112 protein-coding genes, 1 pseudogene and 2 riboswitches (2 of these 115 only partly in view) are annotated in these 112,214 nt (G+C 65.4%); of the genes and pseudogenes, 57 read left to right on the top strand and 56 right to left on the bottom strand.

Annotated features, from left to right (window positions below; all coding sequences use genetic code 11):
* Positions 1-1,338, bottom strand: the 5' portion of a protein-coding gene (locus GIW81_RS06045; RefSeq protein ID WP_195930411.1) for a TonB-dependent receptor family protein. It extends 1,311 nt beyond the left edge of the window; only the first 1,338 of its 2,649 coding nucleotides appear in the window; the start codon lies at positions 1,336-1,338; the stop codon falls past the left edge of the window.
* 305 nt (positions 1,339-1,643) lie between these two features.
* Positions 1,644-3,044 (bottom strand): histidine kinase, encoded by a 1,401-nt coding sequence (locus tag GIW81_RS06040; protein ID WP_195930409.1) that lies wholly within the window; start codon positions 3,042-3,044, stop codon positions 1,644-1,646.
* Positions 3,045-3,157: 113 nt separating this feature from the next.
* On the opposite strand from GIW81_RS06040, the gene GIW81_RS06035 reads away from it, so the two are divergent.
* From GIW81_RS06035 to GIW81_RS06015, 5 genes are all read left to right on the top strand, one after another.
* Positions 3,158-3,775: a response regulator transcription factor gene (locus GIW81_RS06035; protein ID WP_324614909.1), complete on the top strand. Its 618-nt coding sequence runs from the start codon at positions 3,158-3,160 to the stop codon at positions 3,773-3,775.
* Positions 3,776-4,070: 295 nt separating this feature from the next.
* Positions 4,071-4,337 (top strand): hypothetical protein, encoded by a 267-nt coding sequence (locus GIW81_RS06030; protein ID WP_154738388.1) that lies wholly within the window; start codon positions 4,071-4,073, stop codon positions 4,335-4,337.
* A gap of 129 nt (positions 4,338-4,466) precedes the next feature.
* Entirely contained in the window at positions 4,467-5,099 is a 633-nt protein-coding gene (locus tag GIW81_RS19340; protein WP_324614908.1) for a response regulator transcription factor, read from the top strand.
* 156 nt (positions 5,100-5,255) lie between these two features.
* A complete protein-coding gene (locus tag GIW81_RS06020) occupies positions 5,256-5,888 on the top strand; it encodes a hypothetical protein (RefSeq protein WP_154738387.1) in 633 nt (210 codons plus the stop codon).
* A gap of 77 nt (positions 5,889-5,965) precedes the next feature.
* On the top strand, positions 5,966-6,781 hold the full coding sequence (locus GIW81_RS06015; RefSeq protein ID WP_229309089.1) for a quinoprotein dehydrogenase-associated SoxYZ-like carrier: 816 nt from the start codon (positions 5,966-5,968) through the stop codon (positions 6,779-6,781).
* Here the strand turns inward: GIW81_RS06015 and GIW81_RS06010 are convergent.
* The 13 genes from GIW81_RS06010 to GIW81_RS05950 form a co-directional block, all read right to left on the bottom strand.
* Entirely contained in the window at positions 6,778-7,470 is a 693-nt protein-coding gene (locus GIW81_RS06010) for a vWA domain-containing protein (RefSeq protein ID WP_154738385.1), read from the bottom strand. The genes GIW81_RS06015 and GIW81_RS06010 overlap by 4 nt on opposite strands.
* A gap of 20 nt (positions 7,471-7,490) precedes the next feature.
* Entirely contained in the window at positions 7,491-8,495 is a 1,005-nt protein-coding gene (locus GIW81_RS06005) for a YVTN family beta-propeller repeat protein (RefSeq protein ID WP_154738384.1), read from the bottom strand.
* Positions 8,496-8,498: 3 nt separating this feature from the next.
* Entirely contained in the window at positions 8,499-9,032 is a 534-nt protein-coding gene (locus tag GIW81_RS06000; RefSeq protein ID WP_154738383.1) for an SRPBCC family protein, read from the bottom strand.
* Between the two features lie 19 nt (positions 9,033-9,051).
* Entirely contained in the window at positions 9,052-10,035 is a 984-nt protein-coding gene (locus GIW81_RS05995) for a vWA domain-containing protein (protein WP_154738382.1), read from the bottom strand.
* Positions 10,032-10,631 (bottom strand): tetratricopeptide repeat protein, encoded by a 600-nt coding sequence (locus GIW81_RS05990; protein ID WP_154738381.1) that lies wholly within the window; start codon positions 10,629-10,631, stop codon positions 10,032-10,034. The genes GIW81_RS05995 and GIW81_RS05990 overlap by 4 nt, the downstream gene beginning before the upstream one ends.
* The gene (locus GIW81_RS05985; RefSeq protein ID WP_154738380.1) at positions 10,628-11,692 is read right to left on the bottom strand and encodes a vWA domain-containing protein; all 1,065 of its coding nucleotides are present in this window, start codon (positions 11,690-11,692) and stop codon (positions 10,628-10,630) included. The genes GIW81_RS05990 and GIW81_RS05985 overlap by 4 nt, the downstream gene beginning before the upstream one ends.
* A complete protein-coding gene (locus GIW81_RS05980; RefSeq protein WP_154738379.1) occupies positions 11,689-12,609 on the bottom strand; it encodes a nonribosomal peptide synthetase MxaA in 921 nt (306 codons plus the stop codon). The genes GIW81_RS05985 and GIW81_RS05980 overlap by 4 nt, the downstream gene beginning before the upstream one ends.
* Positions 12,606-13,466, bottom strand: a complete 861-nt coding sequence (locus GIW81_RS05975) for a DUF58 domain-containing protein (protein WP_154738378.1) — start codon at positions 13,464-13,466, stop codon at positions 12,606-12,608. The genes GIW81_RS05980 and GIW81_RS05975 overlap by 4 nt, the downstream gene beginning before the upstream one ends.
* Positions 13,463-14,512, bottom strand: a complete 1,050-nt coding sequence (locus GIW81_RS05970) for an AAA family ATPase (RefSeq protein WP_229309088.1) — start codon at positions 14,510-14,512, stop codon at positions 13,463-13,465. The genes GIW81_RS05975 and GIW81_RS05970 overlap by 4 nt, the downstream gene beginning before the upstream one ends.
* A gap of 154 nt (positions 14,513-14,666) precedes the next feature.
* The gene (locus tag GIW81_RS05965) at positions 14,667-14,957 is read right to left on the bottom strand and encodes a methanol dehydrogenase (RefSeq protein ID WP_154738376.1); all 291 of its coding nucleotides are present in this window, start codon (positions 14,955-14,957) and stop codon (positions 14,667-14,669) included.
* Positions 14,958-15,047: 90 nt separating this feature from the next.
* On the bottom strand, positions 15,048-15,632 hold the full coding sequence (moxG, locus tag GIW81_RS05960) for a cytochrome c(L), periplasmic (RefSeq protein ID WP_154738375.1): 585 nt from the start codon (positions 15,630-15,632) through the stop codon (positions 15,048-15,050).
* Positions 15,629-16,522, bottom strand: a complete 894-nt coding sequence (moxJ, locus tag GIW81_RS05955; protein ID WP_229309087.1) for a methanol oxidation system protein MoxJ — start codon at positions 16,520-16,522, stop codon at positions 15,629-15,631. Before moxJ ends, moxG begins: the two co-directional genes overlap by 4 nt.
* 160 nt (positions 16,523-16,682) lie before the next feature.
* Positions 16,683-18,569 (bottom strand): methanol/ethanol family PQQ-dependent dehydrogenase, encoded by a 1,887-nt coding sequence (locus tag GIW81_RS05950; RefSeq protein WP_154738373.1) that lies wholly within the window; start codon positions 18,567-18,569, stop codon positions 16,683-16,685.
* 364 nt (positions 18,570-18,933) lie between these two features.
* Here GIW81_RS05950 and GIW81_RS05945 point away from each other — a divergent pair, with 364 nt between their 5' ends.
* The gene (locus GIW81_RS05945) at positions 18,934-19,452 is read left to right on the top strand and encodes a hypothetical protein (RefSeq protein WP_154738372.1); all 519 of its coding nucleotides are present in this window, start codon (positions 18,934-18,936) and stop codon (positions 19,450-19,452) included.
* A gap of 368 nt (positions 19,453-19,820) precedes the next feature.
* Positions 19,821-20,468, top strand: a complete 648-nt coding sequence (locus tag GIW81_RS05940; protein WP_154738371.1) for a response regulator transcription factor — start codon at positions 19,821-19,823, stop codon at positions 20,466-20,468.
* 9 nt (positions 20,469-20,477) lie between these two features.
* Here GIW81_RS05940 and GIW81_RS05935 read toward each other — a convergent pair whose 3' ends face one another.
* The gene (locus tag GIW81_RS05935) at positions 20,478-20,897 is read right to left on the bottom strand and encodes a DUF3617 domain-containing protein (protein WP_154738370.1); all 420 of its coding nucleotides are present in this window, start codon (positions 20,895-20,897) and stop codon (positions 20,478-20,480) included.
* 191 nt (positions 20,898-21,088) lie between these two features.
* Here GIW81_RS05935 and GIW81_RS05930 point away from each other — a divergent pair, with 191 nt between their 5' ends.
* Positions 21,089-21,484, top strand: coding sequence for an EF-hand domain-containing protein (locus tag GIW81_RS05930; RefSeq protein WP_154738369.1), 396 nt, complete (start codon positions 21,089-21,091; stop codon positions 21,482-21,484).
* A 214-nt stretch (positions 21,485-21,698) separates the two neighbouring features.
* The gene (locus tag GIW81_RS05925) at positions 21,699-22,154 is read left to right on the top strand and encodes a hypothetical protein (protein WP_154738368.1); all 456 of its coding nucleotides are present in this window, start codon (positions 21,699-21,701) and stop codon (positions 22,152-22,154) included.
* A 55-nt stretch (positions 22,155-22,209) separates the two neighbouring features.
* Here the strand turns inward: GIW81_RS05925 and GIW81_RS05920 are convergent, their stop codons facing one another.
* The 6 genes from GIW81_RS05920 to GIW81_RS05895 are packed head-to-tail and all read right to left on the bottom strand — an operon-like array spanning position 22,210 to position 27,755.
* Positions 22,210-22,668 carry a hypothetical protein gene (locus tag GIW81_RS05920; protein WP_154738367.1) on the bottom strand — a complete coding sequence of 153 codons (459 nt, stop codon included), beginning with the start codon at positions 22,666-22,668 and terminating at the stop codon, positions 22,210-22,212.
* Positions 22,669-22,681: 13 nt separating this feature from the next.
* Positions 22,682-23,572, bottom strand: coding sequence for a TatD family hydrolase (locus GIW81_RS05915; protein ID WP_154738366.1), 891 nt, complete (start codon positions 23,570-23,572; stop codon positions 22,682-22,684).
* A 17-nt stretch (positions 23,573-23,589) separates the two neighbouring features.
* Complete coding sequence (locus GIW81_RS05910; protein WP_154738365.1) at positions 23,590-24,468, bottom strand: EboA domain-containing protein; 879 nt, start codon at positions 24,466-24,468, stop codon at positions 23,590-23,592.
* A 28-nt stretch (positions 24,469-24,496) separates the two neighbouring features.
* Positions 24,497-25,369, bottom strand: a complete 873-nt coding sequence (locus tag GIW81_RS05905; RefSeq protein WP_154738364.1) for a UbiA family prenyltransferase — start codon at positions 25,367-25,369, stop codon at positions 24,497-24,499.
* Positions 25,342-26,541, bottom strand: a complete 1,200-nt coding sequence (eboE, locus tag GIW81_RS05900; protein WP_154738363.1) for a metabolite traffic protein EboE — start codon at positions 26,539-26,541, stop codon at positions 25,342-25,344. Before eboE ends, GIW81_RS05905 begins: the two co-directional genes overlap by 28 nt.
* Entirely contained in the window at positions 26,541-27,755 is a 1,215-nt protein-coding gene (locus tag GIW81_RS05895) for a 3-dehydroquinate synthase (RefSeq protein ID WP_324614907.1), read from the bottom strand. Before GIW81_RS05895 ends, eboE begins: the two co-directional genes overlap by 1 nt.
* Positions 27,756-28,214: 459 nt before the next feature.
* Between GIW81_RS05895 and GIW81_RS05890 the strand changes: the two genes are divergently transcribed.
* The 7 genes from GIW81_RS05890 to GIW81_RS05860 all read left to right on the top strand — a co-directional run bounded on the left by GIW81_RS05890 (position 28,215) and on the right by GIW81_RS05860 (position 36,585).
* Entirely contained in the window at positions 28,215-29,633 is a 1,419-nt protein-coding gene (locus GIW81_RS05890; protein ID WP_229309086.1) for a PQQ-dependent sugar dehydrogenase, read from the top strand.
* Between the two features lie 87 nt (positions 29,634-29,720).
* Positions 29,721-30,173 carry a c-type cytochrome gene (locus tag GIW81_RS05885; RefSeq protein WP_154738361.1) on the top strand — a complete coding sequence of 151 codons (453 nt, stop codon included), beginning with the start codon at positions 29,721-29,723 and terminating at the stop codon, positions 30,171-30,173.
* Between the two features lie 28 nt (positions 30,174-30,201).
* Positions 30,202-31,620: a nucleotide pyrophosphatase/phosphodiesterase family protein gene (locus GIW81_RS05880; RefSeq protein ID WP_154738360.1), complete on the top strand. Its 1,419-nt coding sequence runs from the start codon at positions 30,202-30,204 to the stop codon at positions 31,618-31,620.
* Positions 31,617-32,174: an isopentenyl-diphosphate Delta-isomerase gene (gene idi / locus GIW81_RS05875; RefSeq protein WP_154738359.1), complete on the top strand. Its 558-nt coding sequence runs from the start codon at positions 31,617-31,619 to the stop codon at positions 32,172-32,174. The genes GIW81_RS05880 and idi overlap by 4 nt, the downstream gene beginning before the upstream one ends.
* Before the next feature lie 88 nt (positions 32,175-32,262).
* A complete protein-coding gene (locus GIW81_RS05870; RefSeq protein ID WP_154738358.1) occupies positions 32,263-33,600 on the top strand; it encodes an APC family permease in 1,338 nt (445 codons plus the stop codon).
* A 96-nt stretch (positions 33,601-33,696) separates the two neighbouring features.
* Positions 33,697-33,880: riboswitch (cobalamin riboswitch) on the top strand.
* A 242-nt stretch (positions 33,881-34,122) separates the two neighbouring features.
* Positions 34,123-36,174, top strand: coding sequence for a TonB-dependent receptor plug domain-containing protein (locus GIW81_RS05865; protein WP_229309085.1), 2,052 nt, complete (start codon positions 34,123-34,125; stop codon positions 36,172-36,174).
* A 210-nt stretch (positions 36,175-36,384) separates the two neighbouring features.
* Positions 36,385-36,585, top strand: coding sequence for a hypothetical protein (locus GIW81_RS05860; protein WP_154738357.1), 201 nt, complete (start codon positions 36,385-36,387; stop codon positions 36,583-36,585).
* A gap of 51 nt (positions 36,586-36,636) precedes the next feature.
* Here GIW81_RS05860 and GIW81_RS05855 read toward each other — a convergent pair whose 3' ends face one another.
* Both GIW81_RS05855 and GIW81_RS05850 read right to left on the bottom strand, forming a co-directional pair.
* Positions 36,637-36,888 carry a hypothetical protein gene (locus GIW81_RS05855; RefSeq protein ID WP_154738356.1) on the bottom strand — a complete coding sequence of 84 codons (252 nt, stop codon included), beginning with the start codon at positions 36,886-36,888 and terminating at the stop codon, positions 36,637-36,639.
* A 160-nt stretch (positions 36,889-37,048) separates the two neighbouring features.
* A complete protein-coding gene (locus GIW81_RS05850; protein ID WP_154738355.1) occupies positions 37,049-37,309 on the bottom strand; it encodes a ubiquitin carboxyl-terminal hydrolase 14 in 261 nt (86 codons plus the stop codon).
* A gap of 123 nt (positions 37,310-37,432) precedes the next feature.
* Here GIW81_RS05850 and GIW81_RS05845 point away from each other — a divergent pair, with 123 nt between their 5' ends.
* A complete protein-coding gene (locus tag GIW81_RS05845) occupies positions 37,433-37,717 on the top strand; it encodes a hypothetical protein (protein WP_154738354.1) in 285 nt (94 codons plus the stop codon).
* Positions 37,718-37,757: 40 nt separating this feature from the next.
* Here GIW81_RS05845 and GIW81_RS05840 read toward each other — a convergent pair whose 3' ends face one another.
* Together GIW81_RS05840 and GIW81_RS05835 are read right to left on the bottom strand one after the other, a co-directional pair.
* On the bottom strand, positions 37,758-38,306 hold the full coding sequence (locus GIW81_RS05840; RefSeq protein ID WP_154738353.1) for a BPSL1445 family SYLF domain-containing lipoprotein: 549 nt from the start codon (positions 38,304-38,306) through the stop codon (positions 37,758-37,760).
* Positions 38,307-38,400: 94 nt separating this feature from the next.
* On the bottom strand, positions 38,401-38,823 hold the full coding sequence (locus GIW81_RS05835; protein WP_210251909.1) for an iron chaperone: 423 nt from the start codon (positions 38,821-38,823) through the stop codon (positions 38,401-38,403).
* 140 nt (positions 38,824-38,963) lie between these two features.
* Between GIW81_RS05835 and GIW81_RS05830 the strand changes: the two genes are divergently transcribed.
* Positions 38,964-39,467, top strand: coding sequence for a hypothetical protein (locus tag GIW81_RS05830; RefSeq protein ID WP_154738352.1), 504 nt, complete (start codon positions 38,964-38,966; stop codon positions 39,465-39,467).
* 11 nt (positions 39,468-39,478) lie between these two features.
* Here GIW81_RS05830 and GIW81_RS05825 read toward each other — a convergent pair whose 3' ends face one another.
* The gene (locus GIW81_RS05825) at positions 39,479-39,790 is read right to left on the bottom strand and encodes a hypothetical protein (protein ID WP_154738351.1); all 312 of its coding nucleotides are present in this window, start codon (positions 39,788-39,790) and stop codon (positions 39,479-39,481) included.
* A gap of 180 nt (positions 39,791-39,970) precedes the next feature.
* Between GIW81_RS05825 and GIW81_RS05820 the strand changes: the two genes are divergently transcribed.
* Positions 39,971-40,243: a DUF2277 domain-containing protein gene (locus GIW81_RS05820; RefSeq protein WP_154738350.1), complete on the top strand. Its 273-nt coding sequence runs from the start codon at positions 39,971-39,973 to the stop codon at positions 40,241-40,243.
* A 16-nt stretch (positions 40,244-40,259) separates the two neighbouring features.
* Here the strand turns inward: GIW81_RS05820 and GIW81_RS05815 are convergent, their stop codons facing one another.
* Entirely contained in the window at positions 40,260-41,591 is a 1,332-nt protein-coding gene (locus tag GIW81_RS05815; protein ID WP_195930407.1) for a M16 family metallopeptidase, read from the bottom strand.
* A 183-nt stretch (positions 41,592-41,774) separates the two neighbouring features.
* Between GIW81_RS05815 and GIW81_RS05810 the strand changes: the two genes are divergently transcribed.
* Both GIW81_RS05810 and GIW81_RS05805 read left to right on the top strand, forming a co-directional pair.
* Positions 41,775-42,143 carry a DUF6152 family protein gene (locus tag GIW81_RS05810; RefSeq protein WP_210251908.1) on the top strand — a complete coding sequence of 123 codons (369 nt, stop codon included), beginning with the start codon at positions 41,775-41,777 and terminating at the stop codon, positions 42,141-42,143.
* A 4-nt stretch (positions 42,144-42,147) separates the two neighbouring features.
* Positions 42,148-42,618, top strand: coding sequence for a DUF2214 domain-containing protein (locus tag GIW81_RS05805; RefSeq protein ID WP_210251907.1), 471 nt, complete (start codon positions 42,148-42,150; stop codon positions 42,616-42,618).
* Between the two features lie 4 nt (positions 42,619-42,622).
* Here the strand turns inward: GIW81_RS05805 and GIW81_RS19180 are convergent, their stop codons facing one another.
* The 11 genes and pseudogenes from GIW81_RS19180 to GIW81_RS05750 form a co-directional block, all read right to left on the bottom strand.
* On the bottom strand, positions 42,623-43,897 hold the full coding sequence (locus GIW81_RS19180; RefSeq protein WP_154738348.1) for an SPOR domain-containing protein: 1,275 nt from the start codon (positions 43,895-43,897) through the stop codon (positions 42,623-42,625).
* Between the two features lie 104 nt (positions 43,898-44,001).
* Positions 44,002-44,418 (bottom strand): hypothetical protein, encoded by a 417-nt coding sequence (locus GIW81_RS05795; RefSeq protein ID WP_154738347.1) that lies wholly within the window; start codon positions 44,416-44,418, stop codon positions 44,002-44,004.
* A 53-nt stretch (positions 44,419-44,471) separates the two neighbouring features.
* Positions 44,472-44,912, bottom strand: coding sequence for a hypothetical protein (locus tag GIW81_RS05790; RefSeq protein ID WP_154738346.1), 441 nt, complete (start codon positions 44,910-44,912; stop codon positions 44,472-44,474).
* 71 nt (positions 44,913-44,983) lie between these two features.
* On the bottom strand, positions 44,984-45,442 hold the full coding sequence (locus GIW81_RS05785) for a hypothetical protein (protein WP_154738345.1): 459 nt from the start codon (positions 45,440-45,442) through the stop codon (positions 44,984-44,986).
* A 168-nt stretch (positions 45,443-45,610) separates the two neighbouring features.
* Positions 45,611-47,370, bottom strand: a pseudogene (gene thiC / locus GIW81_RS05780) (phosphomethylpyrimidine synthase ThiC); the annotation flags it as partial.
* The gene (locus GIW81_RS05775) at positions 47,371-48,171 is read right to left on the bottom strand and encodes a phosphodiester glycosidase family protein (RefSeq protein WP_210251906.1); all 801 of its coding nucleotides are present in this window, start codon (positions 48,169-48,171) and stop codon (positions 47,371-47,373) included.
* Positions 48,161-48,271: riboswitch (TPP riboswitch) on the bottom strand. It overlaps the preceding gene by 11 nt.
* A 44-nt stretch (positions 48,272-48,315) precedes the next feature.
* Positions 48,316-48,702 (bottom strand): hypothetical protein, encoded by a 387-nt coding sequence (locus tag GIW81_RS05770; protein ID WP_154738342.1) that lies wholly within the window; start codon positions 48,700-48,702, stop codon positions 48,316-48,318.
* A 120-nt stretch (positions 48,703-48,822) separates the two neighbouring features.
* Positions 48,823-50,946, bottom strand: a complete 2,124-nt coding sequence (locus GIW81_RS05765; RefSeq protein WP_154738341.1) for a hypothetical protein — start codon at positions 50,944-50,946, stop codon at positions 48,823-48,825.
* 7 nt (positions 50,947-50,953) lie between these two features.
* The gene (locus GIW81_RS05760) at positions 50,954-53,827 is read right to left on the bottom strand and encodes a DUF4159 domain-containing protein (protein WP_154738340.1); all 2,874 of its coding nucleotides are present in this window, start codon (positions 53,825-53,827) and stop codon (positions 50,954-50,956) included.
* On the bottom strand, positions 53,824-54,786 hold the full coding sequence (locus GIW81_RS05755; RefSeq protein ID WP_154738339.1) for a DUF58 domain-containing protein: 963 nt from the start codon (positions 54,784-54,786) through the stop codon (positions 53,824-53,826). Before GIW81_RS05755 ends, GIW81_RS05760 begins: the two co-directional genes overlap by 4 nt.
* A gap of 3 nt (positions 54,787-54,789) precedes the next feature.
* A complete protein-coding gene (locus tag GIW81_RS05750) occupies positions 54,790-55,788 on the bottom strand; it encodes an AAA family ATPase (protein WP_154738338.1) in 999 nt (332 codons plus the stop codon).
* 179 nt (positions 55,789-55,967) lie between these two features.
* Between GIW81_RS05750 and GIW81_RS05745 the strand changes: the two genes are divergently transcribed.
* On the top strand, positions 55,968-56,567 hold the full coding sequence (locus GIW81_RS05745; RefSeq protein ID WP_154738337.1) for a DUF1285 domain-containing protein: 600 nt from the start codon (positions 55,968-55,970) through the stop codon (positions 56,565-56,567).
* Here the strand turns inward: GIW81_RS05745 and GIW81_RS05740 are convergent.
* Positions 56,554-56,823 (bottom strand): usg protein, encoded by a 270-nt coding sequence (locus GIW81_RS05740; protein WP_154738336.1) that lies wholly within the window; start codon positions 56,821-56,823, stop codon positions 56,554-56,556. The two genes, GIW81_RS05745 and GIW81_RS05740, sit on opposite strands and share 14 nt — an antisense overlap.
* A gap of 183 nt (positions 56,824-57,006) precedes the next feature.
* Here GIW81_RS05740 and GIW81_RS05735 point away from each other — a divergent pair, with 183 nt between their 5' ends.
* The 6 genes from GIW81_RS05735 (at position 57,007) to GIW81_RS05710 (ending at position 61,539) form a co-directional block, all read left to right on the top strand.
* Positions 57,007-57,645, top strand: a complete 639-nt coding sequence (locus GIW81_RS05735) for a MarC family protein (RefSeq protein ID WP_154738335.1) — start codon at positions 57,007-57,009, stop codon at positions 57,643-57,645.
* 83 nt (positions 57,646-57,728) lie between these two features.
* Positions 57,729-58,088: a hypothetical protein gene (locus tag GIW81_RS05730; RefSeq protein ID WP_154738334.1), complete on the top strand. Its 360-nt coding sequence runs from the start codon at positions 57,729-57,731 to the stop codon at positions 58,086-58,088.
* Positions 58,089-58,146: 58 nt separating this feature from the next.
* On the top strand, positions 58,147-58,464 hold the full coding sequence (locus tag GIW81_RS05725) for a hypothetical protein (RefSeq protein ID WP_154738333.1): 318 nt from the start codon (positions 58,147-58,149) through the stop codon (positions 58,462-58,464).
* Positions 58,465-58,605: 141 nt separating this feature from the next.
* Entirely contained in the window at positions 58,606-59,085 is a 480-nt protein-coding gene (locus GIW81_RS05720; protein ID WP_154738332.1) for a hypothetical protein, read from the top strand.
* 90 nt (positions 59,086-59,175) lie between these two features.
* Positions 59,176-59,712 carry a GNAT family N-acetyltransferase gene (locus GIW81_RS05715; RefSeq protein WP_154738331.1) on the top strand — a complete coding sequence of 179 codons (537 nt, stop codon included), beginning with the start codon at positions 59,176-59,178 and terminating at the stop codon, positions 59,710-59,712.
* Positions 59,713-59,787: 75 nt separating this feature from the next.
* Positions 59,788-61,539 (top strand): adenylate/guanylate cyclase domain-containing protein, encoded by a 1,752-nt coding sequence (locus GIW81_RS05710; RefSeq protein ID WP_154738330.1) that lies wholly within the window; start codon positions 59,788-59,790, stop codon positions 61,537-61,539.
* Positions 61,540-61,549: 10 nt separating this feature from the next.
* Here the strand turns inward: GIW81_RS05710 and GIW81_RS05705 are convergent, their stop codons facing one another.
* From GIW81_RS05705 to GIW81_RS05690, 4 genes are all read right to left on the bottom strand, one after another.
* Positions 61,550-62,425: a DUF2147 domain-containing protein gene (locus GIW81_RS05705; protein WP_154738329.1), complete on the bottom strand. Its 876-nt coding sequence runs from the start codon at positions 62,423-62,425 to the stop codon at positions 61,550-61,552.
* A 143-nt stretch (positions 62,426-62,568) separates the two neighbouring features.
* Positions 62,569-63,153 (bottom strand): hypothetical protein, encoded by a 585-nt coding sequence (locus GIW81_RS05700; protein WP_154738328.1) that lies wholly within the window; start codon positions 63,151-63,153, stop codon positions 62,569-62,571.
* 21 nt (positions 63,154-63,174) lie between these two features.
* A complete protein-coding gene (locus GIW81_RS05695) occupies positions 63,175-63,693 on the bottom strand; it encodes a DUF2147 domain-containing protein (RefSeq protein WP_210251905.1) in 519 nt (172 codons plus the stop codon).
* 115 nt (positions 63,694-63,808) lie between these two features.
* Positions 63,809-65,593 (bottom strand): zinc metalloprotease HtpX, encoded by a 1,785-nt coding sequence (locus GIW81_RS05690; protein ID WP_154738326.1) that lies wholly within the window; start codon positions 65,591-65,593, stop codon positions 63,809-63,811.
* A 335-nt stretch (positions 65,594-65,928) separates the two neighbouring features.
* On the opposite strand from GIW81_RS05690, the gene GIW81_RS05685 reads away from it, so the two are divergent.
* The 3 genes from GIW81_RS05685 (at position 65,929) to GIW81_RS05675 (ending at position 69,994) form a co-directional block, all read left to right on the top strand.
* Entirely contained in the window at positions 65,929-66,120 is a 192-nt protein-coding gene (locus tag GIW81_RS05685) for a hypothetical protein (RefSeq protein WP_154738325.1), read from the top strand.
* 149 nt (positions 66,121-66,269) lie between these two features.
* On the top strand, positions 66,270-67,391 hold the full coding sequence (locus GIW81_RS05680) for a metallophosphoesterase family protein (RefSeq protein ID WP_154738324.1): 1,122 nt from the start codon (positions 66,270-66,272) through the stop codon (positions 67,389-67,391).
* Between the two features lie 2 nt (positions 67,392-67,393).
* Positions 67,394-69,994, top strand: a complete 2,601-nt coding sequence (locus tag GIW81_RS05675) for an AAA family ATPase (RefSeq protein ID WP_154738323.1) — start codon at positions 67,394-67,396, stop codon at positions 69,992-69,994.
* Between the two features lie 83 nt (positions 69,995-70,077).
* Here the strand turns inward: GIW81_RS05675 and GIW81_RS05670 are convergent, their stop codons facing one another.
* Positions 70,078-70,575, bottom strand: coding sequence for a bactofilin family protein (locus tag GIW81_RS05670; RefSeq protein WP_154738322.1), 498 nt, complete (start codon positions 70,573-70,575; stop codon positions 70,078-70,080).
* Between the two features lie 190 nt (positions 70,576-70,765).
* Positions 70,766-71,278 carry a peroxiredoxin gene (locus GIW81_RS05665; protein WP_407658157.1) on the bottom strand — a complete coding sequence of 171 codons (513 nt, stop codon included), beginning with the start codon at positions 71,276-71,278 and terminating at the stop codon, positions 70,766-70,768.
* Positions 71,279-71,577: 299 nt separating this feature from the next.
* Between GIW81_RS05665 and GIW81_RS19335 the strand changes: the two genes are divergently transcribed.
* Positions 71,578-75,255, top strand: coding sequence for an AsmA-like C-terminal region-containing protein (locus GIW81_RS19335; RefSeq protein WP_154738321.1), 3,678 nt, complete (start codon positions 71,578-71,580; stop codon positions 75,253-75,255).
* A gap of 6 nt (positions 75,256-75,261) precedes the next feature.
* Here the strand turns inward: GIW81_RS19335 and tyrS are convergent, their stop codons facing one another.
* The gene (gene tyrS / locus GIW81_RS05655) at positions 75,262-76,515 is read right to left on the bottom strand and encodes a tyrosine--tRNA ligase (RefSeq protein WP_154738320.1); all 1,254 of its coding nucleotides are present in this window, start codon (positions 76,513-76,515) and stop codon (positions 75,262-75,264) included.
* 47 nt (positions 76,516-76,562) lie between these two features.
* Between tyrS and GIW81_RS05650 the strand changes: the two genes are divergently transcribed.
* Entirely contained in the window at positions 76,563-77,687 is a 1,125-nt protein-coding gene (locus GIW81_RS05650) for an anhydro-N-acetylmuramic acid kinase (protein WP_154738319.1), read from the top strand.
* Positions 77,688-77,731: 44 nt separating this feature from the next.
* Here GIW81_RS05650 and GIW81_RS05645 read toward each other — a convergent pair whose 3' ends face one another.
* On the bottom strand, positions 77,732-78,199 hold the full coding sequence (locus GIW81_RS05645; RefSeq protein ID WP_154738318.1) for a PH domain-containing protein: 468 nt from the start codon (positions 78,197-78,199) through the stop codon (positions 77,732-77,734).
* 581 nt (positions 78,200-78,780) lie between these two features.
* Between GIW81_RS05645 and GIW81_RS18800 the strand changes: the two genes are divergently transcribed.
* Positions 78,781-79,122 carry a hypothetical protein gene (locus tag GIW81_RS18800; protein WP_195930404.1) on the top strand — a complete coding sequence of 114 codons (342 nt, stop codon included), beginning with the start codon at positions 78,781-78,783 and terminating at the stop codon, positions 79,120-79,122.
* 775 nt (positions 79,123-79,897) lie between these two features.
* Here the strand turns inward: GIW81_RS18800 and GIW81_RS05635 are convergent.
* Together GIW81_RS05635 and GIW81_RS05630 are read right to left on the bottom strand one after the other, a co-directional pair.
* Positions 79,898-80,890 carry a M28 family peptidase gene (locus GIW81_RS05635; protein WP_229309205.1) on the bottom strand — a complete coding sequence of 331 codons (993 nt, stop codon included), beginning with the start codon at positions 80,888-80,890 and terminating at the stop codon, positions 79,898-79,900.
* Between the two features lie 21 nt (positions 80,891-80,911).
* A complete protein-coding gene (locus tag GIW81_RS05630) occupies positions 80,912-81,682 on the bottom strand; it encodes an alpha/beta hydrolase (protein WP_154738316.1) in 771 nt (256 codons plus the stop codon).
* A 271-nt stretch (positions 81,683-81,953) separates the two neighbouring features.
* On the opposite strand from GIW81_RS05630, the gene GIW81_RS18905 reads away from it, so the two are divergent.
* From GIW81_RS18905 to GIW81_RS05575, 11 genes are all read left to right on the top strand, one after another.
* Positions 81,954-82,427 (top strand): Rrf2 family transcriptional regulator, encoded by a 474-nt coding sequence (locus GIW81_RS18905; RefSeq protein WP_324614905.1) that lies wholly within the window; start codon positions 81,954-81,956, stop codon positions 82,425-82,427.
* A complete protein-coding gene (locus GIW81_RS05620) occupies positions 82,424-83,551 on the top strand; it encodes a cysteine desulfurase family protein (RefSeq protein WP_154738315.1) in 1,128 nt (375 codons plus the stop codon). The genes GIW81_RS18905 and GIW81_RS05620 overlap by 4 nt, the downstream gene beginning before the upstream one ends.
* Before the next feature lie 31 nt (positions 83,552-83,582).
* A complete protein-coding gene (gene sufB / locus GIW81_RS05615; RefSeq protein ID WP_154738314.1) occupies positions 83,583-85,052 on the top strand; it encodes a Fe-S cluster assembly protein SufB in 1,470 nt (489 codons plus the stop codon).
* Complete coding sequence (locus tag GIW81_RS05610; protein WP_154738313.1) at positions 85,049-85,291, top strand: hypothetical protein; 243 nt, start codon at positions 85,049-85,051, stop codon at positions 85,289-85,291. The genes sufB and GIW81_RS05610 overlap by 4 nt, the downstream gene beginning before the upstream one ends.
* Before the next feature lie 56 nt (positions 85,292-85,347).
* Complete coding sequence (gene sufC, locus GIW81_RS05605) at positions 85,348-86,103, top strand: Fe-S cluster assembly ATPase SufC (protein WP_154738312.1); 756 nt, start codon at positions 85,348-85,350, stop codon at positions 86,101-86,103.
* The gene (gene sufD / locus GIW81_RS05600; RefSeq protein WP_154738311.1) at positions 86,104-87,435 is read left to right on the top strand and encodes a Fe-S cluster assembly protein SufD; all 1,332 of its coding nucleotides are present in this window, start codon (positions 86,104-86,106) and stop codon (positions 87,433-87,435) included.
* 17 nt (positions 87,436-87,452) lie between these two features.
* Complete coding sequence (locus GIW81_RS05595) at positions 87,453-88,721, top strand: cysteine desulfurase (RefSeq protein WP_154739522.1); 1,269 nt, start codon at positions 87,453-87,455, stop codon at positions 88,719-88,721.
* A 10-nt stretch (positions 88,722-88,731) separates the two neighbouring features.
* Positions 88,732-89,154: an SUF system Fe-S cluster assembly protein gene (locus GIW81_RS05590; protein WP_154738310.1), complete on the top strand. Its 423-nt coding sequence runs from the start codon at positions 88,732-88,734 to the stop codon at positions 89,152-89,154.
* A gap of 74 nt (positions 89,155-89,228) precedes the next feature.
* Entirely contained in the window at positions 89,229-89,606 is a 378-nt protein-coding gene (locus tag GIW81_RS05585; protein ID WP_154738309.1) for a HesB/IscA family protein, read from the top strand.
* A gap of 17 nt (positions 89,607-89,623) precedes the next feature.
* Entirely contained in the window at positions 89,624-89,983 is a 360-nt protein-coding gene (locus GIW81_RS05580; protein WP_324614904.1) for a TfoX/Sxy family protein, read from the top strand.
* On the top strand, positions 89,980-90,543 hold the full coding sequence (locus GIW81_RS05575; RefSeq protein WP_154738307.1) for a DUF924 family protein: 564 nt from the start codon (positions 89,980-89,982) through the stop codon (positions 90,541-90,543). The genes GIW81_RS05580 and GIW81_RS05575 overlap by 4 nt, the downstream gene beginning before the upstream one ends.
* A gap of 62 nt (positions 90,544-90,605) precedes the next feature.
* Here GIW81_RS05575 and GIW81_RS05570 read toward each other — a convergent pair whose 3' ends face one another.
* A complete protein-coding gene (locus tag GIW81_RS05570; RefSeq protein ID WP_154738306.1) occupies positions 90,606-92,300 on the bottom strand; it encodes a DEAD/DEAH box helicase in 1,695 nt (564 codons plus the stop codon).
* A gap of 263 nt (positions 92,301-92,563) precedes the next feature.
* Positions 92,564-93,238 carry an aquaporin gene (locus tag GIW81_RS05565; RefSeq protein ID WP_154738305.1) on the bottom strand — a complete coding sequence of 225 codons (675 nt, stop codon included), beginning with the start codon at positions 93,236-93,238 and terminating at the stop codon, positions 92,564-92,566.
* A gap of 365 nt (positions 93,239-93,603) precedes the next feature.
* Here GIW81_RS05565 and GIW81_RS05560 point away from each other — a divergent pair, with 365 nt between their 5' ends.
* The 3 genes from GIW81_RS05560 to GIW81_RS05550 all read left to right on the top strand — a co-directional run bounded on the left by GIW81_RS05560 (position 93,604) and on the right by GIW81_RS05550 (position 95,898).
* The gene (locus GIW81_RS05560; protein WP_195930403.1) at positions 93,604-94,899 is read left to right on the top strand and encodes a fatty acid desaturase family protein; all 1,296 of its coding nucleotides are present in this window, start codon (positions 93,604-93,606) and stop codon (positions 94,897-94,899) included.
* A 155-nt stretch (positions 94,900-95,054) separates the two neighbouring features.
* Positions 95,055-95,429: an ArsR/SmtB family transcription factor gene (locus tag GIW81_RS05555; RefSeq protein WP_154738303.1), complete on the top strand. Its 375-nt coding sequence runs from the start codon at positions 95,055-95,057 to the stop codon at positions 95,427-95,429.
* Positions 95,404-95,898: an SRPBCC family protein gene (locus GIW81_RS05550; RefSeq protein ID WP_154738302.1), complete on the top strand. Its 495-nt coding sequence runs from the start codon at positions 95,404-95,406 to the stop codon at positions 95,896-95,898. The genes GIW81_RS05555 and GIW81_RS05550 overlap by 26 nt, the downstream gene beginning before the upstream one ends.
* Before the next feature lie 74 nt (positions 95,899-95,972).
* Here the strand turns inward: GIW81_RS05550 and GIW81_RS05545 are convergent, their stop codons facing one another.
* Positions 95,973-97,697 carry a L,D-transpeptidase family protein gene (locus GIW81_RS05545; protein WP_154738301.1) on the bottom strand — a complete coding sequence of 575 codons (1,725 nt, stop codon included), beginning with the start codon at positions 97,695-97,697 and terminating at the stop codon, positions 95,973-95,975.
* 268 nt (positions 97,698-97,965) lie between these two features.
* Between GIW81_RS05545 and GIW81_RS05540 the strand changes: the two genes are divergently transcribed.
* Both GIW81_RS05540 and GIW81_RS05535 read left to right on the top strand, forming a co-directional pair.
* Entirely contained in the window at positions 97,966-98,670 is a 705-nt protein-coding gene (locus GIW81_RS05540; RefSeq protein WP_154738300.1) for a DJ-1/PfpI family protein, read from the top strand.
* 71 nt (positions 98,671-98,741) lie between these two features.
* Positions 98,742-100,724, top strand: a complete 1,983-nt coding sequence (locus GIW81_RS05535; protein ID WP_229309084.1) for an amidohydrolase — start codon at positions 98,742-98,744, stop codon at positions 100,722-100,724.
* A 145-nt stretch (positions 100,725-100,869) separates the two neighbouring features.
* On the opposite strand, the gene GIW81_RS05530 is transcribed toward GIW81_RS05535, so the two are convergent.
* Positions 100,870-101,514, bottom strand: a complete 645-nt coding sequence (locus GIW81_RS05530; protein WP_154738299.1) for an outer membrane protein — start codon at positions 101,512-101,514, stop codon at positions 100,870-100,872.
* Positions 101,515-101,727: 213 nt separating this feature from the next.
* Here GIW81_RS05530 and GIW81_RS05525 point away from each other — a divergent pair, with 213 nt between their 5' ends.
* The 3 genes from GIW81_RS05525 (at position 101,728) to GIW81_RS05515 (ending at position 103,274) form a co-directional block, all read left to right on the top strand.
* On the top strand, positions 101,728-102,243 hold the full coding sequence (locus GIW81_RS05525) for a hypothetical protein (protein WP_154738298.1): 516 nt from the start codon (positions 101,728-101,730) through the stop codon (positions 102,241-102,243).
* 139 nt (positions 102,244-102,382) lie between these two features.
* Positions 102,383-102,772, top strand: a complete 390-nt coding sequence (locus tag GIW81_RS05520; RefSeq protein ID WP_154738297.1) for an ArsR/SmtB family transcription factor — start codon at positions 102,383-102,385, stop codon at positions 102,770-102,772.
* A gap of 4 nt (positions 102,773-102,776) precedes the next feature.
* Positions 102,777-103,274 carry an SRPBCC family protein gene (locus GIW81_RS05515; RefSeq protein ID WP_154738296.1) on the top strand — a complete coding sequence of 166 codons (498 nt, stop codon included), beginning with the start codon at positions 102,777-102,779 and terminating at the stop codon, positions 103,272-103,274.
* Between the two features lie 48 nt (positions 103,275-103,322).
* On the opposite strand, the gene parE is transcribed toward GIW81_RS05515, so the two are convergent.
* Positions 103,323-105,338: a DNA topoisomerase IV subunit B gene (gene parE, locus GIW81_RS05510; RefSeq protein ID WP_154738295.1), complete on the bottom strand. Its 2,016-nt coding sequence runs from the start codon at positions 105,336-105,338 to the stop codon at positions 103,323-103,325.
* Positions 105,339-105,591: 253 nt separating this feature from the next.
* On the opposite strand from parE, the gene GIW81_RS05505 reads away from it, so the two are divergent.
* Positions 105,592-106,536, top strand: a complete 945-nt coding sequence (locus tag GIW81_RS05505) for a DMT family transporter (protein WP_154738294.1) — start codon at positions 105,592-105,594, stop codon at positions 106,534-106,536.
* Here GIW81_RS05505 and panC read toward each other — a convergent pair.
* A complete protein-coding gene (gene panC, locus GIW81_RS05500) occupies positions 106,533-107,471 on the bottom strand; it encodes a pantoate--beta-alanine ligase (protein ID WP_324614903.1) in 939 nt (312 codons plus the stop codon). The two genes, GIW81_RS05505 and panC, sit on opposite strands and share 4 nt — an antisense overlap.
* 166 nt (positions 107,472-107,637) lie before the next feature.
* Between panC and putA the strand changes: the two genes are divergently transcribed.
* The 3 genes from putA to GIW81_RS05485 all read left to right on the top strand — a co-directional run.
* Positions 107,638-110,850, top strand: coding sequence for a bifunctional proline dehydrogenase/L-glutamate gamma-semialdehyde dehydrogenase PutA (gene putA, locus GIW81_RS05495; RefSeq protein ID WP_154738293.1), 3,213 nt, complete (start codon positions 107,638-107,640; stop codon positions 110,848-110,850).
* A gap of 75 nt (positions 110,851-110,925) precedes the next feature.
* The gene (locus GIW81_RS05490) at positions 110,926-111,720 is read left to right on the top strand and encodes a VWA domain-containing protein (protein ID WP_407658191.1); all 795 of its coding nucleotides are present in this window, start codon (positions 110,926-110,928) and stop codon (positions 111,718-111,720) included.
* On the top strand, positions 111,720-112,214 hold the 5' portion of the coding sequence (locus tag GIW81_RS05485; RefSeq protein WP_154738292.1) for a DnaJ domain-containing protein. 216 nt of this gene lie beyond the right edge of the window; 495 of the gene's 711 nt are visible here — the first part of the coding sequence; the start codon lies at positions 111,720-111,722; the stop codon falls past the right edge of the window. Before GIW81_RS05490 ends, GIW81_RS05485 begins: the two co-directional genes overlap by 1 nt.

Genomic DNA, 112,214 nt, shown 5'->3' with positions numbered 1-112,214 from the left:
GTCGTCACCGTCGACGAATGGCGGTTCATCAGCCGCTCCGTTCGGCTCCGATTCCGTCGAGACGAGCTGGTAGCGATCGCGGCGGTGGTAGCCGGCGTAAACACGGCTGGTGATCGTCGTATCCTCATCGAGATAGGCGTTGTGCACGATCTGCCCGCGCCACACTTCGCCGGTGTAGGTATTGAGGCCGGAAGCCGGAGCGAAGCAGGTCTTGCAATGCTTCAGCAGGTTGAACTGCTGCTCCGCAAGCCCGCCCGCGATCCGCGCGGCGTTCTCGTCGGTGGCGTCACCAGCATTGGCGAAAGTTAGCTCGAGCTCGCTGCCAAGGAAGTTCTGCTCGTCGTAATTGTCCCGCTGACGGGCATGGATCGCCGAGACGACGAGGTCCGAGCTCGTGCCTTTGAAGCCGAGCGCGCCGTAGAAGTCATTGACGCGCAGACGCTCCGTATCCCAGGCGCCCTGCACGTCGGCGCCGGTGTATGAAGCAACGAGGCCGACGTTGTCGACCGACTGGCGCGTATGCACGTGCCAGCGCGCGGAGAGGTCGGTGTCGGATTTGCCCTGAACCGTATCACCGTAAATGATCGTCGGATTCCCAGCCGCATCGACCTGAATATCGTCGATCGGCGTGAAGGAGCCTGCCTTAGTTTCGGTGAAGCCGATCGCCGAGCTGATCACCGTCTCATTGGGACCGAACGGCGAAATGTTGCGCGAGTTGATGACGCCGAAGTTGTTGTTCGGGCCGTGGGTGAGGACCGTGCCGCGGATCACCTCGACACTTTCCATGCGCTCCATCGGCGCCCAGTAGTGCACCGAAGGATCGAGCCACAGCGCCAGGTTGACGGTGTGGCCGTCCTCCATGACGAGCATCTTGCGCGAGCGCCGGGGGGGCGAACCGCGCAGGCCTATACCACCGTGATGCGCGTTGGGATCGTCGGCGATGACGATGACGCCGGGGACCCGCGTCAGCGCCTCGTTGACGTTGCTCGGCTGCCGCTCGGCGATGTCCTGGGCCGTGACGTGCGTCGCGGAGCTCGAGAAGCCCTGCAGGTCGGTCGGGATAAGCTGCTGCGGGTTGACCGGCGTGATGGCACTCTCGTAAGCGCGCTCGGCGGCGCCCGTGCTAGCGGGTGAACCGTAGACGGAATTGGGGTTGATCGTCTCCGGATTGACCGGAGGTGTTGCCGCGACTGCCGGTGCCGGAGAAACGGGCGCTGTCTTCTTCTTCGCTGCCGATTTCTTCTTGGCAACGGGCGCAGGCGTTGCTTGCTTCTGGATGACGTCTACGGGTGGTAGCTGACCGGCCGGCGGAGCAGGTGTAGGTGGCTCTTGTGCCACGGCAGAAACTGACAAGACGGCAAAAATAGCTGCCGCGGACGCAGCTGTGACGCGAACTAGACGCATACTGTTACTCCCCCCAGACCGCCGAAACCGTGAGGAAACAGCGGCTACTCAACGCTGCAGGAGCAAGAAATGCGGGGATTTTTATTTACGGTTCCATCCCCTTGGCTCCCGTATGCAACAGTTACCGCGAGGAGAGGACACACTGTATGAGAGAGATTGAGAAAAGAATTGCCGTGGCAATCTGCTTTGTTGCCACTAGTGGCAAATGCCAGGTGAAATTTACGCAAAGCGGGGCAATTTCAGCCAAGCGCAGTTGACTGTTGCCTGGAAGTACCGGTTTCCAATTCCGGAGCTGACACGGGAATCCACGCCTCAAGCGTGGCGCCGCCGCCGGCACGATTGGTGAGGCGGATTTCCCCGCCGGACGCCTGCACGCGCTCCGACATGCCGGCGATTCCGTAGCTTGGCTTCAGCGCATCGGGCAGGCCTCTGCCATCGTCCGACACGCTCACGCGGATGACCTGACGCTGCAGATCGGCGTGGCGTGATTGAGCGATCTGGTTGCCGGCCGGCGCCACGCAGATGTCGATGATGCTGGCGTTCGCGTGCTTGAAGGCGTTGGTCACGCCCTCCTGCACTACGCGGTAGATCGTAAGGTTGCTGGTCTGGTCGCACGGCGGCAGGTCGTCGGCGACATCGAGATTGATCGTCGCCTCGAGGTGGTTCTCCTGCATGAGGGCCACGAGCGACTTGAGCTTCGCCTTGAGCCCAAACTCCTCGAGGCCCATCGGCCGCAACTTTTGCAAAACCCGTCGATTGACGCGCTGGATCATCTCCACCCGCTCGACGAGCTGGTCGCAGGTATGGAGCGGTTTCGTGAGGTCGTTGCCACCGCGTTTGAGCTCGGTCTTGAGCGCCGTGACCGCCGCCCGGATCGCGAAGAGGTATGGACCAAGTTCGTCGTGTAGTTCACGCGCGAGATCTTTGCGCTCCTCGTCTTGCACGCTGATGATGCGTTCGGCTAGGCGCCGGTTCTCGGAAATGGTGCTTTCCAGCGTCGCCGCCAGACGGTTCAGCTTGCGGCAGATATCGGCGATCTCCGGCGGTCCCGCCTCGGGCACCTCGACGTCATACCGTCCGCTGTCGAGCGTCATCAGAGCATCGCCGACCGTGCGGATGGGCTTCAACAAGTGTCCTATGAGTAGGCTCATGAGCAATACCGTGGCTATGGCCAGTCCGCCGCCGACGACGGTCATCGTCTCGATGGACTCCCATATCTCCTCCGCTTCATGGTCGGCGCGCGGCGCAATGACCAGATTGCCGAAGTCCTGACCGTTCACGCGAACGGGGATTTCCACCCCGGGGGACGGCTCCGCCATCTCACTGAGCCAAGCCGGCGCGTCACCTCCTGCAGGTTGCTGCGCTGTCTGCGCCGCCGCAGGATCGCCGGCGCGATAGATGCGAACGTGGCGCAGATCCTTCAGGCCTTCGAGCAATACCTCGAGCCGTGCGCCCGGATCGGTCGTGCCTTGCAAGCTCTCGATCGTCGTTTCGACGAACTCCCTCGCAAGCCGCATGATACTGTCGTTTTCGGCGTGAATGCGCGGCCCGGCGTTGACGAACATCACGAGCACGAACGAGATCAGCGCAAGCGAGAGCAGTCCGATGAACAAGGCATTGAGGCGGAAGCGAATGGACATGCATGCTCCTGCGATTTGCCACGCGTCGGCTGCTGGGGCTGAAAATTCCCGGTTTAAACTTCTCACCATGCTATGTTATATAATTTCATGATTAAACTGGAATGAGCCGCCCCGTGAAAGTGCTTGTCGTAGATGATCACCCAATCGTCCTCTCCGGGTGCAGAGCGCTGCTCGCCGAGGCGGACGACATGGACATGCTGGAAGCGCGCGATGCGGCGACCGCCCAGACGGTGCATGCCAGCGAACGGCCGGATGTCACCGTCATCGACATCAATCTGCCAGACGTCTCCGGCTTCGAGCTCGCCCGCCGGATCGTCGCGCGCTCGCCCGGTGCACGCCTCTTGATGTTCAGCATGAACGACGACCCGATGTTTGCCGCCCAGGCGATCGAGTGCGGTGCACGCGGCTACTTCAGCAAGAGTGACGATCCGCAGGATTTTCTCAGTGCCATCCGTGCCGTCCACCAGGGCGGACATGCGTTAGGCGCGGAAATGGCACAGAAAATTGCGTTTTTGCGCGTCGGAGCCGGTGAGGCTGGAGCGTCGTTGACGCCGCGCGAGCGCGAAGTTTTGCGGCTGCTCGCCAAGGGCAAGAGCATGTCGGAGATCGCCGCCCTCATCGACGTCTCCTATAAGACTGTCGCCATGACTTGCGCCTCGCTGCGGACCAAGTTCAGCGCCCGCACGCCAATGCAGCTCATCCGCATCGCGGTGGAACAGAAGATCGTTTGATTTGCCCGAAGAGCCAGGACCCATGCTTGCTCTCGTTGGATAGAGATCGAGCAGTATTGCCCGCTTTTCGTTCTTGAGTTCTTCCACGACTCGGACATAGGATTTCAGAAATTAGAAAAAACGTCGGGAACCCCAGGGGAACGCGCCCGCATTTTGCGGGTTGGCTTCAGCTGGAAAGGGGTGCCGCATGGCCCGAACCCGGATCCGCTCATTCCTTCCCCTTGTCGCGCTGGGACTGCCCGCATTTGCACCGGCCCCTGCCCTCTCCGAGGACGGGCGCGTGATCGTCCAATGCATGAACGAAAAGGACGATTGCCGGCAGCGGATCATTCGCCTGCCCGACGGCATGCCTGGTCAGGTTTTGAAGTTCGAGTATTGCCGCGAGGGCGATTGCGACCGCGCCCATCGCGAGCGGTGGATCACGCACTTCCTGGTGCCGCCGCCGGGCGAAGTTTGCCGGAATACCGACATCGGCGAGGCGCTCCGCTGGCTTGAGCAAAACCGCAAGGGCTGGCTCCTGGCGGGCTGGGGGTGTGTCTCCAAACAGCGGCTGCCGGTGTAACGGCTTTAACTTCTCTGTCGCCACGAGCGCTGACCTCCGACTTTTTTCGGAACGCTTCGGGAAATAGTCCCATCGCCCTTTGTCGACGCTACGTTATAGTGTTCGGGAAAAGCTCGATGGAGCGCTCGCGTGAAGATCCTCGTCGTCGACGATCATCTGGTGGTTCGCGAGGGCATCGCCCGTCTGCTGACGTCCGCGTTCCCCGGTATCGAGCTGGAAACGGCAGCGGATGTGGATGCGGCGCTGCGCGCCTACGGCAAGGACAATGTCGATCTCGTCATCCTCGACATCAACCTCGGGAGCGGCGACGGTTTCTCGCTGCTGAAGGACCTGTTCGCGCGCAACGAGCGCGTTCGGGTTCTTGTGTTCAGCATGCACAGCGAGACAGGCCACGTCCTCCGAGCTTTGAACCTCGGTGCGCGCGGCTACGTCAGCAAGAGCGCTCCGGCCGAGGAGCTCATCGCTGCAATCCGCGCGATTATGGCGAGCTCGCGCTATGTCGAGAGTAGGATCGCCGCCGATCTTGCGGAGAGCGCGGAAGTTCTCGAGACGCCCCAGCTGACCGAGCGCGAAGCCGACATTCTGCGCAAGCTCGGACAAGGAAAGAGCGTGCGCGATATCGCGGCCGAAAGCGGTCGAGCCTACAAGACGATTTCCAACTCGTGCGGGACGATCAAGGCGAAGCTTGGCCTGCGCAGGTCGTTGGATCTCGTGCGCGTTTCCATGGGCGCCGATGACGGCAAGCTCCATCGCAAAGAGTAGGTCCAGATAAGGCCCTATACTGCGATAAACGGTCGTACCCCACCGTCTTCGTTTTCGAGGGCGGCGGCGCTTGCCAAACTTTCCACGGGGATTGCCACGACTGTCTCGGGTGGGGTGTGCGAGCTTCCGCGCGGTCCAACCATCCACGGGCATCCCATGCGCACCGCGTTCGCACTCTGTCTTCTTTTGCTTGGCGTCACCACGGTACGAGCCGACTGTACGTCCGAGGTCAACGACGCTTTCACCAAACTGCGCAAGTCCGCCGCCTTCCGCATGGAGACGAAGATCACCAACCCGCAGGGCACGTTGACGATGAGCAACGACTACGTGCTCCCCGATCGCATGCACCAGACGGTGTCGATGGGTTCGGAAGGTCCGCAGCAAATGGAGATGATCCTCGTCGGCGGCAAAGCCTGGAGCAATCAGGGCAACGCCGGCTGGGCGGAGGTGCCGGAGAAGTTCGCCACCACCATCGCCAAGCAGATGAAGGACACGGTGGTCGAGCCGCCGAAGGATGAATCACAGTTCGAATGTCTCGGCGACGTGACGTTTGAGGGCAAGACCTACGCCGCCTACCGGGCGAAGCGCAGCGCCGGCAAAGCGGACGGCGCCCCCGCCATACCGGCAGCGGGTGCTGCCGTCGACAACGTGCAGACGGTCTACATCGACAAGGCGCTGGGCGTGCCGGTGCGCAACATCGTGACGTCACAGGCCGAGCCCGACAAGCGGCTATTCGACGGCACCTTCAGTTTGCGCGACGGACTAAAGATCGAGCCGCCCAAGTTGTGATTGGAGCGCGGGAAAAACTCCCGCGACTTCACTCTATAATCGGCGCACAGATTATGGTCTGCCGGAGGACCTCAACCATGCGCATCGCATCGCTGCTGTCGCTGACCGCTGTCATCGGCGTGGTGCTCCTTGGATCGGCGGTAGCGCCGGTCCGCGCCGACGAGCCTTGGCCCGACATCCGCGCCGGCGTGTTTGAGAACCGGCCCATCGCCGAGAACGACGGCACGATGGCTCTCTATGCACCGGAGCAGGCGGAAGATGCCGCGATCGTGCCGATCGCCATTCACCTGCCGTCCAACATCGCCAACACCGCCAAGTCGATTACCCTTATCATCGACCGCAACCCGGCTCCGGTGGCGGCGACCTTCCGCTTTGGCGACGGCTTTAGCGCCTCGCCCGAGGTGGGCGAGCGCAAGCTGATGACTCGTGTGCGCGTTGACAGCTTCTCCTACGTCCGCGCCGTTCTGGAAACCGCCGATGGCAAGCTGCACATGGTATCGAAGTTCGTCAGGGGCGCAGGCGGCTGCTCCGCACCGGCCTCCAAGGATGCCGACGAGGCCCTAGCCATGCTCGGCAAGATGCAGGTGAAGACCATTGCGCAGCCGGCGCTGGGCGAGCGCTGGCGCGAAGGCATCGTCATGATCCGCCACCCGAACTTCACCGGCATGCAGATGGATCTAGTTTCGCGCGGCTATACGCCGGCCCGCTTCGTCAACCTCGTCGAGGTGACGCGCGCCGGCAGCCTGGTCCTGCGCATGGAAGGCGGCATCTCCATCTCCGAGGACCCCAACATACGCTTCAACTACGACGGAAGCTCCGGCGACGCACTGGAGGTTCGCGCCACCGACAGCAACGGCGCGAAGTTCGCCGGCAAGTCGCTCGCCGGCTCTTAAGGGAATGCTCGGCTCAGCCTGGGGATCGTCGACTGGCTGATGAGCGGGCAGGCAAACGCCGTCTCGAGCGCTGCCGCGACCTCGTCCGCCGTGTTCGTGGCGGCATAGATGCCGCCTGTCTCGTCGGCGAGGCAGCGCGAGGCGAACACGCCCTCCGAGCCGATGGCGCTGGCGATGTGATAGCTGATCACGTGCACGGTCGTGCGCACACCCACGGCTTTGAGCTGGCTCGCGAGCTGGCATGAATTGCCGCCGCAGGTCTCCTCGCCGTCGGTGAGGAGCACAATAGTCCCCGGCTGGTTGCGAAGGTCGAGGACATCGGCCGCGCGTTGAACGGCGCGCGTGAGCGGCGTGCGCCCGTCAGGTCTCAGGCGGTCGACGCGCGCCATGATCGCCGCCGCCGCATTGATCGTCGGGCGCAGCTCGAGGGCGACGTTAACGCATGCTGGCCGCGACCCCGGACCGTAGGTGATGAGACCGAGCCGCCGCTTGGGCGCGACCCGCGGTAGGATGCGCGCGAGCGCCGAACGGACGGCATCGATGCGCCGCAGGCCCGTGTTGTCGTCGGCCGAGGCCGCCATCGACTTCGACGCGTCGAAAACGAGGATCGCATCCTCGGTGCACGGCTGCTGGCCCGAGGCCGGGCCCAGACACAGCCAAAGGATCGAGGCGGCCAGCGGCAGCGACACATGCCTAGGCGCCCAGTTTCTCACGGCTGCTGTTCTACCGATGCGTCTGGCGCCTTCGATGCTTGCGTCGGCCTGGGTGCGGCGACTGCAAGGGCGCGCGAGCCGCTGCCGGTGGGGATGCGCTTCAACTCACGCCCGCTGATGACGTCGAGCACGGAGACATCGCCAGAGAACCAGTTGGCGACATAGGCTTTGGCCCCGCGCGGCTCGACGACGATGCCCTCAGGAAAGCGGCCGACCTTTTCGTTCGCGAGCACACGCATGTCGCGGCTGTCGAGCACCGACACGGACCCGGTGCTCTGGTTGGCGACGAAGAGCCGATCCCCCTTGATGCTAGCCGCCACGCCGTATGGCATGTGGCCAACCGACACCGTCTGTACCGGCCGCAGCGTCTCGGTGCTGATGACGGACAGGGTCGCGCTCTGCACATTGGCGACGTACACCCGGGTGGCGTCGGGCGAGACGGTAAGTGCGAAGGGCGCCCGCCCCACGGGCAGCGTGGCGACCACAGCCAGCGTCGTCGCACTGAGTATGGAAATAGAATCGCTTTCCCGGTTGGCGACGAAGACAAGCGCGCCGCGTGGGCTGGTGACGATCCCGGCCGGCGCGCGGCCGACCGCCACTCGCCGCAATTGGTTGCCGGATTGGGCGTCGACGGCAATGACCGAGTTGGCGTGCCAGTCGCTGACGAAAAGCGTCTCGTCTTGGCCGACGGCAATACCGAACGGCGTGCCGCCTACTTTCAGAGTTCGCGCTACCTGGCGCGTCCCGGCGTCGACGACGGTGATCTCGCCGCGTTCCGGGTGGGTGACATAGAGCATCCTTCCATCGCGCCCGACGGCTATGCTGGCCGGTGCGAAGGCAACGGGAATGGTGGCGACGACAGCATCGGACGCGGTGTCGATGACGCTGATCGTCGCCGCGTCCTGGTTGGCCACAAAAATGAGGGCCGCGTCATCGGCCGCCGGAGACGGCGTCGCTAGGAGCGAGGCCGCCAACGCGATGATGACGCCCCGAACCAGCATGGCCTACTTGGCCTCTGCCTTGGCCTTCAATCCCTGCAGCCCTTCGGTGAGATAGGCCTTCATTGCCTTGACGGCGGCGGCGTCGTTCCTGTCGGGAGCGGGCTCGTTGCCGGTATCGGCGCGGTAGAGGCGCGCCATCCAGGTGACGAGACTGCCGCCGCTTGTACCCGGCTTAACGGTGATCTCGGCCGTGTAGGAGCTGACGGGAAGGACATCGACCTTCTCCTTCGACAGCCGGTAGAGATAGGTCATCTCCTTTTCGCTGTAGTAGTCGAGGCCTTCCTGTAGCTCTCCGGTCTTGAGCGTGATCGTGCGCGCGGCGCCGTTCTCGTTGCCGCCCGTGCCCTCGCTCTTGGTGACGGCCGGGTTCCAGTCGCTCACCTTGGCGAAGTCCTTGATGATGCCCCACACCTTCTCCGGCGGTGCGGCGATCTCGATCTTTTCCTCGACCTTTTGCGGCGTCGGGCCGTGTGCGTGGGCGCCGAGGCTCATCGCCGCGAAAGTGAGGCCGGCCAGCAGGAAACGTATCGTCGACATCTAGTCATGCTCCTTCATATCAAGCTGAATTGGCAGTGGCCCGCGGCGTGCGCGCGGTAAAGACCGCCAGCGCCGCAAGGCCGTAGAGGATTGCTAGCAGAACGATTGCGAGCGAGCCGGGTGCAGCGCGGACGTCGGTCGCCACTTGTAGGGTGCGCGGGTGCGCGGCCGCGGCGAGCGGACCGGTGAGGTCGCTCGAAGCGCCGAGCCACGCGTAGGAAAGCCCCGTCATGACAGCCAGCTGCTTCAGGTGCGGCTCGCGCACGAACGCCATGTGCTGCTTTGTATTGACCACGGCGTTGCCGAAGGGCGCCCACTTAGGATGGTAACCGGGACGGGAGGCGGCGTCGGGCGGCGGTGGGCCGGAGCGGTTTTCCTGCGGCACCTCCTGCGCGGCGTAAGTTCCGACCTCGCGGCCCGCTTCGTCGTATTTGAGAAGCGGCGTGGGTTTCAGGCTGCCGACGCCGACGATGAGGCCACCGACGTCGCCCGGCTTGCCCTCGAAGGCCGGAATGCCGCTAAACGGCAGCGGCGGCATCTCGTGCCCGTCGGTGTAGAAGATCAGATCCGACTTAAGGCTCTTGGCGATGTCGATCGCGCTGTACAGCCCCTTGGATATGTAGCTGTCGCCCTCCCAGGCCATGCGCCAGTCGAGCATATTGATGGCTTCGTCGATGGGAGAGAAGTTGTCGCAGACCTCGACCGGATTGAAGAGCAGAAACGAGCTGCGTTCGGTGAAGATGCCGAGCCCGAGCCGCGAGCCGCACGGCAGCTTAGCCAGAAGCTCGCGCAGCGATGCCTTCGCCGCGGCAAGGCGGCTCGTCGTCTCGCCGTTGCTCGTCGCATCGCGCGTGTTCATGCTCGTGGTGATGTCGATGACCGCCACAACGTCGTAGGCGTCGCGGTTCAACAAGACGCGCGGCACCACCAGCGCCAGCAGCGCGAGCGCCAGGGCGCCAGCGATGAACAAGGTGCGCGGATCACGAAGCGAAGCCCAACTCATGGCAGCCCCTTTGGGACGCCGGGGAGATCGGTCCACAGCTTCTCCGGCGTCTGCAGCGGCTTTTCTTCGTCCTCACCGACGGCTTGCGGCAGGTCGCGGACGAGGCGCATGGCGATGTCGAGATTGTATTTGGCGTCCCAGTAGGTGGAGTCGAGGCGCAACGCGCTCCGGTATTCGGACTTGGCCAACGTGACCAGGGGTATCGCCTTGTCGTAGTCGCCCTTGCCGATGGCAGCGACAGCGGCACGCATGCGCGCATTGGCCATGTTGAACAGCATGCGCATCTGGATCGGCGCATCGGCGCGAAGCAGCGCCTGGTCGAGAAGCGGCTGCGCCTCGTCGATACGATTGCGCCTCAGAAGGAACGCGGCGCGCGCATCGAGCACTTCCGGCGGCGCCTCGGCGGCGTCGATCTCGACCTCGGAGCCCGCCCGCAGCCGGTCGATCGCGGCATTGGCCCGCTGCTTGACGGCAAACTGCCAGGTCGACGCGGCGAGGACGTCGAGAGCGATCACAAGCACGGCGCGCAGAGCGAGCTGCTTCATATTGATGCCGAGAAAGCCGCCGGAACGCAGACGTTGCGTGAGCACGTTCATGCCGCCTCCCGCACCGGGGTTGTCGCGCGCGCCACCGGCCTTGCTGCGGGAGCGGCAGCCGGGGCGCCCGCGCCACCGGCCTCGAGACGAACCTCAGCCAGCTTGGCGAGGAGCAGCAAAGTCAGCGCCGCGGCGGCGATCGCGTACGCGAGCCAGGAGAGATCCTTCTCAGGTATCCGTTCCTGGTAGCGGATGGGGTTGCGCTCGAGCTTGTCGATCTCGGCAATGGCGTCCGCCACCGCCTTCGGGTTCTCGGCCTCGAAAGCGCGGTAGGGCACCTTAAGTGTGTGAAAGAAGAGATTGAGATGGCGCTCGGGCAGCGCCTGCGGCGTGTCGGGAACGTCGGGCGCAGGTTTGTCGAAGATGCCGGGTGCGCCGGCCGTGCGTAGATAGAGCCAGTAGAGATTGACCGGGCGCTTCGCAATCTGCGCCCGTAGCCGCTCCTGCACGCGCCGGTCGATGACCGCCGCGCCATCGGACACGAGCAGGATCGCGCGCGACGCGGCCGTCGGGTCCTGCTCGTGCATGGACAACGCCAGACTCAAGCCGAGGCCGACGTTGGTATAGGCGAGGCCCGGGCGCGTGATGGCCTCGACGGCGGCGAGCACCGCGTCCTTGTGGCTGGTGATCGGCAGCACGTACATCGGCAAGGTCGAGAAGGCGGTGACTCCGAACCGGTCGTGCGGCCGGCGCTCTATGAAGTCGCGCAGCAGCCGGCGGGCGGCCGCCGATTTGGAGGCTTCGCCGTCGCCCGGGGGACGGCCGGCGAACGTGTCGTCCATGCTGCGCGAGCGGTCGAGCAGCAGCACGACGTGGGCGCCTTCGCCCACGCGCTCGATGGTCTGGCCCCTGAGATGCACGCCGCCGATCGCCGCGATGAGCGCCCCAATGGCGACCGCGCCAAGAAGGTGCAAGCCCACATCGACAGCGCGCGAGAGTGGATCGCGCTCGATGGCGGTGAGCGAGGGATAGCCCTGCGACCTCTGCACCGCAAAAATGAGGGGCAGCAGTGCCAACGGCAGCAAAACCAGCACCATCGGCGTGTCGAGGGCGAGGTTCATGCCGCGCTCCGTTCGGCGGCGCCGAGGTGGTCTCCGAGCTTCGAAAGCGCCGACAGAGGCATCGTCTCGCGCGCCTGATCGACCTCGTTGGCGAAGAACGCTTGGCGGGAGGAGGCAAACATGCGCTCGACGTCGGCGCGGAACGGCGCGAATTCCGGGTGCTGGCCGAGGAAGGCACCCACGTCATCAGAGAGGACCCGCCGGCCCGCGGCGATATCGAAGGCGCGGTGCAACTTCAAGAGCGCGACGCGATAGCCGGTAGCGCCATCGAGGCGCCTGACGTTCGACCTCAGGAACCGCGCCGCCTCGGTAAAGGGTCGCGCCGGGCGCCGATGGAAGGGCCACCAGGCGTTGAGCCATGCCAGGCCGGCAAGCGCAACCAGCGCCGTCACGCCGGACGCGAGCATCGCGGTGCGTACGGCGCCGGTGGCAATGCGCGGAGCGGTTCCATCCGGGCGCAACTTCGTTGCGGTATCCGACGATTGGCCCTTGTCGGCGAACAGCTGGCGTATTGGCGAAGTGACAAATCCGAACTCGGGCACGGTGATTTCCGCATCCGTGGTGCCGGAAACCTTGATTTTGAACGCCGGGATTGTCAGGCGGCGCGTATCGAGCGGGGCGTAGAACGTCTGATAGGTGAGCGCCAGGCGATAGATTGTGTCGTCACCCTCGGCGCTGCTGGTGAGGTCGGCATGGCTGAGCTCGAGCCAGTAGTTGAGTGGGCCTGGGCGGGGTAGGGATGCCGTGTCGAGCACATCGCCTGGCCCGACGCGCAGCGTGACCTCGCGCTGAACGGCATCTCCGAGGAAGTACCCGAACGGCCGCGTATCGCTCAACGTCAGAACCGGCGCCCCGGCAAAGGCACCGCCGGCCGCGAGGATGAGTGCGGCCGCGAGCGCCATGAGCCGCGGCGTCATGCTGCATCACCGACGAGATAGGCGCCGAGCTTGTCCCAATCGATGCGGTCGCGGATCTCGAACGGCTGGCGGCCAAAACGTGCGGCAATCGCCTTTAGCTCGGCGCGGCGGCGCCCACTCCTCCTTTGCCATGCCTCCCGCAGACGCGGGCGCATGACGACCAGGCGCCGCCGGCCGATCTCTAAATCGGTGAGAGAAAGAATCCCCCACCGAGGTAGCTTTTCGATTTCGAGACTGTCCGACAGCACGATGGGCAGGACGTCGTGATGCGCCAGCGCGGCGAAGATATCCTCGATGTCCTCGCGCGGCATGTAGAAGTCCGAGACGAGGAACACGAGCTTGCGGCGCCCGCCAATCAGCGCCGCGGCGTCGATCAGCCCGCGCGCGCTACGCCCGGTCGGCACGAAGGTGCTCAGGCGGCGCAGCATCTCGATCTCGCTGCCGCGCGCCCGGGTGGCGAGAAACCGCAACTCCGGTTGCACGGTCTCGTCGCAGCCGATAAGGCCGAATGCATCGCCCGCGCGCCGCACCGACGCCGCGAGCGCGGAACAAAGGTCGGCGGCGAGGCGCATCTTGTCGGTGCTGCCGCGGAAACCCATCGACGCCGAGACATCGACCAGCGTGTAGACGGCTACGGACGTTTTCTGCTCGAAGCGGCGGACATGCAACCCTTCGAACGGATCGCGGGCGCTGACACGTAGGTCCAGGCGGCGCGGGTCGGGGTTGCGCAGCAATGGCACGGCGTCGCGGAAGAGCCCGCCGGCACCCTCGTGCTTGCCGCGATGCGCGCCGATGCGCACGTCGGCGCTGCGCCACGGCAGGCGATACGGCAGGTCCGTGGGCGCTTCGTTGCTCATGGGGCAGGCACGCGTTCGAAGAGCTGGCGAACGAGCTCCCGAACGATCGGCTCGCGCCGTAGCTCGTAGATGGGATCGAAGAAGATGCGGTGCGCCATCGTCTCGTAGAACACCGCGCGCAGGTCCTCGGGCACGACCATGCTGCGCTGGTCGAGCCAGGCGGCGACGCGGGCGGCGCGCATCAGGAAGCTCATGCCGCGCGGGCTGGCGCCGCCGTTGATCAGGCGCTGCATGTCGACATTCTGGATGTCTATGCCGGCGGCTGCCGGATCGCGTACGGCCTGCCAAAGGTCGAGGGTGTAGCGCTCGAGGTCGGGGCTGGTCTCGACGCGGGTTTGGATCGCGGCGGCGACGGCGGGTAGCTCGCGGTGATCGAGGATCGACTCCGGGACCGCGGCGATCAGACGGTCGCTGTCGTGGAAGCGAGGATTGAAGGCGAGCTGCCGGCGGATTTCCGTATCCGCCGGTGTCGCGATGGCGATCTCCATCAGAAAGCGGTCGCGCGCTGCTGCGGGCAGCTCGAACGTCTCCTCGCGCTCAATGCGATTGCGGTCGGCAAACACGAGGAGATAGGGGAAGTGGTACTCGCGATTGAAGGCGCTGATGCTGCGCTCTGCCATGAGCCGCAGCAACAGCGAATGCACCTGCGGGCGGGCGCGATTGATCTCGTTGAAGAAGAAGACGGTGAGCTCGCTGCCGTAGCGGATGACGGGGCCTGGCTCGACGCGCGGCCGGCCGTCCTCGCCGATAAAGGTGTGATAGATCATGTCGGCGGGCATCAGATCGATGGTGCCCTCGACCCGTTCATAGTCGCCGCCGAGACCGCGGGCTGCGGCGCGCAACAGCGTCGTCTTGCCGACGCCGACATCGCCCTCGAGCAGCACATGGCCACGGGCGAAAATAGCGATGGTCAGAAGCCGCAGAACGCGCTGCTGGCCAATGACGACTTTGTTCAGCTCGCCTTCGAAAGCGAGGGCACGCTTATGCCAACCCGCAAGATCGATGCCCTGCAAGTCCCTGACCGCCTGCACAGTTTCGCGGGACAAGGAGGACTCCTGTGCGACACCCGGCGGGTATGCGCCGGATTCCGAATGCATCGAAGATTCAAAAACGGTGTGGGGTGCGGCGGCAGCCGCACCCCGGTTCCTCGGGAGGAAGCAGCTCTAGCGTGGCACTGCTCCGAGGAATTTCGCCGCCCGCTTAGTTCGGGATCTCGTCCACGTCGTAGACCCACTTGCCGGTCTTGACGAAGTTGGCCGTGCGCTTGGCGTTGCGGGCTTCCATTTCCTTGATCGAGTTGGAACCCTTGGCCAGCTCGGCCGGATCATGCTTGGGGTCGTACTTGGAGCCGGCGACCTTGTCCGGGAAGCCGGGCTTCGGCTCCCAGCAGTTGCCCGGGGCCTTGCACTTGGTGCCGTCGTAGGCGAAGGCCGACGTGGCGGCGATGAGAGCAGCGGCAGCGGCCGTGCCAACGAATAGCAACTTCTTCATGACTTAATTTCCTCCTGGCTTCGTTCACTTCTTAATTCCGGCGGTATGTCCGCCTTCTTTGCTCGCGCCCCTCCGGAAGCGAACATTTCGTCATTTGGCCATCGGACCGCACAAGGCATCCGGGGCCACTTTCGCTTGATCGATCGTGCCGTGATCGCTGCCCTCGGGCAGCTTGTAGGGCGTGAAGTTTTTCTTCTGCTCCGGGGTCAGCCACTTCGCGGTTTCGACGGGGCCGGTGTAGACATGACGGATCCACGCCATGACCAAGAGCAGCTCATTGAGCTGCAGGTCATTGTGCGGACCCATCATCCCCTGCCCGCCGCCGAAGATGGTCTCGAACAGGCCCTTGTCGGTCTTGTTCTTGGGATAGGTCCAATAGTTGTCATTGAGGCCTGGACCGACCTTGCCCTCGGCGACGTGACCATGACAGCCCGAGCACGAGGAAAGGTAGATGTACTCGCCGCGCGGCAGGCACTCCTTCATCTCGTTGAACGGATTGACGCCCGTCTCGAGAAACTTCTTTACGGCCTCAACGTCCCGCCCTTCTTTCGGAGCAGTCTCAATGTCGAGCACGTCGCCGGTGATCGTGTGCCGGAACGGCTCGAGCGCCACCGCTGCGAGCGGGATAAGTGCAACGGCCGCGCTCGCAACAATCCACTTAGTGAACTTCATCATCCTTGGCGTCCCTCTGGGGTCTTCTTGAGTTCGTCCAGAGGAATGCCTTCTTCCTTCAGGATGCTCTCGATTTCCGGCCGCACCTTCTCCAGCGCGGTATTGATGTCGGCAAGCAGCTGCGCGTCGTCTTTGCGGACGGCGAACGACTGGTCGAAGTGGAATGGCAGGTGCTGGCCATCGGCGCGTGTGGCGTTGTCTGGAATGACAACCAGCTTGAGCGCGTCACTGCGGGCCTTGGCATAGCGGGCGACTTCCGGCGCAAAGCCGACGGCCACTTCAGCCTTGCCGTCGGCGACGTCACCGACGAGCCGCTCAGGCGGCACGCGCACATATTGGTTGCGCTTGCTCTTAAAGCCGATCAGCGACTTCATGTAGTTGAAGTTGCGATTGAAGAGCCCGAGCTTCTCGAGCATCACCTGCGCCGGGCTGTCCTGGGCCATACCGATGCGCTCGGCCTTCTTGAGGTCTTCGCTATCCCAGCTCGTGATGTCGAGCTTGGAGTCCTTCGGCAGGACAAATACGTACGGTGCGCGATAGTACGGCTTCGACGTCAGTACGCGCGGGTCGCCGGTATCGAGACCGATGACGACATCGCAGCTCTTCTTGTCGAGCTGATCGCGGACGAGATAGATCGCGGGTTTGTCGGTCCAGACGAACTTCGCCTTGCGGTCCATGGCCGTGGCCAGAACCTTGGCGATCTTATTCTCGAAGCCTTCGCCGTTGCGGCTCGAATAGGGCTGTTCGACTTCCGAGGCGCAGATGCGCAGCACCGACGGGTCGGCCGGCTCGGGAGCCTTTTCCTCTGCTGCGCGAGCGGCGCCGGCGAGCGTGGCGAGGACGACTGCGGTCGAGAGTAGAACCCCCGCCGCCTGATCACTTCTGAAACTCATGTTCATGTTTGACGCTTTGCATTCTCTGAAGCTGACCCTCCGGCCGCCGATGAAGGCTTGGGAAGCAGCGCGTTTCCGTTGGAGGAGGAGACGGTTCGGTCGCTGGAGCGCCCACCCCCGCCAGACCCGGTAAGGCCTGGCGGGAGCGAACATCTCAAGATCAGAGCTTCGGCAGCTCCGGCGGATACTCGTCGAGCATCACGTCGTCGTACGGTCCCTTGCCATCAAGCGAGAAGACCAGCATGCCGCCACCCATCTGGGTCCAGTTGGCGAGGTTCTTGAACGCGCCGACCGCGCCGAGACCGGCAGTCGGATCGTTCAGGTCGAACACCAGGCCAACCGCGGGCCAGCCGCCGACGCCGTAGTAGATGGCGACGTACTGCGTGCCCTTGTGGGTGTAGGTCATCGGGTAGCCGATGGCGCCCGACGGCATCTTGAACTTCCAGAGCAACTTGCCGGTGTCGCTGTCGCGAGCCTTGAGATAGCCGTCCAGCGTTCCGTAGAAGACCAGGTCTCCGGCGGTCGCCAGCGTGCCACCCCAAGCGGCAAAGCGCTCCATGACTTCCCACTTATACTTCCCGGTGATGGCGTTGTAGGCCTTCACCTGGCCGAGGCCGAGGTAGTTCTGACGGTCACCCTTCGGGCCCGGATACATCCACAGCGTGGCGCCAACGAAGAACTGGCCGGCACGGTAGGGAAGCATGAAGGGCTCCCAGTCCATGCAGATGTGGTTGATCGCGAGATAGAAGAGCTGACGGTTCGGATCGTAGCTGTCGTGAGCCTGGTCATGGTAGCCCATGGCCGAGGGGCACACGTTCGTCGCCTTGTGATCCATCCGCGTGCCGTATTCCGGGTCGCGAACGGGGATGCCCGTCTTCAGGTCGACGTGGGTCCACACATTGACCGTGTCGTCGATCTTGTCGGCGGAGATCAGATCGCCGTTGGTGCGGTCGAGGGTGTAGACGATGCCGTTGCGGTCAGGATGGGTAAGAAGCTTGCGCATCTTGCCCGACTTGTCCTTCTGCGTGGACAGCATCATCACGTTGACGCCAGCGTAGTCCCACTCGTCGTGGGGCGTCTTCTGGTAGCCGAAGCGCAGCTCGCCCGTGTCGGCATCGCGGCCCATGATGGTCATGGTCCACTTGTTGTCGCCCGGACGCATCGTCTCGTTCCACGGCGAGGGGTTGCCCGAGCCGTAGTAGATCAGGTTCTCTTCCGGATCGAAGGCGTACCAGCCCCAGTTCGTGCCGCCGCCGATCTTCCAGGCGTCGCCTTCCCAGGTAGCGGTGCCGAGGCCCTTCTGACCGTAGTGCGGGTTGGCTTCGTTGAACTTGTCGCCGATGCCGACTTCCTCATCGGGACCGGTGGCATACTTGCGCCACTTCTGCTCGCCCGTCTTGATGTCGTAGGCAGTGGTGTAGCCGCGCACGCCGAGCTCGGCGCCCGACGAGCCGATGATCACCAGGTCCTTCACGACGTAGGGAGCGATGGTGAGCGTCGAGCCGACCTTGATGTCGGAGTTCTCGAGCTTCCAGTACTCCTCACCCGTGTCGGCATTGAGCGCAACGACGTGACCGTCGAGCTGGTTGTTGATGATCAGCGGAGGCGTCTTGCCGTCGCCGGGCCAGTAAGCGAGGCCGCGGTTGACGAGGTCGCAGCAGGCGACGGAGCGCGCTGCCGGATCCTGCTTCGGCTTATACTGCCACTTGATCTTGCCGGGATTGGCGAGGTCCAGGGCGTAGACGTTGTTGGGGAAGGACGAGTTGATGTACATCACGCCGTTGACAACGCGCGGCGTGCCTTCGTGGCCGTGCAGCAATCCGGTCGAGAACGACCAGGCGGCCTTCAGCTTCTTGACGTTGTCTTTGTTGATCTGCTTCAGCGGGCTGTAGTTGTTCGAGTCATAATTCTTGCCGGTCATGACCCAGTTTTCGTCGCTCTTCGACAGCTCAATGAGCTTGTCGTTGGCGCTAGCGCCAGCAACGAAGCCAACCAACGCCGCACACGATGCGGTCGCCAGCAGGCCTGACTTGAGGTGTGCTTTCATTAACAAACCCTCGCGGTTTCGCTCCCAGGTGAAGGCAGATTTATGCGGGCCGCCGCCGTCGATCCGCGATGCGTGCGGACGGCAACGAGCGCTCTGCCTTCGTTAGCTGCAGCCGACGGGTGGAGAACCCAAACTGCACGGTTGAGCGGCGATTTCTCCGGTATTTACGCCAGCGAAGTGCTGCTCAGCCAGGATGGAAGCTAGAGGCCTGGGGAGGGTGCGTCTTTAGGCCGACTTCCAAGAGTCCGACGGAACAGGTGGCAACCATTGGGTATGTCGTGCCCATCGCATGACAGCGTTTGGTTCGGTAAATATGGTGGGCGAACGAGGCGCAGCGTGCGAGATGACGAGAGTGAATCCATTCGTGCAGACGCTCATGCATTCGATGCGACCGCTTCTGCTTACCTGTGTCATTGCGGGGCTCGCTGCGTGTAGCGATGACGGGGAGCCCGCCGCTCCTCAACACACTCCGCCGGTGCCAGTCGCGCATCAGGCAGATCACGAGCTCGAGTGGCTGAAGCAGACAGACGGGCTTCTGCCGGAGCAATGGCTTGCCAGTCGCGAAGCGGGCCACGAGCTCGATCGTTTCGACGGCCGGGTGAGCGACATGCACGCAGTGCTCCAGGTGGCGGCGATGCGCTTTCGTGACCACCCGCGCATGATTGCCAATCGTGCGGTCCAGCTCGAGACCATGCTTCGGGAAAAAAATATCGAGGAGCGGGCGCCCCGCCTCATCGTCACGCTATCGCAGGTGCCGGGCAAGCAGCGTTACGTGGAGAGCTTCGCGTCCCTCACGCAGCAGTACTACAATCTGCGGACCAGCGGCCTGAGCCGCGGTGAAGCAACGGATGCCTTGCGCCGCCAAGTGGCCCCGGGACAATGACACCTGACCGCGCGCCGCGAGCGGTTCCGGGACCGCTTGCCGAACGGCAATGGCCCGTTGGCCTAGCGAATTCGCCTCCGGCAACGCAAGGTCACCCCATCGTTGCCAGTATTTCCCTTGCGCTTAAGGGCATTAAAGACATAGACCTAACGTTATAGCGTATCAATTCAAAAGGCTTTCCAGTCCTTTAGGGCGCTGATGTAGCGGCGCGCGTGGAGATCGAAGTGAACGAGGCGAGCCGGATTGCCGGCAATACGCGCCGGGCTGATCATCAGGCCGCCGACAACGGAGCAACGATGGCTCGCCGAGCGGGTGACGTCAGCAAACCTATGCCGAGCTCCCGTAGATCCGATGGAAAACTTGGTCCGATGAAGGTTCTGATCATCGACGACCATCCTGTGGTCATACAGGGTTGTCAGCGGCTGCTCGAGGACATGGGTGTCGAGGAGGTCCACGTGGCGGCGACGCTATCGGAGGGCTTCCGCATCTATAGGCAGAAGCACCCCGATATCATCATCGTCGACCTGTCGATGCCGTCCGGCGCGCTGGGCGGGCTGTCGTTCATTCGCCGCCTCCGCGTATACGACGAGAAGACGCCCATCCTCGTCCTCAGCATGCACTCCGATCGCATGATCGTCAGTCGCGCGCTGGAGGTTGGTGCCAACGGGTATCTGTTGAAGGACACCTCGCCTGAGGAGTTTGCGAAGGCCTTTCGCCGCGTGCGCGACGGGCAGCCTTATCTGAACCACGAGCTTGCTTCGCAGATTGCGTTTATGGAGGCGCGCGGCGATCGCAATCCCTTGAGCCGCATGACGCTGCGCGAGCTGCAGACGTTGTCGTTGATCGCCGAGGGCAGGCCCTACATCTCGATCGCCGACGAGCTACACGTCAGCTACAAGACGGTGGTCAATACCTGCGCGCAGCTCAAGGCGAAGCTCGGCGTTCGCACGCTGCCGGAGCTGATGCGCATCGCCATCCAGCACCTGCCGGCCAGCACCAACAAGCCGAGCTCGTGAGCCTCGCGCCTAGCGGGGGCAATCGGGGCCGATGTATTTGCCGTCGATGGTGACGCCCATGCTGGCGACGCCTTCCGGCGGATCGAAGGTCATCTTCATAATCGCATGATAGCGCGCGTTGAAGTCGCCGCCGAATGCGGTGCTCATGGTCTGCTTGCCGTGCGGCTTCTTGCAGACGACATCGACGATCACCTCGCTGCCTGCCTGCGCAACTTTCGTTTGCGCGCAATCGCCGCTGTCGGCCGGCATGGCAATGTTGTCATCCTGACCGATGCAGACATCGGTTACGGTCTTGCCGAGGCCTGGCGAGACTGTGGTGAGCTCCCAGTGCCCCGCCTTGCGCTTCGGAACCTCCGGCGTGGCGGCGAACGCCTGACCGAATAGGCATCCGACACCAATCATTGCCGTCACAACGAACCGCTGATCCATCCGACCTCTCCATTGCACGTGGCGAGAAAGTAGTTGTGTTGCGCGCACTTGGGGATGGATCGCGCATGCCAATCACGCTCATGCGGATTCCCGAAAACGAATAGGACTTTTTCCCGGTACGTTCTGCCACATCTTCCTTGGTAAACGGGCGTGCAAAGCTCGCCGCACTCGACTCTTATGGAGGACCTCAAATGAAATTTGCACGCACACTCATTGTCGGTGGCGTTCTGCTCGCGTTGGCGGCTCCGGTTGCCATCGCGGACACAGCCGCGGCCCTCAAGGCACTCGACCCGGATAACGACGGCACGATCGATCTCGCCGAGGCTCAGGCAGGGGCGAAGAAGAAGTTTGCCGCGCTGAACCCCGACAACGACGGCACGCTCGATGCCAAGGAATTGACCGGCATCCTCGACGAGGCCGCGATCAAGGCTGCCGACCCGGACAACGACGGCACGTTGGACGAGAAAGAGTACGACGCTGTCGTCGCGGCGAAGTTCAAGGCCGCCAACCCGGACGATGACGGTACGATCGACGAGAAGGAGCTGAGCTCGCCTGCCGGCCAGGAGCTCCTGAAGCTCATCTACTAACCGGTAACCACATCCATTAGCCGGAGGCCGAGCGGCGGCCTCCGGCGCTCAGCACCGCGGTCCATCCGTGGCGCCACCCGATGTACAGAGCACAGCATCCACGAGAAATTGCCACCTGTGGCAAAAAGCACAGGCGGAGGTGGCAAAATCCACCTACACTTCCCGCGCTGGCCCAAGTCAGCAGGCCAGTGCGCTAGTTACCTCGGAGGTGACTGTGTTTGGCTCATTTGCTCTTGCGAACCTCGCGCGGCGGCTAGCTGCCGGTACCCGCGATCCCCGGATCAACCTCGGCATTTTGGCCCTCGCACTCTGCGGCCTCGGCGCTATTGCCGGCAGCGTCGCCTCGCAGGCCGAGACCTCCGCCATGCCGGAGCGCGTTCGCGGCTTCTTCTGCAACGCCAAGGACGACTCTCTGAACTTCCTCGTCGCTCAGGCCGGCGGGGAGAATGAGGAGATGGCCGCCAACGCGGTGAACAAGAGCCTGGGCAAGTTCTCTTGCGCGTACTACACGCCGGCCGACGCGATCTACACCGGCGAGCACACCGTCATCCGTGACGGCCTGGTGTTCAAGCTGCACAGCTTCATGTTCCTGCCCGAGAAGGTGGAACGGTGGAGTGGCACGGTGTTCGGCTCGCTGCAGCAGGCACCCAACGCCAAGCACGACGTCTAGTCCTGCGCGGCGCGGTTCAATACGGGGCCGCAAGGTCACCGTCCAGTAGGCGCGCCTACGGGCAACTCTTGTATGCCGGCATCTGGGTGATCTTCGCGGCTTCCGCGTCGTAAAGCTTGGATCGCATATCGGCGGAGGCGAGGGTGCCGACCGTGTCGGCCGTTCTCTCGCAGGCGGTGCAGTCCGCGCTCATATCGGACGCAAACTTGCGGGCGGCGACCCGCACGAGCTCGTCGGCGTACTCGAACTTCGATTGGCTGCTTTGCACCGCCACTTCGGCGCGGCGGAACTCGACGAGCATCCCGCTTTCTTCGTAGCTGTCGACGGTCTTCTGGTAACGCTCGCCGAGGCAGTTGCCGCACCGCTTCAGCGCTCCACCCAGTCCCATGACCGAGCCCATGCGCGCCACGTCCATAAGCTCGGCCTTCGACAGGCATTGATCCGCGGCACGGGCTACTGTTCCGGCCGCGCTAAGCGCGATGGCGAACAAGACGTGCGGAAGCGGAAGTCGCAATGTCGCCCCCTGCTCAGTTGTCGGCTTCGACGCGCGGATCTTGGCCGCCACGCAGAACGGTGTTGCCGTCATAGCGTGCCCTTTGGTCGATCGCCGCGGTTGCCCAGTCCGCCTCGCGCATCTGTCCGCTCTGCCCGTAGGCCGTCAGTGCGTTGGCATATGTCACACGGTGCACATCGTTGTCGGAGATGCTCTGCTCGGCGAGCAGCATCGCCGTCTTCGGCACCGACAGCGGATCGGAGATGCCCCAGTCGCAGGCGGAGTCGACGATCAGCTGTCCGGCGCCGTACTGCCGAACGATCTCGCACATGCGCGGTGCCGTCATCTTCGAGTGCGGGTAAATCGAGAATGCCGCCCAGAAGCCGCGCTCCTTTACCTCGCGCACCGTCTCCTCATTGACGTGATCGATGACGACGCGTTGCGGAGCAAGCCTGTGCTCCATGATGATGTCCATCGACCGCGACGCGCCGCGCTTCTTGTCGCGATGCGGGGTGTGGATCATCACGGGCAGATCCATCTCGCGGGCGAGGTCGAGCTGCAAGCGGAAGTACTTCTCTTCCAGAGCCGTCTGCTCGTCGAAGCCGATCTCGCCGATGGCGACGACGCCTTCCTTGGAGGCAAACTCGGGCAGGATCTGCATCACGTCCTCGGCGAGGGCCTCGTTGTTGGCTTCCTTCGAGTTCAGCCCGATGCAGCAGTAGTGCTGGATGCCGAACTGGCTGGCGCGGAAGCGCTCGAAGCCGAGAATGTGGGAGAGATAGTCGCGATAGCTGCCGACGTTGGTGCGTGCCTGGCCGATCCAGAAGGCCGGCTCGATGACCGCGACGATACCGGCGGCGGCCATCGCCTCGTAGTCGTCGGTGGTGCGCGAGATCATGTGCGTGTGCGGGTCGATGTAGGGCATCGCTGTGCTCCGTGCATTCAAGCTTGTTTGAGGGTGTGCCAGTCGAGGCGGCCGTTGCGGATGTTCCGCCAGAGGGCTGGATCGGATTCGAGAACGACGAGGGCGTCCGGGTCGGGGCATTCGGACAATGCCAGCGCCGCGGATTGGCGTTCGACATTCGAAGGGGACTCGAACACGCGCAGCAGGTCGTCCATGTATCTGTCGCCGAATGGGCCGACGCAGCGCCACAGCTCGGCGCTAACGGTGCGTCCCGCCGCCCAACGCTCGTGCGCGTAGTCGACGAGCATGCGAGCGAGGTCGGCGTTGCGCCGCTCGTCGAGCTTTTGGATCGGGGCGAGCGTGGACCCGATGAACAGCGCCTTCACCACCATCTGGTTCCACATCGCCTCGCTGAACTGCTCGGACGGGTACGGGCTGCGGTGGGCGACGGCTTCGTAGATGGGCTGCACGGCGGAGCGGATGCCTTCGGCCGCCGTTGCGAGGACGGACACGGCTTGTGGGTAGAGCGGCAGCCCGTGGTAGAGCGCGACCTGCTCGCCGATCTCGCCGGAGCGGACGCGCGCGCCGAGACGTGCGGCAAAGCTGTCCTCGGCGCCGGCGTAGCTCGCCAGCACGAAAAGGATGCGCGCCACCTGCTCGACGCTCCAGGCGGAGGTGTCGAGTCCGGGCCGCGCGGCTTCCGCAGCGGCTCGCTCTTCGTCGGAAAGCATCAGCGGCTGCTTGCCGGTGCGGCGCGAGGCAAGACCGATGGCCACCGGCAGCGCGCTGCCCGCTGGCGACGTGGCGATCCGCGTGCACTGCTCATCGATCCACGCGAGCTGCTCTGCAGCCAGCCGATGCGCGAGCCAATCGCGCAGGAGCGTGATGCGCTGGGTAACGTCCGTGGTGGTGCTCATCGCATGGTGGCCGTTGGCGAGGTGGAGGTTAGCTGGCAGGCACGAAACGCTGGAGCACGAGGGTGAGGACGAAACAGGCGATGCAGGCAAATGCTGCATGGGTCTCTCCGGTGGTCGTGGCGAACAGGGCATCGTTGAGAGCAATGACAGCTATCAGGAGCCCTACCGCCTGCGAGACGTCGCCGGACGCGCGGCGGCGCAGCAGCTGCGTGACGCGCACGCCGCAAGCCGCAAGTCCAACGAGGGCTAGAACCGCCGGCGCGGAGAAGTCCGTGCCAGCGATGCCGACGCAGAGCGGTGCGGCCAGCATTGCCAACGGCCAGACGCTGGCGAGCCGGTCGACGCTTTCGAGCCGCGCGGTGAAGGTCAGGCCCGCGACGTAGGCGAGTGTCGCCCCCGCAGCGAGGAGCAATTCGCGGGGCAGGTCGGCGGTGACCGCCAAGCCGGCGGCTATAAAGACAAGCGCTCGGCACAGCCCCATGACGAAGGGCGCGAGCGGATTTCCCTTGTGGCGCCAGTTGTAGAGCAGGATGGCGGCTGCGAGGGCCAGGCCGGCGATGCCGACGCTGCCGTCGACGACCGCCAGCGAAACCACGCCAATCGTGAGCAGTGCTCCGCCGACGACGAAGACCGAGTCGGCGGCCACCTCGCCGGCGGGGATGGGCCGCTCGGGGCGCTCGCGCGCATCGATGTTCCGGTCGAACGCGTCGTTGAGAAACATCCCGGCGACGTACATCGCCGACACGCCGAGCGCGACACCGACGGTGAGGTGCAGCGACGCCCCTCCGGCCAGCGCACATCCGGCGATGACATTGCTCCAAACGGTCGGCAGGTTGGAGACGCGTCCCAGCTTCAGCGCCGTGCGCCAGCTGCTCACGCGCCCAGTTGCGAGCGAACCCATGTCAGCTCCCGGGCGATGTCACTGCCGACATCGCCATCTCTCATGTGTTGCGGAAGGACGTCCCAGGTGTAGGTCTCGACCTCGAGATGCGGGGCGAGGGCACGCTGGCGGCAGACGGCGAGCAGATCGGCGAGCGCCTGCTGCGTCGACTGCAACGCGCCGAAGCTCGACTGGAACAGCGGCACGTGACAGTGCACGCGCCACTCTCCGACGGCGGCGCCGTTGCGCAACGCGGCGATGGCCTCAGGCAAATCCGGATAGCGCGTGAGCTTCCCGTCGTTGGCAGCGACTGTCTGGTGCAGGTAGACGCCGTCGTCGAACGGCAGCAGCAGTTCGGCGGTGTCCCCATCGGCCGCGGAGACGCGCAGCGCCGAGCTGAGCTGTATCTTGGCGACGCGGATGCCGGCTGCCTCCAGCCGTGCGACGCTCTCGGCCGGGTCTTCGAACTCGACGGCCGAGTGGCAGACGTCGAGGCAGATGCCGAGATGGCGGCGCAGAGCCTCCTCGGCCCAGTTCGCCGGCAGGCCCGTCAGGCAGCGGAACGCCTCAATCGAGCGGCGTGAGAACAGATGCTCATCGAAGAATGTTACCGCATCGTCGATGGTCTCGAGGAAGCAACACGGCTCCGGCTCCAGCGCCAGCACGATGCACTTGCCTGTCTCGCGGGCGATGGCATGCAGGTATGCGGCGTGGCGCGTGAGAACCTCGGCGATGCGCGCGATGTCGGTCCCACTACGCACGTTCGCCCTGAAGGCGCCGGGCACGGTACTGACGCTGCCGTCCATGCCCTCGGGCAGCAGTCGGGCCAGAATGTCCGCGACACGATTGGTGTAGCGCAGCCGCTCCTCGTCGCGCCAGTCCGGCTCGTAGACCTGTTCCTTCACGCGCTTGCCGTGAAAGGCACCATAGGGGAACGCATTGATGGTGAAGACGTAGAGGTCCTCGTCGTGCAGGAACGCCTGCAGCTCTGCAATCGCCGCGGGATCGTAGAGGTCCTCTGCGGCGGAACCAGACAGCCGCAATCCGACACCCATCGGCTTGTCCGGCGAGACGCGGCTCTTGATTGACGGGACGTGGCGTCTAAGCGCGGCGTCGATCTCGTGCCAGCGTTCGCCAGCGTGGATATTGGTACAATAGGTGAGATGCGGCGAGCCGGGGAGCGAGAGCTGCATTACACGCCCTCGCGGGGCCGCAGCCAGTCGATCGCTTGATCGATCAGCGTGTGGTCCATGGTGTGGACGTCGACGCTCGTGCCGATGGCGCTCAGGAGGGTGATCGTGAGCTCGCCGCCGAGGTGCTCGCGAAACTCCTCCAGTCCGGCGAGCAACAGACGCTGACGCCCGGCGCGGCGCGCATCGCAGGTCGGGTGCCAGAGGCTGAATCCGAGGCGCTCCAGGAGGGCGCGCACACGCTGGTCGGCGCCGGCGGGGAGGAGGCCGGCAAGCACCGAGTAGCGCGTGTCGATGGCGATGCCGATGGCGACCGCCTCGCCGTGCCGCAGCTCGTAGCCGGACAGCGCCTCGAGCTTGTGGGCGGCCCAATGGCCGAAGTCGAGCGGCCGGCCGCTGCCGCGCTCGAAGGGATCGCCGCCATTTGAGATCTGCCGCATATGCAGCAGCGCGCAATGGCGGATGAGCCGCTCGAGCGGCTCGGAGGCAAAGAGCGCCAGCGCCTCGGCCTTCTCCTCGAGCCAGTCGAAGAATTCGCCATCGCGAATGAGGGCCACTTTCACCGCTTCGGCCATCCCCGCGCGCTTGTCGCGCCCGGAGAGGACATCAATGAAGGCGCTGTCGTTGATGACGGCGACCGGCGGCACGAAGGTGCCGAGCATGTTTTTGAAACCAAAGGCGTTGACGCCGTTCTTCACGCCGACGCCGGAATCGTTCTGCGCGAGTACCGTAGTGGGGACGCGGATATGGCGTATGCCCCGATGCGTCGTCGCTGCGACGTAGCCGATGAGATCCAGCATGGCGCCGCCGCCAACGGCGACGACATACGAATGCCGGTCGACGCCGTAGGAGACAAGGAGACGCTGAAGGCGTTCCACGAGTTCGGGCGCGTTCTTGCAGCGCTCGCCGCCCTCGACAATCTCGACAGGCCCGGCGAGCTCTATTTCCGTAGAGTTCGCAGCGACGTAGGCGCTAACGCGGCGCGGCAGGTCGGGCATCTCGCGTGCGACGCCTTCATCAAGGATGAAGACAACGCGGCTGCGCCGGTTGGATGCTTCCGCCCGTATGGCCTCCAGAAGGACGGAACCACTCTCGGAGAAAACATCGCGGGTGAAATAGACAGGAAATTCGTACGATACCGAGAAGCGTTGGACAAAGGCGCGGGCTTCGCCCGTAGCTTCGAATTTCGACAACGCATCGCTGACAGCTAAGCCCACTCGTTTCCCCATGGCGTTTGTTTGCCGCTTTTATCGTTTTTGGATCGGCATTTTTCCCGGAATTCCCTCCAAAGTTGCCTGCGAGCGACGCGTGGTCATCGCGGGTGAAGACGGAGGAGAGGAGCCCGGCGGGGCGGATCATGCGCAGGAATTTCGACCTAAGCAACGGGTTTGCTTGGGTTTATGCCCGATGCACGGCGGCCCATTGCGAGCAAGGGGAAACGCGGCAAAAACAGCCGGGAGAAAATGGCAAATAACGCTGCCCCAATTTGCAAATCGGGGTCAATTTCTGCAATTCACCCCCGGCTCCATTGCCGGGGGATATTTCATTCACTAGCGTTCAAAGCTCGCAATCAGAAAGCCGACTGAATGGTCGGATAACTGAATAAATGCGAGCGGGCACAAATGTGCAACGCGAAAAAGTGTCGCTGAATAACAATCGAAATGGGAGAACGTTCAATGGGAATGCGGTTGATCAAAGCCGCGTCGATGGGGATGGCTGTGTTGGGAGCCGTAGGCTCGACCGTAGCGGTCGCGCAGACTGTCCCCACCCAGGCGTCCGAAGTCGCGCGGCCGGGTGGCAAGCTGCCCGGCGATCCGAAGATCGCGCTCGTGAAACTGGCCGATGGATTCAACGATCCAGTCGGCGTCGCCTCGGCGTTCGACGGCACCGGACGTATCTTCGTCGTTGAGCGCGTCGGGCGGATCAAGGTCGTCAAGGACGGCAAGGTCGCCGAGAAGCCGTTCCTCGACCTGACCAAGAACACCCCGCTCGGCACGGAAGTTCAGACGGGCTTCGTGGAGCAGGGCCTGTGGGCAGTGGCGTTCGACCCGAAGTTCAAAGAGAACGGCTACTTCTACGTCAGCTACTCCTCACTGCCGTTCAACGGCGCGCACATGATCACACGCTATACTGTCGACCCTGGAAGCCCTGACGAGGTGACGGTCGATCAGGCGCAAAAGTCGGCCAAGGTCATCACCATCATCCCGCAGCCCTACTACAACCACTACGGCGGCGGCATCGAGTTCGGTCCCGACGGCTATCTTTATGTCGGCAAGGGTGATGCCGGCTGGGAAGGCGATCCTCTGGATGCCGGTCAGCGCAAGGACGTGCTGTGGGGCAAGATGCTGCGCCTTGACGTCAATACGCCTGACGGTGTCGGCTACAAGGTTCCCGCCGACAATCCCTTCGGCCATGCCTACCAGGATCGCATGATGGCGCTCTTCGGCATCACCGAGGAGGGCTTCTCCAAGATCCACATGGGCGCCCGTCCGGAGATCTGGGCCTATGGTCTGCGCAATCCGTACTCGTTCCGCTTCGACCGTAAGAACGGCGGCCTCTTCATCGCCGACGTCGGCCAGAACCATCTCGAGGAGATCGACTGGCAGCCGGCCGGCAGCAAGGGCGGTGAGAACTATGGCTGGAAGTTCAACATGGGTACGAACTGCCACCCGATGACCGGAGCCAATGACAAGTGCCCGCAGGTCGGCGTGCTGCCGGTCGCCGAGTACCCGCACCAGGAGCCCTATCCGGGTGCCGAGAAGCTCAAGGACGGCTGGGGCTGCTCGGTCATGGGCCTTGGCGTTGCCAACTACGCCGGCATGAACGGCGTGTTCTTGACCGGCGACTGGTGCTCGGGCCGCGTGTTCGGCACCGGCTGGGACGGCAAGAAGTGGCAGCTCCAGGAACTGGTGCAGACGTCGCTGCAGTTCACGTCAGGTAACAACGACGAGGACGGCACCGTGCTCGCCGTCAACTGCGACTGCTTCTACACCGACGACAAGGGACCGTTGGCAAACCCGCCCGGCGCGCTGTGGCGCATCGTGGCGGCGGACAAGGTCCCCGCCGGCGCTGAAGTCGCCAAGACGAAAAAGTGACCGCTTCGTCGGTCTAGCCAGCAGGGTCCCTCGCTCCCGTCGCGAGGGACCCTGTGTCCGCTTCCAACGCGCCCTTAGGAATTTCTGATGCTCGCCAAACCGCGCCTATCCCGTGCGCTTGCCAGCCTCGCCATCGGACTAGCGCTCGTCGTTCCCGCCGCCGCCATCGAGTTCCTCAATGCGCTCGACGACTCGCCCATCGATATCTCCCCCATCAAGGGCGAGGTGTTCACCGACGCGGTGAAGTCGTTCCAGGAAACCGGCAAGAACCCCTACGTCGGCAATCCCGATGCCATAGCCGCCGGCAAAGCGCTCTACGACGCCAACTGCCAGGTCTGTCACAAGCCGGACGGCTCGGGCGGCATGGGGCCGAGCCTCATCGACAATACGTACGTCAACAAGCGGGCCAACACCGACGTCGGGATGTTCGAGGTGATCCACTCTGGCGCTGCCGGCGCCATGCGCCCCTTCTCCAAGCGCGGCGTTACCCAAGATCAGATCCTGCAGATGATTGCCTACATCCACACCCTTAAGAAGTGAGCGATCGCCGCCGGGGGTGGAAACGGCCATGCATCCCTTATTGGTTCTCAATGTCGTTGGGCTGACGCCGGAACTTATCGGCGCCAACACGCCCAACATCGCGCGCCTGGCGCAGCGCGGCGGCACGCGCCCGTTGCGTACCGTGACGCCGGCCGTGACCTGTTCGGTGCAAGCGACGTTCCTCACCGGTCTGCCGCCCAGCGGTCACGGCGCCGTTGCCAACGGCTGGCTATTCCGCGATCTCTGCGAGATATGGCTGTGGCGGCAGTCGAACCGCCTGCTCGACGGCGAGCGCGTGTGGGACGCGGCCAAGAAGCGGGATCCGGGCTTCACCTGCGCCAACATGTTCTGGTGGTACAACATGGCCTCGAGCGCGGACTACGCGGTGACGCCGCGGCCGATATACAAAGCCGACGGGCGCAAATTGCCGGATTGCTACGCGCAGCCCTCCGAGCTGCGCGACGAGCTGACCGCCAAGCTCGGCGCCTTCCCGCTGTTCTCCTTCTGGGGACCGGCAACGTCGATCTCGTCGACGCGTTGGATTGCGGACGCGGCGCTGCACGTCATGGCGACGCGCAATCCGACGCTAACCCTCGTCTATCTCCCGCACCTCGACTATTGCCTGCAGAAGCTTGGACCGGCAGACGACGACATCGCCGACGATCTGCGCGAGGTCGACGCCGTCGTCGGCGACCTGATCGCCGCGGCCGAGGCGTCGGGCCGGCGTGTGCTCATACTCTCCGAATACGGCATCGTCCCCGTCGACAAAGCGGTGCACATCAACCGCGCCCTGCGCGAGACGGGGCTGCTCGCCGTCCGCGTCGAAGAGGGGGGCGAGCTCCTCGATCCGCCCCAGTCGCGCGCCTTCGCGGTTGCCGACCATCAGGTCGCGCACGTGTACGTGGAGGACAAGCGCGATGTGCCGCAGGTTCGCGCGCTCATCGAAGCCCTTGATGGCGTCGCCGCAGTCTGGGGCGAAGAGGAAAAGCGCGCGCACGGGCTCGATCACGCGCGGTCGGGCGAACTGGTGGCGATCGCCCAGCCCAATGCGTGGTTCACCTATTACTATTGGCTCGACGATCGGCTTGCACCCGACTTTGCGCGCACGGTCGACATTCATCGCAAGCCAGGATACGACCCCGTCGAGCTGTTCCTCGATCCGGCCATCCGTTTTCCAAGGCTCGCCGTCGCCTGGCGCTTGTTGAAGCGGAAGCTCGGATTGCGAACGCTGATGGACGTCATTCCGCTCGATGCTGCACTGGTGCGCGGCTCGCACGGTCGAGCCGACACGCCGGAAGCGCGTGGCCCGGTCGTCATTTCGTCGGTGGCCGACGCTCTGCCGGACGGCGCGTGCCAGGCGACCGACGTCAAACAGTTGATGCTCGAGCACATCTTCGGAAAACAGGTGCGCGGCCAAACGGGCCCGACCATGCGAGCAGTGCGATGAATGATGCCCTCGAGCGCGTGATCTTGGTCGATGGCGACGATCGGCCGCTCGGCACGGCGCCCAAGCTCGACGCGCACGTCAACGGACAATTGCATCGCGCGTTCTCTGTTCTCGTTCACGACGGCGCCGGCAACCTGCTGCTGCAGAAGCGGGCGCGCGGCAAATATCACTCGGGCGGCCAATGGGCCAACGCCTGTTGCGGGCATCCGCGTCCTGGCGAGGAGACTGCGGTCGCCGCAAGGCGCCGCCTCTTTGAAGAGATGGGCGTCGATTGCGGGTTGATGCCGCTGCAAACCCTCATCTATCGCGCCGATGTCGGCGGTGGCCTCGTCGAGCATGAGCTGGTCCACCTATTCACGGCTTGCTGGCGCGGCGCTGTCGAGCCCGATCCCGCCGAAGCCGACGCACACAGTTGGCAGCCTCTGTTCGCTGTGCGCCGAACCGCCGTCGCGACGCCGGAGCGGTTCACCCCGTGGTTCCGTCTCTACCTCACGCTCGATCTCGGCGAACTCGGCATGGACGACCAGGACATCGGCGCCGTAGGCCGCATCTAGGATTCGGTATTTTGCCGCGCGCCCGTCGCGAAAGTGACAAGGCCGTGCAAGGCGTCTCGCAGGAAGCGAATCCGCTACACTGCGCGCCATGACCAAGAAATCTTCTGACCACGCTCCTTCATCACAGCCCGATGCCGGCCAAATCGGCCTGGTAGCCGCGGTGTCCATTGGCATCGGCGGCATGGTTGGCGCAGGCATCTTCTCGATCCTCGGCGTGGTCGCGCAGGCGGCCGGCAACGCCATGTGGCTAGCTTTCGCGATCGGCGGCGTCGTGGCGCTGCTCTCCACCTATTCCTATGCCAAGCTCGGCGCGGCGTTCCCCTCCGCCGGCGGGGCCGTACACTTCCTGGTGAAGAGCTTCGGCGACGGCGTGTTCGCCGGCGGCCTCAACCTGTTCATGTGGGCCGGTTACATCATCTCGCTCGCGCTCTATGCGACGGCCTTCGGCAACTACGCCGCCACCTTCATCACTGATCGGCCGTCGGCATTGCTGCTCAAGTTCCTGGCGATCGGCGCCGTGCTGCTCGTGACGGTCGTCAATGCGTTCGGCGCCAAGATCATGGGGCGCGGCGAAACGATCATCGTTGCCGTCAAGGTGGCGATCCTCGTCGTCTTTGCCGCCGTGGGGCTCTACTTCATCAGGCCGGAGAACCTGTCGCCCGCGCTGTGGCCCGGAGAGCAAGCGATCCTGTTCGGGGCCGGTGTGCTGTTCATCGGCTACGAGGGGTTCGGGCTCATCACCAATGCGGCCGGCGACATGCGCGATCCGCAAAGGACCTTGCCGCGCGCTCTGTACATCGCCGTGCTCTTGGTGATCGTCCTTTACCTCGCCGTGTCGTTGACCGTAACCGGCAATCTGTCCGATGCTGAAATCGAGCGCGCCAGGGACTACGCGCTGGCGGAGGCCGCCAGGCCGTTCCTCGGAGAAACGGGCTTCCGGCTCATCGCGATCGCCGCGCTGTTCTCGACCGCGTCGGCGATCAACGCCACGCTCTTCGGCTCGGCCAACGTTTGCTACATGATCGCCCGCGACGGCGAACTGCCGGCACGTCTCTCGTGTGTCGAATGGAAGCAGGCGACGGGTGGCCTCCTCCTCACCGCAGCGCTCGTCATCGTGGTGATGCTGTGCTTCGACCTCTCCGGAATTGCCATGATGGGAAGTGCCGCTTTCCTTCTCGTCTATGGCGCGGTGAATGCGGGCCACCTCCTGGTTCTGAAGCAGACGGGGGCGAATGCGTTGATCGTCTGGCTGTCGCTGCTCACTTGCCTCGCCATGTTCGCTGTTCTCGGGGTCTACACACTCCAGCAGCAGCCTGCGGCGATCGCGGCACTCGTCCTCATCGCGGCTGCGTCGTTCGTAGCCGAATGGCTCTACCGGCGTTGGACGGGTCGCCAGATCAACACGATAGATTGCCCGACCAGATAAAATTGGAGAGCGCAGGGCTGTTGCAAATCCGTCGCGAGACTCCGCGCTCCACGCTGCTGTTGCAATTCATCGTTGACACGAACGGCGCTTACCAGCGCACATATCGCCCGTGACGGAGTAAGGGAACGCGGTGAGACTTAGGTCGAAGCCGCGGCTGCGCCCGCAACTGTAAGCGGCAAGTTTCTCCCGAATGCCACTGGCAGCCAACTCGGCTGCTGGGAAGGCGGAGAGAAACGTTCGAGCCGTAAGCCAGGAGACCTTCCGTCGCGAGTCGCCCATCCTCCGTGCGGGCCGCGCGGTGGAACGGTTACCCGTAGCGGCGACTGATGTGCAACCGAAGGGGAGCTACGTCAGGCATGTCATTTTACGGTGTCATCTCCAGACACTAGCAATTCGAGCTCGATGTTGCCGCGATCGCTGCAGCTTCGGCTGGCGACTGTCGTTTGGCGGAGTTCAATGCGTATAGAGTGTGCGTGATGTCGAGCTTCCCCGAGGCTCAGTTCTGCGTAACGGGGGGCTACCATGTATCTGCGTTTTTCGAGGCGTTCGCCTAGACCATCCATCTATGCCGGCATTCTTGCCGCATCCGCTTCCATCCTTTCGCTCGCCATGGCCACCGGCGCGCTCGCCCAGTCGGCGACCGAGCTGCCGCCGCTCGAGGTCGAGACGACTAAGAAGGTCAAGAAGCGGCCGGGCTCAGAGCCACAGGTTCCGGTTACCCAGGTGAGCGGCGCCGCATCCGATACGGATGCCCCTGTCGTGCATTCTGCTAACAACACACCGACCGATGCCGCCAAGGTCGGCTCGTCGGTCACGGTGTTGACGGAAAGGGATCTCGACAAGCAGTCTAAGACGTTCCTCAAGGACTATCTGCAGCAAGTCACTGGCGTTAACTTCAGCCAGAACGGTCCTCCGGGATCCACAACACGTCTGAGTGTGCGCGGCGCCGCGCTGAAGTACGTTAAGGTCTTGATCGACGGTATCGACGTGAGCGACCCGTCGGGCACTGAAACACAGACCCATTTCGAGCATCTGCTGGTGGGCGACGTATCGCGCATCGAGGTATTGAAGGGCTCGCAGAGCACACTATACGGTGGCGACGCAGTCGCCGGCGTGATCAGCATAGAAACGAAGGTCGCGACGAAACCGGGATTTTCCCAGAGTGGTGGTGCCGAGTATGGCTCCTACAGTACCTATCGCGGTGCCTATACGGCGGGCTTCGCCTCGCAGGATGGGAGCAACGTCGCGCTGACGGTGCAGGGCATTAACACGGCGGGATTCTCTGCCGCGTCGGCCGGCAACGAGGATGATGGATATCGCAACCTCACCCTCTCGGGGCGAGGCGAGTATTTCATCTCGCCGTCGGTTAGCGTCTTCTTTGCCGCTCGCACTTACGACGCCAAGAACGAATTCGATGGCAACGTGAACCCCGATCCGTTCGGCGCTGTCATTTTCGGAGATCTGGCGAACTCCGGCACCAGCCGTCAGTCGGCAGGACGCGCCGGAACGCGCTTTTCGTTTCTTGACGGCGCCTTCCAGAACACGTTGGCGATCCAAGGAATGCGGATTGAACGCGACTTCCACGACGTCACGAGCGCGCCCACCGATTCGTCCTACACCGGCAAACGCGTAAAGGGTGAATACAAGGGAGTGCTGTCCTTCAACGAGCATCTCGCGCTGCTGGTTGGCGCAGACTGGGAAAGAACGTCGCTCGCGAACAATAGCCTACCCTATCAGCCTGAAGCGGAGATCATCGGAAGCTTTGCCCAGCTTATGATAGAGCCGATAAATGGCCTGCTCCTGACAGGCGGTGGCCGCATCGACGAGCATGACGCCTTCGGTCAGTTCGATACGTACCGCCTCACTGCGGCCTATCTCTTGCCGGGCACCGAGACCAAGCTGCGAGCCAGCGCAAGCACGGGTTTCCGGGCCCCGAGCCTCGATGAGCTGTACGGATCGTATCCTCAGTTCTTCATGCCCAACTACGGCAACCCCAACCTCACACCCGAAGAGAGTGAAAGCTGGGACATTGGCGTCGATCAGGGGTTCATGAGGGGGGCATACACGGTCAGCGCCACCTACTTCGAACTCGACACGCTCAACCTCATTGGGTTCAACGGCGACTGCTTTAGTGATCCGACCATCCCCTGCCTCGCCAATGTGGCCGGCACGACGAACCGGAAGGGTGTTGAGCTGAGCAGCGTGGCGCACTTCACAGAGTCCGTGGCCGTGAGCATGGGCTACACGTATGTGCAGACGGAAACGCCTACCAATACTCGGTTACCCTTCGTGCCGCGCCACAGTTTCGTCTTGGGGCTGGATTTTCAGCCGATCGACAAGGTTGAACTCAATGTCACCGGCCAGTACGTCGCCGATACGTTTCAAAGCCGGACTGACCAACTCGACAACTACTTTCTGTTGAGCGCGAAAGCCGCCTACGAAATCGTTCCGGGTTGGAAGGCATACGTTCGAGGCGAGAACCTGCTTGATGAACAGTATGAGACCATCGCCCAGTTCGGAACCGCCGGCCTGGCCGTATACGGCGGCGTGCAAATGGCGCTTCCGGAGAACTGAAACCGCGTACATCTAGGCGTGAATTCGGCCCCGTTGACAGGCCCGCAGCGCTAGTGCTGCGGGCCTTTGCGCGCGCGACGCCCGCAACGCCATGCGAAATGGCCTTATCTCGCGCCGTTGCTTACGGTCTGCTCATCGAATGTGAAGTCGATTGCCTGCTGGCGGCCCCATTGCGGAGCCACACTCTCCTCGCCAACCAGGAGGACAGCCATGAGCCAAAGCACTGCGGATGAAACCGCACAGCGCGTCAGAAACATTCGATTGGCCGCCGCCGCGATCAGTCAGCTACTGGCCGAGAAGTCGTTGCCCGAGGACGCATGGGATGGGGCGGCGCGCGTGCTCGATCGTTGCCGTCGGGCGCGATGCGAGCTGGAACGCGGCGCGGCGACAAGCTCTCAGTCGCACGACTAGAAAATAAAAGTGCCGCCCGCGGACGGCGCATGATGCCGCCGCGGGCGCCGCTCACATGCCCATGTCCGTATGGGCGAGCTTCATACTGGCGATGCAGCCTTCGGTATCGCCGGACTTCATCGCCGCCTTCGAGGCGTCGAGGTTCGTCTGCGCCGACTTCTTCTTCGCCTCGTCGGTCATCTTCGCCACCATGGCGTCCATCTTCTGCATGTGCTCGTCGGTGCACCAGGATTTGTCGGCGCGCGCGCCGGCGGGTGCGAGCATCGTGGCGGCGACCGCCGCCAACATCACGAGTCTGAGCATGGCTTCCTCCAAGATCATTTTTTCTTTGGCGGCCGATGTGCCGTCCCACGGCGCCCTCTAGCGCACGTCGAACGGCGCCCTGCGACTTTCGTTCCAGAAGTTCAGGAGCGTTGCGCCAGGTGGGTCCCGTTATACGCCCGGCCGGCGACGGGATTGCCTGCTATTCGATCAAAACTTCGTCGACGTAGCACCATTTCCAGCTCTCGCCGGGCTCGATCGATTGCACCATCGGATGCTTGGTTCGGTGGAAGTGCTTGGTCGCATGCTTGTACCGCGAGCTATCGCAGCAGCCGACGTGCCCGCAGGTCAGGCAGAGACGCAGGTGCACCCACTCCGCACCCATCTTCAAGCATTCCTCGCAGCCGTCGGTGTTCGGCGTCACGTGGCGGATGGTGTCGAGGTGCGTGCAGGTGTCGGCCATTGCGACTCTCCTGAGTGTGGCAAGAGTGCCCCGCCAGGTTGCGGGCAACCATAGCGCCACTTCCCGCCGCCGCCCAGGCATGGCATGCCGCTGATGTCAGACGAAGAACGGAGCCCCCGCGACATGATCCGCGCTAGCCTGCTGCTCGCCGCCGCCATTTCCGTGCACGCGTGCCCGGCCGCCGCGGGTTGCGAGAAGCCCGAGCCGCCCGCCTGCACCAGCTGGTATGATCAGTTCAACAGCGCCTACGACCTCGACGGCTGCAAACGCGACCTTGAGTACTACAAGGACGAGGTCAAGGAATTCGGCGAGTGCGTGAAGAAGGCAGGCGAGACCGCCGAGAAGGAGCTGAAGAAGGCGGCGGAGAATTTCGAGCGGCGCGCCGCCAAGGGCGTTGCCGGGCAGTAGCACCAGAGGTGTCTGCCTGGCCTTGGAAAGAGGAATGCCGCTAGCGGCGGATGCGGCTGATCTTCGAGCCTTCAAGCGTCAAGTTATACATCAGCCCCTTCGGATCGAGGACGAAGCCGACGACCGGGCTGGTGATCTTGTTGGTGTCGATCGAGCCGCCGATGCCGACGGTGATGATGGCGACGGAGGCGTCGGCACCGACCTTCCACCCGGCGGTGCGGCGAAACTGATCGAGCGCGTCCGGGGTCATGAACATGATGATCACCGAGCGCTCCTGTACGCCCAGCTGGAAGCCGACCGACGCGGAAAGCGTATTGTAGTAGTCGACGGTGCGGCCACGGATGCGCAGGGCGCCCTCGCCGTACTCGCCGCCGAAGCCGAAGCCGGCCTTCACCACCGATGGAAAGACGAGGACGCCGACCGCCTTGTGCGCCAGCTCGCGGGCGCCGCGGATGCTGTAGTAAAACCGCTCCAGCGTCTCGTCGACGCCGACGTCGATCTCGTAGGCGGAGGCCGCACGACTGTCCTGCGGCGCTGCGGCGATAAGGCTCACAGCGCACATGACGGCCCACAACAGACTACGCGACATCCTTGATTCCCCCGGTATTTCGGTCCCGTTCGCCCAACTAATTGCCTGCGTTCATGGCCAAATTGCGCGCCGAACCGCGGCTTTTGTACCCGCTCTAGCGCTTCGTCTTCACCCGTGCCGGCTTCTTGGCAGCTTTCTTGCGCTTGGTCACCTTCGCCTGGGCAAGCTCTCCGGCGCGATACTTGGCGATGCGGCCGATGAGCCCCGCCGGCACCGCCTGATCGAGGGGAAAGCGCACCGTCCCCTTGTGGCTCAATTCGTAGGGCGCGAGCTCGTCCTTGAAGGCGGCGATGAGCTTGCCGGTCACCGGATAGAGTGCGCAATGCTCCTTCCACGCCGCGAAAAAGACAACGATGCGGCCGTCCTTCCTCAGCGCCGGAATGCCGTAGGAGATGACCTCCTCGGCTCCGGGCACGGCCTTGCGCAGCGCCGCGCGTATGGCGTTGAGCGCCCGGCGTGCTGGCGCCGGCTTGTCGGCGATATAGCTCGCGACGGTCAGGATAGTGGACTTGGGCACGGTGGCTTCCCCGTTCCGGGATCGGTGGAGTTGCGATCATGATGCCCGTCATCATGGCGCAAAAGCCAGTGTCTTTGCTATGATTGGCCGCGCGCTGGGGAGCGCACGGGCCGTAGCTGCCGCCAACGGGGGATGCCATCATGACCTTGGGATTGTCGTTCGAGACGTTCGTCCTGCTGCACGTGCTGATCAGCATTGTCGCCATCGTCACGGGGCTCATCGCGCTCGTCGCCATGATCCGCGGCGCGGCGCCTGACTGGGTTACGCACGTCTTCCTGTGGACCACGGCGCTGACGACGCTGACGGGCTTCCTGTTCCCCATCTCGGTCATCACCCCCGCCGTCGCAACCGGCATCGTCTCCACGGCGGTTCTGGCCCTGGCCTTCGCCGCCATTTACGCCTTCAACCTCGCCGGTCCCTGGCGCTGGATCTATGTGACGACCGCCATCGCGGCGCTCTACCTCAACTGCTTCGTATTCGTGGTGCAGTCGTTCCAGAAAATCGCCGAGCTCGCCGCTCTGGCGCCGACGCAGTCGGAGGCGCCGTTCGTCATCGCGCAGACGGCGCTGCTCGCCGCCTTCGTCTGGGCCGGCTGGCGCGCGGTCAAGCGCTTCCATCCGCCGGTGCTCGCCGTCGCCGCTTAGGACGACAGGTGCTAGGGTTTGCCGGGCCGGAGGTGGGTGGTCCCGTCGGCGTTGATCTCGACCGTGAACTCATCGCCGCCGGACAGATCGAGCTTCTTGCCATTGATCAGGATGTCGTTGCCCTCGTTGGTCGCCGAGTACGATGCGGGTCCCTTGGTGATCATGTGCACCGTCTTGCCGCCGACCGACATGGTCTGGGCGATGCTGGGGGGAGCCGACGACATGGTGTAGGGGTCGACGAAGATAGCGAAGTAGGCGAAGAGCCCGACGAGGGCGAGGAAGAGCCCGCCGAAAATATAGAGAATGATGCGTATGACTTTCATTGGAATGCTCCGCTCGTGCAATGCGGGAAGCGGCCATTATGACCGGCCGTGCCCTAAGCCTGACAGAGCGGCAGGGGGCTGCCTATCTAAAATGCTGTTGCGCTGCGCCATGCCATCGGCGTACCGCGGCTGCTAAGCTCGACGCGACCCGCGTTAACCGGAGGATAGGAAGCCTAGCTCATGTGCCGCAACATCAAGACGCTCTACAATTTCTCGCCGCCGGCGACCGACAACGAGATCCGCGCCTCGGCACAGCAGTTCGTGCGCAAGCTGTCGGGGATGAACAGCCCGTCGAAGGCCAATGAGGCTGCCTTCAACCGCGCCCTGGAACAGGTCGCCGCCGCCGCCGAGGAGCTGCTCGGCTCGCTCGTCACCATGGCGCCGCCGCGCGACCGCGAGACGGAGGCCGCCAAGGCGCGCGCCCGCAACGAGGTACGCTTCGGCGTCCGCTAGGCGTTACTGGTAACCGTCACTGGCCCTTGAGCGCCAGGCGGACGTAACCTTCCCGGTGCGAAGGCATGTACTTGCGCGCCGCCGCCATCATCTCTTCCGGCGTTACCGTGTCGACGGCGAGGTCGCCGACGCCGCAGCCTTCGAGCGTGCGGTCGACGAGGCGGTCGAGCAGCGCCTGGTTGTCGCCCGCTTCCTTGCAGCGCTTGAGCGCGATGCGGTCGCGCAGGCGGGCGAGCTCTTTGGCGTCGATCGCCGACTTCATCTTGTCGACGACCTCGAACACCTTCTTCTCGACCTTCTGCGGGTCCTTGCTGCTCGATATGGCGACGCGGAACACGCCGCTGCAGGCGTCGGGCTCGTAGGAGACGTCCGGCGTATAGGTGTCGCCGTCCTTCTCGCGCAGCTCATCGAACAGCGCCGTGCCGAGATAGGACCCGAGCGCCAGCAGGGTGCGGGCGTCGGCGCCGGTGTTGCAAACGCCGGTGTTCCAGGCGATGCGCAGCTCGCTCATCGGGCGCTGCAACTCGAACGACGGTTCGACCAGCGGCTTGTAGGCACGAGTGACGTCCACGCGCGGAATGTCGAGGCGCGGACCCTCGGCGCGCGCAAACCTGCCGAAGCTCTTCTGTACCAGATCTTGCAGCGCATTGGGCTCGATGCTGCCGACGACGAAGAGGTCCATGTTGCCCGGCAGGCGCGTGCGGTCGGCGAAGGCGCCCAGCTCGGCGGCGCACTTCTCCGGCGCGATCTTGCAGCGGGCGATCTCCTCCTCGAGCGTCTCCTTGGCGTAGGGATGCGACTTGCCGAAGAGCTCGCGGTCGAACTTCTGCTCGGCGGCGAGCGAGGGATTGTACTTGTCGAGATAGAGCTCCTCGCGCACGACGCGCTGCTGGGCGGCAACCGTCTCGAGGTCGAATTTCTGATCGAGCGAAATGGCGGACAGAAGGTCGGTCACCTGGGGCAAATACTGAGGAAGGAACGAGGCGAACCAGCGCAGCGCGCCAGCCTCCGTCGTGGCGTTGCTGTCCTGCACGCAATCCTTGAACAGCGCGGTGACCTGCGCCGCCGACATGTTGCCCGCCGCGCCCGCGCACGAGGTATGCTCGCACAAATGCGCCAGGCCGTTGTGGGTGATCTCCTTGCTACGCAAGACCAGCGCCGCGGTCACGTAGCCGGAGTTGTTGGCGATGAAGTGCGTGCGCAGCCCATTGTCCAGCGTGAATGTCTGGTGGCCGCCCGCCTGGTTGACCGGAAATGCCCGGGCCGGGAAGGGTAACGCCAAGGGAAGCGACGTTGCGGCAGCGCCGCCGAAGAATGCCTTGAGAGTATCGCGCCGGTTGATTTGCATGAAACGCCCCATCGCCAAACGATGTTCGAGGCCGGCTACAGTCTTACCGATGCCGGGTTGCGGACGATTTAATCAGGCTGCTGACGGCCAGCTATTCCGTGCGGAACAGGGGCGCCTGCTTGTGGCTTCGTTCGGCGTGCATAAGTGTTGAATGCTGGTGTCGGCGTAAACCGGAGGATCACCATGATGCGACTGCTCGCCGTCAGCGGATTGATATTGTTCTTAGGACTGGTGGACGGCGCTGCGCAGGCGCATCACGGCTGGGCGTGGACGACGGGCAAGAACATCGAGATGACCGGCACCATCAAGAAGGTGCGGCTCGGCAACCCGCACGGAATTCTGGAGGTCCAGGTCGGCCCGGAACTGTGGACGTTCGAGGTCGGTCAGCCGTGGCGCAACGAGCAAGCGGGTCTGAAAGACGGCGATCTGGCGGAGGGCGTCGAGATCCGGGTCAGCGGCGAGCCGGCGGCCGACGCCTCCAACAAGCGACTGAAGGTCGAGCGGCTGTACCTCGGCGACAAGGCCTACGACCTCTATCCGGAGCGGGACTAGCGCCGTGGACGAGGTGCTCGCAGCGCTGCAGGCCACGCCGGTCGCGCAATACCTCCGCACTGCGCGCTGGGGCTATGCCGCCCTCAACACGGCCCACGTGTTCGGCATTGCGGTCTTGGTGGGCGCCATCCTACCGCTCGATCTACGCCTCTTAGGGTTCTGGCCGCAAACCTCGCGCGCCGATCTCACGCGCATCCTCGTGCCAGTCGCAGTGGCGGGCTTGGTGCTGGCGGCCGCAACAGGTCCATTGCTGTTTGCGATGCGCGCCGAGGAATACGCGGCCCTGGGTATATTCCGATTGAAGCTGGTTTTCATTGCCCTCGGGATAGCGGGCGCGCTGACCCTGCATCGCGCCTACGGATTGGCCCTGAACGGAGCGAGCGAGCGGCGCGTCGCGGTGCATGCCGCGCTGTCGCTCGTGTGCTGGCTCGGCGCGCTGGTATGCGGCCGCTTCATCGCCTTCGTGGTGGAGTGAATTCCTATTCGACCGCGCAGGCGTAGCCGCTGTCGTTCAGCGAGCGGCACAGGGATTGCGCCTGCCCCGCATCGGCGAACGGGCCGAGCCGCAGCCGGTAGAGTGGCGGCGAGGTGCCCGGCGGCGTCGTGTCGGCGATCTGCGGCCGGCGCGGACCGAGCTGCGGACCGCGCTGGGAGGTGAGCCGGACGGCGAGCGCGAACGCCTCGGTGCGCGAGTGCGCCGCGCCGACGAGCAAGCGGATCTCGGGGGGCGCGGCGGGCGCTGCGGTCACAGGGGCAGGCACCATCGGGGTGGTTGCCGGAGTGGACGCCGGTGCAACCCATGCGACCGTCGGTGCGGGTGGCGGCGGGGGCATGACGGCCACGACCTGGGTGACGAACGGATCGACCGGCGGGGGCGCCTCGACGGCCTTTGCCGCGGCGACCGTCACTTTCATCTCGGATGCGGGAAGCGGGGCCAGCGGCGTGACTTCGATGGCGGCCGGGTTCGGCGGCGCCGATGGCTTTTCGGCCTTCGCTGCGGCTACGGCCGGCTTCTTTGGCGGCGTGGGCGCCTTCGCCACCGGAGCAGACTTCTCAGCTGCGATCGCTGGCTTCTTGGCTTCCGTCACCCAAGGCTTCGCGGGTGCCGGCGCAGGCGCGGGCTTCTCCACTCGCTTCGCCGGCGGATCAAGCTGCGTTGTTCCGCTCCGAGCGGCGAGCTCTGGCTGGGAGGCCGTTGGCACCGGCAGCGGTGCATTGGCTGCGACTTGCGTCGCTCCGCCCCAGTTCGTTGTGGCGGGCTTCGTCGCTGGCGGCGATACGATCGCCGCGGTGGTCTGCGGTGGCGGCTGCGACGGCGCCTTGCCCCCGCCGCCCGTCGTCGGCGAGATGACCACCACCTCCTGATTGGCAACACCCGCTTCTTGATAGGCCGCGGCGCGGGCCTCCATCGCGTCGGAGCGTTCCTGCTCCGACAGCCCATCGTAGTCGAGCGCGCGCGTCAGATCGGAGATCGCATGCCCGGGGCTTCCCTGCTTGCGGTAGACGAGACCACGATAGTAGAGCGCGCGTGCCATCGGGCCCGAAGAGAGCCCGCCCCGCAGGGCCGCGTTGATGCCGCCGAGCGCCGGCTCGAGATTGCCGTCGCGGTAGGATGCGATGGCCTTTTCGAGGATCGTCTCGGCAACGGAGGTTTCGGCGGAAAGGCCAGCCGCCGGTGCTGCCGCCACCAGCAGCACTGCCGTCGCCAAGCTGCGAAACGCGCGGCCCACGTGCACCTCTAGGGATGCTGCCAAGTGCGGTGCGCCGCTATCGGCACTCCTTCGCCGACTATCGACCGATTCGGTCCGTGCACGGTTGTGGAGGAGTTGTGAAGGCGCGCCAACGGCTTGGCCGCGTTTCAGTCGCCGGTCGCCTGGCGCGCCGCCTGCATTTCCAGCGCCCGTCCCAACCCGGCGAGCAAGGAGCCGAGGGCGAATAAGGCGATGACGATGATCTCGAGGTAGCTCTCGACGCCTTCCTTGGCGATCATGTAGTCGGAAATATTGGCGTCCGAGTTTTTGTAGGCGGCTAGAGTTTCGTTGCGGCTCTTCTCGGTGGCGGCCACCTGCTCCGCCGGCGCGTTCAACAGCTTCAGCAGCGCGAGCTGGTTTTCGTATGCGGTTTTGAGCCCGATCTGCGCCGACTGCTGCGTATTGAAGGCGACGAGCCGCCATTCGATCTCGCGCTTCAGCGGCTCCAGATAGAAGAGCTGCATCGCCGTTGAGCCAAGCAGAAACACGATACCGATCAGCTCGCCGAATTGATAGACGCGCATGGAACTCCCCCCGATGAACGCTACGTCGCGTCTAGCGCGCGCTGTTGGAGGTTTCAAGGCTTGCTGACGGGCAGCAGCGCCGCGAGCGACTCCAATGCCAGCCAGAAGACATGAAAGCCGATGCTGATCTCGGCCAGCTCCAGCGCGCCCATGGACTGGAAGACCGATAGCGCCGACAGCGCCGCGAAAAGCGGGACGGCGTGCGCCAGCGCGCCCACGACGTTCCATTTGCGCGTATTGGGCTGGTCGGCGCCGAGAAGCAGCAGCACCGCGATGATCGTCATGAGCAGGTAGGCCTGGATCAGCCCGACCCACACCAGCGGCTGGTCGTGCAGGAATCCGAATTGACCGGCACCGGAGACCTTCCCGACCGTCGTGGCGACGGCCAGCGTGAGAGCGACCACGGTCAGCACGATGCCATGGATGCGCAACAGCCACCGGCGGAACGTTGCGCTGCGCGTCCGCGGCGGGAACGAGGAGCCTGTGTCAGCCATGCTGCCCTCCGGCCGCGAGCATAACGCCAACCCGGGCGCAGGCTAGCGCAATTCGATGGGCCCTGGTGACGTCAAACGCCGGCGCGGGCCGCCAAGACGATCCACACCGCCGCTAAGGCGGCGAAGTACAGAAAGCCCGCGAACGTAACGTTGCGGGCTTTTCTGATTTCTGCGGGGGCGGTGTCGCGCACGCTCGTGAACAGGGAGAAGAGGTCAACAAGCGTGTACATCGCAGAGAGAAGGACAGATGCAAAGCTTCTATCCTGTTGGTTTGCGTGGGCCTGAAGCTTCATCAGGCTCGACGTCCACCAGAAGATTGGGAAGAACAGAATGGCATTGAGCCCAGCAAAGAAGACCTGGGCTGGAATGCCGAACGGGCGCTCGCCCGCCACGCCCACCTGGGCCTTCGTCACCGCCGGGTCGAAGTTCACGCCGATGAAAATCAGATACATGAGGAACGACACGACGAACGCGGTTACGCGCAACCTATTGTGCGCTTCCTTGGTGTCGTTCGCCGCGTTTGAGCCCATGTCGATGCGCTACTTCTTCAAGTTGCCAGCATCGACATACACATCGCCGCCCAGCTCGCGGAACTTCTGGCTCATCTGGTCCATGCCGGCCTGGCGCGCGGCCGCATCGCCGGCAGCCGTCTCCGGATCGACCTGCGTCGTCTCCTCGGCGAGTTCCACCGCGCCCTCGTTCAGCCGCGCCGCGTAGTCGCGCACCTGCTGGGTGATCTCCATCGAGCAGAACTTCGGCCCGCACATGGAGCAGAAGTGGGCGACCTTGTGCGCGTCCTTGGGCAGCGTCTCGTCGTGGAACGAACGCGCCGTATCGGGGTCGAGCGACAGGTTGAACTGGTCCTCCCAGCGGAACTCGAAGCGCGCGCGGCTTAGCGCATCGTCGCGCAGCTGCGCCGCCGGGTGCCCCTTGGCGAGGTCCGCGGCGTGGGCGGCGATCTTGTAGGTGATGACGCCCGTCTTCACGTCATCGCGGTTGGGAAGCCCCAAGTGCTCCTTCGGCGTCACATAGCAGAGCATCGCCGTGCCGAACCAGCCGATCATGGCGGCGCCGATACCCGACGTGATGTGGTCGTAGCCCGGCGCGATGTCCGTCACCAAAGGCCCGAGCGTATAGAACGGTGCCTCGCCGCATATCTCGAGCTGCTTCTCGACGTTGACCTTCACCTTGTGCATCGGCACGTGGCCGGGGCCTTCGATCATCACCTGGCAGCCCTTGGCCCAGGCGATCTTGGTCAGCTCGCCCAGCGTCTCCAGCTCGGCGAACTGGGCGCGGTCGTTGGCGTCGGCGATAGAGCCGGGGCGCAGGCCGTCGCCCAGCGAGAAGCTCACGTCGTACTTGCGCATGAGATCGCAGATCTCGTCGAAGCGCTCGTAGAGGAAGCTCTCCTTGTGATGTGCCAGGCACCACTTGGCCATGATCGAGCCGCCGCGGGAGACGATGCCCGTCACGCGATGCGCCGTCAGCGGCACGTAGCGCAGGCGCACGCCGGCGTGGATGGTGAAATAGTCGACGCCCTGCTCGCACTGCTCGATCAGCGTGTCCTTGTAGACCTCCCAGTCGAGCTTCACCGGATCACCGTCGACCTTCTCCAGCGCCTGATAGATCGGCACCGTACCGATCGGCACCGGCGCGTTGCGCAGGATCCACTCGCGCGTCGTGTGGATGTTGCGGCCGGTGGAGAGGTCCATCACCGTGTCGGCGCCCCAGCGGATCGCCCACACCATCTTCTCCACCTCCTCCTCGACCGAGGAGGTGACGGCGGAGTTGCCGATATTGGCGTTGATCTTCACCAGGAAGTTGCGGCCGATGATCATCGGCTCCAGCTCGCCGTGGTTGATGTTGGCGGGAATGATGGCGCGGCCGCGGGCGATCTCGTCGCGGACGAACTCGGGCGTGATGTGGGACGGGATGGCGGCGCCGAAGCTTTCTCCGTCGGCCAGCGCCGCCTTCGCCCGCTCCAACACGGCCTCGCGGCCCATGTTCTCTCGGTGCGCGACGTAGGCCATCTCCTTGGTGACGATGCCGGCACGCGCATACTCGAGCTGCGTGATGGGCGCGGCACCGACGCCGCGGAAGGGCTGCGGCTTGTTGGGAAAGTCGCGTGCGAGACGTGCGCCCGAGACGTTGCCGTTGTCCTCGGGCTTCACCGCACGGCCGTCGTAGGATTCGACGCCGCCGCGCACTCTTACCCATGCCGAGCGGCACCGCGGCAGACCCTGCGCCACGTCGATCGTCATATTCTGATCGGTATAGGGGCCGGAGGAATCGTAGACGCGGAACGGGGGCTCGCCGCTATTCTCCGACAGCGCGATCTCGCGCAGCGGCACCTTGAGATCGGGGAGTCCGTCGGGCGCCGAGTAGACCTTGCGCGAGGCCGGAAGCGAGCCGGTCGTCACCTTCGGCAGCGTCAGCTCGGATTTGCGCGTCGGTTTGTTCATGGCTTGGCACTCTGCTTCTGGGCGGGGAGGGGAGCGGAGACGGCTACGATCGGGCCCATCGCGAAGCCGATGTCGTTGCGGTTGATGTCGGGCGCGTAGAGGCGCGAAATGGAGCCGTCGAGGTAGAGCGCGTTCGGCGTCTTCAGGACGTCGCGGAACACGCGCGCGAACTCGTCGAAGGTGACGGGCGTGTCGGCCAGTGCGAAGATCACCTTCGATCCCTTCACGCCAACGCCGTTGCGGCGGTTGCGCGAGGTGCTGTCCTTGAGGAAGCGCGGGTGCAGCTTGCCGTCGATCACCAGCATCGGCCCGGACTGTGTGGCGAACTGCGGCTTCAGCTTGCGCTTGAGGAAAGCCTTTGTCTCCACGACGCCCGCTGACTTGCCGTCGATGTAGAAGACGCCGTTGGGCTTCATGCTGAAATTGCCGGGACCGTCGGCAGTGGATAGCTTTTTCACCTGTTGGCCGTTCTCGACGTACAGCCCGACCGGTGAGCGGTCCTCGTGGTACATGCCGGCGTTCATGGCGAAGACGAGCTGTCGGCCGCGCGTCTGCAGCGCCTCGCGCACGCGGTCGAACTGGCCGAGTGTCGCGCCTTGCGCGTCGCGCAGGAATAACTCGATGCCGTCGCCCGCCTTGAACTCGCAGATCACATAGCTGGCGTGCTCGATCGTCGTTGCGCGGCAGCCTGCTTGCGCCGGGATCGCGCACGCAAGCGCAAGGGAAAACGCCACGGCGCCAGCGCACACGGCGGGCCGCAAATAACGTCGGAGATGCGTGGCTAAAGCGCCCATCATATTCCGTCCCTTCGCCGGCATGACCCGGATCAGGTTCGAAGGGTGCTCGCGCCACAAGCGCGATCTCAGCCGGTCACCTCCGGCGCCCCTCGGAACGGCGTCAACTTGCACCCTCGTCGCCGCGCGTGCAAGTCGGCAGCAGCGTCAGGCGATATAGCCGACGTAGCAGAGCCACAGGCCGATCAGGCCTTCGCCTACTCCGCCGACGGTGAGATAGGTCTTGTTATCCAGCATTTTCTGGCCGACGCCCATCACGGTCTCCGGGAACAGCATGCGCGCTACACCGCCGATCACCGCCAGCCAGCCGAAGATGGTGATGATCACCGGCCAGCCGGCTTCCCACACGTTGTGGGTGTTGACCAGCGCCAGACCGCCGAGCAGCGTCAGGAAACCGGTCAGGAATATCAGCGGCCGGTTGGTGATGAACTCTTTGGCCATGCTGCGCCAAGAGTCTTGGCGTACGAGCAGTCCGATGGCCAGCACGACGAGCACGGGCCCGATCAACCGGGCAAGAAACATCGACGTGTCCATATCCTGTCCTCCCACAAGTCATTCGAATCGAATGTGCGGACAGTGCGCCCGGCGTCAGAGCGCTGCAAGCCGTGTCCGGGGGAGACGGTCTAAAGGCATCATCGTCGGGCCTGTTGAGGGCTAACGGCCCTCGCGCCACCAGGCGAGCGACACCAGCATCAAGAGCGCCGCGAGCGCACCGAACCCGGTGAACATCGGCGTCAGCTTCACCCCGCGGGTGACGAACGCCTGCCGGTCCTTGAGGCCGAGCCAGCCCGAGCCGGCCAGCACCCGAGCATTCGACAGCATTGAGATGCGCGGCACGGAAACCGAAGACGGGTTGGCGCGCGTTGCTTCCGCCGAAGAGCTGGTCCAGAAGGCGCCGCCGCCGGTCGCGTCGATGATCGGCTGCAGCTTGGCGTCTGTCGCCGTCACTTCGCTCATCTCGATCGGATCGTCGATGCCGGCATGCGCAACGGCTTGCAACTCCCCGTCGTTGGTGCGCGTCTGCGCCTTATAGAGGCCGGGGATTTTCACATCGACGGCGCCGCGCCAGATGCCGGCGCCGGCCGGCTCGAGAGTGACTTGCGAGGTCTCACCGCCCGGACCCGAAAGCGTGACGGGGGCGACCTTATCTTCCATGGAGCGGCGCTCGAGTGTCAGGTGCAGGCCGCGCGCCGACGCGATCAGCCGCTCCTCCTCGAGGTCGGGCTCCTTCATCAGCCAGTGCGACAGACGGCGCAGGAGATCGCTGTGCGGGCCGCCGCCTTCGTAGCCGCGCGCCCACAGCCACGCCTGATCCGACGTCAGCAGGGCCACGCGGCCCTTGCCCTTGTGATCGAGCACGAGCAGCGGCTCGTTCTCGGCGCCGTCCATCAGCGTGCGGCCGTGCTCCGGCTGCACCTCGACCTGCCGGAACCAGCGGCCCCAAGTCGGCTGGCCGTTCTCGGCGCCGGCGCCGGTGAGCCCCTGCGTGACGGGATGCTTGCGCCCGTCGCCGGTGAGCTTCGCCTTGAACGGCTGAGACAGCACGCGACCCGTTGGAACCGCGGGAAGGACCGGCGACAGCGGCGTGCGGAACAGGCTGAGGTTGCCCGCGTAGTCGTCACCGGCCGCAACCAGCAGTGCGCCGCCGTGCTCTTCTACATAGCGGGCGATGTTGTCGTAGTACGGCAGCTGCAGCAGCCCGCGGTGCTGGTAGCGGTCGAAGATGATCAGGTCGAAGTCGTTGATCTTCTCCGAGAACAGCTCGCGCGTCGGGAAGGCGATGAGCGACAGCTGGTTGATGGGCGTGCCGTCGTGCTTTTCCGGGGGACGCAGAATCGTGAAGTGCACGAGATCGACGGCGGCGTCGGACTTCAACAGGTTGCGCCAGGTGCGCTCGCCCGCGTGCGGCTCGCCCGAGACGAGCAGCACGCGCAGGTTCTCGCGCACGCCCTCCGCGGCGATGACGGCGCGGTTGTTGGCAGGCGTCAGCTCGCCCGGCGCCGTATCAAGCTCGACCTCGAGGATGTTCTGTCCGGCGTGCGGGAACGGCATCTCGATCTTGACGGGGCTGTTCGCCGTCGTGGTGATGATCTCGTCGGCGCGGCCCTCGCGGCGCACCTTCAAGGTGAGCGGCTCGAGCGCCGCACCCTTCTTGCCGGCCTCGCGCACGGCGACCTCGATATCGCGCGACTGGCCGACGATGCCGTAGCGCGGCGCCGAGAGGATTTCGATGCGCCGGTCGAACTCATCGGGTGCGCCGGTGATCAGCGCGTGCACCGGCGCATCGAAGCCGAGCGCGGCGGCCGACTTCGGCACGTCGTGCACTTCGCCGTCGGTCAGCATGACGACCCCAGAGAGGCGGTCGGGCGGCGTGTCGGCCAGCGCCTTGTTGAGGTCGGCAAACAGGTGTGTGCCGGGCGAGGTCATGTCGCCGGGACGCGACGCCGGCACCCACTTCACTTGCAGATTGGGGATCTTGCCGAGCTTGGCCTCGAGATCAGCCTTCACCGCCGCCGTCTGCGCCTTGCGGTCACCCAGTGTCTGGCTGGCGCTCTCGTCCACGATGACGATGGCGACGTTGGCGAGGCTCTCGCGCTGCTCTTCGCGCAGGATCGGATTGGCGAGTGCGGCGAGCAGCGCCGCGATCGCGGCGGCGCGCAGCAGCGCACCGCGCGAGCGCCGGTAAAGGAGATAGCCGATGAGGAGCACGGCAAGCGCGCCCGCCGCCCAGAAGAACGGGGCGGGCAGCATCGGAGCAAAATCGATCGACCAGCTCATGTGCGCCTCACTGCCCCAGTCGTTCGAGCAGCGCCGGCACGTGCACCTGGTCGGCTTTGTAGTTGCCGGTCAGGGCGTGCATGACGATGTTGATGCCGGTGCGGAACGCCATCTCGCGCTGATCCTCGCCGCCGCCCACGGTCGGATAGAGCGGCCGGCCGCCTTCATCCAGCGCCCACGCCGCCGCGAGGTCGTTGGGTGTGACGATGATCGAGGTCACGCCGTCGGAGACGCGCGCCCGACGGCTCTGGTCGGCGCCGCTCGAATTGTCGAGCGCCTCCACCCACAGCTGGCCGCCGTCCCAGCGGCCGGGGAAGTTGCGCAACAGGTAGAAGGCTTTCGTCAGCACGTGGTTCTCGGGCACCGGCTCGAGGCGTGGCACGTCGAGCTTGCCGATGATCCGCTGCAAGGCGGATTCGCCGAGGCCAGGCGTGCCGCCGGCAACGCCGCGGCCGTAATCCTGCGTGTCGAAAATGATGAGGCCGCCCTGCTTCATGTAAGCGTCGATCTTGGCGAGCGTCTCCTCCGGCAGCGCCTTGGCGTCGGGCAGCACCGGCCAATAGAGCACCGGATAGAAGGCGATCTCGTCTGTAAGGATGTTGACGCCCATCGGCCGGCCCGGCTCGACCGCGGTGCGCACCGCGAGCAGACGGCCGAGGCCGTCGAGTCCAAGTCGGCTCGTCTCGTCGACGGTCTGGTCGCCGGTCAGGACGTAGCCGATGGTGACCTTGCTCGTCGCCTCGATGGCGCGCTCGTCGGTCGCCTGCGTGCTGACGGCGCCTGGGGTCGGCGGGACATCGACGGGCTGCGCGTCGACGCCGGGTGCCGAGAGAAGCGCGGCGGCGCCGAAGATCATGAGCGCCAACGCGGCGTGCGCGGGACGGCGGCGCCTGAGCGCCAGGCCGCCGCTCTGCAGCAGAATAACGGCGATGATGTCGGCGAACAGAAGTGCGAGGGCGGCGAAGAGTAGCCATGCCTTCATGGGTTGGGCGCTCTCGCTCTCGTAGCTGAGGCGCTCCGTGCCCGTGGGCAGTGAGGGAAGCGGCTTCAGCGTGCTCTTCGGTCCGAGCACGTTGACGGCGCGCGGCGAGCCGCCCGCGCCATAGTAGCCCGGGGGATGATCGAGGCTCGGCACCAGATCGTGCACCTTGGCGGCAGCGACCGGCTGCGCGGTGGGCGGCGGTGGCGCGAGGATGCCGAAGCCGTCGAGCGTCTGCAGAGGTGGCAGCACGGCCGGCGTGTCGGCGGCGCTCTCGCCCGACGTGCCGGTACCGCCGCCGTCGGCGACACCGCCACCGAGCGCCGAGATACGGCGCAGCATTTCGACGAACAATCCGGACAGCGGCAGGTTCGACCAGTCGGAATTGGCGGTGACGTGGAAAAGAATGATCTGGCCGTCGCCGAGCTTGCGCTCGGTGACGAGCGGCGTGCCGTCCTGCAGGCGGGCCCACACGTTGACCTCCGGGCCGAGCATCGCCGGGTCGGCGAGCACCTGGCGGCTGACCGTCACCTCGGGCGGGACCGGCGTGCCTGCAAACAGGCTGTTGTCCTCGATCGCCGCCAGCTTCTGCGGCGTCGACCACGACAATGCGCCGCCCAGCGTGCGGCCGCCGACGCGCAGCGGCACGGGAAGCAGGTCGTCGCCGCCGTTCTCCAGGCGCGGACCGGCGAAGCGCACGAGGACGCCGCCCTTCTTCACCCATTCCTCGACGTGCTTGGCGGCTTCGCCCGACAGCGTGCCGATATCGGCGAGCATCAGGACGCTGGCGTTCTGCGCCAGAGCCTCCTTGATGCCGGCTGCGAGGTTGGAGCCCTTCGGCTTGATCAGCTCGGCGTAGGGATTGAGCGCCTTCTCAATGTAGTAGAGCGGCGCCAGCAGCGGCTGCGCCTGCTCGCGGCTCTCGCCCGAGATCAGTGCCACGCGATGCCACTGCGAGCGCGCGTCAATGAGGCTGACGGCACCGGCAGAGCGCTCGCCGGCAATCTCGACGCGGCCGACCTGGTTGCGCAACTCGAGCGGCAGCTCGAACGCCACCGTATTGAGGTTCTCGCCCGCGCCGAATTTGAACGGGGCTTCGGCGAGGCTCTGCCCGCGGGTGGAAATGGCATGCACGAACCCGGCACGCGAGCTGCCCTGCGGGCGCAGCACGCGCGCTTCAAGCTTGCCGCTCTGGCCGATGCCCGCGGAGACGCCGAGCGGCTCGGCGCTGCGGCCGTCCTGGATCACCGCGAACGTGCCACCCTCGGTGAGGGCGCGGAGCTTGTCGGCGACCTCGGCGGACTTGCCGTCGTGGTCTATGTCGTCGCTGAGCCACACGATGCTCGTGCCCTTGGCGCCCGCGAGCGCATTGTCGAGAGCCGTGACAGCGGCAAGACGATCCGGCGCGAACGGCTGGGGGATGAGCGCGGCGGCGGTCGAGCGCGCTTCGGACGGCGCCTCGATGCGGGCAGCATAGTTCTTCCCCGTGCTCGCCGTCGGCACGACGACGATCGGCCGGCTCTGCCCTTCCGCCTCGGTGATAACGTGATCGATCATGCGGGTGCGCTCATTCCAGCGCGCGGCAGACGCCCAGCCGTTGTCGACGACGATGGCGACGGGGCCGGTGCCCTTCAGCGCTGCGTCGCGCGAGGGGTTCAGCACGGGCTCCGCCAGCGCGAAGATCAGCAACGCGGCGGCGAGCAGTCGGATCAGCGTCAGCCACCACGGCGAAGCGGCCGGCGTCTTCTCTTGGTTCTCCAGGCCGACGAGGATGCGTGTCGGCGGGAAGGTGATCTGCCGCGGGCTCGGCGGCACCGTGCGCAACAGCCAATAGATGAGCGGCAGCGTGGCCAGCGCAGCCAGGAGCCACGGATTAAGGAATGCCAGCGCACCGAAGCTCATGGCGTCGCCTCGGGTTGCGGGCTGCTTTCCTGGCCCTGCCAGCGGTGGTCGCCCGCATCGCCGTGCATGCGCATGATGAGTGACAAGAGCGGCTCGGATGGAGAACGGTCAGTGTGATGCACGAGAAACGACCAGCCGAGGCGGCGCGTCATTTCCACCAGCTCGGCGCGATGCGCAGCAAGGCGCTCCTTGTATTGATCGCGCAGGGTCTGCACGCGGTCGGCGACCCAGCGTTGTCCGCCGTCAGGGCTCAGGAACTCGGTACGCCCTTCGTAGGGAAGCGTCTCTTCGGCCGGATCGACGATCTCGATGAGGTGACCAGAGGCGCCATCGGCGGCGAGCTGCTCGATGTGCGCGCGCGTCTCGGCGATCGGATCGAGGAAGTCACTGAAGATGACCGCGCCGGAAAAGCGCGCGAGATGTACCTTCGGCGGCTGCGACGCTTGCAGCATCGGTGTGTCCTCGTGGGCGAGGATCGCCTCGGCCATGCGCGTCGTCGCCTTGCGGCTGGCGGTCGGCGCGGTGAGCCCGAGCAGCGCCACCCGCTCGCCGCCGCGCACTAATAGCTCCGCCGTCGCCAGCGTCAGAAGCAGCGCGCGGTCACGCTTGGTCGTCGAGGATAGATGGCTGCGAAAGTTCATCGACGGCGACAGGTCAGGCCACAGCCACACTGTATGCGCCGCTTCCCACTCGCGCTCGCGCACGTAAAGATGATCGGAGCTTGCCGAGCGGCGCCAGTCGATCTGGCGCAGTGTGTCGCTCGATTGGAACTGGCGGAACTGCCAGAACGTCTCTCCCGGGCCGGCACGGCGGCGGCCGTGAAGGCCGTGCGCCACCGTCTGCGCGATGCGCTGCGCATCGATGAGGATTTCCGGAAGTCGGTCGGCAAGCCCGTGCGCTTCGCGTTCGAGCGCCAGGACCCCGGCACCGCCCTGACGGGACTGCCCGGCGACCGCCATACTTTACTCCACCGCCGCGACGAGCCGGGCGATGATGGCGCCGAGGTCTTGGCCTTCGGCGCGGGCTGCGAACGTCAACGCCATGCGGTGCTTCAGGATCGGCGCGGCGAGAGCGAGCACATCGTCGACCGACGGGGCGAGGCGACCGTCGATGAGCGCCTTGGCGCGGACGGCGAGCATCAGCGCCTGGCTGGCGCGGGGGCCGGGACCCCAGGCGACGAAGCGATCCGTCTCCTCGCTGACGCCGGTGCCGGGGCGCGCCGAACGCACGAGCTTCAGGATCGTGTCGACGACCTTGTCGGGAACGGGGATCTGGCGAACGAGCCGTTGGATGCTCATCAGCTCCTGGCCCGACAACACGGCGTCGAGGTGGCGATCGTCGGTGCCGGTGGTGGCGAACAGCATGCGCCGCTCGGCGAGCACGTCGGGATAGGTCACGTCGATCTGCAACAGGAAGCGATCGAGCTGCGCTTCGGGCAGCGGATAGGTGCCTTCATGCTCGAGCGGGTTCTGCGTGGCGAGCACGTGGAACGGAGAGGGGATGTCGTAGCGCGTACCGGCGACGGTGACGTGATGCTCCTGCATCGCCTGCAACAGCGCCGACTGGGTGCGCGGCGAGGCGCGGTTGATCTCGTCGGCCATCAGGAGCTGCGTGAAGATTGGACCCTTGACGAGCCGGAAGGAGCGCGACTTGCCGGGCGCATCCTCCAAAACCTCCGAGCCGATGATGTCCGACGGCATGAGGTCCGGCGTGAACTGCACGCGCTTGGCGTCGAGGCCGAGCACCTTGCCCAGAGTTTCGACGAGCAGCGTCTTGGCAAGGCCGGGGACGCCGATGAGGAGGGCGTGGCCGCCGGACAGGATGGTGACCAGCGTTCGCTCGATGACCACATCCTGGCCGAAGATCACGGACGCCGCCGCCTTATGTGCCCGCTGCACCCGCTCGGAAGCCGCCTCGAGGCGCGGTACAATATCAGCGTGCGTGTCGATGACGGTGCTCATGGTGAACCAGGCTCGCTTGTCGTTTTGGGGATGGGTTTGTCGGCCGGCACTAGCTTAACAAAATTATGAACGGAACGATCCAAGGCGGCATGCGCTGGGTCAAGTGAATGTTACGTTAGATTGGGGGTAAGGGTGTCACACGCCGGCAGGTGTGGTGTATCCGGCGCTGAAAGCGGAATATGGACGACACGAAGGCAAGAAGCGTGGGCGATTTCGGCAAGCTGCAGGGTTTGATGGATGCCGTGCCCGAGCGCCGCCCGGCGCCGGTCGAAAGCTGGCACCCGCCCTATTGCGGCGATATCGGACTAAAGATCCGCCGCGACGGCAGCTGGCTCTATCGCGACAGCCCCATCGGGCGTCCGGCGCTGGTGAAGCTTTTTGCCGGCGTCCTGCGCAAGGATACCGACGGACGCACTTACCTCGTGACGCCCACCGAGAAGGTCGATGTCGAGGTGGAGGACGCGCCCTTCCTTGCGGTCGATATGGTGGTCGAGGGGGGCGACCGGCAGCAGCAACTCGTGTTTCGCACGAATGTGGACGATGTGGTGGATTGCGGGGCGGAGCATCCGCTGCGCTTCGCCGAGCAGCAGCCGGGCGGCGGATTGAAGCCCTATGTATTGGTGCGGGGTCGGCTGGAAGCCTTGCTCACGCGTGCTCTGGTGCACGACCTTGTCGCCCTCGCCGTTGAGCACTCGGCCGGGCATCGGCGCATACCGGGCGTATGGAGCGGCGGCGTCTTCTTCCCGCTCCAGCCTGCCGAGGGGCTCAGTGCACCCTGAACTCAGCGCCGACGAGGCGCACTTCGGCCGGCGTCAGCAGCTTCGAGTGGGCGACCGTCACCTTGAAGAGTTTGCCCTCGAGCTTGGCGGTCCAAAAATCGAGAAAGCTCGTCAGCTTCGGAAAGCGTGGGTGCAGGTCGTAGTCCTGCCAGATGAAACTTTGCAAAAGCGCTGGGTGGTCCGGAAGCCGATAGAGTATCTCGGCGGTCGTTAGACTGTACCCTTTGAGCAGCGTTGCGATCTCAGGTTCGTGCATCGCAGTCCCCCATGTCAGTGTCGGTCCCCCGGACTCGACACAAGAATGATAGATCAGGGAAAGCCGCTGACAATGAATTTGTTCCGCAAGTTGAGTGCGTTAGCAGCCTCTTAGCTCGACTGCTGATAAATGCCGGGCAATTGGGCGAGCGGCGCACCACATTGCTGCTCGGATAGGCATCCGATGCTTGAAATCGCATTGACGAGTTTCACGACCTTTTTCGCCACCATCGGTCCGGTGGAGGCGGCGGTGCTGTTCGCGACGCTCACCCCGAAAATGGAGCAGTCGGCGCGCGCGGCCATCGCCATTCGCGCCACCGCGATTGCCGGCTCGCTGTTGCTCATCTTCACGCTGTTCGGGCAACCCCTGCTCGACGAGCTCGGCGTCAGCATTGCTGCGCTGCAATCGGCCGGCGGCATCATCCTGCTGCTGATCGCGCTCGACATGATCTTCGCCAAGCCGACCAGCGCTTTCAAGCTCACTCAGCCGGAGGACGAGGAAGCGCAGACCAAGGACGACATCGCCGTCTTTCCGCTGGCGATGCCGCTGCTCGCCGGCCCGGGTGCCATGAGCGCTGGAATCCTCCTGGCGGCGAATGCCGACGGCAACGCACTGTCGCTGGCGACGACGGTGGGCGCGCTCGCCGCTGTCATGGCTGTGACGCTGGCGCTCCTGCTCTTATCCCATCAGCTCAATCAGATGATCGGCATCACCGCGCAGCGCGTGTTGATGCGCGTGTTCGGCATCCTGCTGGCCGCCATTGCCGTGCAGGCGATGTTCAACGGGCTGGCCTCCATCGGCGTGATTCATCTCCCGACTTGAGACCCACACCGGCACGCCGGTTAGGCCCCCATTAACCGTAAGCGTCCAGAATTGGGACAGTCGCGTTTGTGGAGGCGTGTCCCATGCTGTTTCCGCGTTCGGTATTCGTGCGTACCCGCCTGAGTACGGCTGGAATAGGAGCGTCGCGCGCCCGCGTGACGCTCCTCTTTTCCCTCGCGGCGCTCGCCCTCGGTGGCTGCAGCGCTGCTGCACCCATGGCCAATAGCGGCCTGATCAGCGCGTTTGCATCGCAGCCGCCTCCGCACGCTGCCCAGCCGCCGGTCGATCTCGAGGCTGACGGCATGGAAGCGCAGCGTCCGCCGCGCATGCGCATGTTCAGCCGGCCGGACGATCCCACACAGCCGTTCAGTCCGAACTATGGCGACGTCCCCCTGCCACAGCACGCGGACGAGAGCGACGATGTCCCGCCGGCGCCGGCCTGAGGCTCGCATATCCTCGCCGGCCTCCCATATACTCTGGGCGTCTGCGAGGAATTGGTCCATGTACACGCGCGCGCTCTGTGTGGCTTTGCTCACCCTGTCGGTGGCGGGGTTCACTTGGGCTGCGCACGCTGCACCGAGCAACAAGCCCTATGCGAGTGACGCGCACCGCGGTGTGGGCGGCGCATACGGCGGCCTGAAGTCGCGTGGCCCTTCGAAAGTGCCCGCTATGCGCGATCGCGCCGGCAAGGAGCCTTACGACTATCGCTATTACAGCGACACCGATCGTTCGCCCGGCTCGTGTCGCCGCTATGCGCAACGCGCCATCGCCACCAAGAACAGCAACTGGTGGACGCGTTATACCGCGTGCCTGAAATAGTCCGCGCGCTTTGCCGCGGAGTCATTTCGGGAGTCGGATCCTGGACCTTCCGCGACGCGTTTCCTACGTAGGATTAACGACTCCGAACGCCGCTTCGGCGGAAGCGCGAGGCCGCGTAGGCGAACCGAAGGAGACGCACCAATGCACCGAATGCTGATAGCAGCAGCCGCGGCCGGCGGCCTGCTGACGATGTCATATTCTCTAACTCCCGCGCTGGCCGCGCCGCTTTCACCGGTCACCGCGGCAGCACAACCCAATGTCGTGACGCCCGTCGCTCAAGGTTATCGCGGCGGCGGAATGGGCATGGGCAGCATGCGAGGAATGGGTTCACGTGGAATGGGAATCGGACGGCCCGGTATCGGCGGCGCCGGTCGCTTCGCCTATCGCGGCGGTACCGCCGCACCGCGGATGTATCGCGGCATGGGACGCGGGCACGGACACGGCCAAAACCACAATCACCGCCGCCTCTACTATGCTGCCCCGTTCGTCGGTTATGGCGCCTACTATGGTGATAGCTATTACCGCGGCAGCGGTTGCGGTTGGCTACGGCGTCGTGCCGAGGCAACCGGTAGCGGCTACTGGTGGTCGCGTTACGAGGAATGCCGCGACGAGAACTCTTAATTAACGCCGGGGCCGGAAGTTTCTCCGGCCCTTTTCTGCGTCGGGGCCTCGCCAGTAGCGCAGAGCCGCCGACGCAGGCACCATTGTATGATGTCCAAGACCAAGCCCGACACCCGCTCTTCAGTCGCCGTGCGGCGCTGGACGGATATCGACCGGTCCGCATCGCTTGTCGAACAGCTCGACGCGATCTTCTTCGAGGCGAGCAACACCAAGGCGTTTCCCAGCGAGGAGGCCCGCGCCGCGTTCCGCGAGCGCTGGTTCGGCCGCTATCTGACCCAGCATCCGCAGTGGGCTTACGTCGCGCTTGCAGCCGATGGCTCCGTCGCCGGCTACTTGGTGGGCGCGCTCGACGAGGCGAGCGGCTTTGATGACTTCGCTGACGCCGCCCGGGAGTTCCCCGCCCACCTGCATGTCAATCTGGCGCCCGCGTACCGCAGCCGCGGTATCGGCGCGGCGCTGATCGACGCCTTCGCCGCGGACGCGATACGGGCCGGCGCCAAGGGCATGCACATCGTCACCTCGGCCGACGCCCGCAACGTCCGTTTCTATGAGCGGTCCCGTTTCAGCGAGCAGGCCCGCACCAGCGTGAACGGCCGCGATCTCGTGTTTCTCGGGCGCCGCCTGTAGCGGTCACCCCTCCTATTCCCCGCCACTGCCGATGCGTATAGTCGGCGCCCGTCATATCTGGGATGGCCTATACCTATGCACGTCTTATGGCGCGGCGACACTCTGCAGCGGCTGCGGCTCGTCTCGGGGCTCATCCTCTTCACATTTGCAGCGACGCACTTCATCAACCACTCGCTCGGGCTGATCAGCGTCGACTGGATGCACGAGATGCAGAAGTGGCGCTGGGTGGTCACCCGCTCCTGGCCCGGCACCATCGTGCTGCTGGCGGCGCTTCTCACGCACGCTTCGCTGGGGCTCTACAAGCTGGCCGGCCGCGCCACACTGCGGCTGCCGCGCTGGGAGCTCGTCCAGATCCTGCTCGGTATCTCGATCCCGTTCCTCTTGCTGCCGCACATCATCAACACGCGCATCGCGCACGTGTTCTTCAATGTGAACGACATCTACGTCTACGAGCTCGCCAAGCTGTGGCCGGCGAGCGCCATCATCCAGAGCCTGTTGCTCGTCATCGTCTGGGTGCACGGCTGCATGGGCATCCATTTCTGGATGCGGCTCTATCCGGCCTACCGGCGAATCTTCCCGCTGCTGTTGACGCTGGCGGTAATTATCCCTCTGTCTGCGCTCGGCGGCTTTGCCGTAGCCGGCAGCAACGTCGCGGCGGCGATCGAGATCCCGTCGGTGTTCGCCAATCTGAAAGTGCTGACCCGCTGGCCCGATGCCGCCGCGAGTGAATCGCTCGCCTGGTTGCGGAATCTTGCACGCATCGAGTTCGGCGCCGTGCTCGCCGTTATCTTCGGGTGCATCGCCTGGACATACTTCGCGCGTGTCGCCGGGCCAAAGGTGACGGTCGCCTATACGTCGGGCCCGACGGTACGCGTCCCGCAAGGACCGACGCTGCTCGAGATCAGTCGTATGTCGCGTGTGCCGCACGCGTCTGTGTGTGGTGGTCGGGCGCGCTGCTCCACCTGCCGCGTGCGCATCGAGCGCGGCTCCTACGGCCTGCCGCCCCCGGTATTCCCCGAGGTCGTCACGCTCGGCAGCATCGGTGCGCCGCCCAATGTCCGCCTCGCGTGCCAGATCCGGCCCGAGCACTATCTCATCGTCACCCGCCTTCTGAAGTCCGAGACGGCAGGCCCCGAGGACATCGCGATCGAGGAGGCGGATTCCGCCGGCGTCGAGAAGACGCTCGCCGTCATGTTCGTCGATCTTCGCGATTTTACGCGGCTATCGGAGAAGCGCCTGCCTTTCGATGTCGTCTATGTCTTGAACGAGTTCTTCGGTGTCGTCGGCGCCGCGATCACCGAGCACGGCGGCTGGATCGACAAGTTCCTCGGCGACGGATTGCTCGCCGTGTTCGGCCAGCGCGACGGCGTCGAGGCCGGATGCCGTCAGGCGTTGCGCACCGCGCGCGACGTCGATCTGGCGCTCGATCACATCAACGCCAAGCTCGAAGCCGAGCTTGGCCGCCCGCTCGCCGTCGGCATCGGCATCGACGCCGGGCCGCTGCTGGTTGGCCGCATCGGCTATGGAGAATCGGTCGACTTCACGGTGATCGGCAACCCGGTGAACGTCGCAAGCCGGCTCGAGTCTCTCACCAAGGAGCGCGACGTCCAGCTCATCATGTCGCGCGGGGTGGTGCGCATGACCGGCTGGATTCCGCCGGCGGCCCTGACGGACCAGGTAAGCGTGCGGGGCGTGGCCGAACCGGTGGGCATCATCATGGTGAAGCGCGGTCGCGAGCTTCCGGCCGATGTCCTCGCGCTGCGCGCAGAGGAGAAGGAAAAGGAAAAGCCCGCGGCATGGACCGCGGGCTTCTGGGGGCGTCGCTAGAAACGCCGATCTAGTCTTTGTCGCCGTCGCACGGGAAGGTGACGACGCCGACGAAGGGTGCGGTGACCTTGCAGGTCTTGCCGGAGCGCTTCAGCTTCACCGGGCCGTCGCCGCTCTCCAGCTCGTCCATCAGGCGGGCAACGACCTTGCCGCCCTTCCTGCCCTTCGGCTCGTCGTTTGCGTCATCTTCGGCATCGGCATTTGCTGTGTCTGCGCTGTCCTTTGCCTGCGGTTTGGCGGGCTCGGTCTTCGCAGTCTCGTTCGCCGCCGGCTTGTCTGACTTCGACTTCGCCTTGTCGGACTTGCCGTTGTCGATATCGTCGCTCTCCGACTTGGCCGTGTTGAGCTCGATTGGCTCCGACTTCGCCTCGGTCGCTGGCTTGGTCGTCGGCGTAGCCTCGGACTTGGTCGCATCGGCCTTGGCGGTATCGGTCTTCTCGGCCGGAGCCGCGGGCGTCGCCGCGGCGCTATCGCCGTTGCACTTCTTGATGTCGGCCGGAGCGCGTTTCCACGTGTAGGTCTCGCTCAGCCACTTGGTGCCGGCATAGCCCATGACGCGCAGCTTGTCGCCATTCAGCGCCGTCACCTCGACGTCGTACTTGGAGCCGCGGTCCGGATCGAAGATCCAACCGTTGTCCCACTTGTTCTTGCCGACGGATTTGACGTTACCGATGATCTGCTTGCCGCACTGATCGGAGTTCTTGGCGTCATCCACCCAGGCGACGTGACCGCACAGCTTGCCGTTGCAGTCGGTAATCTCGACGGCACCGCGACCGGTGTGGTCGATCCACACACCGAGCGGTGAGTTGTCTGCGTGCGCTGCTGCTGCCGCGAACGCTGCGCCGGCGATGATGGCGCTGCGCAGGACGATACGGTTGAAACGCATGTGCACCTCCCAAAAACCTATTGCTCTTGACCTATGAAAACGCGCACGCGCGCGCAAGCGAACTTGTTCGTGAGCGAATTGTCATGAAGGACGCGTAGCGCGCTGTTCCGCACGGAACACGCATCATTGCAGAAGTGTAAGGCTCACTTCCTGACGAACACGCTGGCCCTCAGCACGGCCTTTGCGCCTGCGTTTTCGGGCGCGTAGTAGTGAACATAACTCAGCGCGTCGGGCCGCTGGTGTGTCCAGGTGTACACGCGCATGGGGCCTTCCTGCCACGATTGATCGGCGGCGCGGCCCATGACCCGCGTCAATTCGCCGAGCAGCGGATCGGGCTTTGCACTCGGCACGAGCAGCGAGCACGCCGTGTTCGTCGCATTGGCGAACGCCGGCATCTTCTTCTTGAATTCGTCGTCCGGCTTCGCTTGCGATGCGGTGAGGATGAACTGCTCGCCGTGATCGTGATAGCGCCAGGCGAAAAGCTTATCCGTCGGCACTGGCGGCGCGTAGGGCGCGAGGTCTTCGCCCGTCAGCTGATCGAATTCGCCGAAGCCGGCGGCGCGCTCGATGCCGTTGAGGTCGGGAAGCTGCTTCAGGCAAAGAAAATCGAACAGACCGATGGTGCGCGTCGGCCCCTTGGTCTTGGGGATCGTCTGAGCAGCGCCGAGCGCGGGTAGAGCCGCGATCGCCACGGCCGTGAGTGTCGTGCGGATCAAGACACGGATCATGTCACCCCCGTGTTCGCGAGCTTACCGCGAGGCAACCGGCGGCGGCGCCGGCGGCCAACCCGAAGTGTCCTCCGACCACCGGTTCTCGGCGATCATCTTCGCCTGCTCCTCGCAGGTGGGCGGCTTGCGTGACATGCGCGTCCACACCTCGGACGATCCGAATATGGGCAGCAGCATGTAGCCGGTCACCTTGACCTGGTTGCGGTCGAGCACCTGGGCGTAGCCCGAGAAGCTCATGCCGTGGTCGGGCACATAGACACTCCCGTCGGCCCAGGTTCCGTCCGGCTGCTTCTTGAAGCCGGTGACGACGACGAGCCCGCACACGAACCGATTCTGCAGCTTCGGATCGGAGTTGCGGAAGTCGCGTAGCGGCCCGCGATCCGGACCACGCGGTTTCTTCAGCCACGCGACGCGACCGCAACGGTCGCGACCGCACGGCCCGAATTGCAGGATGACCTCGCCGTGGGAATCGATCCAGTAGCCGTCGAGGTTCTCGGCGCGAGCCGGTGCCGATATGGCGGCGGCAAATATGGCTGCCAAACAAAGTGCGACGGCCCGCATACGCCTGTAGTCCCTCATCAATCGTTGTCGTGACCTAAAGGTCACCCTTGCCACGAACGAGCGCCGTCGACAATCTACCCAGGCGGTCAAGGCGCTATTGCGGCTGCTCCTGTGGCGGATACGGCTCCCCTTCCTCGCTGGGCGTAGAATTCTCTTCCGGTGTTGCGGTGTCGGCTTCGTCCGGTGTTACCGAGCTATCAGGAGCCTTGACGGTGCGGCGGTGGCGATGGTGCTCTTGCCGTTGCGTATCATGGTGCGTTTCATAGCCGAATTGCCGGGCGACGTTTCCGGTTCCGGCGAGCAGCGCGACCATAGAAACAGCGATCACGACGACCGACACCGCGGCCTGCCAGAAGTAGGGTTGCGCGCGCAGCGTGCCGGCGGTCGAGTTCATCTCCTTCGTGATCACGTATCCGCCCATGCCGCGGCGAAACCAGCCGGTCAGTTTGCCGTCCTGGCCCAAATGTTTGGGCACGCGCCGCCAGCCGGCGAAGAGATCGCCGATGAAGCCGAGCATGGAGCGGAAGTCGGCGGTGATGAGCCCGGTCTTGTCCTGATAGATCACGTCTTCGCCGGCGATGAAGCCGGGGTTGGCACGGCCGATCGCCTTGCCGGTGAGTTGAGCTAGGCGTCCGACGACGGGCGAGGCGGCAGGGTTGGTCATCAAGTCGGCGACCGTTACCGGTCGTGCGTCACCAGACGGGTAGCGCAGCGGCAGGGTGACGAGCACGCCGATGGCGGCGGCGGCGGGGATGAGCGGCCAGCTGCCGAGGAGCGCCGCGAGCAATGCCAGTCCGAGCGGTACGGCGAGAATACCGAGCTCGTACCAGAACTGTCCCCACAGCGCGCCCTGGTCGAGGCGCACGCGCTGCGCGGCGGCCTTCAAGTCGTAGTCGGGGAACGACTGCGCCTTCTGGCGCGCGATATCGCCAAGGGCCGAGATGCGCATGCCGGTAAGCGGATGCGTCGAGTTGAGCTCGATCAGCCGCGCCCACGGATTGTGTGCGTCGAACAGCATCGCTTCGGAGGCGCGCGCCGGGTCGCCGAGATCGCTTTCCGCCTCGAGGCCCGAGTAGCGCGCGTTCTTCACGTCGACGACGCCCATGTGCCGCGTCGACTGCAGCAGGCTTTGGGTCGACTCGTCGTCCTCGACCTTGACGATGCCGTAGGCGACCTTGACGAGCGCTGAAGCGAGATGGCGCGCCTCGACCCGTTCCGCCGAGAAGGCGTCCGCGAGATATTCGCGCGTGCGGCTCAGATAGTAGAGCAGGTAGATGCCGACGTAGTACATGACGAGCGCGGCGATGCCGACGAGCGCCTGTCCGCCCTTGTTCTTGCCGCCCGACCTCCCCGACCGTATCGAAGCGGCATAGACTTGATAGAGGATCTGCACCAGCGTGCCGGCCGCGGTCATGACGATGAAGTCGCGGTTGACGATGTGTCCCAGCTCGTGGGCGACGACGGCTTTCTGCTCGTCCTCGTTGAGAAATTCGAAGATGCCATCGGTGACGACAATGCGCGCATTGGAGCGCAGCAAACCGTAGGTGAAGGCGGTCGGGTTGCGATCGGGGATGAGGCCGATGCGGGGCGCGCTGAAACTATAGTCGCGGGCGACGTCGTGGAGCAGCTGGTGCACGGCGGGATAGCGCGTCTTCACCTCGGCGTCGTCGAGGAACTCCAGCTTGTTGAACCAACGCAGCGACCAGTCGCTGATCCACGGGCTGATGAGCCAGATCACGGCGTTGATGATGATGGTCAGCGTGATGGCGAAGCCGAGGTTGACGCTGTCGGTGTAGACCAGCCCAGCCAGGATGACGCCGCACACCATGCCGAGCAGCAAGCCGATGGTGACGAACGAGGCAAAGAACAGCTTGGCCATCGCATTCCCTCTCAAGTGTCGTCGCGCCTCCCCCTGGACGGCGCAAAATCGGCGGCCACCCTAGGGCCGTTCGCGTGCCTCGCCTAGCTTGTGAAAGTGCCGTTCGGCTTCATCGCGTCGGCCGGTGAGGCGCGCTTACGCGACGATCCGGTGCTCGGCATTCGAGCAATGTGCGGCGCTCCGATTCAGCTTCGTGCGCCAACATTTTGTTCCGGGCCGGTTTTCCACAGGGGAATTGCTGTCGCCGGCACGCTCGAAATATTTCGAATCCTAATTACGGTGCGTCACGCCGCGCATGTCTCAACCCGTGCGTGGCAAAACGCATGGAGGGTCTCATGGCATTTGTCACTGGCGATGTCGTTGCCGTTACGGGCGACGAGATGCCGTTCAAGGTCGTCTTCAAGCAGGGCGAGACGATCCTGACCGAATGGCTGGTGGAATCGAAAGAGGACGGAGAGGTTCAGATCGTCGAAACCCTTAAGAGCCTCATCGACGACGAGGACGAGGAAGGCGACGACGAGGACTGAGCCGAGCCCGTACTTCTGGGGAGCTTTTCTCAGCTGGCGGTGGCGCATCGCGCGGCCGCCAGCATCCTCTCTCCAACCCTGTGGATAACTTTGTTCTCCGTGATCATTTAGGGGTTGTTTAGGGAACAAATATCGAACATTATCAGGCCATGCGCTTCAGCTTCCTGCATTCCGCCGACTGGCAGATCGGCAAACGGTTCGGTTCCTTCCCGGGCGACAAGCCCGCGGTCCTGCGCGACCAGCGTCTGCAGGCCGTGGATCGTCTGGCGCAAACGGCGACTGCCGCCGGCTGCTCGGCGGTGCTTGTCGCCGGCGACGTGTTCGACGCCGAGACCATCCCCGAGGCCCAGGGCGAACAGCTCATGGCCCGCTTGCGCGCCTACCCGGCGCTCGCCTGGCACCTGCTCCCCGGCAATCACGACCCGGCACGCGCCGGCGGCGTGTGGGCCGGTATCATCTCCGGCGGACTGCCACAGAATGTTTTCGTGCACGTCGAGCCCAAGGCGGTCGACGTCGCACCCGGAGTCGTGCTGCTGCCGGCGCCGCTCACGTCCAAGCGCACGAGCACCGATCCGACCGCGTGGATGGATGCTGCGGCGTCGCCCTCGGGCACGCTGCGCGTCGGTCTGGCACACGGTTCCGTGCAAGGTTTCGGCAGCGCCGGAGAGGCGAACGTGCCGATCGATCCGGCGCGCTGCAAGAAGGCTGGCCTCGACTATCTCGCACTGGGTGACTGGCATGGGACCACGCGCATCTCTGATCGCGTCTGGTACTCCGGCACGCCCGAGCCCGACGGGTTTCGCGACAACGACCCAGGCAATGCGCTGATCGTGCGCCTCGAGGGCAATGCGCCGCCTGCAGTGGAGCGCGTGCCAACAGCACATTTCACCTGGCGGCGGCGCGAGCAGAAGATCGACGGCGCGCATTCGCTGGACCCGGCCGAGGCCGAGGTCGCCGCGCTCGCCAGTGCGGCTGGACGGTCGCTCATGTGGCTCGAACTGTCGGGCACGGTGCCGCTCGCCGAATTGGCGCGCATCGAGGAGCGGCTCGGCAAACTGGCGCCGCGCTTGTTCCATCTCGCCTTCGATTTGAGCGGCGTCGCCGCGTTTGCCGACGCGGCAGATCTCGCGTCGCTGAACTCGCCGGCGCTCGGCGATATCGCCCAACGTCTCAGGGTCATGTCGGAGGCGGGCGGCAGCGACGCCGCCGTTGCCGGCCGGGCGCTGCGCCGGCTGTTCGCGCTGGCGCGGCAAGCGGAAGCGGGAGTGTAGGCATGAAGATCCGCGCCATTCGTCTGAAGGAAGTCGGCCGTTTCAGCGCGCCGGTTGCGCTCGAAGGCTTGACGGGCGGGCTCGACGTGCTGGCCGGGCCGAACGAACTCGGCAAGTCGACCATCCTCAAGGCGGTGAACACGGCGCTGTTCCTGCCGCACACCTCCAAGAAGCAGGAGATCGAGGAGCTGCGTCCCTACGCCGGCGGCGCGCCGCTGATCGAACTCGACCTCGAGGTCGAGGGTCGCGGCTGGCGGTTGCGCAAGCAGTATCTGTCGTCGCGCTCAGCCGAGCTTCGCGACTTGTCCACCGGGCAGGTGTCGCGCGGGGCGGACGCCGAGACGCAGCTCGCGATGCTGCTCGGCGGTACGGGGCACTTCGCGCTTCTATGCGTCGAGCAGGGTGCGGCGATGGCGAGCATGGCGCCGGTGAAAACCGGCGGCCAGACGTTCATGGCGGCAATCGAGAGCGAGATAGAGAACGTCACCGACGGCAGCGCCGCGCGCTTCGTCGCCGAGCGCGTGAAAAGCGAGTTGGCTACGCTGCTCACCAGCCACAATCCACCACGTCCGACGGGCGCCCTGAAGACGGCACTCGACGAGCGCGACGGGCTCGTCAAGCAGCGCGACGAGGCGCAAGGGCGTCTCGAGCGCGCGCAGATGCGTCTCGACGAGCTTGAGCGGCTGCGCGGGGAGCTTGCGGCGCTGTCCGACGCGGCGGCGATGGCCGAGCGGGTGCGGACTGCGGATGCGGCGCGCCAGGCGTTTGAGGAGGCACGCGACGCGCGCGAGAAATACAGTGCCGCCGCGGCCGCTCTTGTCGCCTGCGAGCGCCAGCTCGGCGCCGCGCAAACGATGTTGGAGAGCTTCGAGCGCCGCGCCGGCGACCTTTCCCGCCTTGAAACTACGGCTACCGAGACCGCGCCGCTGCTGGCCGATTGCGAGGCGCGCGCCGCGGCCTGCAGCGCACGCACGCTGGACGCGCGCGGCGCGCGCACCGCCCTCAGGAATGCGCTCACGGCGCTCGAGCGTGACCGCAAAGCATTGGAGCGCAGCGAGCGTCTGGCGGAGCTGACGCAGCGGCTCGATGCGGCGCGCGCGGCGCACACCGAGCGCACGCAGGTTATCGAGGCCTTGGCCGGCAACGGCGCCGAGGACAAGGTCGTCGACGCCGCACGCCGCGAGGCGGCAAGCATTGCCAGGATCGAGGCGCGCCTTACCGCCGCGGCACCGCGCGTGTCACTCGCCTACGCGCCCGGCGCGGCAGGCAAGGTTAGGGTCGATGGACGCCCGCTCGCTGACGGCGAGATGTTGCAGCCGACGCGGCCGATCACGCTGGAGATCGCCGGCATTGGCGTCATCACCATCGCGCCGGGACAATCGGACGACGTTGCGCAGGACGAGGCTGACCTTGCCGCGCACCGCCGCACACTGGCGAAGCTGTTGCAGAGCGCTGGCGCGGCGACTCTGGACGATGCCGAGCGGCTCCTCGCCGAGCGTCGCGACGGGGAGGCGCGGCTGTCGGATGCCACCGCGCGGCTCAAGGCCTCGGCGCCGGAAGGCATGGATCGCCTGCAGCGGTCGCACGCGGAGCTGGCGGCGCAGGCGGCGGCGGCCGATGCGCTGCCTTCGCCGGAAGGGCTGGAAGCTCGCGCTGCCGAAGTGATGGAGGCGCTCGGCGCCGCCGAGACGCAGCTCACCTCGGCCGAGGGCGCCGAGCGCGACACCCGCGAGGAGCTTGTTGACTTGCGCGCCCGCGCCACCGGCCGCGCGGCCGAGATCGAGAAGCTGGTCCGTGAGCTCGGTACGCCGGATGTGCGCGCGAGCGTGCACCTGGAGAAGCGCGAAGTGCTCGCCACCGCCCAGTCGGCGCTCAACGCCGCGGTGCGCGACGCCGCCGCCTGGCGCGAGAAGGCGCCCGACGAGACGAGCTTCGCTGACTTGAAACGCGCCGCGGCGGCGGCAGAGGATGCCTGCCAGAAGGCGCGCAACGATCTCGCCCTCCTGCGCCAGCAGGAAGCCGGGTTGCTCGGCGAGCTGAAGACCGATCGCGCCGACGACGTCGCCGCGCGCCTCGACGAGCTCAACGATCTCGTCGCGCGCGCCGAAGCGCGCTGCCGCGACCTGCAGGAAGAGGCGTCGGCGCTGCAACTCCTCGCCCAGGAGCTCGACGCGTCGGCGGCCCGCACCCGCGACCGCTTCGCCAAGCCGGTGGTCGAACGCCTGGCGCCCTATCTGCAACTCATCCTGCCGCAGGCGCGGCTCGTGCTCGGCGAGGACCTGGCACCGCAGTCGCTGGAGCGCGGCAGCGCGCGGGAGGACTTTGCGCGTTTGAGCGGCGGCACGCAGGAGCAGCTGGGGCTGCTCGTGCGCCTCGCCTTCGCGCGGCTTCTCGCTGATACCGGTACGCCCGCACCGCTCATCATCGACGATGCCGTGGTCAACACCGACGACGATCGGCTCATGCGCCTGTTCCAGGCGCTGCAGCACGCCGCGCAACGGCATCAGGTGCTGGTGCTCTCCTGTCGGCAGCGCGACTTCGACCACCTGGGTGGCCATCGCATCGCGCTGTCCACCTGGGAAGACGCACGCGCCGCCGCCTGATCCGATATCGGCGAAAGAAAAACCCCGAGCGCCTCGCGGTGCCCGGGGTCGAATTTTTCTAGGCGATCGCTCGCGACGGAGCCTTAGCCAAGGCTAGAGCCGGAGAGGGAAGGAAATTCCGGCTTCTGGTTGTCGCCCGTCGGATCGTCCGAACGGCGCGACTTGCCTTCGAAGAAGGCGCCCTGCTCGATGGCCAGCGCCTGATGGAAGATGTCGCCCTCGACGTGGCTGGAGGACTGCAGCATGACGCGCTTGCCGCGCACCGAGCCCATCACGTGGCCGCGCACGACGATCTCCTCGGCGACGATGCCGCCGGTGATGCGCGCCTTCTCGCCGATCACGACGTAGGTGCCCTGGATGTCGCCCTGGACCTCGCCGTCGATCTGGACTTCACCTTTGGAGATGAGGTTGCCATTGATCGTAAGATCGGGGCCGATGACGGAAGGTGCATTACGCTCGGACGAGCGGGCGAGCCCGATCGGGCGGGACGAGGACGAAGGCGTGGGCGGCGTGCTCGCGGGTGCGAAGCTCGGGCTGACCTTGGGCGGCTCCGTCTCGGATCTCTTGAAATTCGGCAACATATGCGTGCACCTCTGCTCTGACGCAACAACCGCAACCGTAAGGGTGTGTCTCAGCGATAGGGATCAAAGCGGCATCTGCGGCCGAAATCCCCCTTCCCCTTCCGTCATCTAAGCACAAATCCAGACGTGGGTCATCGGCTGCGGCACCCCTCGCGGCACAAATTGTGGGCAACGTAACCGACGCTTACGCCTAAGCTTTCATCGCCCGCAGCGCAGCCAAAACCTCTTCGGCATGGCCCGGCACGCGGACGTTGCGCCAGACCCGGGCCACCTTGCCCGCCGTATCTATCAAGAATGTGGCACGCTCGACGCCCATGTATTTGCGCCCGTACATCTGCTTTTCGACCCAGACCCCGTACGCCTCCGCGGCGCTGCGGGCTTCATCCGACAACAGACGAACGTCGAGGCCGTACTTGTCCTGGAATTTGCGGTGGCTGGCCGGGCTGTCTGGAGAAATTCCTAGCAGCTCGGCGCCGGCGGCGCGGAAATCCTGGGCGAGGCAGGTGAAGTCCTTGGCCTCGGCGGTGCAGCCCGACGTATCATCCTTGGGATAGAAATAAACAACGACCGGACGGCCGCGCAGCGCCGACAGTCTTACGCTCTCGCCGTCACCGTCGGGCAACTCGAAGTCGGGGGGCGTCATGCCGTCCGCGATGGTCACCGAGATGCCTTTCTTTTGTCGTTTTTGCCCATGCACGTGCATCTACGTCGCACGGCGAGATTGCCCGTTGCGCCTGAGGCTTAGCGGCGCTCTTTAGGCCGCGCAAGGGCGGGCGCGCTTGGCGGCGCGCGGGGCAACGTGGGGGCCGGCAGAGGGGCTGCCGGCGCAGGCAACCGAATGCTGCACTTGTTGCGCGCGGCGGGCGCGGTTTGTTGTTTGCGTCGGGACTAGGTCTCGAAACTGTCGAGGGGCCGGGCTTGCAAACGACCGGAAGACCAAAAACACAACCCGGCTACGGGAGGGGGCGCAACGAGGAGCAGACGTCGACCCTCAAGCGCAAGGTGACGACGGCTGCCGTCGCTTGCGACAACGTCCTGCACGGGGTCGGGCGTTTCGCCTTCATCCTCGCGCCGTTCCTCATGCTGGCGCTGCTCGTCGCCGGCCTCGGCTACGTCCGCCTGCGGCACGGGCCCATCTCGCTCAATTTCCTCGCCGAGCCGATCGAGCGGGGCATCAACGCCGAGCTCGCCGGCAATTCCGTGCGTATCGACGACGTCGTCGTCAGCTTGGCTGAGAGCGGCGGCCTTGAGTTCCGCCTGCGCAACATCCGCATGCACGAGAAGGACGGCGATGTCGTCGCCTCCGCACCGTTCGCCGCCGTCGAGCTCTCGAGCGCCGCGCTTTGGTCGATGCGCGTAGTGCCCGCCCGCATCGAGCTGATCGAGCCGCGCCTGTTTCTCTACTATTCGGAGAACGGCGGCCTGGCGCTCAGCTTCTCCAAGCCGGTGGCGACCGAGGCGCCGCTTACTAATGCGGCGACGGAACCCATCGCACCGACGCCGGTGCCGGCAGAGCGGCCGGCGCAGGCCGTGGCCGCCTCGCGCGAGGCGGCAGGCCCGCTGAAGCGCATCGATCTCGCCCGCGTTGTCACCGACATGTCGTCGCGCGCCCGGCAGCGCCTCGACGCAAGCTCCTACTTGCGCGAGTTGGGTCTGCGCAATGCGACCGTGCTCGTCGACTACTCCGGCCGCACCACGGAGTGGCGCGTGCCGAGCCTCACCGTGGGCCTGACGCACGCGCGCACGCGCAGCGTCATCGCCGGCCGCGCCAGCGTGGCGGCGGCGGGCGGCAAGCCCTGGCAGCTCACCTTCGAGACCGACGAGTCGGAGAAAAACCGGACGCTGACCATCAAGACGTCGGTCACCGATCTGGTGCCGCGCTCGATTTCCGGCACGCTGCCGCAACTCTCTCTCTTGCAGGCCCTCGATCTGCCGGTGAACGGCAACGCTACGCTCGAGATGACCAGCGACGGCGACATCCGCACCGCCTCGCTGTCGATCGATGTCGGGCATGGAAGCCTTCAGCTGCCCGCATTGCCCGAGGCGCCGCTGGAGGTCGACGGCGGCTCCGTGAAGCTCGCTTACGACGGCGCCGCGGAGAAGATCACGCTCGCGCCTTCCACACTCAGCTGGCGCGGCAGCCGGGTGACGATTTCCGGGACTGCGGCGGAGGAGAAGGCCGATCCCCAGAACGCGTCGTGGACATTCAGCCTGCGATCCGACTCCGGCTCGTTCGCTGCCGAGGAGTTCAAGGTCCCTGCCGTGGCCCTCGACGAATGGCGTGCCAGTGGCCGGATCGTGCCGCGCCGCGGTCAGATCGAGCTCGCCGAGTTCAAGCTGCGAGCCGGAGGCGCCGAGATTGCCCTTTCCGGCGACCTCGTCACCGGCGTCGAGCCGGCGAGCACGCGCATCGAAGGCACGTTGAGCCCGATGCCGCTCAACACGCTCAAGGCACTGTGGCCCAAGGCGATCGCGCCCGGCGCGCGCGATTGGGTGGGCGAGAGGATCGATCGTGCCTCGATCCAGGGTGGCAAGTTCCGTTTCTTGAGTGGCGCGCACATGGCGCCGGGAATGAGCGTCGGCGCGCAGGAGCACCAGCTCTCGTTCTTTCTCGACACCGCCGACTTGGAGCTGCGCGTCATCGACGCGCTGCCGCCGATTACGGTGCCGCGGGCCACGACTCGCATTGAGAACGATGGGCTCGAGGTCAATATTCCCGAGGCCAATATCGTCGTGGCTCCCGACCGCATCGTGCCGCTGCAGGCCGGTCGATTCACCGCCGTCGACATCATGAGCGAGGTGCCCACCGGCGAGATCGTCTTCGCCTCGCAATCGACCGTCGCCCCCGTCATGGCGCTCATCGCCCATGCCGACCCGGAATTCCTGGAGGAGACGAACCTGCCGCGCGACGGCATGGAGGGCAAGTTCGAGTCCAAGTTCAAGATCGGCCTGCCGCTGCTCGCCGACGTGCCGACCAGCGCCATCAAGGTTGAAGGCAAGGGCAAGCTCACCGACGGCCGCGTCAAGCAGTTTCTCGGCGCCTATCAGGTGCAGAGCGCCAGCTTCGATATCGACCTTTCGGAGAAAGCCGCCGGCGCCAACGGTCAGATGCTGATCAACGGCGTGCTCGCCAAGCTCGCCTGGCAGCGCATCTTCGATGCGCCGATGGACAAGCAGCCGCCGCTCCGCCTGACGGCGACGCTCGACAACACCGACCGCAGTCAGCTCGGGCTCGACATCAATCAAATGGTGCAGGGCGTGGTGCCGGTCGAAGTTACCGTGGGCCGTGACGCGTCGGACCAATCGATCGTGCGGCTGCACGCCGATCTGACCAATGCCGATCTGCTCCTTGAGGGCGTAGGCTGGCGCAAACCGCCGGGCCGCGCCGCGACGCTCCAGTGCGACATCGCGAAGGGCAAAACCTACAAGACCGAGCTGCAGAACTTCAAGGTCGCCGGCGACGACATCGCCATCGAGGGTTGGGCGGCGATCGACGCGGAGAACCGCCTGCGCGAGTTCTTCTTCCCCGACTTCTCCTTGAACGTCATCACGCGCATGGAGCTGCAGGGCAAGCTCGGCCGCGACGACGTATGGAAGGTGTCGGCGCGCGGCAGCACCTTCGACGGCCGCGACTTCTTCCGCTCGCTGTTCTCGCTTGGCCAGCTTGCCGACCAGGCCGCGTCGAAGCCGAAGAATCCGCGCGAGGGTATCGACCTTGACGCCAAGATCGACACCGTCATCGGCCACCGCGAGGTGTCGCTGCGCAACGTCACGGTCAAAATGTCGAAGCGCGCCGACAAGCTGACGGCACTGGACGTGCGCTCCACCCTCGATGGCGGAAAGCCGCTGGCGGTGATGCTGCGCGAGGAGGCGGGACAGCAGCGCAAGCTCTATGCGGATTCCACCGATGCCGGTCAGGCGTTCAAGCTGATCGACTTCTACCCCAACATCCAGGGCGGCCGCGTGCGGCTCGAGGTCAACCTGGAAGGCAAGGGCGCCGCCGAGAAGACGGGCACGCTCTGGGTCGAGCAGTTCCGTATTCTTGGCGACCCGGTTGTTTCGGAAGTGTTCAGCGGCGCTGATGAGGGGCGTCCGGCGATCGACGGCGCCGCCGGCCGGTCCAACAAGCAGGTCGTGCGCGAGGTGTTCGAGTTCAACCTTATGCGCGTGCCGTTCTCGGTCGGCTACGGCCAGTTCGTGATGAGCGATTCTCAGCTGCGCGGGCCCATGCTGGGCGCCTCGATTCGCGGCAAGGTCGACTACAAAATGCGGCGCGTGAACCTGGGTGGCACCTACGTGCCGCTCCAGGGTCTCAACAGCGCCTTGTGCGAGATCCCCCTGTTCGGCGCCATCATCACTGGCCCGAAGTGCGAAGGCATCTCCGGCATGACCTTCGCCATCCAGGGCTCGATGGATCGGCCCGAGGTGATTGTTAATCCGCTCTCGATGCTGGCGCCGGGCATCTTCCGCGACATCTTCCAGATGACGCCGTTCGATCCCAAGGTGCAGCGGCGCGACGACGACCCGGGCAGCAGTCGTGAGGGCGTGCGCGCGTCGAGTACGATCGGCAAGGCCGGCGACGACGGCAAGCCGACGGGAGCGCCGGGCACGGTTGTCGGCTCGGACACCGTTGACGGCTGGAATTCGCAGACCGTCTCGCCGCCGACCCGCAAGCAGTGAGCCGCGTCAGACCGGCTTCAGCAGGACGTGCTTCTTCTTGCCGAGCGATAGCTTGATGGACCCGTCGCCGGCCACGTCGGCCGCGGTAAGCAGGGCCTTTTCGTCGGCCACCGCCTGATCGTTGACGCGCAGGCCGCCGCCCTGGATCTGGCGGCGCGCCTCGCCGTTCGACTTGACGAGCCCGGCCTGTACGAATGCGGTCAGCACGCCGATGCCGGCGGCAAGGTCGGCTTTCGGCAGCTCCACCGTCGGCAGCCCCTCGGCGCTGGCGCCCTGCTCGAAGGTCTGGCGCGCCGTTTCCGCCGCCGCCTCGGCCTTCTCCCGCCCGTGCAGTAGCGCCGTCGCTTCCGTCGCCAGCGCCTTCTTCGCCTCGTTGATGTCCGCACCCTTCAGCGCCGCGAGCTTCGCCACCTCGGAAAGCGGCAGCGTCGTGTAGAGTTTCAGGAACCGCTCGACGTCGGCATCCTCGGTGTTGCGCCAGAACTGCCAGTAGTCGTAGGCCGACAGCTGCTCCTCGTTGAGCCAGATGGCGCCGGCGGCGGTCTTGCCCATCTTGGCGCCCGACGCAGTCGTCAGCAGGGGGCAGGTCAGCGCGTAAAGCTGCGGCGTGCCCATGCGACGGCCGAGGTCGATGCCGGTGACGATGTTGCCCCACTGGTCCGAGCCGCCCATCTGCAGACGGCACTCGTAGCGGCGCGACAGCTCGACGAAATCGTAGGCCTGCAAGAGCATGTAGTTGAACTCGATGAACGACAGCTCCTGCTCGCGCTCGAGCCGCAGCTTGGCCGAATCCATCGTCAGCATGCGGTTGACGGAGAAATGCTTTCCGACATCGCGTAGGAAGGCGATGTAGTTGAGCCGCGCCAGCCACTCGGCGTTGTCGACCATCGCCGCGTCGGTCTTGCCGGAGCCGAACACCAGGAATTTGGCGAACGCCTGCTGCATGCCGGTCTTGTTGCGCTCGATGTCTTCCAGCGTCAGGATCTTGCGTGTCTCGTCCTTGCCAGAGGGATCGCCGACCTGCGTGGTGCCGCCGCCCATGAGCACGACCGGCTTGCCGCCGGTCTGTTGCAGCCAGTGCAGCATCATGATGGAGATGAGGCTGCCGACGTGGAGCGACGGCGCGGTGCAATCGTAGCCCACGTATGAAACGAGGCCGCCCTTGGCGGCGAGGTCGTCGAGGCCGGCCGTATCCGAGCACTGGTGTATGAACCCGCGTTCGGTAAGAATCTTCAGAAAGTCGGATTTCAGTTGGGTCATAGCTTCGCTATCAGGATCAGCCGGTTCGCCGCGGCGGCGGCCGGAACATGCACGGGAAGGTCATCATGGGCAAGCTACGGCGCGCGCTGGGGCTGATGAGCGGCACGTCGATGGACGGCATCGACGTGGCGCTGCTCGACACCGACGGCGATCGCGAGTTACGGCAGGGCCCGGCTGCGAGCTACGCCTATCCGCCCGAGATCAAGGTCAAGCTGCGCTCGGCGCTCGCCGAGGCCAAGGGGCTTGCCGCGCGCGAGCAGCGTCCCGGTTCTCTAGGCGACGTGGAGCGGGCGCTGACCGAGCTCAATGCCGACGCGGTCGACCGTTTCCTGCGTGCCAACGGGGTCGACAAGGGCAACATCGACATCATCGGTTATCACGGGCAGACGGTGCTGCACGACGCGCCGCGACGGCTGACGGTGCAACTCGGCGACGGCCGCCTGCTGGCCGATCGCACCGGCGTCGACGTGGTGTTCGACTTGCGTGCCGCCGATGTCGCCGCAGGCGGCCAGGGCGCGCCCCTGGTGCCGGTTTATCACCGCGCGCTCGCCACGCAGGTGCCGGAGCTGCCGGCCGCGTTCCTCAATGTCGGCGGCGTCGCCAACGTCACCTGGATCGGCCGCGACGGCCGCATGCTCGCGTTCGACACCGGCCCCGGCAACGCGCTCATCGACGACTGGGTGCTGGCGCACACGGGCGCAACGCACGACGCCGGTGGCGCGCTCGCGGCCAAAGGCACGTGCAACGAGGATGCACTTCAGCAACTCTTGACCAACAACTACTTCGGCGTGCCGCCGCCGAAGTCGCTCGACCGCAACGACTTCTCTTCCGCGCCTATTGAAGGCCTATCGCTCGAGGACGGGGCGGCGACGCTCACCGCTTTCACCGCCGCGGCGATTGGCAAGGCCCGCGAGCACATGCCGGAGGAGCCGCGCCTCTGGGTCGTGTGCGGCGGCGGGCGCAAGAACAAGACGCTGATGGGGCTGATCGCCTCGCACGTGCAGAACGCGGTGGTGCCGGCCGAAGCGCTCGGCCTCGACGGCGATTTCATCGAGGCGCAGGCGTGGGCCTATCTGGCGGTGCGCTCGGCATTGCAATTGCCGATCACCTTTCCGGAGACCACCGGCGCGCCGGCGCCGATGACCGGAGGCGTCCTCCTCGGTTCGCGCTAAGCAACGCTTCTCGATTTCGCGGCCTGCGGTCCGAGGGATGTCAACTAAGCTTTGTGGGTCGTTCCGGTGATGCTGTTTCGAAGCTCGATGGGGTTGGCGATGGTGCGGAGCGTCTCTAAGCCTTCGCCGGTGCCAAGGATCGTCACATCGCCATAGTCGAGCATACGACCGAGGATTGATTGATCGATCTGGACGCTCTCGACTTTGTCCATGTTCATCTCGTTGGTTTGCCGCCGGATTAGACCTTTCTTGTAGATCACCCGCCGGTCGGTGACTGCGATCTCGGTGATCCACCACCGGAGCCATTGCTGGATCAAAAGAGCGACCGCAACGAGCGCGAGGGCGTATGCCGTATACCGCCAAATTCCCGGCAGGAGCCGCGTGTCGCTGAGCCAGCAAGCGGCCACCGCGAGGAGTGCAACCGCAGCGCCGGGCCAGTAACCGATCCAATGAATGGACGACATTTGCCGGACCTGCTCACCCGGCTGCAAGACACGCTGGACATAGCTCATGACAACGATCCTCCTCCAGGGCCGAGCCGCGTGTGGCAACGTGGGCGACCAGGAAACGCACCTTCTCACCGTCCAGGCAAGCCGCCAGTCTAGACGTGCGGTAATTTTTATCCTCGTGGAGCGAGTCGCCTTCTCGGTTTGCAGCGACCGGCGCGACTACGCGTAGCTTTGCAGGCGATCTCGTGTGCCGGTTGATGGAATACTCGGCACGCTGAATATGAGACCCGCAAGCTGGTGCTACGGGTTAAAGATGCCGCTGGAGGCGGGCGTACAACTATCTTCTCTTCACAGCGCGCGCGGACACGGCGTCGAAGTGCACTGACGCTGCTGTTCGCCGGAGGCGGCATTTGAATGGCAGTTTATTAGACAGCAATTACTTCTTGTTACGCCGCGTTCTTACTATGAAAGCATTGTACGGAAGAGTACCGTAGTCTGGCGCCACCTTTCCCCGTCCCCTTCGAGGAGATGGCCTCACCCTCAGGCCTCGTGGCGCAGCTTGGGGCGCTGGTTCTCCCCCGGATCAGCGTCCTTTTTACAAGGAGATCTCCGCGAACAAACCACAACACAAAAGGAGATAGTCGATGAAGACGAGTCTCGTTATAGCCGCGCTCGCAGCGGCTTTGATCGCCGGCTCCACGGCCAGCAGCCAAGCCATTCCGGCCGCCCCGCTCAGCAAGAGCATTCAGCAGAACAGTGCCTCTGTCGTCGAACACGTCGGATATCGCGGGTACCGCGGTTATCGCGGCGTTCGGCGCGTCGGCGTTTACCGCGGCTACAGGCGTGCCGGCCTGGGTTATAGGGGTTACCGCCGCGTCGGCATTTATCGCGGCTACCGGCCTCTGCGGGGCTACCGGCGTGCCGGCTTATACCGCGGCTACCGTTGGGGCGGCGTTGCCATGTATCGCAACCGCGGCTGCTGGTGAAAGCGTCCACGAGTCAGCGAATGACTGAAGCTTTCGCAGGCTGAACTGCTACCGGGGGCGCGTCCGTGCGTCTCGTCGTGGCGGAGCTGTGCTTCGCATGGACGCTGAGGGCGCACAGTCCGCGACCCCGGAATTGAGACGGAGAGCTGATCACGAGAGCGGGCCGATGATCACGACGACGCACTACTTTTCTTTCGGAGCGTCCTCGGGAGCTGGCTCGCTCTTTCCAGTTGTCGCTGGCGCGGCGGGCGGTGCGTTCATGGGCTCGGGTGCGTCGGCAGACGGCGTTTCAAAGTCGGGATTGGGGGCGCCCATGCCTCTTGAAGTGTCGGGCATCGGGGGAGAGTAGCCAGCGGCACCGCCCGTCCCTCCACTTCCATATCCCTTTTCCGTTTGAGCGGCTGACGGCTGAATAATCACCGTGCCGATCAAACCGAGCAACGTCGCAACGACGATCGTCTGCGCTCGCATCGCTTGTCCTCCCTCATCAACTTCTCAGCGCGCTGAGCATACGCACTCGGCTGCCCGTGCGCACCATAGGAGAACGAATGAATTCACAGCAAGTCATCGTCACGAAGTTCACTGCAGCATCCCCGGTCTCAATTCCACCTCAGGCGACTGTCGTCGATGCGGCGGCAGCTAAATGGACCCAAGCCGACATAGCCGGCCGGCCGTTGAGAGCCGGGGCCCGAGGGGGCACCCGACTAGCCAGGCGGTGCGCGCCGCGGTCCCTCGCCCGACCCTGCCGCGCAACGCGGAGAGCAATGCAGGAAAGTCAGCGCAGCAGATCGCGCAGCGTCGGCTCGAGGCCGAGCGTGATGCGCGCGAGCTTCTCGTAATCCACTTGGTCCGGCGTGTCCTCCGGCGTGTGGTACTCGCGATAGCGGAACAGCGCCGTATCCGTGATCATGATCGCCGGATAGCCCACCATCCAGAACGACCAGTGATCCGACCAGCCGATGCCTGGGATGTTGTCGGGCGCGGTGCCGCCGATGGTCGGGAACTGCGCGTGCCGGCGGAAACTCCCCACCACGTCGTGCAGGAAGGCACGCCCGCCGGGCAGCGCGACGAAGGCGACGAAGTTCGCCACGTCGGAAAAGATCATGTCGAACGGGAAGGGGTACTTCTGCGACCCGGGCGTATCGGAGAACTCGCCGATCGTCTCCAGCGAGATCATGCCGAGAAGCGTCTCGCCGCTGTCCTTCAGCATCTTGGCGTAGCGATAGCTGCCCATGTCCGGCGTGCGGTCGTAGGGCGGCTCCTCGTTGACGAACAGCACGAGGCGCAGCCGCTTGTCCTTGAGTGGCATGCCCTTCAGCAGCCGCGCCAGCTCGAGCACCGCGGCCGAGCCGCTGCCGTTGTCGTTGGCGCCCGGCGCATCGCCATAGGAATCGTAGTGCGCGCCGACGACGATGCTCGGCGTGTGCGGGTCGGCACCCGGCGGGGCCAACTCAACCGCGATGTTGCGCACCGATTTACCGCCGACGTCGTACACTTGCGCCTGCGGCTCATAGCCGAGCGCTTTCAGCTCCGCCTCGATGTAGGCGGCCGAGCGCTCGAGCACCGGATAGTGCTGGATGTTGTGCGGCTCGCTGGCGATGGCTTCGACGTGCTTGCGCAGGCGCTGGGCAACGTCGCGCTCCGCATCCGTCACGGGTTGGGGAGGGCCGGCGTACGGCTCCCCCGGAAGGCTCAGCGAATACCAGTATGCCGCACCGAGAGCGGCAAGCAGCAGGACCAGCAGCCCTGCGAGCGACAGAGCCACCATTCTGATCACGATCTCGATCCGCTAGTCCGCATCGCCGCCATCGTCGGCCCCGACCCCGCTCGCCTCTTCCGCGCGCTCGATCTCGCGCTGGCGCTGACGCTCGCGCTCCTTCTCGCGCTCGCGCTCCTTCTCCTTGGCGCGATCGATCTCGGCCTGCTCCATGCGCGCGTCGACATAAGCGCCGACCGCTTCCTTCAGGTCCTCCGATTTGTTCTCGAAGAAGTGGTTGGCGCCGGGGATCACTTGATGCGTGATCTTGATGCCGCGCTGCGTCTTGAGGCGCTGCGACAGCTCGCCGACCGAGTTGGACGGCACGACGCGGTCCTTGTCGCCGTTGATCATCAGGCCGGAGGAGGGACATGGCGCGAGGAACGAGAAGTCATAGAGGTTCGACGGCGGGGCGACGCAAATGAAGCCCTCCACCTCCGGGCGGCGCATCAGCAGCTGCATGGCGATCCAGGTGCCGAACGAGACGCCGGCGATCCAGCAGCTCTTGGCGTCCGGCTTGACGATCTGCAGCCAGTCGAGTGCGGACGCCGCGTCCGATAGCTCGCCCGGGCCGCCGTCCCAGATGCCCTGGCTGCGGCCGACGCCGCGGAAGTTGAAGCGCAGCACCGAGAAGCCCCGCTCCACGAAGGTGTGATAGAGCGTGTAGACGACTTGATTGTTCATCGTGCCGCCGAACTGGGGGTGCGGATGCAGGATGAGCGCGATCGGGCTGTCGTTGGCCGCTTCGTGGTGATAGCGGGCTTCCAGACGGCCCGCGGGCCCATTGATGATCAGCTCGGGCATCTCAATTCCACTGGTAAGGAGGCTGCGGTAAAGCCGCGCGGGTGGGGCGGCAGGGCCCTGAACAGGCCGTGGAATCGGGCTGTGCCGAAACCTTGACTTGTGGGCTCGGAATTTTCATATTCCTATAGACTTTAGAACCGTTCGAAAGTGCGCCAGGCAGTCCTCGGGCTTCGGGCGTTTTCAACGGAGGCGCTTCTTAGCACACGGCCCCGTGTCGATTGCAAGTGAAAGCGCCCGCGCGGCCCCGATGGGCCCACTAGGAGGATGTGGCGTGGAGTTGAACACCAAGGCCCGGTACGCGGTGATGGCCATGGCGGATCTCGCCAAGTTCGGCGCCGTCTCGGCCGTACCCCTGTCGGCCATCGCCCAGCGGCAGAATCTTTCTTTGGCCTACCTGGAGCAGATCTTCCTGCGGCTGCGGCGCGCTGGGCTGGTCGCGAGCGCGCGTGGTCGCTCGGGCGGCTACGTGCTCGCGCGTCCGGCGGACGCGATCCACATCGACGAGATCATGAAGGCCGTCGAGGAGGAGACGCGGCTGACGCGCTGCCTCGACGCCGAGATCGGCTGCCTCAACGAGCGCCGCTGCCTGACGCACGGGCTGTGGCACGCGCTCGGCGCCCACATCCTCGCCTTCCTTTCGAACGTCTCGTTGCAGGAAGTGATTGACGGAATTCCGGTCGGCAAGCTCGCCGACGAGCGGCCGACTGCAACGCAGCAGCGCGAACCGGAGCTCATGGCTCGATGACGGCGACGCGTACCTACCTCGACTACAATGCATCGACGCCGCTACGCGCGGCGGCGCGCACGGCGATGCTTGCCGCGCACGACACCGTCGGCAATCCGTCGTCGGTGCACGCCGAGGGCCGGCGCGCCCGCGCTATCGTCGACACGGCGCGCGAGCAGGTCGCGTCACTCGTCGGCGCCAAGCCGAGCGAGATCGTGTTCACCAGCGGCGCCACGGAAGCCAACAACACGGTGATGGGCGCCGGTTGGAAGTCGATTTGCGTGGCGGCGATCGAGCACGACTCGGTGCTGGCTCCGGCGCGTGCTTGCGGCGCCAAGGTCGTCGTCCTCCCGGTCGGCACGGACGGCCTGGTCGATTTGGCTTCGGCCGCCGATGCAATCGCCGCTGCGGGCAGTGGTGGCCGCGCGCTGCTGAGCCTGATGCTCGCCAACAACGAGACCGGCGTCATTCAGCCGGTGGCCGAGGCGGCAGAAGCCGCCCGCACGCACGGCCTGTCGCTGCACGTCGATGCAGTGCAGGGTCCCGGCCGCGTGCCTGTTGATTTCGCCAGGCTTGGCGCCGACACCCTGGTGATCTCGGGGCACAAGCTCGGTGGCCCGCGCGGCGTCGGCGCGCTCATCGTGCGCGACGGCGTCAACCTTCCGGCTCTCATCAAGGGCGGCGGCCAGGAGCGCCGCCGGCGCGGGGGCACCGAGAACGTCGCCGGCATCGCCGGCTTCGGTGCCGCGGCAGCCGAGCTCGCCCGCGAGGCGGATGTGGCAGCACGCATCGGCGTGCTGCGTGACAAGCTCGAGTCGGCTGTCACCGCGGTGACGCCCGCCGCAGTCATTGTCGGCCGCGATGCGCCGCGCGTCTCCAACACCATGTGCGTCGCCGTGCCCGGCAAGCTCGCCGAGACGCTGGTCATCCGCATGGACCTCGAAGGCATCGCGATCAGCGCCGGCGCCGCATGCGCTTCCGGGAAAGTCGGCGCCAACGCCGTGCTTGCAGCCATGGGGCTCCCTGCCGACATCACGGCTGGGGCGGTGCGCGTGAGCCTTGGGCGCGAGACGAACGAAGACGACATCGCCGCCTTCCTGGCGGCTTGGCAGAAGGTTGCAGGCGGCGCGGCACTGGCCGCGTGAGCCGACGAATTTCGGGACGAAAGGGTAGTTGATGGCAGCGGTTCAAGAGACGATCGACCAGGTCCGCAAGATCGACGTCGACCAGTACAAGTACGGCTTCGAGACGAAGATCGCTTCGACCAAGGCCCCGAAGGGCCTCAGCGAGGATACGGTCCGTTTCATCTCGGCGAAGAAGGGCGAGCCGGAGTGGATGCTCGAGTGGCGCCTTGAAGCCTATCGCCGCTGGTTGAACATGGTCGAGCCGACGTGGGCCAACGTCACCTATCCGAAGATCGACTTCCAGGATCTCTACTTCTATTCGGCGCCGACCTCGACGGAGGGGCCCAAGAGCCTCGCCGAGGTCGATCCCGAATTGCTGGCGACTTACGCCAAACTCGGCATCCCGCTGCAGGAGCAGGAGATCCTCGCCGGCGTGAAGAACAACCGCGTCGCCGTCGATGCCGTATTCGACAGCGTGTCGGTGGTGACCACCTTCAAGGCGGAGCTGGCCAAGGCCGGCGTCATCTTCTGCTCGATCTCGGAAGCCGTGCGCGAGCACCCCGAGCTCGTGAAGAAGTACCTCGGCTCGGTCGTGCCGCAGGGCGACAACTACTATGCGGCGCTCAATTCGGCTGTGTTCTCCGACGGCTCGTTCGTCTATGTGCCCGAAGGCGTGCGCTGCCCGATGGAGCTGTCGACCTACTTCCGCATCAACGAAAAGCAGACCGGCCAGTTCGAGCGCACGCTCATCATCGCCGACAAGGGCGCCTACGTGAGCTACCTGGAAGGCTGTACGGCGCCGATGCGCGATGAGCACCAGTTGCACGCTGCCGTGGTCGAGCTGATCGCGCTCGACGACGCCGAGATCAAGTACTCGACGGTGCAGAACTGGTACCCCGGCGACAAGAACGGCAAGGGCGGCATCTATAACTTCGTCACCAAGCGCGGTGACTGCCGCGGCCACAACTCGAAGATCTCGTGGACGCAGGTGGAGACCGGCTCGGCCATCACCTGGAAGTACCCGAGCTGCATCCTGCGCGGCGACAACTCGCGCGGCGAGTTCTACTCGATTGCCGTGTCGAACGGCTGGCAGCAGGTCGACAGCGGCACGAAGATGATCCACCTCGGCAAGAACTCGTCGAGCCGCATCATCTCCAAGGGCATCGCCGCCGGCCACTCGCAGAACACCTATCGCGGTCTCGTGTCGGCGCACCGCAAGGCGACCGGCGTGCGCAACTTCACGAACTGCGACTCGCTGCTCATCGGCGACAAGTGCGGCGCGCACACCGTGCCGTACATCGAGGCGAAGAACTCGTTCGCGCACTTCGAGCACGAGGCGACGACGTCGAAGATTTCCGACGACACGCTGTTCTATTGCCGCCAGCGCGGTCTGTCGCAGGAGGAAGCGGTGGCCCTTGTCGTCAACGGGTTCGTGCGCGACGTGCTGCAGCACCTGCCGATGGAGTTCATGGCCGAGACGCAGAAGCTGATCGGCATTTCTCTGGAGGGTAGCGTCGGATGACGAGGCGCCGCGAGATCTGGTTCGACCGCGTCTACAGCACCCCCACGACGTGGCGGCCGGTGCACCGCGACGGGTGGCGAGCGATCGCCATTCTCGCTGCGACATTGGTCGGAGTGCTCGTAGCCGGATTGATCGTACCGCTCGTTGGGGCCGATCCCATTTGGACTTTGGCGGCGATGGCGACCAGCATCGCGGTCGGCGTTTGGTTCCTCTTAAGCGTGCGCGGGCGCATCAGGTGAAGTCCGCGCGAACAACGAATTCACTATTAGACAGACATACAGACAGGCTGAAGTAGATGCTTGAGATCAAAGACCTGCACGTGAAGATCGCCGACGAGGAGCGCGAGATCCTCAAGGGGCTGTCGCTGACCATCCCCAAGGGCGAAGTGCACGCCATCATGGGCCCGAACGGATCGGGAAAGTCGACGCTCGCCTACGTTCTCGCCGGGCGCGAGGACTACGAGGTGACGAGCGGCGACATCCTGTGGAACGGCGAAAGCATTCTCGAGATGGAGCCGGAAGAGCGCGCCGCCAAGGGCGTGTTCCTCGCCTTCCAGTATCCGATGGAGATCCCCGGAGTTGCCGGCCTGACGTTCCTGCGTACCGCCAAAAACGCCGTGCGTAAGGCGCGCGGCGAGACCGAGATGACGACGCCGGAGTTCCTGAAGTTCGTGAAGGGCAAGGCCGAACGTCTCAACATCGACATGGATATGCTGAAGCGCCCGGTCAACGTTGGCTTCTCCGGCGGCGAGAAGAAGCGCTCCGAGATCCTGCAGATGGAAGTGCTCGAGCCGAGCCTGTGCGTGCTGGATGAGACCGATAGCGGGCTCGACATCGACGCACTGCGCATCGTCGCCGACGGCGTCAACTCCATGCGCTCCAAGGACCGCTCGATGCTGGTCATCACTCACTACCAGCGGCTCTTGAACTACATCGTTCCCGACCGCGTGCACGTCATGGTCGATGGCAAGATCCGCAAGTCGGGCGATGCCTCGCTGGCGAAGGAGCTCGAGAAGTCGGGCTATGCGGAATACCAGGTGAAGGCGGCCTAGATGAACGTAGCAGTCCTCAAAACGAAGACGGAGCAGGCGCTGAGCGAGGCGTTCGGCGCGGCCGCTCCCGAGCTACCGGGCACGCCTGAGATCGTCAAGCTGCGCCGCGACGCCATGGGCCGGTTTGGCTCGCTGGGCCTGCCGCATCGGCGCATCGAGGCGTGGAAATATACCGACCTGCGCACCCTGCTGAAGGAGGCACTGCCGGCGCCGCAAAAGGCGCCGAAGGTGACCGAGGCCGACGTCGTCGCCGCGCTGGGGCCGCTCGCTCGCGTGGTGGCACACCGCGTTGTGTTCGTCGACGGCCGCTATGCGCCCGACCTGTCGGCGCTGGTCGCCGACGGGAGCGTGAGCGTCGCCTCGCTGGCGACGCTACTCGAAAGCGACGGGACGGCGGCCGAGTTCCTCCATAACAACGGCCGCGACGACGATGCGGTCTTGGCGTTGAACACGGCCTACGCCGCCGACGGCGCCGTCATCGACATCGCGCCCGACGCGAAGCTCGATCGGCCCGTGCTGATCGTGTCGCTGCGCGCCGCACCGGAAGCGAGCTTCGCGGCCACCCGTAACATTGTGCGCGTCGGCGAAGGCGCCGAGGCGACGGTCATCGAAGCGCACGTGACGCTGCCGACGGCCGCCAAGGACTTCCAGGTCAACGCAGTTACTAAGCTGATCGTCGGCAAGGGCGCAAAATTCGCGCACGTCAAGTGCACGCATGCAACCGGTGGCGGCACCCACCTCGCCAACTGGCTGGCCGAACTCGGGCCGGATGCCGACTACCGCGGCTTCCAGTTCACGGCCGGCACGGCGCTCGTCCGCAACCAGATCGGCGTCGTCTTCGCCGGCACGGGCAGCAACTTGGATCTATCGGGCGCGTTCCTCGCGCGCGGCGGCGAGCATATCGACACCACTCTGGTGGTCGATCACGCGGTGCCCCAGTGCACCAGCCGCGAGCTGTTCAAGGGCGTGCTCGACGACCACGCGCGCGGCATCTTCCAAGGCAAGGTGATCGTGCGTCCCGACGCGCAGAAGACCGACGGCAAGCAGATGGCGCAGGTGCTGATGCTGTCGCCGGATACCGAGTTCGACTCCAAGCCCGAGCTTGAGATCTACGCCGACGACGTGGTCTGCGGCCACGGCTCGACCAGCGCCGATCTCGACGAGGATCTTCTGTTCTACTGCCAGGCGCGCGGCATCCCCGCGGCGCAGGCGCGCGCCCTGCTGATCGAGTCCTTCGTCGGCGAGGCGCTCGAGAAGGTCGATAACGAGGAACTGCGCGACGCACTGGCGGAGCTGGCGCGGGGCTGGCTGCATGAGGCGAAAGGTGTCTGATGGCAGGCGTGCAGGAGATGAGCGGAACGCGTGAAGCCGTGCGAGCGGTCGTACCGGTTCAACCCGGCGCGCCGTTCGACGTGGCGCGCATCCGCGCCGATTTCCCGATCCTCTTCCGCGAGGTCTACGGCAAGCCGCTCGTCTATCTCGACAACGCCGCGAGCGCGCAGAAGCCGCGCTCGGTGATCGATACGATGGATCACGTCTATCGGTTCGAATATGCCAACGTGCACCGCGGCCTGCATTACCTGTCGAATACGGCGACGCAGCACTTCGAGGACGCGCGCGAGTCCGTGCGCCGCTTCCTCAACGCCGGCAGCGTCGACGAGATCATCTTCACCAAGAATGCCACCGCCGCGATCAACCTCGTCGCCGACTCGTTCGGCGACAAGATCGGCGCCGGCGACGAGATCGTGCTGTCGATATTGGAGCACCACTCCAACATCGTCCCGTGGCACTTCCATCGCGAGCGGCAGGGCGCCGTCCTCAAGTGGGCGCCGATCGCCGACAACGGCGAGCTGCTGCTCGATGAGTTCGAGCGGCTACTGACGCCACGCACCAAAATTGTCGCCATCACCCACATGTCGAACGTGACCGGCACGCTGGTGCCGGTGCGCGAGATCATCCGCCTGGCGCACGAGCGCGGGATCCCGGTGCTGGTGGACGGCAGCCAGGCGGCCGTGCATCTGCCCATCGACGTGCGCGAGCTCGACGCCGACTTCTACGTCTTCACCGGCCACAAGACCTACGGGCCGACCGGCATCGGCGTGCTGTACGGCAAGCAGGCGCTGCTCGACGCCATGCGCCCGTACCAGGGCGGCGGCGGCATGATCGAGCACGTCGCCGTGGACCGCATCACCTACGGCAAGACCCCCCACAAGTTCGAGGCCGGCACGCCGCCGATCGTCGAGGCGATCGGGCTCGGCCACGCGCTGAACTACATGATGCAGGTTGGCCGCGACCAGATCGCCCGCCACGAGGCCGAGCTGCTCGACTACGCGCAAGCGCAGATGGCCGAGCTGCCGTGGCTCAAGATCTACGGCACGGCGCCCGGCAAGGGCGGCATCGTCTCCTTCAACATAGACGGCCTGCACGCCCACGACATCGCCACCGTCATCGACCGCTCGGGCGTTGCCGTGCGCGCCGGGCACCACTGCGCTCAGCCGCTGATGGAGCGACTCGGGGTGACGGCCGTGTGCCGGGCCTCGTTCGCCATGTACAACACCAAAGAGGAAGTGGATGCGCTCGTTGCCGCCCTGACGCGGGCGCACGAGCTGTTCGCGTAAGGATATCGCCATGGACGGCAAACCGATCGATACCGAACGGGCAACGGCGCCCCCCGCCGGCAGGCCGGAAGCCGAAACGCCAGCACCTGTTGCTGAAGTTGCGGCTCCGAGCGAAGTGACGCCGGCGGACGACCCGCTGCTGGCCGACATCATCGCCGCCTTGAAGACCGTCTACGACCCGGAGATACCTTCGGACATCTACGAGCTGGGACTGATCTATTCCGTCGACGTCGACGACGACCGTAACGTTGCCATCTCCATGACGCTGACGGCACCCGGCTGCCCGGTGGCCGGCGAGATGCCGAAGTGGGTCGAAAACGCCGTGAACGCGGTGCCGGGCGTGGCCAACACCACCGTCACCATGACCTTCGATCCGCCGTGGGATATGAGCCGCATGTCGGACGAAGCACGGCTCGCCCTCAACATGTTCTAATTCTAAAACAGCGCGGTTTCAGAAACGCCCGACGCTGACTATATGTTGAACTGACGCAATTCAGGATAGACGCGATGCCCACCCTGCGGATGATGCCCAGCGTTGTTACGATGACCGGCGACGCCGTGCGCCGCGTCAATGCGCTGATGGCTGCCAACCCGGACGCGCTCGGTGTCAGGATCGGCGTCAAGAAGGGCGGTTGCGCCGGCATGGAGTACACCATGTCGGTCGCCAGCGAGAAGCACGCGCATGACGAGGTGGTCGAGCAGGACGGGGCCGTGCTGCTGATCGAGCCGGCGGCCATCATGTACCTGCTCGGCACCGAGATGGACTACAAGACCGACAAGCTCGCCAGCCAGTTCGTGTTCAACAACCCGAACCAGCGGGGCTCGTGCGGCTGCGGCGAGAGCGTCAACCTCGTGCCGGCCGAGCCCAACGCCGCCACCGACTGAGCGGCGTCGCAATGCGCGTGAGCGACGGCTTCCTCGCGCTTCTCCAGGATCAGCTTTCCGACCTCGGGACCGTCACCGCCCGCCGTATGTTCAGCGGCGCCGGTGTCTACATCGACGGGGTGATCTTCGCCCTCGTCATCGATGACGTGCTTTATCTCAAGACCGATGACGAAAGCCGCGCGACATTCGAGGCCGAGGGCCTCGAGCCGTTCAGCTTCATGAAGCAGGGCCGGCGCATCAGCACGTCTTACTGGCGCGCGCCCGAGCTGCTGCTCGACGACAGGACCGAGTTGCAGCGCTGGGCGGCGCGCGCCTTGCAGGCGGCACGGCACGCAGCGCCGCGGCGTACCCGCAAGCCGAAAGGACAAGTAAAATGACTACTTCGACTTCGGAGCCGGCCTGGGTCGACGATGTGCTGGGCTTCTGGTTCGACCGGCTGGGTCGCAAGTCGTGGTTCGTAAAGGACGCCGCGATCGATGTGGAAATCCGCGACCGCTTTGCGCCGCTGATCGACGAGATCAACGTCCGCGAGGTCGAGGACTCCGTTTCCAGTCCTGCGCACGCACTGGCGACCGTAATCGTCCTCGATCAGTTCTCGCGCAACATCTATCGCGGCACACCGCGCGCCTTCGCCTACGACGAGCTGGCCCGCGGCATCGCCAGGCTCGCAATTGCGCTCGGGTTAGACCAGCGACTTCCTGCCGAACGGCGGGTCTTCTTCTACATGCCGTTCGAGCACAGCGAAGCCTATGCTGACCAGCTCCGCTCGGTCGAGCTCATCGGCGCGCTGGGCGATGTAGAGTACGCCCGCTACGCCGAGGCGCATCGGGATGTGATCGAGCGCTTTGGCCGCTTCCCGCACCGCAACGTCATCCTCGGCCGCGCTTCCACGCCTGAGGAAGTCGCCTTCCTCGAGCAGCCGGGCAGCTCGTTCTGAGGACGCAGGCATGAAAAAAGGCGCCGCAAGGCGCCTTCTTTGCTTTCGTCCTGCGGCCGATCTTACTCGCCGGCGACCTTGGCCGGGCGCTTCACCGGATTGCGCAGGAACGCCGGCACGTTGTCGGCGAAGCCCGAACGCCCGCCTTCCGGTTGCCGCTGCTGCTGCGGGCGCTGCTCTCCGCGCGGCTGTTGCACGGGCTTGGCATCGGCCTGTGCGTTACGCGGCGGCCGGCCCTGGCTCGGGCCGGCACCATTCGGCTGCTGCTGCGGACGCGCTGCCCGCGGCTGCTCGCGCTGCTCGGGACGCGGCTCACGCGGTTGGCGTGCCTGCTGCTCCCGCGGTTCGCGGTGCTCCCTTGGCTCGCGATGCTCTCGCGGCTCGCGCGGTTGCTCGGCGCGCGCCTCGGGACGCTGCTCGCCCCGTTCGCTGCCATGTTCGCCGCCGCGCTCGCGCCGTTCACCGCCGCGCTGCGCGCCGCCACGGCGGCCCTTGTCGTCGCCGCGCGCCTGCGCCGGTGCGCCACTGCGCCCGCCACGCTCGCCGCGACCGCCGCCGGGACGCGCCCCGCGCCCGCCGCGTCCGCGCCGCTTCTTGCCGGCATCGGCGAAGTCCTGGTCCGACGGCGCCTCGCCGATCCACTCGACCGGCTCGCCCAGCATCTTTTCGATGTCCTTGAGAGACTTCAGCTCGTCGACCGTCACCAGAGACATGGAGACGCCCTCTTTGCCGGCGCGGCCCGTGCGGCCGATACGGTGCACGTAGTCGTCGGGCTGCCACGGCAGATCGAAGTTGAAGATGTGGCTGACGTCGGGAATGTCGAGGCCTCGCGCCGCGACGTCGCTGGCCGCCAGCAGCTTCAAGTCGCCCGAGCGGAACTTGTCGAGCGTTTCCATACGTGCCTTCTGATCCATGTCGCCATGCAGCGCGCCGGCCGAGAAGCCGTGCTTGACGAGCGATTTGTGCAGGATCGCCACCTCGACCTTGCGATTGCAGAAGATGATCGCGTTCTTGACGTTCTGGCTGGCGATGAGATCGCGCAGGACCTCGCGCTTCGCCCAGTCCTCGCCGTTGGCGCAGTACTGGAAGCGCTGGGTGATGGTCTTCGCCGTCGTCGCCGGCGGGGCCACCTCGATGCGCTCTGGATTGGTGAGGAACTGGCTGACGAGCCGCGTGATCTCGGGCGGCATCGTCGCAGAGAAGAACAAGGTCTGCCGGCGCGGCGGCAGCAGCTTGCAGATCTTCTCGATGTCAGGGATGAAGCCCATGTCGAGCATGCGGTCGGCCTCGTCGATGACGAGGATCTCGACGCCCATCAGCATGACGCGGCCACGCTGGAAGTGGTCGAGCAGGCGGCCCGGGGTGGCGATCAGCACGTCGACGCCGCGGTCGAGCTTCTTCACCTGGTCGTCCATCGACACGCCGCCGATGAGGAGCGCGAGCGACAGCTTGTTACCGAGGCCGTATTTCTCGAAGCTCTGCGCCACCTGGGCGGCGAGCTCGCGCGTTGGAGCGAGGATCAGCGAGCGCGGCATGCGGGCCCGGGCGCGTCCCGTCTCGAGGCGGGTGATCATCGGCAAGACGAACGACGCGGTCTTGCCGGTGCCGGTCTGGGCGATGCCGAGCACGTCTTGTCCGGTGACGGCAATCGGGATGGCAGCGGCCTGAATGGGCGTCGGCGTCGTGTAGCCGGCGGCAGATATGGCCGCCTGCACCTTGGAGCTCAAGCCGAGCTCCGCGAAGGTCTTGGGTTCCAAAAGTAAACTTCTCCGTCCTGCGTTCATGCATGCCCGCGCCAGCGCCTTCTATGGCGGCAGCGGGTGACGGAGCGCAGGGGGAGTTCGGGTATCGCCTGAGTTGGCAAAATGACAAAATGTCGGGCTCGAAAAGGGCTTTAGTCGAATAGCGAACCCCTGCGCTCGAGCCGACTGCTTGCTTACATATGTTCGCTAAAAACGCAAGAAAAACCGCGGGATGTGGCGTCGAGCCGCGGCTTTTCCTGCGTATATCTCGTCACAAATCAGTCGTTGTTGTCGATCAGGCACCGCCCGAGCAGGCCGCCCAGCACACCGCCGAGGATCGGGGCCACCCAGAACAGCCACAGCTGCGCCAGCGGCTCCCCCATGGCGATGACCGCCGTCGCTAGGCTGCGTGCCGGGTTCACGGAGGCATTATCGACTGGAATGGCCATGAGGTGGATGGCCGAGAGGGTGAGGCCGATGGCAATGGCGGCGAAGCCGGCCGGCGCGCGCGGGCCCGTCACGCCCATGATGATGAAGATGAAGAGGCCGGTGAGCACGACCTCGATGATGAAGGCCGACAGCATCGAATACCCCTCGCCACCATACATGTTGGAGGCGAAGTTGCCGACCTCGAACCCGCCGCTCTTGCCCGAGGCGATGACGTAGAAAACGATGGCAGCCGCTATGCCGCCAAGGCACTGCGCCAGGATATAGGCGGGGGCTTCGCTGGCCGCGAAGCGGCGTCCGGCGACGAGCCCCAAGGTGACGGCGGGATTGAAGTGTCCGCCGGAGATGTATCCGACGGCAAATATCATCGCCATGACCGAGAAGCCGATCGAAAGCGCAACGCCGACGATGCCGGCGATCGGAAACGAAAATAGTGCTGCACCGAGCACCGACGCGACGAGCATAAACGTGCCGATGAACTCGGCGGCGAGTGCCCTGTACCTCATGTCATCTCCCCCATTGCTGTATGTGCTTCCCGGTTGACGCACACGCAATCGGGTGGCACTTGCCGAAGCAGGACAAGGCACCGCGCGACAACTTTACTAATGCTTCGCAGGAACATTGGGCAACGGCTTGCGCTAGATTGCATCCTCTGCCGTAACCCCGATGCAACTTCGCCGCAGCAATTCGTTTGCCATGGCTGGGCGATTCACAGTTTGCCAGAATAGGTTGGAGAGATTCGGCGAACCGTAGAACTCAAATTCCGGGAATCGCACATATGGGAGCTCAAGACGCGGCGGCCGTCGTTTCGGCCGGGTCTGCACTGGACGAGCCCGCGCGTGGCCGACCGAATCGCCAATCCGGTGAGGTGGTGAACGCCTTAAAGGTGCGCGACAACGTCACCAACTGGTTGCACCTCGCGCGCATCTACGTCGTGATCGCCGCGTCCGTCGTCGGCGCCGTGTGGGTCATCGAGAGCGCCCGCGCCGGCGACATCTCCTGGTGGTGGACGCTTCCTTCGACGCTCGTCGCCATCGTCGCCATCGGCGCCTCGCAGCACCAGTTCGGCGGCGCGATCCACGAAGGCACGCATTACATGCTGTTCGCCAACCGCAAGCTCAACGAGCTCGCGTCCGACTGGCTGGCAGCGTTCCCTATCTTGACGACGACGTACCACTTCCGCCTGCATCACCTCGCGCACCACCAGTTCGTCAACGACCCGGAGCGCGACCCGGACATCAGCCAGCTGCAAGAAAGCGACCACTGGCTCGACTTCCCCATCACGCACGTCGAGATGGCGTGGAAGCTCATCAAGCAGCTCTGGATACCGAACCTCTTCCGCTACACGATCACTCGCGCCCGCTACAGCGCGCTGGGCCACGGCCACAACCCCTACGCCGACCCGGCAAACCCGGGCACCATCCGTCCGTTGCGCGCCGGCCTGGTCTTTGCCGTCGGCGCACCGCTCATCGTCATTCCGTTGACCGCCATGGGCTATGCGACCGCGGTGGCGATCATCCTGCCGCTCATGTGGGCGTTGGTGGTCACGATCCTCTACCTGCTCCCCGACCACCACTATCCGCGCACCCGCCTCTCACCGGTCATTCCGCTGCGCTACACGGGCATCGGCCGCGTCACGTATCTCGCCATCCTCTACGGCGCGCTGTGCGCGGTGCAGCTCGCCGGCTGGGGACCCGCCTGGGCCTACTTCGGCCTGCTGTGGCTCGTCCCCGTGTTCACGGCCTTTCCCCTGTTCATGATCCTGCGCCAGTGGGTGCAGCACGGCAACGCCGACCGCGGCCGCTACACCAATACGCGCGTGTTCCTCGCCGGACCGCTGGTGCGCTACGCCGTGTTCCCGTGGGGCATGGATTACCACTTGCCGCATCACATGATGGCGTCGGTGCCGCACTACAACTTGAAGAAGCTGCACGAGATCATGCTGCGCGATCCCGAGTATGCGGATAAGGGCGTGATCGTCGAAGGCTACTTCGGCCACCACGACAACGCGCACGGGCATCCGACGGCGATGAGCGTGCTTGGTCCTGAGCACGCGCCGAAGACGCGGTCGGCGGTTTACGTCGACAATGCCGCGATCGCGGACGCCGACATTGCCGACGCGGCCGGCATCGCGCGCGAGGTCGAGGCGTCGCTGCGCCGCGACTAGTGAGGTTTGCGCGGGGGGGGCAAGCGCTCCCGCCGCCGCGCCCACGCGATTGCATTCGCTCATCTGAAGACCAGAACTCGCGCGCCGGTACAGCGGCGCTTGACTTCGCCGCGGCTATTGAATAGCTATATGGCTATATAGCCGATGAGGAATACATGGCGCCCGCCGCTCAAGCCTCGCAGAACCTCGACCGCGTCTTCGCGGCGCTCTCCGATCCCACCCGCCGCGCCATCCTCGCGCGCCTGGCGCAGGGCGAGGCGACGGTGAACGAGCTGGTCGCGCCCTTCCGCGTCAGCCAGCCGACCATCTCGAAGCATTTGAAGGTGCTCGAAGGCGCCGGGCTCGTCGCCCGCGGGCGCAGCGCCCAGTTCCGCCCCGTGCGCCTCAACGCGGCTCCGCTGGCCGACGCCTCCGAGTGGCTGGGCGGCTACGAGCAGTTCTGGAGCGAGAGCCTCGACCGCCTCGACGACTACGTGAAAGTGCTGCAGCGAAAGGAGAAGCGTCATGCAGGTAAACGCCGTGGCAAGTGAGCCGGAAAGCCAACGCGAGGTCGTCATCACGCGGGTGTTCGACGCGCCCGCGCGGTTTCTCTTCGAGGCCTACTCGAAGCCGGAGCACATCATGCGCTGGTTCGGGCCGAAGGGCTGGCCGGTAACGCTGTGCGAGATGGACTTCCGCGTCGGCGGCAAGTTCCGCTTCGCTATGACCGGGCCGAGCGGCCGGCAGAACACGCCGTTCGGCGGGGAGTACCTGGAGATCGTGCCGAACAAGAAGATCGTCTACGACAATGGCTTCGAGACCAAGGGCGCCGGGCGCATGGTCGTCACGGTCACCTTCGACGAGAAGGCCGGCAAGACGACGCTCACCATCCACACGGTCTTCGAGAGCATCGCCATGCGCAACTCGCACGTGTCGCGCGGCTTCGAGCAGGGCACCAACTCCGGCCTCGACCAGCTGGGCGAGCTGGCGGGCGAGATGGCCCGGCGCGAGCAGGCCTGAAAAACGAAGAGACCGCGAGCGGGGCTGCCGCTCGCGGTCTCATTTCATTTCGCTAGGTAGTCAGCGCTTGGCGCTTACCACCACTTGAAGGCGCCGCCGAACGGTCCGTAGGGGGCGCCGCCGCGGCGCCGGCGACGGTCGTAGCCATCGTTGTAGCCGTAACCACCATAACCACCGTAGCCCCAGTAGTCGTCGTAGAACTCGGGCTTCGGCTTCGGGCGCAGGATGATGCCGCCCTGCGGCTCGCCGGAGAGCAGCACGATGAAGTCGGTCGCCTTGCCGGTCTCCTTGTGCGCGGCCTCGTCGGAGACGATCAGCGACGAGCCCGGCAGGACCAGCTCGGAGATGTGCTCGGCCGTCTCCTTCGGGATCTCGACGCGATCCAGGGCAGCTGTCGCGGCGGCAACGTCCGTCGGGATGCTCGGGACCGAGGCGTTGCGCGAAGCTTGGTTCATGCCGCTGCTCTTCTCCGGCTCGCCGGGCTGGCGTCCGGCGATGGAGACGACATTCCACTTCATGTCGCGGCCGCCCGGCTGATAGTCGACGGCGGTGAAGATGTGGGTGCCGATCGGCTGGTCGGGATCGCGGATCGTGACATCACCCTCGTAGATCTGCTCCATGTCCTGCCGGATATAGAGCTTCTTGGCCTTGAGGCTGACGAACACCGACACCGGCGACAGCTTGCGAAGGGCTTCGCGCGCAGCGCCGGCAACAGCCTTGTGCTCGGCGTCGGCCGCCTTGAAGGCTTCCTCGGCACGAGCCAGCTCCTCGAGCGCCGGCTTGTTCTCGGCGGTGACAGCCTCGAACTTCGCCTTGGTCTCGGCCACCTTGGCGATCGCCTTCGCCTTCTGGTCCTCGGCGCGCTTAGTCTGCTTCTCGGTCTTGGCGCGCGTGAGGTCCTTCTCGGTGCCGGCCTGCCATTCGACGGCATTCATGTAGGCGCGTTCGGCGCTCTTCAGCGCCTTCGCCGCGCGGGCGCTCTCACGCGTCTTTTGCTTGAAAGCGACGCGGGTTTCCTCGACCTTCTTCGCCAGCTCCTGGGCCTCGGCCGTCTTCGCCGCCGCCATTGCCTGCAGCGCGGCAGTACGCGTCGCGAGCTCCGGCGGGTCGTTCTGACCGCCGCCGTAGTAGCGGGTGTCCTTGCCCTCTTCGGTGGGCGCGAGCGTCTGCACGGCCGCCGGCGTCAGCACGGCGACGTTGTCGCGGAAGGGCTTGGGCTTGAACAGCACCGGGTGCGAGATGGGCGAGGGCGCCATGTTGTTGCGCGAGATGACGACGCGCATGCCGAGCTTGGTCTTGTCGAACAGGTTGTTGGCGAAGTCCTCGCGCAGGCGGACGCAGCCGTGCGAAGCCGGATAGCCGGGGAGCGCGCCGGCGTGCAGCGCGATGCCCGTCCAGGTGATGCGCTGCATGAACGGCATCGCCGCGTCGTCGTAGCGGTTGGAGTAGTGCTCGCGGTTCTTCTGCAGGACGGCGTAGATGCCCGGAGGCGTATCGTTCGGCGTCGCGCCGGTGGAAATCGGGCCCTGCATGATCTGGCCGTCGGCGTCATAAATCGTCACGCGCTGGTCACCCAGCGAAACGACCGCGAGCCTTGGCTGGCCAGCCTGGCGGTTGAGCTTCGGCTGCTCGGCGGGCGCGGCCTTCTGCTCCCTGTCGGGCTCGTCGTAGCTGTCGTAGCCGTAGTAGCGGTCCCTACGCGCGTCCGCCGGGCCGGCGAAACTCGCTGCCGCCAGCGCCGCAAGCGCGAGGACGGAAGGAAGGGAGTAGCGACGAGGCATCGCCGATAGTGACAGCATGTTGATAACCCTTAGAAAGCCCTAACCACTGATCTAACTAGAGAAATCCTAAACTCCGATTAGCGCAGTTGGATCCGCATCGGATGCGGCGGGGGGACGGTGGGGCGCAAACGCCCGCGGAAGCCACGAGGCTGCCTATACAATTTACATCGACGGTCAACTTGTTCAATTCACCGGCTTCCTAGTGGTATCCGGCGATACGGCTTTTTGCGGGACGGTTGCGGCGATTTAGGGGGCCCCAAGGCCCGCAGGCGAGGAGACGATCAACATGGTTGCTGAAGGCGATCACCTCGAGATCGGCTCGCTTTTGTTCGAGGGACTGGACCAGATCGACCTCACCGGGCCGTTCGAGGTCTTGTCGCGGCTGCCGAATTCCACCCTGCGTCTTTACGGCAAGACGCTTGCTCCCGTGCGCGACGTGCAGGGCCTGCGGCTGACCCCGGACGCGACCCTCGCGGAGGCGCCGCAACTCGACCTGCTGCACATTGCGGGCGGTTTCGGCCAGGAAGCGCTGATGGACGACGCCGAGACCTTGGGCTGGATCGCCCGCCAGGCGGCAGGCGCGCGCTGCATCTTTTCCGTCTGTACCGGTGCACTTCTCTGTGGCGCCGCTGGGCTCCTGCAGGGACGGCGGGCGACGACGCACTGGTCCGCCCACCACCTGCTGCCGCTTTTCGGTGCTGTCCCCGTGGATGCCCGGGTCGTGGTCGACGGCAAGCTCGTCTGCGCCGCCGGCGTCACGGCCGGCATCGACGGGGCCCTGCGCGTGGCGGCTGAGCTGCGCGGCGATGATGCGGCCCGTGCGATCCAGCTCTTCATGCAGTACGCCCCCGAGCCGCCGTTCGACAGCGGGTCTCCGGCCACGGCGCCGCCACACGTGCTGGAGGCGGCGCGCCGCGCGGTCGGGGCGATCACCCGCCAGCGCGAGGCGACGGCGCGCCGGGTGGCGCAGCGTCTTGGCATCCCGGCGTGAGCGACGAGGGTCAAAGGGAGCGTCTGTCGCCCGGCGAGGTCTTAGTAACCGCCTGGGTATATTGGTAGGTGATGCGCTCCCTTCACCTCGCCCGACTTTTCGCTGCCGTGCCGCTCATCGCCGCCGGCGTTGGTTTCGCGCTCGCCCATCCGGGCCACGAGCATAAGCCGAGGCGCCAGATTCTCGGCATCCACGGCTATGACCCGAAGGTCACGCCGGATGAAACCTGGGGCACCTACTGCGTCACCGAACTCGCGCCTTTTTTTCGCGAGGCGATCGCCATCAATGCCAAACGCGGGGGCGCCCCGGCGATGCAGCTCGCTGGCGCCGCCGCTCCGCCCGTTGCCGCTCATCCGGCGGGCGCGAAGCCGAAGATCACTGTGTTTCTGGCGAAGAAGTTCGTCACCATGGACCCGGGCTGGCCTGAGGCCACGGCGGTTGCCGTCATGGATGGCAAGATCCTGTCGGTCGGCGTCACCTTCGACGACCTGATGCCTTGGCTCGACAAATACCCATACGAAGTCGACGACCGGTTCAAGGACAAGGTTATCTATCCGGGCTTCGTCGAGGCTCACACGCATCCGGTCATGGGCTCGCTCGCCATCAGCCGGCCGACGCTCAGTCACTTCCCCGTTCGCAGTCCCTACGGGCCCGAAATCCCCGGCGTGAAGACCTACGATGAGGCGATCGCCCGGCTCAAGCAGTTCGTCGCCGACGCCCCATCGCCGGACGAGACGGTTCTCACCTGGGGCTACGACGTTCTCGCCATGGGCGAGGACTTCAACCGCAAGACGCTCGACGCGATCTCGATATCGCAGCCGCTGATCGTGTGGGACGCTTCCGAGCACAACGCTTATGCCAACACCGCCGCGATCGACAAATACGACATCACGCCGGAGAAGATCAAAGGCGTGATCGGCGCGGGCACCAATCCGGACGGCTCGTCGAACGGTCAGTTCCTCGGCACCGATGCCGCTCGCGTCCTGTTGCCCCAGGTTATCGCCGAGCAGATGCAGCCAGGAGCGGCGACGAAGAACCTGAACTATTTCGGCGCGCTGATGCAGCAGGCAGGCGTGACGACGGCCGGCGACCTCTTCTTCGGCGGCGTCGACATGGGCCTCGAGCAGGAGCTGTCGCGTACCTACTTTGCCACCGATGCATCGATGCAACGTATCGTGCACGTGGTCGACGGGTTCAGCGCCGGCAAAGCCTATGGAGCCGCGGCAGTCGACAAGGCTCTCGCCATGCAAGCGGAGTCGAACGACAAGGCTATGTTCAAGGGTGTCAAATTCTATGCCGACGACGCCTTCGTCAGTCTCAGCATGCAGATGCAGTGGCCCGGCTACGTGGACGCCGACAAGTACAAGGGGCTGTTCATGTATGCCTCGAAGGAGGATTTCGTCGCGGCCATGCGCCCGTGGTGGAATGCCGGCTTTCCAATCCACGTCCACTCGAACGGCAGCGGCGGCAACCAGGTCACGCTCGACGCGCTCGCCGCCTTGCAGGCCGAGAAGCCGCGCTTCGACCATCGCTTCTCGTTCGAGCACTTCGGCATCTCGACGGTTGCGCAAGGGCGGCGGGTCAAGGCGCTGGGGGCCGTGGTGTCGACCAATCCCTATTACGTCTACGAGCGTGCCGACCTGTCGATCCCCCAGCTCGGGACCGACCGCGCCTCGCTAGCGGCGCGCATGCGCTCGCTCGTCGATCAGGACATCGTCGTGTCGCTGCACTCCGACACGCCTGTCGGCATCCCGAGTCCGCTGCTCGAGGTGTGGACGGCGGTGAACCGCATTGGCTTCACCTCCGGCAAGGTGCGTGCGCCGGCCGAGCGCGTCGACGTTGCGCGCGCGATGAAGATGGTGACGATCGACGCCGCCTATACGCTGGGGGTCGAGGACAAGGTCGGGACCATCGAGGCGGGCAAGCTCGCCGACTTTGCGGTGCTGGACGACGATCCGCTGGCCGTCGATCCGATGCAGATCAAGGACATTCCCGTGGTGGCGACCATCCTCGGCGGCAAGGTCATCCTGACCGCCGACACCCGCCACCCGTGAGCTGTTCTTATGCGGTCGCCGGCGGCCCTAGGGCTCGGCGTTCCGGTGGCGCCAATCAGGAAATCGGACCGATCAAGCAGAAAACGAACTGGGAGCAGATCGCTGCTCCCAGTCGATGCGCCTCATTGAGCGCTAACTTGTTGCCCTACTTCAGCGGCGCCGGCGACTCCGGGCGGTCGAAGTGATAGTTGAAGCCGACGTTGACGGTATCGATTTCGACGTCGTGGTAGTTGCGGAACACATAGCCGACGGGCGTCGGTGGATCGGCGACCAGTGCCGTCTGGTGGCCGGACTCGGTGCCCAAGTCGAAGTGCAGATACTCGGCCTTCAGGCTGAGGTTCGGCGTGACGAAGTGCTCAATGCCGCCTCCGAGCACCCAACCGGAGAAGCTGCCCGTGCCGGTCTTTGAATACTCGATGCGCGTCGTTGCCTGCTTGGCCTCGCCCTCATAGTAGGCCCAGCCGCCCTTACCGTAGACGAGCGTCTCACCGAACGTGACGCCCAGTCGGGCCGTAACGTCGGCATAGAAACCACTGTCGAGCGTGAGGGCCTGATAGTGGGGCGACGGTGCGGCCGAAGGGATGCGACCTTCGCCGTCCGGGTCGATAAAACCCAGATCGCCTTCGATGCCAATGAGGAAACCCTGGTATTGAAGATTGTAGCCGGAGGTGAAGCCACCGAACCAGCCATCGACATCGTAGTTGAATGGACCGGGGTTGATTCCCGGGTCCGGAGCGTCGCGCACCTCGACGTCGCCCCAGGCGCCGCCAGCATGGGCGCCTAAATACAGGCCGTTCTAGGTTGAGTGCATATGATGCTGGCCAGGGCAGATCCAGAAAAAACCAAGCATGCTCAATCCCTTACGCTCTAGCGTCGAGGCGTTCAAATATCCAAATCCTGCGTGAAGCTTCCGGCTCCCCCAGTCAACGCTCGACGGCTTCACCCATGCCATAGGGAATTGTCTCGTGCTGCGATAAGCTACGCGGCCTGCACGGGGGTGGGGATGGGTACTACCGACGATCACAAAGCCAGTTCGGAGCCGGCACCTCTGCGCGCGCCCGCGCTGTCGGCCAGCGTCCACCCGGCGCCGTCGATCGGGCCGTTCGTGCCGCCCGATGGCGTGCCCGGAGCTATGACGCCGGTCAGCGAAGGGCGCTACCACGGCGAGCAGGGCATGTATCTCGCCGCCAGCGGCACGCTCACGCAATTCAATGCAATCATGGCCGCGCTGCTGACTGCGGCGTTGTCGCTCGACGTCTCACCTCCGGTGAAGGCCGTCATCGGGCTGGCGCTTGCCGGTCACGCCGCCGCGGGCTTTCTGCTCTGCTGGGCGGCACGCCCGATCGCGAGCGCCGACGGCGCGCCGCGCCTCACAGCCGACCGGCTTCTCCGCCGGTCACTCATCAACTATCGGCGCGGCTGGCGGGCCACCATGCTGGCACTGACCCTGTCGGCGCTCGCGCTTGCGGTGCTCGCATGGCAGCAGCTCGGGCCTGATCTCGCGGCGCTGCTACATTAGCGCCGCTCCGCCATCAATCACCCAGGTCGTGCGCGAAGGCGCATTCACCTTCGCCGATCGCGCTGACCTCCTGAAATTCAAACGCTGACACTTTAGTCACCGCTTGACAATCGCCCCGCGCGCATGGATACTCAAGTCCATGCTTAAGCATTCGCCCATCGATGACAGCTTTCGCGCCCTGGCCGAGCCGACGCGCCGCGCCCTCATTGAGCGCCTGACGCAAGGTCCGGCCAGCGTCAGCGATCTCGCCAAACCGTTCGCCATGACGCTCGCCGCCGTCGTGCAGCACCTGCAGGTGCTGGAGGCCGGCGGTTTCATACGCAGCGAGAAGATCGGCCGCGTGCGCACGTGCCGGCTGGAGCAGGGCGGTTTTGCACCGCTCGCTAACTGGATTGCTGCGCGGCGGATGCTGATGGAGCGGCGCTTCGATCGCCTCGGAGTTCTGCTCGCCGAAGAGGAAGCGGCGGAACAAGTGTCTAGGTCTGCCGCGAAACCCAAGAAACAACGTCGTCGTCGCGCAAAGGAGTAGGAATATGCCGAGCAGCAAGTCGACCGTCGCCGCATTGGACGAAGAGCCGTTCGTCGCGCACGGCTCGTTCTCGATCGAGCGCACCTATCCCGCTTCGCCCGAGCGCGTGTTCGATGCGTTTCGCGACCCGGTGAAGAAGCGGCGCTGGTTCGCGGAAGGCGTGGCCTGGAAAGTGTTTCAGTTCGACGTCGACTTCCGCGTCGGTGGCAGTGAGACGTCGCGCTTTTCCTTCCGCGACGGACCGGAGATCACCAACGACACGCAGTATCAGGACATCATCGACAACCGTCGCATCGTCATCACCTACCGCATGACGATTGGCGGTAAGCCGCTGTCCGTGTCGCTGGCCACGATGGAGTTCTTTCCCGAGGGCAAAGGCACCCGTGTGACCTATACGGAGCAGGGCGCCTATTTCGACAGCGCGGATTCAATCCCTGGCCGCGAGCACGGATGCACGGCGCTGTTGGCGCGCCTTGCCGACGAGCTGGAAAAATTCCCCTGATCGCAAGTTCCCGTCGGCGCGCTCTGAACCGGCGGACTCGCGACCGGCTCAGATATCCAAATCGTGGGCGAAGGCGGCGCGCTCCTGGATGAAGCGGAAGCGCGCTTCGGGCTTCGACCCCATCAGCGCATTCACCGCCTCGCCGATGGCGGTACGGTCGCCGTCGCCGATCTCGACCCGCAGCAATAGCCGCTTCTTGGGGTCCATGGTCGTCTCTTTGAGCTGCGGGGCATTCATCTCGCCCAGGCCTTTGAAGCGGGAGATGTCCACCTTGGCGCCCGGCTTGAACTCCTTGGCGATGAGTTCGTCGCGATGCTTGGGGTCGCGCGCGTAGACCGACTTGGCGCCGTGCGTGATCTTGAAGAGCGGCGGCACGGCCAGGAACAAGTGCCCATTCTCGATCAGCGCCGGCATCTCCTGATAGAAGAACGTGATCAGCAGCGAGGCGATGTGCGCGCCGTCGACGTCGGCGTCGGTCATGACGATGACGCGTTCGTAGCGCAGGTCGGCGTCGTTGTACTTCGTGCCGGTCCCGACGCCGAGCGCCAGGATGAGATCGGCGAGCAGCTGATTCTGCGACAGCTTGGCCGACGAGGCGTTGGCGACGTTGAGTATCTTGCCGCGCAGCGGCAGGATCGCCTGGGTCTCGCGCATGCGCGCGCTCTTCGCCGAGCCGCCGGCGCTGTCACCCTCGACGATGAAGATCTCGGTCCCCGCCGCCGTCTGGATGGTGCAGTCGGCGAGCTTGCCGGGCAGGCGCAGCTTGCGGGTCGCCGACTGGCGGCCGACCTCCTTCTCGCGCTTGCGCTTTAAGCGGTCCTCGGCCTGATCGATCGACCAATCCAAGAGGCGCGTCGCCTGCTGCGGGCTCTCGGTCAGCCAGTGGTCGAAGGCATCCTTCACCGCGGACTCGACGATGCGCGTCGCTTCCTGGGTGGCGAGCTTGTCCTTGGTCTGGCCCTGGAACTCCGGCTCACGGATGAACAACGAGAGCATCGCCGCCGCCGTGCCCATCACGTCGTCGGCGGTGATCTGCGGCGCCTTGCGATTGCCGATGCGCTCGCCGAACTCGCGCAGGCCCTTGGAAAGCGCCGAGCGGAAGCCGTTCTCGTGCGTGCCGCCTTCGGCCGTCGGGATGGTATTGCAATAGGAGCGCGAGAAGCCGTCCTCGTCGGCGATCCACGCCACGGCCCATTCTACCGAGCCGTGCTTGCCCTCGCGCTCGACGTTGCCGGCGAACAGGTCCTTGGTGACGCGCGTCTGCCCCTCGATCTCGGAGGCGAGATAATCTTTTAGCCCGCCCGGGAAATGGAAGACCGCTTCCGCCGGCGTCTCGTCCTTGATCAGCGAGGGATCGCAGCTCCAGCGGATCTCGACGCCGCCGAACAGGTAGGCCTTGGAGCGCGCCATCTTGAAGAGGCGCGCCGGCTTGAAGGCGGCGCCTTTGCCGAAGATCGTCTCGTCGGGATGGAAGCGCACCTTGGTGCCGCGCCGGTTCATGACCGGGCCGAGCTTTTCCAATTTGCCCTGCGGCAGACCGCGCGAGAACGCCATGCGGTAGAGCTGCTGTCCGCGCGCCACCTCGACCTCGCAGACGTCCGACAGCGCGTTGACCACCGACACGCCGACGCCGTGCAGACCGCCCGAGGTGTTGTACGCCTTGCCGTCGAACTTGCCGCCCGAGTGCAGCATGCACATGATGACCTCGAGCGCGCTCTTGGTCTTGAACTTCGGATGCGGATCGACGGGCATGCCGCGGCCGTTGTCGACGACCGACAGGAACCCGTCGGCATCGAAGCGCACCTCGATCCACGTGGCGTGACCGGCGACGGCCTCGTCCATCGCGTTATCGATCACCTCGGCGAACAGGTGATGCAGCGCCTTCTCATCCGTGCCGCCGATGTACATGCCCGGACGGCGGCGCACCGGCTCGAGGCCTTCCAAGACCTCGATGTCGGCGGCGGTGTAGGCGTCGGAGGCATCCGTCGTGCGGCGGGCGCGGGCCGTCTTGTCCGTCATGAAGCTTTCGATCGTTGCGAAGAGGTCGCGAACGGCTCCGGCCATGGATACTTCCCGTCGATGCGGCATGCCGTCCGGCACGAAACGCGGTGACGAGGGGCCGAGAGCGGCGAATCCCTGGTTTGTGGTTCCCGATGACCTCGCACGCGCCCCGGCCGCTTGGCAAGAGTGGCGCAATTGCCAACCGCGTCATGCTTTTGCACGGGGTGACGAGGTAAATGAACGTGCCTATATGAGGCCTGACGCGCCGGCCCTTGGCCGGCGAAATCGTTCCCCCACCAGTAGATAGCGCTTCCTGATGGCCTCCGACCCCCGCACCAGATCGACGGCGCGCGTCCCTGCGTCCACAAGCTTGCTGGCGAGCCTCGGCAACGAGCCGCGCCTGTTGATGGTGCTCACCGGAATGTTCTGGGCGGGCAATGCCATCGTGGCGCGCAGCGTTGCGGGCGAGATACCCCCCATCGGGCTCGCCTTCTGGCGCTGGGCGGTCGGCGCCCTGGTCGTGCTGCCGTTCGCCTGGCCGCACGTGCGCCGCGACGCCAAGGCGATGCTCGCCGACTGGCCGACCATGCTGCTCTTGTCGGCGCTGGGGATCTCGTTTTTCAACAGCGGACTTTATCTGGCGGCGCAGTCGACCACGGCGCTCAACATCGTGATGCTGCAGTCGGCGGTACCGGTGCTGATCGTTGCCGCGAGCTATTCCCTATTCCGCGACCTGGTGACGGCGCGCCAGGCGTGCGGCATCGCCATTTCGCTTCTCGGTGCGCTGACGCTGATCTCGCACGGCGACTTGGGCGTGCTGACCCACTTCGCGCTCAACACCGGCGACCTGTGGATGCTCGCGGCCAGTGTCAGCTATGCGGTCTACACGGCGCTGCTGCGCAAGCGTCCGGCCGTGCACGGGCTGAGCTTCCTGTTCGCCACGTTCGTCATCGGCGCGGCGCTGCTGCTGCCGTTCTACGTCTTCGAGAGCGTGCACGTGCGCCCGATGCCGCTCAACTGGCACGCGCTGGTCGCCGTCGGCTACGTGGCCGTGTTCGCCTCGGTCGTCGCGTACCTGTGCTTCAACCGCTCGGTCGAGCTCCTCGGCGCCAACACGGCGGGGTTAGCGGTGCACCTGGTGCCGGTGTTCGGCACCCTGCTGGCGGTTCTGCTCCTCGGCGAGCGGCTGCACGCCTACCACGCGCTGGGCATCGCCCTGATTGCCGCCGGCATCCTTCTGGCGACTCGCAAGCCGGCTTAGCCCGGCACGTTGTCGATGAGGCGGGTGGTGCCGAGCCACGCGGCGCCCAGCACGCGCAAGGGCCGCGCTCCGGCGTCGCTCACCACTTGCAGCGTGTCGGCGGCGCGCACGGCGACATAATCGACTTTCCTGAACCCGGCAGCCGCCAGCTCCGCCGCTGCCTCCTCGCAGAGCGCAATCAAGTCAGGCAGCTGATGCGCCTGCGGCGGCAGCGCCGGATCGCGCACCAGGGGGGCCGGGCGGGGCGCCTTGCCCTTGCGCGGTGCCCCGCCGCTCACCACCGCTTGCGCCTTCTCCGCCACGGCGCGCAGCACCCGATGGAGCGCCGGGGCGATGGCACGCTCCTCGGCCGACAGATAGACATTGCGCGACGACAGCGCGAGCCCGTCCGCCTCGCGCGTCGTCTCCACGCCGACAACCTCCAGCGGCATGTTCAGGTCGCGCACCATCTGCTTCACGACGCAGAGCTGCTGGTAGTCCTTCTCGCCGAACACGGCGATGTCGGGCGTGACCGCGCCGAACAGCTTGGCGCATACCGTCGTGACGCCACCGAAGAAGTGCGGACGGAAATCGCTCTCCAATCCTTGCGCGGCACCCGCCGGGGCGATGCGCGTGGCGAATCCCTCCGGATATATGTCCGTTGCCATCGGCGCCCAGACGAGGTGAGCGCCACCTGCCAGCTTGGCGAGATCGCCCCCCTCGTCGCGCGGGTAGCGCGCCAGATCCTCGTGCGGTGCGAATTGGCTCGGATTGACGAAAATCGACACGACGACTTGGTCGGCCAGCTCCCCGGCGCGCTTGACCAGGGTGAGGTGGCCGGCGTGCAACGCACCCATCGTCGGAACGAGCGCAATTTTGCGCCCTTCGCGCCGCCATGCACCGATGGCGTCACGCAAATCGGCGATTGAGCGCACTACGTCGGGCTGAGCCGCCACGGTCGGGCCTCTAAAAAAATGCCTCTGCGGCGGCAAGCTCTGGCGGTGCGCCGCGTTATCGTCAAGTGGCGTGCCTAAGCCTGCCACTCCGGCAGCACGCCGGGCCGCGATTTGCTACACTCAAGGTAAATCGAATCGCACAACGCGGCGCACGCATGAGGTCACCATGGTTGCTGTGAAGATGGCTGAAGCGATCAGCGACGTCGAGGAGCGGGCACGCCTCGTTCCCCCACGCGACGAGATCGCCGCCAACCATCTGATCGACGAGCAGCGGTTGCTCGACCGTCTGGTCGAGCGCGCCGTGTTCTCCGAGGACGAGCGCCGCCGGACGAGCGATCTGGCGCGCCGGCTCGTCTATGCAGCGCGCGCCGACCGCGGCAAGCATGCGGGCGTCGACGCTTTCATGCGCGAGTATGGCCTTTCGAGCGACGAAGGCGTCATCCTCATGTGCATCGCCGAGGCGCTCCTGCGCATCCCCGACACGGAGACCGCAGACGCGCTCATCGCCGAGAAGCTCTCCGAAGGTCACTGGGAGAAACACCGCGGCCACTCGGACAGCATGCTGGTCAACGCGTCAACCTGGGCCCTGATGCTGACGGGCCGCGTCGTCAAGCTGCGCGAGGCGCGCGGCGCCAACCCCATCGACGCATTGAAGCGCCTCGTCGCCCGCTCCGGCGAGCCGGTCATCCGCCAGGCGGTACGCCAGGCCGTGAAGGTGCTCGGCGACCAGTTCGTGCTCGGCCGCAACATCCGCGAGGCGCTGACGCGCGCCAAGGAGTACGAGGAGAAGGGCTACCTCTTCTCCTACGACATGCTCGGCGAGGCGGCGCGCACCCAGAAGGACGCCGACATCTACTTCGAGCGCTATCTCGCCGCGATCGACACCGTGGGCCAGTCGGCCGGGCCGTTCTCGACCATGCATTCCGACGCACTCTACGGCCGCCCGGGGCTGTCGGTGAAGCTGTCGGCGCTGCATCCGCGCTTCGAGCCCGGCAAGGAGGAGCGGCTCGCCGCCGAGCTCAGCCCGCGCATGCTGACGCTCGCCCGCGCCGCCCGCTCGCGCGGCCTCACCCTCACCATCGACGCGGAAGAGCAGGAGCGCCTCGATCCGACGTTGCAAATGTTCGCGACGACGCTCACCCACGATGCGCTCGACAACTGGAACGGTCTCGGCATCGCTGTGCAGGCGTATGGCAAGCGCGCCATCCCGACGTTGCGTTGGCTGCGGCGCCTCGCCGAGCGCACCGGCAAGCGCATCCCTGTCCGCCTCGTCAAAGGCGCCTACTGGGACAGCGAGATCAAATGGGCGCAGGAGCGGGCGCTGGCCGACTATCCGGTGTTCACGCGCAAGCTCTATACCGATGTCTCGTTCCTTGCCTGCGTGCGGCTGATGCTGAGCGACCAGAAGGCGTTCTATTCGCAGTTCGCCACGCACAACGCCTACGCCATCGCTGCCGCGCACGTCGCCGGGGGACCTGCGACTTTCGAGTTCCAGCGCCTGCACGGCATGGGCGAGCCGCTGCACAACGAGGTCGTCGGCGAGAACGGACTCATCAAGCGGCCGTGCCGCATCTATGCGCCGGTCGGCGACCACGAGGACCTGCTCGCCTACCTCGTCCGCCGGCTGCTCGAGAACGGCGCGAATACCTCATTCGTCAACCGCCTCGCCGACGACGAGGCGCCGGTGTCGGAGATCATCCGCGATCCCGTCGAGGCGGCACAGACGGAGATCGCCGGTACCACCGAAGCGCAGCGACTGATCGTGCGTCCGCGCGAGATCTACCTGCCCGAACGCCTGGCCGCGAGCGGGTTGCCGCTCACCGAGACGACGGCGCGGCATGCACTCTTCAAGGAAATGGGCGACGCGCTCGACGACGTCTACGAGGCGGGGCCGATCATCGGCGGCAAGGCGACCGTCGGCGGTGACACGGCAAGCCTCGTTACCTGTCCGCACGACCGCCGCGAGCGCATCGGGACTGTGCGCATCACCAACCTGCAACAAGCCAACACCGCGATCGAGCGCGCCACGGCTGCCGAGCGCACCTGGAACAAGGAGGGTGGGGCAAAGCGCGCGCAGATTCTCAACGCCGCCGCCGACCTCTTCGAGCGCGACAAGGCGCGGCTCATGGCGGTGATCGTCCGCGAGGCGGGCAAGACATTGGATGACGCGCAGGCCGACGTGCGCGAGGCGATTGACTATCTGCGCTACTACGCGGCCCAGGCGCGGCGCCTGTTCGTCGGCCCCGTGCAGCTGCCCGGCCCGACGGGCGAGCGCAACACGATTCTGCTCAACGGACGCGGCGTGTTCGCCTGCATCTCGCCGTGGAACTTCCCGCTGGCGATCTTCACCGGGCAGGTGGCGGCGGCACTCGCCGCCGGCAACGCCGTGCTGGCGAAGCCCGCCGAGCAGACGCCCATTACCGCCTTCCTTGCCACGCAGCATCTGCACGCAGCGGGCGTTCCCGGCGATGTGCTGCAGTTGCTGCCGGGCAGCGGCCGTCTCGGCGAGGCGCTCGTCAAAGACCCGCGCGTCAAAGGCATCTCGTTCACCGGCTCGAACGAGACGGCGTGGGCTATCCAGAAGGCGCTCGCCGACCGGCGCAACGCCATCATTCCCTTCATCGCCGAGACCGGCGGCCTCAACGCCATGATCGCCGACTCGAGCGCGCTGCCCGAGCAAGTCGTGCGCGACGCGGTACGTTCCGCCTTCAACAGCGCCGGGCAACGCTGCTCCGCCGCGCGCGTGCTCTTCCTGCAAGAGGACACGGCAGACCGCACCGTCGACATGCTGGTCGGCGCCATCCAGGCGCTCGATATCGGCGACCCGTTCGACTATGCGACCGACATCGGCCCCGTCATCGACGAGGAGGCGCAGGACGCGCTTGATGGTCACAAGATTCGAATGCAGCGCGAAGGGCGTCAGTTGGTCGACCTGATGCTGCCCGAGAGCTGCCGCGCCGGCAGCTACGTGACGCCCGCCGCCTTCGAGATCGACCGCCTTTCGATCCTCGATCGCGAGGTATTCGGCCCCATCCTGCACGTGGTGCGCTACGAGCGCGGCGCGCTCGACAAGGTGGTCGCGGCGATCAACGCCTCCGGCTACGGCCTCACGCTCGGCCTGCACAGCCGCATCGAGGCCGTCGCCGACTACGTCGCCGAGCACGCCCGTGTCGGCAACGTCTACGTCAATCGCAACCAGATCGGCGCCGTCGTCGGCGTGCAGCCCTTCGGCGGCGAGGGGCTGTCGGGCACGGGCCCCAAGGCCGGCGGCCCCCACACCCTGTTCGCCTATGCCTCCGAACGGGTGCGTTCCACCGATGTCACGGCCACCGGCGGCAACCTCGAACTCCTCACCGCCGCCACGAATACCGGGCGTTGAGGAGGGCGGGATATTGCGGCGCCGACCGCGGATCGCCATGCTGTAGGCGAATAGCTCGTCTGGGCTCGAGAAATGATCACGCGTAAGCCAGCCGCATCGACGCCGTCAGCCGGCGCGGACACCGCCCACGAGGTGCCGGCGCCGCATGCCGCCGGCGGCCTGCCGCAGCGCCCCTCCGCCTCCGACGCCGACGTCGCGGCTTTCATCGCGAAGATGCAGAGCGTCGCACCCGTCGCCACGGGCGAGCATGGCCGGCTGATGTTTGCCATGGACGCCACCATGAGCCGGGCGCCGACCTGGGACATGGCGCTTAGCCTGCAGGGCGAGATGTTCGCCGCGGTGAAGGAGGTCGGCGGCCTCGACGTGCAGCTTCTCTATTTTCGCGGCATGAACGAGTGCCGTGCCTCGAAGTGGGTATCGGACCCCGAAGCGCTGGCGCGGCTGATGCGCTCCGTCGCCTGCGAGGGCGGCCTCACGCAGATCGGCAAGGTGCTGAGCCATGCTCTCGACGAAAGCCGGCGCCGCAAGGTCAACGCACTCGTCTACGTGGGCGACAGCATGGAGGAGAACGTCGATGCGCTGTGCGCGCGAGCCGGCGAGCTGGCGCTGATGGGCGTGCCGGTATTCCTCTTCCAGGAAGGTGCCGACGCGACGGCGGCACGCGCCTACCAGGAAATTGCCCACCTCACCAAGGGCGCCTACTGCCGCTTCGACCGCGGCTCGGCCCGCCAGCTGCGCGATCTGTTGACCGCCGTCGCCGTCTACGCTGCCGGCGGACGCAAGGCGTTGCTCGCGCTGGGCGATCGGCAGAACGGTCAAGGTGCGCGCCTGTTGCTGGAACAGTTGAAGCCCGGAGCCGCGGGCGCCTGATGCTCTACCTTGTCCTCGGATTGATCGCGCTCGCTTTGGGGCTCATCGCAATGCGCAGTTTTGCGCAGGCGAACCCTGCCAACGTCGCGCGCCGCCTGCGCATCGGCGGGGGCGCGGTATCACTGTTCGCGGCCAGCCTCCTGATGCTGCGCGGGCTCGAGGTGCTCGCCATTCCGCTCGGCATGTTCGGCTCATGGCTCATCTGGGGCCGCACGCTGCCACCGTGGCTCGGGGGCGGCGGAAGTGCCCGGCGCTCGCCGGGGCAGACCTCGCGCATCGAGACCGATCACCTGGAAATGGAGCTCGACCACGATACCGGCGAGATGCACGGCCGCGTGCTGAAAGGCATGTTCGCCGGGCGCGACATCGACACGCTGAGCCCGACCGATCTCGGCCTCCTGTGGCAGGACTGCCGTCACACCGACCTGCGTTCTGCGCAGCTCGTCGAGGCCTATCTCGACCGCATCCATCCAACCTGGCGCGAGGACATGGCG

The sequence above is a fragment of the Hyphomicrobium album genome (assembly GCF_009708035.1).
Taxonomy (GTDB): domain Bacteria; phylum Pseudomonadota; class Alphaproteobacteria; order Rhizobiales; family Hyphomicrobiaceae; genus Hyphomicrobium_A; species Hyphomicrobium_A album.
Note: the sequence above shows the minus strand (reverse complement) of the source record. Positions and strands in the feature narration are given on the sequence as shown.

Excerpts from the sequence above, each read along its gene's own strand:
- GIW81_RS05860 (WP_154738357.1), top strand. The coding sequence starts at position 36,385 with ATGAGCCAAAGCACTGCGGATGAAACCGCACAGCGCGTCAGAAACATT.
- GIW81_RS05760 (WP_154738340.1), bottom strand. The coding sequence starts at position 53,827 with ATGAGCTTCGGTGCGCTGGCATTCCTTAATCCGTGGCTCCTGGCTGCG.
- GIW81_RS05885 (WP_154738361.1), top strand. The coding sequence starts at position 29,721 with ATGCTCGCCAAACCGCGCCTATCCCGTGCGCTTGCCAGCCTCGCCATC.
- sufD (WP_154738311.1), top strand. The coding sequence starts at position 86,104 with ATGAACGTAGCAGTCCTCAAAACGAAGACGGAGCAGGCGCTGAGCGAG.
- GIW81_RS05505 (WP_154738294.1), top strand. The coding sequence starts at position 105,592 with ATGGCCTCCGACCCCCGCACCAGATCGACGGCGCGCGTCCCTGCGTCC.
- GIW81_RS06005 (WP_154738384.1), bottom strand. The coding sequence starts at position 8,495 with ATGCTGGTTCGGGGCGTCATCATCGCGTTGGCGGCCTCGCTCCTAGCG.
- GIW81_RS05910 (WP_154738365.1), bottom strand. The coding sequence starts at position 24,468 with ATGAGCACCACCACGGACGTTACCCAGCGCATCACGCTCCTGCGCGAT.
- GIW81_RS18800 (WP_195930404.1), top strand. The coding sequence starts at position 78,781 with ATGAAGACGAGTCTCGTTATAGCCGCGCTCGCAGCGGCTTTGATCGCC.
- GIW81_RS05590 (WP_154738310.1), top strand. The coding sequence starts at position 88,732 with ATGGACGGCAAACCGATCGATACCGAACGGGCAACGGCGCCCCCCGCC.
- GIW81_RS05575 (WP_154738307.1), top strand. The coding sequence starts at position 89,980 with ATGACTACTTCGACTTCGGAGCCGGCCTGGGTCGACGATGTGCTGGGC.
- GIW81_RS05890 (WP_229309086.1), top strand. The coding sequence starts at position 28,215 with ATGGGAATGCGGTTGATCAAAGCCGCGTCGATGGGGATGGCTGTGTTG.
- GIW81_RS05965 (WP_154738376.1), bottom strand. The coding sequence starts at position 14,957 with ATGAAGAAGTTGCTATTCGTTGGCACGGCCGCTGCCGCTGCTCTCATC.
- GIW81_RS05770 (WP_154738342.1), bottom strand. The coding sequence starts at position 48,702 with ATGGACACGTCGATGTTTCTTGCCCGGTTGATCGGGCCCGTGCTCGTC.
- GIW81_RS05650 (WP_154738319.1), top strand. The coding sequence starts at position 76,563 with ATGCACGGGAAGGTCATCATGGGCAAGCTACGGCGCGCGCTGGGGCTG.
- GIW81_RS05880 (WP_154738360.1), top strand. The coding sequence starts at position 30,202 with ATGCATCCCTTATTGGTTCTCAATGTCGTTGGGCTGACGCCGGAACTT.
- GIW81_RS05915 (WP_154738366.1), bottom strand. The coding sequence starts at position 23,572 with ATGCCCTACATCGACCCGCACACGCACATGATCTCGCGCACCACCGAC.
- GIW81_RS05830 (WP_154738352.1), top strand. The coding sequence starts at position 38,964 with ATGACCTTGGGATTGTCGTTCGAGACGTTCGTCCTGCTGCACGTGCTG.
- GIW81_RS05545 (WP_154738301.1), bottom strand. The coding sequence starts at position 97,697 with ATGCTGTCACTATCGGCGATGCCTCGTCGCTACTCCCTTCCTTCCGTC.
- GIW81_RS05995 (WP_154738382.1), bottom strand. The coding sequence starts at position 10,035 with ATGAGTTGGGCTTCGCTTCGTGATCCGCGCACCTTGTTCATCGCTGGC.
- GIW81_RS05810 (WP_210251908.1), top strand. The coding sequence starts at position 41,775 with ATGATGCGACTGCTCGCCGTCAGCGGATTGATATTGTTCTTAGGACTG.
- GIW81_RS05515 (WP_154738296.1), top strand. The coding sequence starts at position 102,777 with ATGCCGAGCAGCAAGTCGACCGTCGCCGCATTGGACGAAGAGCCGTTC.
- GIW81_RS05985 (WP_154738380.1), bottom strand. The coding sequence starts at position 11,692 with ATGAACCTCGCCCTCGACACGCCGATGGTGCTGGTTTTGCTGCCGTTG.
- GIW81_RS05730 (WP_154738334.1), top strand. The coding sequence starts at position 57,729 with ATGCTGTTTCCGCGTTCGGTATTCGTGCGTACCCGCCTGAGTACGGCT.
- GIW81_RS05665 (WP_407658157.1), bottom strand. The coding sequence starts at position 71,278 with ATGCACGTGCATGGGCAAAAACGACAAAAGAAAGGCATCTCGGTGACC.
- GIW81_RS05525 (WP_154738298.1), top strand. The coding sequence starts at position 101,728 with ATGGGTACTACCGACGATCACAAAGCCAGTTCGGAGCCGGCACCTCTG.
- GIW81_RS05670 (WP_154738322.1), bottom strand. The coding sequence starts at position 70,575 with ATGTTGCCGAATTTCAAGAGATCCGAGACGGAGCCGCCCAAGGTCAGC.
- GIW81_RS05710 (WP_154738330.1), top strand. The coding sequence starts at position 59,788 with ATGCACGTCTTATGGCGCGGCGACACTCTGCAGCGGCTGCGGCTCGTC.
- GIW81_RS05520 (WP_154738297.1), top strand. The coding sequence starts at position 102,383 with ATGCTTAAGCATTCGCCCATCGATGACAGCTTTCGCGCCCTGGCCGAG.
- GIW81_RS05795 (WP_154738347.1), bottom strand. The coding sequence starts at position 44,418 with ATGCGCGTCTATCAATTCGGCGAGCTGATCGGTATCGTGTTTCTGCTT.
- GIW81_RS05870 (WP_154738358.1), top strand. The coding sequence starts at position 32,263 with ATGACCAAGAAATCTTCTGACCACGCTCCTTCATCACAGCCCGATGCC.
- idi (WP_154738359.1), top strand. The coding sequence starts at position 31,617 with ATGAATGATGCCCTCGAGCGCGTGATCTTGGTCGATGGCGACGATCGG.
- sufC (WP_154738312.1), top strand. The coding sequence starts at position 85,348 with ATGCTTGAGATCAAAGACCTGCACGTGAAGATCGCCGACGAGGAGCGC.
- GIW81_RS05705 (WP_154738329.1), bottom strand. The coding sequence starts at position 62,425 with ATGCGTTTCAACCGTATCGTCCTGCGCAGCGCCATCATCGCCGGCGCA.
- parE (WP_154738295.1), bottom strand. The coding sequence starts at position 105,338 with ATGGCCGGAGCCGTTCGCGACCTCTTCGCAACGATCGAAAGCTTCATG.
- GIW81_RS05935 (WP_154738370.1), bottom strand. The coding sequence starts at position 20,897 with ATGGATCAGCGGTTCGTTGTGACGGCAATGATTGGTGTCGGATGCCTA.
- GIW81_RS05675 (WP_154738323.1), top strand. The coding sequence starts at position 67,394 with ATGAAGATCCGCGCCATTCGTCTGAAGGAAGTCGGCCGTTTCAGCGCG.
- GIW81_RS05595 (WP_154739522.1), top strand. The coding sequence starts at position 87,453 with ATGAGCGGAACGCGTGAAGCCGTGCGAGCGGTCGTACCGGTTCAACCC.
- moxJ (WP_229309087.1), bottom strand. The coding sequence starts at position 16,522 with ATGAGTTTCAGAAGTGATCAGGCGGCGGGGGTTCTACTCTCGACCGCA.
- GIW81_RS05565 (WP_154738305.1), bottom strand. The coding sequence starts at position 93,238 with ATGAGGTACAGGGCACTCGCCGCCGAGTTCATCGGCACGTTTATGCTC.
- GIW81_RS05720 (WP_154738332.1), top strand. The coding sequence starts at position 58,606 with ATGCACCGAATGCTGATAGCAGCAGCCGCGGCCGGCGGCCTGCTGACG.
- GIW81_RS05790 (WP_154738346.1), bottom strand. The coding sequence starts at position 44,912 with ATGGCTGACACAGGCTCCTCGTTCCCGCCGCGGACGCGCAGCGCAACG.
- GIW81_RS05715 (WP_154738331.1), top strand. The coding sequence starts at position 59,176 with ATGTCCAAGACCAAGCCCGACACCCGCTCTTCAGTCGCCGTGCGGCGC.
- GIW81_RS05550 (WP_154738302.1), top strand. The coding sequence starts at position 95,404 with ATGCAGGTAAACGCCGTGGCAAGTGAGCCGGAAAGCCAACGCGAGGTC.
- GIW81_RS05825 (WP_154738351.1), bottom strand. The coding sequence starts at position 39,790 with ATGAAAGTCATACGCATCATTCTCTATATTTTCGGCGGGCTCTTCCTC.
- GIW81_RS05940 (WP_154738371.1), top strand. The coding sequence starts at position 19,821 with ATGAAGGTTCTGATCATCGACGACCATCCTGTGGTCATACAGGGTTGT.
- GIW81_RS05535 (WP_229309084.1), top strand. The coding sequence starts at position 98,742 with ATGCGCTCCCTTCACCTCGCCCGACTTTTCGCTGCCGTGCCGCTCATC.
- GIW81_RS05845 (WP_154738354.1), top strand. The coding sequence starts at position 37,433 with ATGATCCGCGCTAGCCTGCTGCTCGCCGCCGCCATTTCCGTGCACGCG.
- GIW81_RS05735 (WP_154738335.1), top strand. The coding sequence starts at position 57,007 with ATGCTTGAAATCGCATTGACGAGTTTCACGACCTTTTTCGCCACCATC.
- GIW81_RS05540 (WP_154738300.1), top strand. The coding sequence starts at position 97,966 with ATGGTTGCTGAAGGCGATCACCTCGAGATCGGCTCGCTTTTGTTCGAG.
- GIW81_RS06020 (WP_154738387.1), top strand. The coding sequence starts at position 5,256 with ATGCGCACCGCGTTCGCACTCTGTCTTCTTTTGCTTGGCGTCACCACG.
- GIW81_RS05700 (WP_154738328.1), bottom strand. The coding sequence starts at position 63,153 with ATGATCCGTGTCTTGATCCGCACGACACTCACGGCCGTGGCGATCGCG.
- GIW81_RS05745 (WP_154738337.1), top strand. The coding sequence starts at position 55,968 with ATGGACGACACGAAGGCAAGAAGCGTGGGCGATTTCGGCAAGCTGCAG.
- GIW81_RS06040 (WP_195930409.1), bottom strand. The coding sequence starts at position 3,044 with ATGTCCATTCGCTTCCGCCTCAATGCCTTGTTCATCGGACTGCTCTCG.
- GIW81_RS05740 (WP_154738336.1), bottom strand. The coding sequence starts at position 56,823 with ATGCACGAACCTGAGATCGCAACGCTGCTCAAAGGGTACAGTCTAACG.
- GIW81_RS05850 (WP_154738355.1), bottom strand. The coding sequence starts at position 37,309 with ATGGCCGACACCTGCACGCACCTCGACACCATCCGCCACGTGACGCCG.
- GIW81_RS05690 (WP_154738326.1), bottom strand. The coding sequence starts at position 65,593 with ATGGCCAAGCTGTTCTTTGCCTCGTTCGTCACCATCGGCTTGCTGCTC.
- GIW81_RS05930 (WP_154738369.1), top strand. The coding sequence starts at position 21,089 with ATGAAATTTGCACGCACACTCATTGTCGGTGGCGTTCTGCTCGCGTTG.
- GIW81_RS05750 (WP_154738338.1), bottom strand. The coding sequence starts at position 55,788 with ATGAGCACCGTCATCGACACGCACGCTGATATTGTACCGCGCCTCGAG.
- GIW81_RS06030 (WP_154738388.1), top strand. The coding sequence starts at position 4,071 with ATGAACGAAAAGGACGATTGCCGGCAGCGGATCATTCGCCTGCCCGAC.
- GIW81_RS05990 (WP_154738381.1), bottom strand. The coding sequence starts at position 10,631 with ATGAACGTGCTCACGCAACGTCTGCGTTCCGGCGGCTTTCTCGGCATC.
- GIW81_RS05555 (WP_154738303.1), top strand. The coding sequence starts at position 95,055 with ATGGCGCCCGCCGCTCAAGCCTCGCAGAACCTCGACCGCGTCTTCGCG.
- GIW81_RS05975 (WP_154738378.1), bottom strand. The coding sequence starts at position 13,466 with ATGAGCAACGAAGCGCCCACGGACCTGCCGTATCGCCTGCCGTGGCGC.
- sufB (WP_154738314.1), top strand. The coding sequence starts at position 83,583 with ATGGCAGCGGTTCAAGAGACGATCGACCAGGTCCGCAAGATCGACGTC.
- GIW81_RS05645 (WP_154738318.1), bottom strand. The coding sequence starts at position 78,199 with ATGAGCTATGTCCAGCGTGTCTTGCAGCCGGGTGAGCAGGTCCGGCAA.
- moxG (WP_154738375.1), bottom strand. The coding sequence starts at position 15,632 with ATGATGAAGTTCACTAAGTGGATTGTTGCGAGCGCGGCCGTTGCACTT.
- GIW81_RS05635 (WP_229309205.1), bottom strand. The coding sequence starts at position 80,890 with ATGGTGGCTCTGTCGCTCGCAGGGCTGCTGGTCCTGCTGCTTGCCGCT.
- GIW81_RS05585 (WP_154738309.1), top strand. The coding sequence starts at position 89,229 with ATGCCCACCCTGCGGATGATGCCCAGCGTTGTTACGATGACCGGCGAC.
- GIW81_RS05755 (WP_154738339.1), bottom strand. The coding sequence starts at position 54,786 with ATGGCGGTCGCCGGGCAGTCCCGTCAGGGCGGTGCCGGGGTCCTGGCG.
- GIW81_RS05620 (WP_154738315.1), top strand. The coding sequence starts at position 82,424 with ATGACGGCGACGCGTACCTACCTCGACTACAATGCATCGACGCCGCTA.
- GIW81_RS06015 (WP_229309089.1), top strand. The coding sequence starts at position 5,966 with ATGCGCATCGCATCGCTGCTGTCGCTGACCGCTGTCATCGGCGTGGTG.
- GIW81_RS05765 (WP_154738341.1), bottom strand. The coding sequence starts at position 50,946 with ATGAGCTGGTCGATCGATTTTGCTCCGATGCTGCCCGCCCCGTTCTTC.
- GIW81_RS05775 (WP_210251906.1), bottom strand. The coding sequence starts at position 48,171 with ATGATGGGCGCTTTAGCCACGCATCTCCGACGTTATTTGCGGCCCGCC.
- GIW81_RS05610 (WP_154738313.1), top strand. The coding sequence starts at position 85,049 with ATGACGAGGCGCCGCGAGATCTGGTTCGACCGCGTCTACAGCACCCCC.
- GIW81_RS05815 (WP_195930407.1), bottom strand. The coding sequence starts at position 41,591 with ATGCAAATCAACCGGCGCGATACTCTCAAGGCATTCTTCGGCGGCGCT.
- tyrS (WP_154738320.1), bottom strand. The coding sequence starts at position 76,515 with ATGACCCAACTGAAATCCGACTTTCTGAAGATTCTTACCGAACGCGGG.
- GIW81_RS05980 (WP_154738379.1), bottom strand. The coding sequence starts at position 12,609 with ATGACGCCGCGGCTCATGGCGCTCGCGGCCGCACTCATCCTCGCGGCC.
- GIW81_RS05820 (WP_154738350.1), top strand. The coding sequence starts at position 39,971 with ATGTGCCGCAACATCAAGACGCTCTACAATTTCTCGCCGCCGGCGACC.
- GIW81_RS05950 (WP_154738373.1), bottom strand. The coding sequence starts at position 18,569 with ATGAAAGCACACCTCAAGTCAGGCCTGCTGGCGACCGCATCGTGTGCG.
- GIW81_RS05905 (WP_154738364.1), bottom strand. The coding sequence starts at position 25,369 with ATGGGTTCGCTCGCAACTGGGCGCGTGAGCAGCTGGCGCACGGCGCTG.
- GIW81_RS05865 (WP_229309085.1), top strand. The coding sequence starts at position 34,123 with ATGTATCTGCGTTTTTCGAGGCGTTCGCCTAGACCATCCATCTATGCC.
- GIW81_RS05855 (WP_154738356.1), bottom strand. The coding sequence starts at position 36,888 with ATGCTCAGACTCGTGATGTTGGCGGCGGTCGCCGCCACGATGCTCGCA.
- putA (WP_154738293.1), top strand. The coding sequence starts at position 107,638 with ATGGTTGCTGTGAAGATGGCTGAAGCGATCAGCGACGTCGAGGAGCGG.
- GIW81_RS05685 (WP_154738325.1), top strand. The coding sequence starts at position 65,929 with ATGGCATTTGTCACTGGCGATGTCGTTGCCGTTACGGGCGACGAGATG.
- GIW81_RS05725 (WP_154738333.1), top strand. The coding sequence starts at position 58,147 with ATGTACACGCGCGCGCTCTGTGTGGCTTTGCTCACCCTGTCGGTGGCG.
- GIW81_RS05840 (WP_154738353.1), bottom strand. The coding sequence starts at position 38,306 with ATGTCGCGTAGTCTGTTGTGGGCCGTCATGTGCGCTGTGAGCCTTATC.
- GIW81_RS05680 (WP_154738324.1), top strand. The coding sequence starts at position 66,270 with ATGCGCTTCAGCTTCCTGCATTCCGCCGACTGGCAGATCGGCAAACGG.
- GIW81_RS05630 (WP_154738316.1), bottom strand. The coding sequence starts at position 81,682 with ATGCCCGAGCTGATCATCAATGGGCCCGCGGGCCGTCTGGAAGCCCGC.
- GIW81_RS06000 (WP_154738383.1), bottom strand. The coding sequence starts at position 9,032 with ATGTCGACGATACGTTTCCTGCTGGCCGGCCTCACTTTCGCGGCGATG.
- GIW81_RS05785 (WP_154738345.1), bottom strand. The coding sequence starts at position 45,442 with ATGGGCTCAAACGCGGCGAACGACACCAAGGAAGCGCACAATAGGTTG.
- eboE (WP_154738363.1), bottom strand. The coding sequence starts at position 26,541 with ATGCAGCTCTCGCTCCCCGGCTCGCCGCATCTCACCTATTGTACCAAT.